Genomic DNA, 113,644 nt, shown 5'->3' on the forward strand with positions numbered 1-113,644 from the left:
GCAGACTCCGAGTGAGAGTCCGGAGTAGTTCCCCCATCCGGACGAGAGGCTGACTATCTCCACGGAGGCCGCGAACACCAAGGCGAGAATGCCGCCGGCGACGGTCGGCAACAGTGTCACCGCTGTCACCGCGAGGTACGGTGCTGCTGCCAAACCTGTCGGCCCGACGCTCACGATCATCACGGCGGCCAACGCGGTCAAGGCGGCCAAAGCCAGTGCAGCTTCGCGAATCGTCGGCCGAGTCATTGTCATTCGACGCCGCTGCTGCGTTGTGGCGAACGTGTAGAGATAGAGCGCACTGAAGGCGACCGTCGCGAGAATCCCTGTCCAGCCGCGCAGTTCGTCGCGCAGATTCCATCCCTCGATCAGCGGCCCGCCGAGAAATACCATCCAGACCGCCGCGAAGAGAACGCCGAAACGATTCCGCCGCGGGAGCGCGACGGAATCTTCTCGGTCAGTCGTTTGCGACAACTACACACGCTCCGTATCTCGTTGGAACCGCCAGATCGCTCCGCCGGCGAAGATGGCGAACCACACCAGGATATTGACGATCCAGGTCCAGTGAATGCTATTGCCCGTCAACGGTGCGTGGGCGAGGGCGTTGATGCCGAACATCGGGGTGAACTGTGCGATGGTCGCCCATACGGAACCGTCGGTGAGTGGTACGAAGAGTCCGCCGCCGAATGCGAGCAGAGCCAGTCCCGGTCCGAGCAACTGCATGACGTTCTCACTGGGGAGTAGGTACCCCATGAACAGGCCGAAGGCCGCGAAGATCGACGATCCCAGCCAGGCGATCAATGCCGTTGTGAACCAGAGTGATCCGTCCATCTGCGCCGAGGTGAACGCGCCGACGACGTAGACCACGAGAATCGAGACGAGACCGAGCAGCATCGCCATGATCAGTTTGACGGCGATGTAGGCGACCGGGGTCAGGGGAGTCAGCCGAAGTTGTCGGCTCCACCCGGACGCTCGTTCGATCGAGACCATCGCGCCGCCGCTGGTGGTGGCCAGCATCGCGCCGTACAGGGCCATGCTGATCATGATGTACGCGGCGACATTGCCGTGCCCGATCCCGTGGTCGTCGTCGCCTTGACCGAGACCGAAGACGAGGAAGAAGACAACCGGCATGACGAGCGTGAAGATCATCGTGCGCCGGTTGCGAGTCAGGCGATGAAATTCCAGTCGCAGTAGCGTCGTGTTGAATCCGCCGAGAGGTACGACGGTTCGCTCGGCTCCGTAGGTATTCGCTTCGGTTGCAGTGGTCATCACTTCTGTCCTTCGGAGTTGTTCGACGTGAGTGCGATGAATGCGTCTTCGAGGCCACGCGAGACGATTTCGAGATCGCGAGCCTGGGTATTGGTCAACAGGAACCGTGCAACGGCATCGGTGTCACCCGAGTGCACGAGCAGTGACTCACCGCGCACCTCGACGGCGTCGGAGTTCGGTATGGCTCGCAGGAGTTCGTCGGTGATGCCTGGAACAGTCGCGCGCAGGGTGCGTCCGGACGCCATCGCCTTGACCTCGGCGGTGGTCCCGTCTGCGACCACGGTGCCTTGCCTGACCAGGATGATGCGGTCGGCGTAGACATCGGCCTCTTCGAGGTAGTGCGTCGCAAAAAGCACAGTGCGACCGTGATCTGCGTCGGCGCGGATGGCGGACCAAAAGTCCCGACGCCCTTCGACGTCCATGCCGGTGGTGGGCTCGTCGAGAATGAGCAATTGCGGGTTCGACAGCAACGCCATCGCAAATCGCAACCGCTGTTGTTGTCCGCCTGAGCATTTGCTGACCAGGCGATCGGAGATGTCGAGGATTCCGGCTCTCCCCAGCACTTCGTCGACCGGACGGGATTGGGAGTACAGGCTGGCGGTCAGCTGCACAGTCTCGGCAACCGTCAGCTCTTTCAGTAGTCCGCCGGTCTGCATGACTGCCGAGACGAGTCCGCGGGCAATCGCCGATCGAGGTGACATTCCGAAGACGCTCACCTCGCCTGACGTCGGCCGGGACAGGCCGAGGATCATGTCGATGGTTGTCGTCTTGCCTGCGCCGTTCGGGCCGAGGAACGCGACGATCTCGCCGGGGCGGATGCTCAGGTCGATACCTTTGACGGCGTCGACGGTTCCGAAACTCTTGCGAAGTCCGGTCAACCGGACGGCGTCGTGTGCCGATCCTTCAGTGAGTGTGTGCAGTGCCTGTGGTGAATGCCGTGCCTGTGTTGAGGTCATACATAGAATCTGCTCGCTTCGAGGTCGTGATCCCTCGTCCGTCCGTCATTCTTCTGCCATGACATTTGTCATCGGGTCGGCCGGTATCTGTTTCGGTGCAACCTGACCGAGGCGCGCGAGGACCAACCCCGCGATGATTGCTGCGCCACCTACAGCTTGGAGTGCGGTGACGGATTCCCCGACCAGGATCCACGCGGCGACGACCGCGCACAGCACTTCGGTCAGCGCTACCAGAGACCCGATTGTCGGCCCCAGCAGCGTGATCGCGGCGATGCCGGTGAGATAGGCAATGACAGTGCTGACCAGGACCAGGACCACCACCGGCAGCCACACGTTCACCGAATGGTCTGCCACGACGGCGTTCGAGGCCGAGAACTGGAGGGGGAGGACGCCTACGAGTCCGAGCGCGCCGATGACCACTGCACTGACCGTGAGCCCCGATGCCGCGAGAACAACAGGATGGAGATCACCGTCCGCACGTTCGGAAATGACGAAATAGACTGCAAGGCATGCCGCGGCGGCCAGTCCCCAGGCGACTCCGACGGCACTGATCTCTGCCGATCCGAAGACGTCGATCACCACGGCGGCGCCGATCAAGGCCACCGCCGCACCGAGAAGCGTCTGCACGCTCGGACGTGCGCCCTTGGTTATCCACACCCACCCGATGACGATGATCGGTGCAAGGTACTCGAGAAGCAATGCGACGCCGACCGAAAGATGTTGCACGGCATTGAAGAAGCACAGTTGAACGCCCGAGATCGCGAACACCCCGTACAGCAGTACCGTTCGCGTGTGGGTGCTCACCTGTCGTAGGCGAGGCCATTGGGTGGCTACGGCGATCACCATCATCACCAGTGCGCCGCCGGCAACGCGCGCGAACACTGCGCCGCCGGGGGACCACCCTGATTCGATGAGAGATTTCGCGAACGGGCCCGATACGCCGAACGTTGCCGCGGACAGCAGAGCGAAGATCAAGCCGTTGCGAGAGTTCACGTCGTCACCCGTCAGGAGTAAAAGCGATTACGATGCTGACATTAGGTTGATACGGCTCAGGAGTCAAAGTGCATTTTGCTGGTGACACGGAATCGGCGCTCGTCTTCGCCGCGTCGTTGGTCAACACGGCCCGCGGCGGGGCCGAACTGCTTCCGGATCAAGAGGAGCTGACACGGTTTCTCGACGCGGATCGCTGGACCGGCAGGCGGGACGGCACACCGGAGGAATTGACGGCGGTTCGTGCGCTGCGTCCACGACTGCGAAAGTTCTGGGAAGCCGCGGGAGTGGACGACGCCGTCGAGGTGGTGAACACACTGCTACTCGAATCGGGCGCGAGGCCTCGGCTCACCAGGCACGACGACCTCGGCTGGCACCTGCACGTCACCGCTGACGATTCGCCACTGGTGGACCGGATGGCCGCAGAAGCGGCGATGGGTGTGCTCGATCTGATCCGAACCGACGAATTCTCGAGGTTGCGATGGTGTGAGGCCCCGGACTGCGAAGCGGTCTTCGTGGATTTGTCGCGCAATCGTTCGAAGCGATACTGCGACACCGGAAACTGTGGGAACAGGGCGCACGTCGCCGCCTATCGTGCCCGTAAATCCGGGGCGTGACCAAGCGGCGTTCGGAGGGATAGAACCAGGCTGAGTGAATACCTTGTCGGGAGCCAGGATCGGTCTAGCGTTGTGAATTCGGAACAGATTTCGCGAAGCCAGGAGGATGGTCGGTGGCCGATCGTAGGCGTCCACTCAAGACGGTGACCGGTGTCAGCGGGGCGGTGAGTATCTACGACGCAGCGATCGATCCGACGACGTCGACGGTCGCGTCCGCGATCGACGTCGCAAAGACGGCCGAGGCGAACAAGATCGACGGACTGTTTGCCGCCGACCTGCTGAGTTTCGGCGCGCAGGGCGCGATCGGTGCGCAGGAGCCGTTGATCTTCCTTGCCGCGCTGAGTGCGGTCACCACCCATGTGGGGCTCATCGCCACCGTCACGACGACGTTTCATCACCCATTCAACCTGGCACGGTTGTTCGGCACCCTGGACCACGTCAGCAATGGTCGAGCCGCATGGAATGCCGTCACTTCCTCACTCGGAGAAGAGAACTACAGCGACCTGGACCTGCCGAGTCCGGAGGAGCGGTACGCCCGAGCGGCCGAATCGCTCGAGGTGGTCAACGCGCTCTTCGACAGCTGGAAGCCCGGCGCCTTGATCCGGGGAGAGGGCTCTGCGGTGCTAGATCCGTCGAGGGTGGTCCCCATCGAGCACCGAGGCAAGTACTTCACCGTACAGGGGCCGTTGAACATTCCATCCCTGCCGCAGCGTCGTCCGGTCCAATTCCAGGCAGGCCAATCTGCCGGGGGTATCGAACTGGGTGCTCGCTTCGCGGAGGTCGTATTCACTTCTCTCGCAACCTTCGAGGACGCGGTCACCTACACGAAGACGATCCGCGCCAGGGCGGCAGAGTTGGGGCGTGGGGACGAACTGCCACTGATTTTCAGCTCGTTCCACGCAACGTACGGCGCTACCGAAGCCGAAGTCGAACGATTGGTCAGAGAAGCCGAGGAATCGACGGACTTCGACGCCGGACGCACCAGGCTTGCCGATATGTTCGGCGGCGGCGTGGATTTCTCGGAATTGCCGCTGGATCGGCCGATCCCGGAGTCGTTGTTGCCGGACCCGTCGTCGGTGAATCGACGGCGGGGCCGGGTCGAGATCTTCGGCAAGCTCGCATCACAAGGAAAGACTCTGCGTGAGTTGATCATCGCGTCCAAGGACACCGGCCACTGGGCAGCGGCGGGCACCCCGGAACAGCTCGCGGACGCGATCGAGGAACGATACGACGCGGGCGTACTCGACGTCATCACGCTCGGTGACCTTGCGGATCCGCGTACACGCGATTTCGTCACGAACGGGCTGCTGCCGGAGCTGCGCAAGCGCGGAATCGTGGGATCCGACTACGTCGGCGATACCTTTCGCGAGAACCTCGAGTTGCCACCGCTGCCACCGGTTTCCGGTGTCTAGTTGTTGGAAGCGAGTGAGCGCATGAAGAACATGAGGTTGGCCGGTCTTTCCGCGAGGCGACGCATGAAGTAGCCGTACCACTGGCTGCCGTAGGGAACGTAGACCCGCAGGTGATTGCCTTCGGCTACCAATCTGCGTTGTTCGCCGTCGCGGATGCCGAAGAGCATCTGGAACTCGAAATCCGCGGCTGTCCGCTCGGTCAGTGTGGCGAGTCCGAGGGCGGCGTCGATCATGGTGGGATCGTGGGAGGCCACCATCGGGTATCCGTCACCTTCCATCAAGACCTTCAGGCAACGCACGTACGACGCGTCGACTTCGGCGGCCTTTTGGAACGCGACGCCGGCCGGTTCCTTGTATGCACCCTTGCACAGCCGAATTCGTGAACCTGATCCGGAGAAGTGCCGGCAGTCGGCCTCGGTGCGGTGTAGGTACGCCTGCAGGACCGTGCCGAGCGTCGGGAAGTCGCGGCGCAACTCTTCGACGATGGACAGTGTCGAGTCGGTGGTGGTGTGATCCTCCGCATCGACGGTGACCCACGCGCCCACTTCGTCTGCCGCTGTGACGATTCGGTGAGCGTTCGCCAGGGCGATCTTCTCGCCGTCACCGGGAAGTGACTGCCCCAACGCGGAGAGCTTGAGCGAAACCTCCAGGGAGTGTTGCGTCCCGGCAATCTCGGAAAGCGTTGCGTACGAGCGGAGAAGGGAGAGATAGGCGTCGACGGTAGCTGTTGCCTGAGCCGGATCGGTGGTGTCCTCGCCGAGGTAGTCGACCGTCACGAACCGGCCACTGGTGAGGATGTTGCGCACCGCTGACATCGCTGCGGGTTCCGCGTCCCCGGCGACGAACCTGTCTACAAGCTTGCGGGTCAAGGTCATCCCGGAGACTGTCTTCTCCAGTCGCGACGAGCGTGCCGCCGCGAGGAGTACCGGGCGCAGTGGGTTGCTCAGCGAGACGGCACTCATCAACGGTTCTCGCTCTCGGCTGGATCGACGTCCTGGTGGGGGTAACGATGATCGGTGGGAGGAACGAAGGTTTCCTTGACGGTGCGTGTCGACGCCCAACGGAGCAGATTCTGCGGCGAACCGGCCTTGTCGTTGGTACCGGAAGCCCGCGCACCTCCGAAGGGTTGTTGTCCGACTACCGCTCCCGTCGGCTTGTCGTTGACGTAGAAGTTTCCGGCGGCGAACCGCAGACCATGATGAGCTTGATCGACGGCCGCACGGTCGGTGGCGATCACGGCGCCGGTCAGGGCGTAAGCGGATCCGCTGTCGACGCGCGCGAGGATGTCGGCGTAGGCATTCGGTGCGGAGTCGTCGTAGACGTGAAGCGAAAGGATGGGACCGAAGTACTCGGTGCTGAAGGCTTCGTCGCTCGGGTCGTCACCGAGTAGGACCGTCGGTGAGATGAAGAATCCTTCACGGTCGTCGTAGTCGCCGCCTGCTGCGATGGTGAGGCTGCTGGTCGACTTGGCGCGGACGATCGCGGCGGCGTTTCGGTCGAACGAACGTTGGTCGATGACGGCGCCGCCGAAGTTCGTCAGGTCGGTGACGTCTCCGTACTTCAGCGTCGACACAGTGTCGATGAACGTGTCGCCCATCTTGGCCCACACCGACTTCGGGATGAACGCCCGTGATGCGGCCGAACATTTCTGGCCCTGGTAGTCGAAGGCCCCGCGAATCAATGCCGTCGTGAGTACGTCCGGGTCAGCGGAACTGTGTGCGAGTACAAAATCCTTGCCGCCGGTTTCGCCGACGAGACGCGGATACGTCCGGTAGTTCGAGATGTTGGCTCCGACCTCACGCCACAAACGCTGGAACGTTGCGGTGGATCCGGTGAAGTGGATACCCGCCAGTCGGGGGTCGGCAAGCGCGACCTCGGACACCAAGGGGCCGTCGCCGAGAACAAGATTGATCACCCCGGGCGGGAGGCCGGCAGCTTCGAGTAGTTGCATTGTCAGGTACGCCGCGACGGCCTGCGTGGGTGACGGCTTCCAGATCACGGTGTTGCCCATCAGGGCCGGTGCTGTGGGGAGATTTCCGGCGATGGCGGTGAAATTGAAGGGAGTGATCGCGTAGACGAAACCTTCGAGTGGACGATATTCGACGCGATTCCACACTCCCGGAGCGGAAACGGGTTGGTCGGCGAGTATCTGACGTGCGAACGCGACGTTGAAACGCCAGAAGTCGATCAGTTCGCAGGGCGCGTCGATCTCGGCCTGGTATGCGGTCTTCGACTGGCCGAGCATTGTTGCGGCGGCGATGGTTTTCGCGCCACGGGCCGGAAAGTAGATCGGCGGCGCGGAGGAAGACCGCAGCGCGGTCGTCGAACGAGAGGTCGCGCCAGGTCGGGGCGGCGAGTGTAGCGGCGTCGATGGCATCACGAACATCCGAGTGCGTTGCGCCCGCAAACGATCCGATGACCGAGCTGTGACGGTGTGGTTGAACTACGTTCTGTCGCTTACCTCCCGCAGTTCGGTGGATGCCGCCGATGACCTGCCTGATGTCGGTCGGCGATTCGGCCAGTTCGGTCAGTTTCGTACGGAGGCGCGATCGTTCCGGGCTTCCCGGCGCGTAATTGTTCACCGGTTCGTTGGCTGGGTGGGGGACATTGGTAACGGCGTCCATGACGATCCTTCGGCAGACTCAGGAGTGGGCAGTTGTCGTGTCGTGAACCAGTCAAGTCGAAAGACGTCGGCGAGTAATCCGCTGAGCGGCCAAACATCGGTGTCCGTGTTTGTCCGATCGGCTGAACCGTTTTCGCAGGAAAATGCACTATTCTCGAAGTTGAGGCGTTGCGACGGTCCGGAGAGTGGGTGGTACGTGTCTATCCGTGGGGTCAGGCTCGACGCGGTCCTTCGGGCGCTGGGCGGAGCTTTTGTCGAGCTCGTCCTCGCGCCGTCAGGTGATGACGTCTTTGTCGACTCCGTGGTGTTCGCAGAGGTCGGGGACCTCACGCGCCCCAGAACCGCGGCCGTCGAATCCTCTGAGCTCTGGCTCGCTGTCGGTATCGGCGCAGCCGAATTGGCGGCCTGGCTGAACCGCCTCGATCAGAAGGGATCAGCGCCTCGGGCCGTCATGTCGAAGGAGGCCTCGGACACGTCGGTGCGTGCGGCGGCACAGCGCGCCGGGATCGCCTTGATAGCGGTCCATCCGGATGCTCGTTGGGATCGATTGTTCACGACCATCCGGGGCGTGCTCGATCATTCGGTGTCCCGACAGGATTCGGACGACATCGTATTCGGTAGTGACACAGACTTGTTCGAGCTGGCGCAGAACGTCGCCGCAATCACGCGGGGGATGGTCAGCATCGAGGACGAGCATTCCCACGTCTTGGCCTATTCGGCATCGGGAGATGCTGCGGACGAGCTACGTCGGCAATCAATCCTCGGCCGCGAAGGACCTCGCGAATACCTCAGAAAGCTACAGGAGTGGGGCGTCTTCGAGAGCCTGCGGCGAAGCGACGACGTAGTGGAGGTGCCCGCTCACGACGACCTTGCGATCAGGCGACGGTTGGTGGTTCCGATTCGGAGAATATCCGACAATGTCAAGGGGGAGAGCGGTTTCAGCTCTGATCTTCTCGGCACGATCTGGGTGCAGGAAGGCCCGGTTCCCATTGCCGGCGATGCCGACAGCGTGCTCCGCGGTGCCGCGGCCGTTGCTGCTCGGCTGATTTCGCGCATCCGAGACGCGCCGAGTAACGAGGCGATACAGATTCAGCGGTTGCTCGGGGTTCGCGGCGGCGGTGTCGACGTTCCTTCGCTCGCGGCCTCGTTGACCATCCCGATGTCCGGACCGGCGATGGTGGTCGGAGTGGCGAGTATCGGAAACGGTGGGCTGCCGTCTTCGGGCGAACTCGTGTCGTCTTTGCGACTGCACGCCAGCGCCTTTCAGCGTGAATCGCTGGTGAGTGCCGTCGGCACCCGGATCTATGTGCTGTTTCCGCGAACCCAATCCGTGAAATCCACAGTCTCGTGGACCCGCGAAGTTGTCGCGCGTTTGGACAAGGTGTCGCCTTCGGGGCTACGGGCCGCGGTCTCGTCGCCGGTTTCGACGCTTGCGGAGGTGGCCCAGGCTCGGGCCGAAGTGGATCGGGTCTTGGACGGAACGTCGGGGGATGTTCGTGTGACCACCCTCGCGGACTCGCGCACACCGGTGCTGCTGGGCGAAATCATGGACACCATTGCGGCCGACGAGCAACTGCACGATCCGAGAGTCGACGCCCTGGACGTCTACGACAGACGCAACGGGTCGAACATGCGCGAAAGCATCTCCGTTTACCTCGCACATTCGGGCGATGTCCGACGTGCATCCGAGCAGCTTCGGATTCACCCGAACACCCTCAGGTATCGGATCAAGAGGGTCGAGGAGATCACGGATACCGACCTCTCCGAGCCGTCGGCCAGGCTGTTGATGGAGATTCAGTTGGCGGCGTCTGCTCGGGCAGTGAGTTCGCCGAACCTGTCGGACCCCAGCAGTACTCTTCGCGAATGATCGACTCAGCGAAGGTGCCAGGCGCAGCGCGCGCGTATTTCGACGGCGGCGACGTCCGCGGCGTTTTCACCGAAGACGCAGTGGTTCGTGACGACGGCCGTACGTATGTCGGGATCGAAGAAATCGTGGCGTGGAAGTCCGCCGTGTCGACGGCGTTCACCTTCACCCAGAAGATCGAGTCGGTCAACACCCCAGGCTCGGCCGTTGTCGTGTCGGTGAAGGTCGAGGGTGATTTTCCCGGAAGCCCCGTCCAGTTACATCACCATTTCACTCTCGACGGTGATCGGATTTCCGCTCTCACGGTGTGCCCCTGATGCCCACCGCTGACGAACTGCTCGGGAAATCCGTCGTCGCCGATCTGGCAGGCTGTCTAGAGCGAGCCTCCGGTCACACACGCCTCGCCCTCGTTCGGGTAGTACATCCGAATTCGACGGTATGAGTCTCGGCGAACGTACGCGCGTTGTGCGGGACGCGATGACTGCCGAACTGCCTCAGGATCTTCCGGCCTTCGCCGAGATCATCCGCCGTGCGCTTTCAGAAGAGACCTTCACCGGTTGGATGATCTGGCCGGTGACCGAAGCCGTCGCCGTCACGGCGACACGAAGTGGCTCCGAGTCGGATTTCGACGAGGGAATGGCTCTGCTTGCCGAGTTGACGTCGCGTCTGACGGCCGAATTCGCAATTCGCACATTTCTCGAAACGAACCTTGACCGTTCGCTGGCGATCGCACTCACCTGGACCGGCCATGAAGACGAACACGTCCGGCGCTTGGCGACCGAAGGCACTCGTACTCGTTTGCCCTGGGGAAGACGAGTGAAAGAATTGACGGCGCGTCCCGAGTCGACAATCGTCATTCTCGACGAGCTGTATCGGGATGATTCGGAATATGTACGACGTTCGGTCGCAAACCATCTCAACGATCTCAGTCGTGCTGACGCTGCGCTCGCAGTATCGACTGCGAAGCGTTGGATGCAGACACCGGATGCCAACACACTGAAAATCGTCAAACATGCATTGCGGACGTTGATCAAGGCCGGCGATCCAGATGCTCTGTCCCTCTTGGGGTTCTCGCCGCCCACCGACGTCGTGGTTGAGGGGTTCGTCATCGACCGCGAAACAGTTCATGCGGGTGGAGAACTCACCTTCGACTTCGCCGTCACGAACAACGGCAGCGAGTCCGTCACCGTCGTGATCGATTACATCGTCCACCACGTGAAGGCCAACGGGACCACGACGCCCAAGGTCTTCAAACTGACAACACGAACGCTGGAACCCGGGGTGCCGGCCCGTATCGCGAAGAGGCATTCCTTCAAACCGATCAGCACCCGGAAGTACTACGCCGGCGAACATGCCGTCGAGGTGCAGATCAACGGCGTACGCCAGGTGCGAGGTGTATTCCGTTTGGACGTGTGAGGAGATCCGGCCTAGACGCGGAGACCGGCAAATATCGGGATCGGGGCTATGCGGACCGTCGTCCAGATCAACACGAGTGTCAAGATCACAGCCGGTGACCAGCGCAACTGATGCCAGAGCACGACGGGTCTTCCACGGGTGCGGGCGGTCGTCCACGAGACGTACGTGAACGCCAGTGCAAGCAGCATCACGAGGCCAAAGGCATTGAAACGCATCGCTGCACCGAAATCGCCGTGGATGAGGCTGTACACCATCCGAGTGCTACCGCAACCGGGACAATTGACGTTGAACAGCGCTTTGGTCGGACAAACGGGAATGACCCCACCAGGTGTGGTGGGGTCACTCCAGGAGATGAAGGCGCACAGCGCAATTGCCGTGAACGCAACTGCCGCTGGCGCCTTCAGTGCGGCGAGTCGTGATATGTCATCGTTCTCGGTGTCACCACAATTCGGTGTCATTGCAGTTCGGTGTTTGGCCGTCGATCAGTGTCGCCGGTCGGCGTCGGCGGTCACAGGGAACTCGATCCGGCAAGGACGACGACAAAAAGGAAGTACAGAACAGCGACGGCAACACCTGCGCCGACTGACCACAAGGCGAACTTCTTGGCATCGTCAGCTGATTTTTGCGCAGCGTCGAACTGACCTTGCGCCCACAAAGTGTTGACCTGGCTTGATTTGACGATCGAGACGATGCCGAGCGGGAGGCAGCAGAACACTGTCACGAGAATCGCCCAGACCAGATTGTTGTCCGGCGGAGGGCCGACCGGTTGTTGCTGGCCGTAGTACGGGTTCTGCGTCATTGGTCACCTAGCGTTCGGAGAAACAGGGCGTTCGGAGAAACACCCTCTGACGTGCGAAGAGCACGGGCAGGTGACAACATAATCCGTTTCCGAGTGAGTCAGTATCGACTGTTCGTATGACAGAGAATCCGGTTGATTTCTGATTCGGAAGGCGATCCCGAAGACGTCAGCGCATGACCTGTACCTGCTCGGCGATATCAGCGGCCAGGGCCATCGCAGTCAGAGCGAGGCCGTTGTTGAGGTCATATCGCAGATGCCCGACATGGCCGTCCTGGACAGCGCGGACTCGTTTCCACGTGGGCGACTCGGCTTCCACAGCGTCGGGGTTCTGTAGCAAGACGAAGTCGGCCTGGTCGAAGATCGCAAGCTCCTCGAGGCTGTAGAAAGTCGAATCCTTCCGATCAGGTGCGGCATGGGCAGCGTCGGTCAAGACGTTCAAGCCGAGGTCCTGCGCAACCGAGACGGCGAACGTGTTGTTCTGCAGCCAGATCTGACCGCTGTCTGCGCCGGCGATCGCAATCGACTTGCCTTCGAGGAGACCACCGATCTTGGCCCGCGCTTGCGCAAGTTCGGCGTTGTATCGGGCGATGACGCGTTCGGCGACTTCGCGGCGATCGAGAGCCGTGAGCTGCGCGGTCATGGCCTGCTTCCACGACGAGCTCGTCGTGCCCTCGTCGACGACGAGCACCGGTGCGATGTCAGTGCCGAGCAGGCCCTTGTCCTGGTAGTAATCCCACCAGCCTTTCCCGACGACCAAAAGATCGGGGTCGTGGCTCAGTATCGATTCGGCATTCGGTTCGTTGTTCGTCCCACCGAGGCGAGCCGCGCCGGCGGGTACCTGGCGCATGAGTTGAGACTTCGGATCCCAATTGGTCGCGACGATCGGGTACTCGGCAAGTAGTGCAAAATCGAGGGCGCCTCGAGCTTCGAGTACCACGACGCGCTTGGGGTCCCGCGGGAGGCGGTAGGCCTGGTCCGCGACGACGATGTCGACCCACTCGTCGGAGGCTTCGGTGCCGCTGGATTCGCTCGAACATGCAGAGAGTGCGCCTAGTGCACCGAGCGCCGCCGCACCGGCCAGGAATCCGCGTCGTGTCAAGGAATCGATCAGACGGGTGAACTCGCCGTCCACATCTCTTGTCGACTGCAAGGGGGTATCGGTCGCAAAAGGGGACACCGTCGGGTGGAAGGTTTCGGTCGATTCGATCACAGGCATGAGAAGGCGCAGCTCCATCTGATGTTCCGGGCATTGGCAGGTGCCTGACCAACGTATTCGAATTCCGTAGCCGCAGCCTTGCTCGAAAGCGCCAATCGCTCAGCGGATTTGGCCATTCGTCACGGGCTCGTGCCACGGGACTCTCCCCTCGGATTCGGCTCGTTGTGGAGGGGCGCGCCCATCTGATCCGAACTCGAGGTATCGTGGCCGACATGCAGCGCGTCTATTTCTGGTTTAGCAGGCCGGCCCCGGGTGGGCCTGCCGGCGTAACCACGCGCTGACAACCTCCACCCAAGAGCCGGACTACAGACCGGCTCGCTGGAGTTTCTCTTCATCTCTGGGGTCGGCCTGAGAACAGGAAACCGAAAACCCCATGACTGTCACCATCGACACCACCGCAGCTTCGGACAGCCTCGACGATCAGCGCACTGTGAGTATCAGTCCGCTCGTGTCACCGGCGACTGTTCGTGCTCAGCACGCTCCGGACGAGGTCGCGGCCGCCACTGTGCGCACCGGTCGGGCCGACACCATCAACATCCTCAACGGTGACGACGATCGTTTGATCGTCGTAGTCGGTCCGTGCTCTGTGCACGATCCGGAAGCGGCGATGGACTACGCCCGCCGGTTGGCCGCCAAGGCCGAAGAACTGCGGGACGATCTGCACATCGTCATGCGCGTCTACTTCGAAAAGCCGCGCACCACACTCGGGTGGAAGGGCCTGCTCAACGACCCCCACCTCGACGGCACGTTCGACATCAACACCGGGCTCGGTATCGGCCGCAAGTTGCTTCTCGACGTGTCGAGCCTGGGCCTGCCTGTCGGCTGCGAGTTCCTTGATCCGATCATGCCTCAGTACATTGCCGACCTGGTCAGCTACGGTGCGATCGGCGCCCGGACCGCCGCCAGTCAGGTTCACCGTCAGCTGTGCAGCGCGCTGTCCATGCCCGTCGGTATCAAGAACTCCACCGAAGGTGATGTGCAGGTAGCCGTCGACGGCACCCGCGCCGCGGCAGCGAGCCACGTGTTCCCCGGAACGGACCTCGACGGCCAGGCTGCCTTGATCCGTACCGCGGGCAACCCCGACTGCCATGTCATTCTTCGTGGCGGTAGCGACGGACCGAACTACGATGCCGAGACAGTCGCGGACACCCTTGCCCGCCTGCGTAAGTCGAACCTGCCCGAGCGCGTGGTCATCGACGCGAGCCACGGTAACAGCAGCAAGGACCATGAGCGTCAGGTCATCGTGCTCGACGACATTGCCCGACGTCTGACCGAGGGCGAGCAGGGAATCGCCGGCGTCATGTTGGAGAGTTTCATCGAGGCCGGCCGTCAGGACCTGACCTTGGGCAAGGCGGACGAGCTCACCTACGGCCAGTCGATCACCGACGCGTGCATCGACTGGTCCACCACCGCAGCGCAGTTGGATCGTCTGGCGCAGGCCGTTGCGGCTCGGAGGGGCTGACGCCCCCGTGCGCCTATTTGGTAGCGCCAACTACCAAAAAGGCGCACAGGGCCGCTAGGCCAACACTTCTCGCGTGGCCTCGACCAGGTGCTCCAGCCAGGCGTCGGTGCCGACGGCGCGGCGCAGTGGCTCGTTGGGCAGTTCGATGCTGACCGGCAGTCCGGCAGGCAAAGTCGACCAGATGTCGGCCAGGGCTATGCCGCCGGTGCCGGGCACCAGACGCTCCTCGCGGGCCTGACGGATCAGCTCTGCGTCCCCAGTGGGAGCGGGGGTCGAACCGTCGCACATCTGGGCGTAGTGCAACCACTCGCGCGGGATGGACGCAAGATCCTCGAGCGTTGTCGCCGAGCGGTCGGTGTGCAATGCGTCGACCAGGACGCTACGAGCCGGACCGTCTGCCGCCGAGACGATCTCGATGGCCGCACGTGCATCGGGCACCGCAGTCCACGGCATGAACTCGAGGGAAGCGACGATGCCGTAGTTCGCGCACAGTTCAGCGAGGCGGGCATAGGAGTCCGTGAGCCGAGCGCGGTCGCGGTCGTCGCCGCCCACCAGAACGGCTTTGGCTCCGAGCTGTGCTCCGGCTTCGAGCAGCGGAGCGTAGTCGGTGGGGTCGAAGTCGGCTGCAAGACGGATGATTTCGAGGTCGAATACCTCGACCGGTGAATCGCCCAGTCGACGCACCAGTTCGTCCAACGACTGCTTGTCCTCGTGCAGAGGGTAGGCCGTCGTACCTGGTGCCGCGGGCATCAGACGGATACCGATGGTGTCGAAGCCGTGCTTTTCAGCTAAGTCGACGTGCTGCATCGGTGCGGTGTCGAGCACTGTGAGGGCTGCCAGTCCGAGTGAGAGTGTCATGCGTGCGCTCCAACTGTCTCGGCTCCGGCCAGTTCCCGGCCGGCCAGGTAACCGAATGTCATGGCCGGTCCGAGGTTGATGCCCCCGGACGGGTAGTGCCCGCCCATCACGCTCGCCTGATCGACGCCGACGGCGAGCAACCCCTCGATGGGGCGGTCGTTGTCGTCGAGCACATGCGACGACGAGTCCGTGACCAGTCCGGCGAAGGTGCCGAAACTCCCTGGCACGACTTTCACCGCGTAGTACGGACCCTTCTGCAAGGGCGCGAGCGACGGGTTCGGCCACGGATTGGAAGCATCTCCGGAACCTCGGTTGAACGGTGTTGTACCGCGACCGAACTCGGGGTCTTCACCGGCCACGGCCCCGATATTGAAAGCTGCGACGGTTTTCTCCAACTGCACGGGGTCGACGCCGATCTTCTCGGCCAAGTCCCGAAGAGTGCGCCCACGCGTGAGGTACCCCGAGCGCAGGTACGGCTGGATCGGGATCGGCAAGGGCTTCGCCATGCCCAGCGGGAGGTATCGCACATACTGTTGATCGGCAATCAACCACGAGCACACCTCTTCGCCCTCGGGAACCTGCTCGACCATCGCGAGTGTGTAGTCGTGATAGCCGAGTGCTTCGTTGACAAACCGCTTGCCGTTCGCGAGAACTCCGATGACACCGGGCTTTCCGCGATCGAGGATGTGCGGGAACACACCTTCCTTGCCGTTGCGGTAGCGAACGATGGAGACGGGGCAGTACGCGACGGGGGAGGCGAGGGTGCGGTCGAGTCGGCCGCCCACGGATTCGCCGAGGGTGATGCCGTCGCCGGTGGTTGTCTTCGGAGTGAGTGACCAGTGCTCGTTTCCGGTGGGGGTACGGGGGAACAGTTCACGTCGGCGGTCGATGTCCTGGGCGAAGCCGCCGGTGGCTAGTACGACGCCGCGCGTGGCAGTTACCGAGTACGCGCCATCCGGACCTTCGAGGCGGACGCCGACAACGCGGCCGTCGTCATCGGTCTGCAACGCGGTCGCGGACGTCTTCACCCGAAACTCGACGCCCAGATCGAGTGCCGAGCGCAGCATCATGCCGACAAGCGCGGTGCCGTTGACGAGTTGCTGGCCACGACGCTTGGTGGCGAGATCGAACATGTGCTTAGTCACCCGAACACCACAGTGCACAAAGGCTTTTGGTGAGCGGGTCGAGTGCAGGAAAGCCTGCAGGTCGGGCCCGGCCATGATGCCCATACCGAGGAACGACGTTTCGTACAGCTGCCGACGCAGTAGCGCCGCGACATCTGGTCCGAGCTTTCGCAGACTCACCGGTTTCGGTCCGACGGAACGGTGACCCGTGCCGGCGCCCGGTGTGTCACCGTGAATATCGGCGATCTTGGCTCCGGGCACGAACTTCAGAGCAGTCGTGCGTTCGAAGAACTCGACCATCTCCGGGGCGCCGTCGAGGAGTGCATCGACCTTGGCGGCGTCGAAGTTGTCGCCGAGTCGGTTTTCCAGATACGTCCGCGGCGCCGAACGATCCTCGACAACCCCGTCGGCGATGGCAAACATGTTGCGTGGGGTCCACATCCACCCGCCCGACCAGGCCGTTGCGCCGCCGCAGGTGTCGGCCTTCTCGACAACGAGTACCGACGCGCCGCCATGTGCTGCGGCAATTGCTGTGGAAAGCCCGCCTGCGCCGGAGCCCACGACAACCACGTCGTAGGTGAGGGGGGTACTGCTACTCATTTCTGCTCCTTGGCAGTTGTTGCGAGGGTCGGTGTCGATGTCAGCTCGACAACCTTGCCCGTTCGTGACGATTCGTAGATTGCGGCGATGATGGCAAGTGACGCGCGCGCGTCTCGACCGGTGACGGCGGGTTCGCGCCCGGTCAGGACCGCGTCGGCGAAGTCCTGAACCTGCAGGGTGTGGAAGTCGGTCAGTGCCGCATTGACCGCTCCCACATCGAGATTGGCGTCGATGTCGGCGGAGTACGGCGACCGGAACTCGACTTCGCCCGGCACGGTCCAGATTTCGTTGACACCCTCGTGCCCTTCAGGAAATTCGAGGACGCTGGCAATGGCGCCGGTGCGCCCGATCACCGTCACGCGGTTACCCAGATTGTGATTGGCACCGGTAGTCGCGGTGACGGTGGCGGTGCCGCCCGAGGCAAAGGAGATCACAGCTGACGCGCTGTCTTCGGTCTCGATGTGCTCACCGTGGGTGTGGGTGCGGATGAAGCCGCTGACCGAGACGGCCTCGCCCATGAACCAGGCCAGCATGTCGATCTGGTGCACGGCCTGTGTCATGAGCACGCCACCGCCGTCGGTGTCCCAGCGTCCGCGCCACGCATCGGCCGAGTAGTAACTAGACGGGCGGTGCAGGATCACCGACGCCTCACCGAGCATGGGTAGTCCGATCCGCCCGTCGTCGATGGCGTCGCGGATCCGACGTGCTGCCGGCCAGAATCGGCGTTGGAAGAGCACCCCGAACGTGATACCGGCGCGGTCGGCGGCCTCGATCATGCGGTCGGCGGCAGCAACATCGACTGCGATGGGCTTCTCGCACAAAACATGTACACCCGCTTCGGCAGCGGCCACGACTACCTCTTCATGTACCGGGTGCGGCGTGCAAACGGTGCAGGCGTCGAGTCCGAGGGCGAGAAGTTGCTCCACTGAACTCACGGCTGCGGGAATGCCGTGCGCTGCCGCGAACTCCTGGGCGCGTCCGAGATCGGGATCGCAGCAGCCGATCACCTCGACACCGGGGACTTGTTGCAGCGCGCGGGCATGGTTGCCGGCGATCTTGCCGCAGCCGACGATTCCGACTTTCAACGTCATCAGAAATGTTCCTCTGCTTCGACGTCCCGCGCTGCAGACTCGCCGCGGTCGAGACTGTTCAGTGCTTCGATGTCCTCGCCGGATAGGGTGACGTCGAGTGCTGCCAGGTTCTCGGCCTGACGCGTCGGGTTCGCTGATCGCGCGACCGGAACCACACCCTGCGCGACGTGCCAAGCGAGGACCACTTGAGCTGGTGTGCAACCGATTCGACCGGCGATCTCGCTCACAACGGCGTTGTCGAGCACGTCACCCCGGCCGAGCGGACTCCACGACTGCGTGAAGATGCCAAGTTCGTCGTTGGCGCGGCGAACCGGGATCCGAGCGAGCGACGGGTCCATCTGAATCTGGTTGACTGCCGGTGCCTCGCCGGTTTCGGCGACGACGCGGCGCAGGTGGAGCTCCAGGAAGTTCGACACACCCACGTACCGAACCAGTCCGGCGTCGCGGCAGGCCAGCATCGACTCGAACGACGCGACATAGCGATCGATTCGCGGGAGTGGCCAGTGGATCAGGAACAGATCCAGCTGGTCGAGTCCCAGTAGTTCCAGACTCTGCTCGAGGGCGCCCCGAATGTCGCCGGAAACCTGGTCGTTGCCACGAAGTTTGGTGGTGACGAACAGTTCTTCTCGCGGCACACCTGATTCCGCCAGCGCCACACCGACGGCGCCCTCGTTGCCGTAGATCGCGGCGGTGTCGACGAGCCGGTATCCGGCCTCGATGCCGGAGAGAACCGAGTTCGTGGCGTCGGCACCGACCAGGGGCCAGGTTCCGAGTCCAATGGGTGGCAATGCAGTTGCCACGGGTGTGGCTGCCTGTGTGGTCATGCGTGAACCTCCTGACGTGCCGCAGCGGCGGCGGTGATCGCGACGGCAACGTCGGCTGCGGTCACGAGTGCGGCATGGATGGACCCGCCGTCACCGCTCGCGTCGCCGACGGTATGTACTCCGAGTCGTGGTGCCAGTGAACGGAGTTCGGCAAGAAGTTCCGAACGCGGCTCGACGCCTTGCGAGATCAGCAGTTCGCCGGGAGCATCGACCTCGCTCAGCACACCGGCCGTCGAAATCGTGACGCGGTCAGCGGCGACTGTGGTGACGATCGAGCTGAGGTAGGTCGTGAGGTTCTCACTTGCGGCCAGGCGCGGCAGCAGCACGATCTTTCCGCGGCGTCCGACGTCGTGCGCGATGGTTTCCTGCGGGCCGATCATCACGACCTGGGTGCCCTTCTGAAGGAGATCGTCGGCGACGGCCGCAGCTTCACGGTCGGCGCCGAAGATGGTGACAGCGGCAGGAGTCGGATCGCTGGAGACGAGGAATTCGCGGACGTCGCGAACGGTACGGGTAGCTGCTCCGGGGAGATCGACCACGGGGCCGACGCCGCCGGCGGCAAGAACTATGGCGTCGAAATCGACACCGGAGAGCAAAGCAGCATCTACCCGGGTCGAGGTGTGGCAGTGGACCCCGAGTTCAGCCAGTTCCGCGGCGTACCAGTCCACGATCCGTCCATATTCGGGATACTCGTGAAGCTTCGATGCCAGAGCGAAGTCGCCACCGAGGCTGGGTCGCTCGTCGTACAGGTCGACGCGGTGACCGGCAAGTGCGAGGTCGCGGGCAGCGGCCATTCCCGACGGCCCGGCACCGATGACGGCGACCCGCACGGTGGCATCAGCCGGCTTTGTAGGCTGATCCAATTCGCGGCCGACCCACGGGTTGACGGAGCAGGGAATGGGGCCGGCGGCCAGGCTGTCGATGCAGTAGTTGCAGGCAATGCAAGGGCGGTACCGGCCACCGTCGATGGCACGATTCGGGAAGTCCGGATCTGCGTGCAGCGTACGAGCCATGCTGACGAAGTTCGCCTGCCCGGATTCGATGATCCGCGCAGCGATCTCCGGCGACGTGATGCGTCCGGCCACTCCCACCGGGATGTCGAAGTCGCGCTGGTACTGCTCGGAGTACGGCGCGAGGAGACCGCGCGACCATTCACCGGGCTGGATGATCCACTGTCCCGCTTCGTAGTTGCCGGCCGAGACGTCGAGGAAATCGAGTCGGTCGGTGTCGATGGCGCCGACGCGAGCGCGAGTCATCTCGGCGTCGAGTCCGCCGTCGATGCCTTCGAAGGCTGAGAATCGGAGTCCCAGAGTGATTCCCGGTGCGTGCTCGTGGACGGAGGCGATGACCTTGTTGACGAACAAGGTGGGGTCGGCCCACTCGTCGTCGCGGTGATTGTAAGCAGGGGAGAGGAACTGGTGGATCAGATACCCGTGGCCACCGTGCAGGGAGATGACGTCGACGCCGGCCTGCTGGCAGCGTGCCGCGGCTTCACCGAAACATTCGATGATGTGCTCGATGTCGTCGCCGTCGAGTTGTTCTGGCATCTCGCCGCCGACAACCAAACACGGAATCGGTGTCGGGGCAACGGGAACAAACCCGCTGACAGAACCTTGCGCCGTACGTCCACCGTGGTTGAGTTCGACTCCGACGAGGGCGCCGTGAGCGTGGATCGCGTCGGCCATCTTCTTGATGCCGGGAATCCGTTCGTCGACGTCGACGCCCATCTGCCGGATGCGTCCCTTGCCGTCGGCACGCACGTAGCTCGCTTCGGTGAAGATCAGTGCAGCACCACCTTCGGCGCGGCGGGCGAGGTACGCGATGTACTCGTCCGTCATGGTGCCGTCGACTTCGCAGTAGTTGCGTTCCATCGGGGCGGACACGAACCGGTTCCGGAGGCGGACGCTGCCCATGTCGAGAGGTTCGGCGAACGGCGCAGTCACGTTCATCAGTGCTCCTGGTACTTCGCGAGAAAGTAGGTGTTCGGTTGTGCTCATGCGCGTGCCGTCTCGGAGAGCAGCTCGCTCAGATGGCTGCGCATGCGATCCGTATCGGCTTCGACACCCGTCAGGAGTGTGAAGGTGTCAGAGGCTTGAGCCACCAGCATCTGGCCACCGTCGAGGACTCGACATCCGAGAGTAATTGCAGCGTCGAGCAATTCGGTGCGCATCGGCCGATAGACGATGTCCGCGACCCACAAGCCCGCGTGGAGCGCCGCGGGGTCGAACGGAGTTCCGGGATGGCCGACCATCCCGATCAGAGATGCGTTGACGACGCCGTCGCACGTAGTCAGGTTGACGGCGATCTCATCGATCGCCAAAGCCGTTGTGCGCGTGCCAGGGAAGGCCGAGGCGACGCGAGAACACACATCGGCAGCGCGAGCGGGATCAATATCTGCGATGCGAAGATCCGTGGTGCCGGCGGCGGCGAGTGCGTATGCCACAGCGGAACCCGCCCCTCCTGCCCCGGCAAGCACCACTCGGTCCAAGGCGGCGTCGGGCAAACCGCGCTGCAGTGCTGTGAGGAATCCGCTGTGGTCTGTGTTGTGGCCGATCAAACGGCCGTTGTGGACGACCACCGTGTTGACAGCACCGAGCAGTCGGGCATTGTCGGACAGTTCGTCGAGTGCGTCCACGACAACCTGCTTGCACGGATGGGTGATGTTCAGTCCGGTGAAGCCGGCTGCGACGGCGCTCCGCACCACCTCGCCGGTCTTTTCGACCGAGACCGTCAGGTTCTCGAGGTCTACCAGTTCGTAGCTGTAATCGTCGAGTCCGAGTGCTGATGCTTCGTGCGAATGCAGCGCCGGCGAGAGGGAAGTCGAGATCCCGGCTCCGACAAGGCCGATTCGGTGACGTGTGAATTCGGTAGTCATGACATTCTCCTGCATAAGTGGGGACGGCCCCTCGCGGCAATTCAGCGCGAGGGGCCGGTCCGGTCAAGCGTTGTTGCTGGTGAGCTCCGAGTCCTGCTTGATTAGCAGGCTCGGCTTCGGTTGGCCCAGTTCAGCTGTGGGCGTGCGGTACGTTTCCGGTCCGGTCATTGCCGCGATGGCGGAGACGACGGCGAAGCCCAGGCACATCCAGGCAACCGGTGTCCAGTTGCTCTTGTCTCCGGCTGAAATCGCCTGAGCGATAGCCGGTGTGAAGCCGGCAACAAGGAGTCCGAGCATGAGGCTGACGGCCATTCCGGTGTATCGGACCTTCGCGGGAAACTGCTCCGGGAAGTACGCCGGGTACGTGCCGTTGGGCATCGCGTAGAAGATTCCGATCATGACGATTCCCGAAGCGAAGACCATGGGAACGCTTTGGGTTCCGATCGAATGGAAGAAGACGAAGATCATCAGGCCGGCTCCGATCGCGCCGACGACGAAAATGGGCTTGCGTCCGTAGCGATCCGAGAGGATGCCGAACAGCGGCTGAGTCAGTACGGCAACAAAATTGGCGGTCGCGATAGCCCACAGCATCGTGGAGCGTTCGAAGCCGGATTCGACGGCGTACGCCAGAGCGAAGACGTTGACGATGGTGTTGATCATCGCGAAGGTCGAGCTCATGCTGATGCGGATCACGGTGCGCCAGTGCGAGCGGAACATCTCGACGACGGGAATTCCGGCCGTCTCGTCCTGTTCCTTGAGTTCCTCGAATACCTCCGGCTCATCCAGGGCGCGACGTAGCCACAGCGCGACGACGGTCACGATGATGCTGAGCCAGAAGGGAACTCGCCAACCCCACGAGTAGAGGTCTTCGTCGGGCAGGCTCGCCACTGGGATGAATACCAGGCTGGAGACGACGATGCCGAACATGATCCCGCTCATGGTGAACGAGGTGAAGAACGAACGACGGTGATCAGGTGCGTGTTCGAGCGTCAGTGCCGAAGAGCCGGGTGATTCACCGCCCGCAGAGAGCCCTTGAAGAAGGCGAAGCAAGACGAGAATGATCGGCGCGGCGATGCCGATCTGGTCGTAGGTCGGCAGGCAACCGACGATGACCGTCGCAACACCCATGAGGAGCAGGCAGGCGAGAAGCGCGTTCTTGCGTCCGTACCGATCGCCGAGGTGTCCCCAAAGCACCGCGCCGAGCGGGCGGGCGACGTAGGCGACACCTAAGGTGCTGATCGAGAGCAGGGTTGCCGTTGATCCGCCGCCGGGGAAGAAGATCTTGGGGAACACCAGCGCGGCCGCGGAGCCGTAGATGAAGAAGTCGTAGTACTCGAGGGTGCTGCCGAGGAAGCCCGAAACGGCGGCGCGGCGCGCGTTCGCATTCGGATGTTCCTCGGTCGAGTTCGTGGATCCGGTGGAGGTGATCGGAGGTGCCATGTGAAGTCCTTTCGTCCCGATGGGCCGGCCGTGGCGGCACGTTTGGAGATGCACCACGCATCGGTGACGTCCCTCACCTTTCGGCGGCTGAGACGACAGTGCCACGAAGGACTATGGCGCGTCCAACACTAAATGAGTCTCAGATAATGACGTTTTTGGTCTCAATCTCCGGCGTCGGCAGAATTTCCTCGGATGTCTCCAATGCGACGGCGAGCGCATCGGTCATGTGCCGCGGTGACCAGGCAATTCCGTGATTCATGAACGTCGGCTCGCCGGTGAGTGGGACGAACACACTGCCAGGTGGGGTGATAGCAGCCATACCGGACGTCATCAGCGCTACACCGACGCCGGCGGCAACGAGCATCAGGATCATGTACGGATCGGTGATCTCCTGAACCACGCGAGGCCTGAAGTCTGCGTTCATGCAGGCGCGCATCGCGGTTTCCTGGAGGGCCGAGCCGGCCGAGAGCGGGGTGGTCACGAATCCGTCGTCGGCCAATTCGCGGAGGTCGATCGCGTCTCTCTCTGCGAGGGGATGGTCGATCGGAAGCACAGCGCCGAATGCCTCTCGTCGGATGAGCCGGGTAGACAGTGATGCGGATTCCACGGGTAGTCCGACGAAGGCGAGATCGAGGGCGCCGCTCTCGAGTTGGATGACCGCGTCGCGCGTCATGATCCGGCCGAGGAGTGTCAGTTCGACTTCCGGATAACGCTGACGCAACGCGCGTGTCAGTGGCGGAAGTGCTTGATAGTTGAGCACTCCGGTGAACCCGATTGTGACTCGTCCGTAGACGCCTCCCGACGACGCACGCGTAGCGTGTCGTGCCGTCTCCATGTTCTCGATGACGCGATAGGCGTGGGGGAGAAAGGCATGTCCGCCGGATGTGAGTGCGACGCTGCGAGTGCTTCGTTCGAACAACTTGACGCCGATGTCCTTTTCGAGCTTTCGGATCATCTGGCTGAGCGGCGACTGGGCCATCTGGAGCCGTGATGCGGCCCGCCCGAAGTGAAGTTCTTCCGCAACCGCGACAAACGCGTGCAACCAGCGGGTTTCCATCGCCAAGGCCTCCAGGTATTTGACGTTGACAACAAACGCCATATATTCAGAATTTCTACACAGTGTGACGGCAATTATGCCTGTTTGCAACATAAATTGAGTGCATAGCGCACAGAAACTCAGGAGTGAATGCGATGCGGGGTTACCCAGAGGGTGTCACAGCGCTCGTTACCGGCGGTGCGAGCGGAATCGGCGCCGCCAGTGCAAAGCTGTTGACGGAGAGGGGAGTTCGGGTGGTAACGGCAGATCTTGCCGACGGCGCGGACGAACAACTCGACGTGAGTGATCCGACAGCAGTCGATGCGCTTCGAACCAGGCTCGGCAGAGTCGACATCTTGATCAACAGTGCGGGAATCGTCGGACCATCAGCGCCACTCGTCGACGTCGACCTCGCGGCTTGGCAGCGTACGTTCCGCATCAACGTCGAAGGGACATTCCTGATGTGCCGGGCGTTCGTGCCGGGGATGGTTGCGTCGGGGTGGGGGAGGGTCGTCAACCTCGCAAGTATTGCGGCCAAGGACGGAAACCCGAATCAGAGTGCATATTCCGCGTCCAAAGCGGCCGTCGTCGCGCTGACGAAATCACTCGGCAAAGAAGTCGCCACCACCGGTGTGCTGGTCAACGCGATAGCTCCGGCGGCCGTGGAAAGTCCTATGAATGCCGGCACCGATCCGGCCATCCTCGCCCGTTCGCAGTCTTTGACGCCGATGGCGCGAATGGGGAGGGCCGACGAGATTGCCGAACTGATCTCCTGGCTGTCGTCGTCGGCGGTAAGTTACTCGACCGGCGCCGTGTACGACGCCAGCGGCGGCCGTGCAACATACTGAATTACCTTCTGGGAGAAATCGATCAGAACCGGAGCAGTGACTGCCACAGTTCGCGAGATGCGTCCTGGTACTCGAGCATGTGCGAGATCAGTTCGCGCAGTGGCTGTGTCGGTTCGAGTTCTTCCGGAAGGAGCGGATTGCGCACGATGACCGCGATCACCGCGCTGCCCAGAGCAAGTGATTCGCGGGCCGCCTCCTCGCGACTGATTGTCGCCAGGCGTGTTTGCGCCTGTGTGAGTGCTTCACGGGCCTCGGCGATGTCGGCCAACAGTGCTTCCGAGTTCCAGAGTGTGCGGATTGTCGAATCATCCTCGGGGGCAAGGTGAGCGATTTCCATGACGGCCGATTCGGGGGCGGCGCCGAGTCGGCGGAGAGTGCGGCGGGCGCTGTCCGTGCCGCCGAGGAGATTGTTCGGACGGACTGCGAGTGTGGGCTTCCACTCCTCGTAACCCGCCAGTCGCAGCGCTTGATCGTGCCGGCGGGCGGCAGTGCGGTCGCTTCGTTTGAGCCCCGAGTGCTCGACGGCGATCCAGGTGCCGTCCCAGGGGCGTATGCGATCGGTACGAGTTCGCCACCCCTCGACCTCGCTGTAGGTGGGGATGCCGTCCGGGTTGAGGACGTACGTTCCACGAGCGGTACGACGCAGTTTGTTCTCTCGGCACAGGCGGCCCGTTGCCACGCGAATGCTCGATGCGCTGACGCCGACGATCTCGCCGGCCCGGGTCAGCACAGCGGTGCTGAACTCGGTGTCCGGGCTCGCTGTTGCGAGGTCCAGCACAACTCGGGTTGCGGACATTCCTCGATCAGTTTGTAACAACTTTTGAACAACTCCTGACAAATTCTGTTACAAGTGGCATGGTTGGTACCGGGAAACCTTATCCGCGAGCAGTGAGGAAATATCGTGACCGACTCCGATCGACCAGGTGGCGATGTCTATGTGGAGCGTGACGGTGGCGTCACTGTCATCGTGATGAATCGCCCTGATCGCAAGAATGCGGTGGACGGGCCGATGGCGGCGCAGTTGCGTGATGCCTTCCTGGAATTCGAGTCGGACGAGAGTCAGAAGGTGGCAATTCTGTGGGGTGCGGGCGGCACATTTTGTGCCGGTGCGGATTTGACCGCAGTCTCCGACCCCGCGCGCGTGCACGAGTTGCATCCGGAAGGCGGCGGCACCGGCCCGATGGGGCCGAGTCGGTTGGTGTTGTCCAAACCGTTGATCGCCGCCGTCAGTGGATACGCAGTGGCCGGAGGGCTCGAGCTTTCATTGCTCGCGGACCTGAGGATCTGCGAGGAGGATTCCGTGTTCGGAGTCTTCTGCCGGCGCTGGGGAGTTCCTCTCATCGACGGCGGGACCGTGCGACTGCCGCGAATCGTCGGGCAGGGGCGAGCGCTCGACATGATCTTGACCGGTCGCCCGGTCGACGCTTCGGAGGCGTTGGCCTTCGGACTGGCCAATCGTGTTGTTCCAGTGGGGCAGTCACTCCAGGTAGCCAAGGAGCTTGCGCACCAGTTGTCCGCTTTCCCACAACTCTGCATGCTCGCGGATCGCGCATCGGCCTACCGATCTTTTGATCTACCACTTGCCGAAGCACTGCGCGCCGAGGGTGTCGCAGGAAATCCCATTGTCATCGCCGAAGGTGTGCGCGGCGCTGCTGCGTTCGCCGCGGGCGCCGGCCGACACGGCCGATTCGAGAACAACCCGAATTCGAACGAGGAAACTGAACCATGATGCCCGTAACCCGAGATCTGATCGCCCGTGGTGCGCGACAGCACGGACCGCGAACAGCCGTCGTCTTCGGCGATCGATCGATGACGTTCACGGAAGTGGACGAACTCAGCAGCCGATTGGCGCATACATTCATCGCGCTCGGTATCGGGCGTGGCGCACGGGTTGCGTTGCTGGTCAACAACTCTCTTGCCAGCGTGCCTGTCGATTTTGCGTGTGTCAAAGCCGGCATCAACAGGGTTCCGCTCAACTCGCGACTCTCGCTCGACGAGCACGCACGAATGCTCGAGGACACCGACACCTCGCACGTCGTTTTCGGTACTGACCTTGCCGGCCGAGCTGCTGAACTGTCCGCCAGGTTCCCGGATCGGACGTTCGTCGGGCTGGAAACAGGTGCGGAGGGGCAGCTTTCGCTGTTGGATCGAGCACAGGGCATGTCTTCGGCCACTCCGGACGTCGAGGTAGATCCCGACGACGTGATCCTGACGCTGTTCACTTCCGGGACCACGGGAACGCTGAAGGCCGCGCAGCACACTCAGCGCAGCTACGCCGGAATCTGCCGCAATGTTCTGCTCAATCTGCTTCCGGCGACTCAGGACGACACGATGTTGCACGCAGCATCACTGATTCACGCCAGCGGTGTCTTCGTGCTTCCGTTCTGGCTCCGTGGCGGTAAGACCGTCATCCTCCCCGGTTTCGACCCGTCGACCTTCTTGGACTCGATAACCGAGCATCGGGCTACGGCAATCAATCTGGTGCCGACGATGATTCAGATGCTCCTCGAACGCCCTGATTTTGCGAGCGCAGACATCTCGAGTCTGAAATCCGTGATCTACGGTGCGTCGCCGATGCCGCTGGCCACCATCGAACGGGCGATGCAGGCGTGGGGGCAACACCGTTTTCTCCAGTACTACGGGCAGACCGAGGCACCGCTGTGTATTGCAGTCTTACGGCCCGAAGATCACACGGAAGATCGCCTGCTGTCCTGTGGTCAGCCGGCCATCGACGTCGAGATCAGGCTGCTCGACGGTGAGGGAAACGAAGTGCCCCAGGGAGAACCGGGTGAAATCGTGATCCGATCGCCATCGGCGATCGCCGGATACTTCAATGCACCGGAACTGAATGCGGAGACCTTCACCGAAGACTGCTGGGTTCACACCCGTGACATCGGTCAGTTCGACGCCGAAGGATTCTTGTTCTTGAAGGACCGAGCTTCGGACATGATCATCAGCGGCGGATACAACGTCTACCCCCGTGAAGTCGAGGATGCACTCCTGACGCATCCGTCTGTCCGTGAGGTCGCCGTGGTGGGTACCGCCGACGCCAAGTGGGTGGAGGCGGTCACGGCTGTGGTGGTACTCGAGGACGGGACCGTCGAAAACGACGTACTGCAAGCATCATTGGTCGCGCACGTCGGCGAGCGACTGGCGTCGTACAAGAAGCCGCGTCGGGTTGTTTTCGCAGAATCCATACCGAAGACGGCCGTCGGCAAGCTCAATCGGAAGGCGCTGCGAGACGAACTCCGCGACGCTATCTAACTCCGCGAGTGCGGAATTGAACGCTGATTCTCGGCCCGAGGGCCCGCGCACTCTTCGGGACACAGTGTTCCCACGTGCGTTGGCAGGATCCGCCCATGACGAGTAGATCTCCGTGTCCGAGATTGAAGCGGATGGATTCGCCGCCCCCACGAGGGCGCAATAGGAGCGGGCGAGCCGCACCGAGAGACAGGATGGCCACCATCGTGTCCTCGGTGCGACTTCGTCCCGTATCGTCCCCGTGCCAGGCAACGCTGTCGGAACCGTCGCGATAGAAACAGAGACCCGACGTGGCGAATGGTTCGCCGAGTTCGTCGAAGTAGTGACTGCTCAGCGCGTCTTTGGCTTCGGTGAGAAGTGCGTCCGGCAGTGGTTGATTCTCTGCGTAGAAACACACCAGACGAGGGACGTCGACAACGCGGTCGTACATCTGACGCCGTTCGGAACGCCACGGCACCGTAGCTTCCAGATTGTCGAACACGGCCTCCGATCCGGTCAGCCAGGCCGGGCGATGGTCGACCCATGCGCCGGCGGTGAGGATACGTCTCTGCACCGTGCCCTCGAGATCGCCCAACGAGACGCCCAGGTCACCGTTGTCGAACAGAGACGGTTGCATCGTGGCGGTCATAGACTCCACCGTACACCGAAATCGAACATATGTTCCCATGAAATTTGATTGCAGTGCTGGACGGCTGTTCATCCTTGCTGGGTGATGTCCGGCGGCGTGAACCTTTGAATACTGTTCTCACGCTATTTCGCCGAAGAAGGGGATGTCATGACTGCTCCGCACCAATCTCATGCGAACCACCCTGTCCGACAAGGCTTTGCCATCGGGACCACGGTGGCGGCAGCATGTCTGCTCTTCGTCGCGGGAATCGTCGCGTTGCTGCAGGGCATCGCGGCTCTCGCGGACAACGATCTGCTGATCGTCGGAGTCAATTACACCTTCGAATTCGATGTCACGACATGGGGTTGGATCCACATCGTGCTCGGAATCATCGGCATCGCGGTGTCGCTGGGATTGTTCGTCGGCATGGCGTGGGCCCGCGGGATGGCATTCGTCATCGCGGCACTTTCGATCGTGGCGAATTTCCTGTGGATGCCGTACTACCCGCTGTGGTCGATCGTGATCATCGCCCTCGACGTCGCTGTGATCTGGGCCGTCGCGACCTGGCGACCTGACGAGGTGTGATCCTCTGACCGAAGTGAGTGGTTCACCTGCGGTAGGTGAACCACTCACTTCGCTGTGTCCGGGCCTCCACGGTTGGCCTCATCCCTACGCGGCGTCAGCGCCGTTTCGGTGACTCGCGATCCTGGTTCTCGCGCGGACGCATGTCCTTCGTCGATCGGTGTGGGAAGCCATGGATCATCGAGCAAGAGATCCAGCAGATCACTACCGTTGCGATTCCGAGTCCGATCGACGCGAATGGTTCCTGCGTAGCCAGCCAGACGCTCAGTCCGATTGCCGTCCCGACGATCAGAATCAGGATGGTGTCGAGTCGTGTCGTTTGCATCGAAATCATCGCCTGGCACAGATAGTTTCTGGCGGCCCGCTGGTTTTGGCGGCCCGCCGCCCGGCGAGTGACAGCCGGGGGCAGACCTTGCGCGGCTGACCCCTCGCTCTGGAAATCGCCGCCGCAAGTGATCAATACCCGCGAAATTCGTCTGCGAAACTCCACACAGGAAGAACAGGACCTTATGCCTCAAGGCCCGACATGCCGGGCCTTGACTATGACGTAGCGTCATAGTTAATGCTGTTCGTATGCGAATCAGCGACGTGGCCAGTGCGGCAGGCACCACTCCGCGGACCGTTCGGCACTATCACCGACTGGGGTTGCTGGCCGAGCCGAGACGACTGTCCAACGGTTACAGAACTTACGAACTTCCCGATCTGGTCAGGCTGATGCGCATTCGTTGGCTCTCCGCCGCCGGCATTCCACTCGGATCCATTGCCGCGATGATCGAACCGACGCCGATCGATGCACGAGAACCGGACGACTTCGCCGAAGATCTTTCCTCCCTGATCGCGGAGATAGACCGGAAGCAGCGCGTCCTCGCAGACCAGCGAGTGCGCCTCGAGGAAATGCTCACGGCGCGAGGTGCTGGGAGGGTGGTCTCGCCGCTCCCGATGGAGCTGCTGTCGGTGTTCGACGAGTTGATCGCGTCGTCCCCCACGGGTTCGGTGCGACGCTTGTTCGAGCGCGAACGCGACATGTGGGAATTGGTGGCGATCTCGGGCGCAGCGCCGCACGAACTGTTCTCCACAGCTGCGCGATTGCTGTCCGACGAGAGCGACCGGAATCGAATTGTCGATCTGTACCGTCGTTTCGCTGCATTGGCTGGGCGTGAGGTAGTCGACGTTGCAGACGAGATCGCGTGTCTGTCCTGCGAGCTGGAGGAATCGCTGGCCGGGGTGCTCGGCGACGTGTGCTCAGACGGAGACTCTGCAGGTGTCGGCTTTTCGGTCGCGATCGCGGATCTGGTGCCTGATCCAGCGCAACGTGAAGTGGTTGCGCGCGTCGCAACACGTCTCATGTCAGGCGGTACGGCGTGATCCGATCACTGTGGTTGTTCTCGACGGGCAGGAGAGACGGAGGTTCCAGTGATACAGCGACTTTCGGCTACGCGGGGGGGACCATGTCGATACCGGTGGCATTTGTTGCGGCGAGTGTGATCGAGGCCGTGGCGATTCACTTCCTGGTGCCGTGGCAGTGGCTTCGCGTCGTGCTGCTCGTTGCAACGGTGTTGTCGCTGATTGCGATTGGCGGTTGGCTTGCCGGACGCGTCGTGCACCCGCATCTCGTGTCCGCTCGAACGGTGGTGTTTCGTTCCGGCACGGGCATTCGAGTCGAGGTGGACCGATCACGGATTTCGCGGGCGAGCATGGTCCGAAGATTCGGTGAGACAGCAAATGCGATTGTCGACGATCGCTTGGTTCTGCCGGGGCCCGACGGCACTGTCGTGGATGTCGACTTCGATCAACCGCTCTCGGTCACGCTCCCGAAACGGCTCTCGAAGGCCACTCCCACCACGATCGGTGGGCTGCGGTTGCATGTCGACCAACCCGGCGAATTCTGTGCAGCGTTGTCGCGGGACTGAACTCGCAAAGATCGTCTGGAGTCGGTCAGAGCGGAGACCTAGATGGAAGACCTTCAGGGAATCGGCTCGACAACCAGCCACTGCACCGTGCCACCGACATTCCATAGTGCGTCGGGGTTGTCGAGCGAGGCCGCGTACGTTGTCGCGGCTTGGTCGCCGGCGATCTCACCGCTCTCGCCCGACGGCGGGTTGGGCTCGAGGAATTCGGAGGGGTGCGGGCCTGGCCATGCAGGCACGTCGAACGGGGAAATGCTGGTGTCGATGAGGCCAGGTCGATGCACGGTCACCCGGTCGGGAACTTGCTTGGTTTCCGCCGCCACGGCGATGCCTGGTCCTTCGGCAGCTTCGCCGTCGCCGCCACCGCAGCCTGCCACTGCAAGAACAAGTCCCGTGATTGCCACACCCACTACCGCATGACGTATCCGCACCGTTTTCTCCTAGCCGGGGCTCACCCCGTTCGAACTCCACTATTGCATCTCGCCAACTCCGCGGGATGCGTCTTTCGATAAATGTGGGAAACGCACTGAATGTGCTCGACAGGAGAATTGGATTGTACTGTGAGCCATGCCGACCCTGCTTCGACGTGCAATCAAGATCGGCGCGGTAGCGCTGGCAACGATTGTGGTGGCGGCCTACCTGTATCTGGCCTTCACTTATCGCAGCGCTGATGTCTTTGCGCCGCCAGGGCGCATCGAGTCTCTCGGCCGGACCTACCTGATCAGCAATTTCCCGCCGCGCACTCGTGAAGATCTCGAACAGCGATTCGCGCAGGGCCATCGTGAGCAGTACACCTTGGAACAAGTGAGTTCCGTATTTCCGTGGCGCGCTGTCTACCAGTGGCAGAACGACCAGATCCGCGGCCAGGCGACGTCGAGCGCGTACCTGAAATGGGGCGAGACGTACATCAGCTATTCGCTTTCGGGTGGCCCATGATTCTGCGTAGACCGAGTCGAACTCACATCGCTTCGTCTGCTGTCGCTCGTCGGGCTACTGCTGCACCGGACTGAGCCTGCCACCGTTCTTCGATGCGGCCGTACCGCCACACGAGGAGGGCGATCAGCCAGGTGACAACAAAGAGTCCGACGATGATGAAGCCCATCGCGCCGAGATCCAAGTTCCCGATTGCGCCGAGAATCCCGTCGTGGATGTCGAGTTTGTCGGTGAAGATCGAGATGATTTCCTGGGACCCGATCAGCAGTGCCACTGCCACCGAGAGTCCGGTGATCACCATGTTGTAGTAGATCTTTCGGACCGGCTGAGCAAATGCCCAACCGTAGGCGAAGTTCATGAACGATCCGTCGATCGAGTCGAAAAGCGACATCCCGGCGCAGAAGAGGATCGGCAGAACGAGGATCGAATACCACGGGAGCCCTGTCGCCGCCGCGCCGCCGGCGATCACCAACAGCCCGACTTCGGTGACGGTGTCGAATCCCAATCCGAACAGTAGGCCGACCGGGTACATGTGCCAGGGCTTGCGAACCATCTTCATCACCGGGCCCAGAATCTTGTTCAAGGCGCCGCGGCTGTCGAGTTCCTTCTCGAGTTGTTCCTCGTCGAAGGTTCCGGCCTTGTACTTCGTGTACACCCGATGAATCCCGATGAGAGAGAAAAGATTCAGGAGGCCGATCAAGATCAGGAACGTGCCGGAAATGGTGGTGCCGAACAAGCCGGTCCACTTCTCCAGATCGGAGTTGTCGTCGGAAAGGCTGGTGGCCAGTTGCCGCACACCCAAAGCCAAGAGGGCGACGAGTACGAAGACGATGGTCGAGTGTCCGAGCGAAAACCAGAACCCGACGGACATCGGTTTCTTGCCGTCCGCCACCAACTTCCGAGTGGTGTTGTCGATAGCGGCGATGTGATCGGCGTCGAAAGCATGGCGCATGCCGAGCGTGTACGCCGTTACGCCGAGTCCGACGCCGAAGACACTGCCTTCGATCGTGTAGTGGCCGGGGACAACCAGGCCGAGAAGAACTGCCCACCCGACGACGTTGAGCGCTACGACGGTGACGGTCATCCCGATGATGCTTCGACGCTGGCCTCGATCCAGACTGTGCCAAGCACCGGCGATTCGAGTGCCCGTCGTGGTCATTGTCGTGGACATCGAACCTCACCGATCCTTCAGTCGCGGCCGGCGGCCACGCTACTGAAATCGTATAAGTGTTCAACTGTTCAGATAAGCGCCTGGAGGTTACAAATCACCCATCCGGGGGTAAAACTGCTTTGCTCCCGGATGGGAAATGCTCAGGCGAACACGGTATTGACCAGCGCGACGTAGATCGTCGTTCCGACGACGATGCTCAGGACGGCATTCTTTCGCCAGAGGTGCGCGGCGATCGTGGCGCACACTGCAATCAGTTCGGGTAGGCCATGAGAAGGGGCGGTGATCGACACCCCTTTGAGTGAATACATGACGAGAATCAACATGACGCCTGCCGGCATGTAGATGCCGAGGTAGCCGACCAGGGCGGAGGAGCGCAGCGGCATGAGCGCGGCGAAGGGGATTGCGCGCAGCGCGAAGGTGACCACGGCCATGACTGCGACCGCCGCAAAGATGTACGAGGTGTCAGGCATCGATCTTCGCCTTTCGTGAGTCGTAGACAAAGCGCCCGATCAGGAAGAGCACGAAGGCGCCCATCGCAATTGGCAGCATGTGGTCCGGCGCTGCGAGCCGGGCGACCAGAGCGCAGGTGACCGCGGCGACCGGCACCGCGAATCCGTTTTGTGCGCGAATCGCTTCGATCGAGAGGACGACGAACAACGCCGTCAGGGCGAAGTCGAGGCCGACGATCGAGTCCGGAATCCACTGTCCTGCTGTCGCGCCCAGAATCGCGCCACCGATCCAGTAGCCGTGCAGGTACAGCTGGGAGTAGACGATGACGCGTCCGGTGAGTGCCTTGGGATCGGCAGTTACCGACATCGCATAGGCCTCGTCGGTCAGCGCGAACATGCTGTAGAAGCGGGCGAAGGGGTTGCGAATCTTTTCCAGCGGAAAACTCAAGGCGTAGAACACATGTCGAAAGTTGACCAGCAGTGCGGTCAGAGCGACGTACGGCAGCGGTGTCATGGCCGCGACCATTCCGACCGCGAGAAACTCCAGCGATCCTGCGTAGATCAGCGAGGTGAAAGCGACTGCCCACCAAGGGCTGAGCCCTTGTTGGACCACAAGAACGCCAAGTGCGATCCCGAGTGGGAGCAGGCCGAATCCAACCGGTAGCGACAGCTGGAAGGCGTGCCGCCACGCCGGGGTTCGCGGTGGGAGTTCGACGGCCGGTGCGGCCGTCGACGATGCTGGTTCGATCACGACGCAAATCTATAACAAAGATCGAGGTGATCGATTGCTCAGAATGCCCACATATTGAACGGTGCGCAATAATAGTGCGATGGATGCCATGGATGACGCAATTTTGTTTCACCTACGCCAGGACTCGAGTTTGACCAATACCGAGTTGGCGGATCTGGTGGGTCTGACACCGTCCCCTTGCCTGCGCCGCGTGAAAAAGCTCGAAGCCGACGGAATCATCACCGGGTACCGCGCGATCGTCAGTCAGGAAGCGCTTGGCCGAGGATTTCAAGTGATCGTCACCGCCGAGATCGGAGTCAACGACCAGGCCACCATCGAGGACTTCGAATCCCAGGTCGCCGCCTTCGACGAAGTGATCGAATGTCGGAGATTGTTCGGAATTCCCGACTACTTCATTCGCGTCGCGGTGAAAGATCTCGCGACGTACGAGAACTTCATGGTCACCAAGCTCAGCGGGCTTCCGGCTGTCTCGCGGGTGACATCGTTGATCACCATGAAGACCATCAAGAGTGTCGACTGATGCCCGGGCTCGGCTGAACCTTCACTAGGTGTCGGTGGTCGGCGTTAACGTCGGAACATGGGATACGAATTTCAAGTCACAGTAGATTCGGCACATCCGCACGAACAGGCGAAGTGGTGGGCCGCAGCACTCGGGTGGGCAGCGGAGCCCAGCGACGAAGACTTCATCAGGGGCCTCGTCGCCGCTGGTCACGCCAAGGAATCCGACACCACGACATTCGAGGGAGTCCTCGTCTGGCGCGAAGGTGCGGCCATCAGCGATCCGGAGCATCCCGAACGTCCCCGCGTTCTGTTCCAACTGGTTCCGGAATCGAAGACGGTGAAGAACCGGCTCCATTTCGACATACGAGTGGGCGACAAGCGCGAGGATGTCGCAGCGCACCTCGAGACGGTGGGGGCGACGATCCTGCACCGAGGAGCGCAGGGGCCGAGCGTGTGGATCACGATGACCGATCCCGAAGGAAACGAGTTCTGCGTCAGCTAGCGGTACGAACTCGGAGTGTCGCCGGTCCATCGTTTGAAGGCCCGACGGAAGGCGCTGGGCTCGGAGAACCCCAATCGCGCCGAGAGTACTTCGACGGATTCTCCGCGCCGCAAACCAGCGATGGCTACGTCGCGGAGCACTTCCTCGCGTAGTTGATTGAGTGATGTTCCGTCACGCCGCAGCAGTCGACGCAGATGGGGAACGCTGATCGAGAGCATCTCCGCGATCTCCTCGGCCGTGGAGGTTCGCCCCTTCACCCCGAGTTCCAGGACCCGTCGTACCTGCGCCGACGCAGTGCTGTCGTAATCACGTTCGGACATGAGCTGAATCGGAGATTCTCGGAGGTACTCCTCCAACGTCTCCTCGGTTTGGATGATCGGTGCACGCATGGCCGAGTTGTCGAACTCCAGTGCCGCGCGCTTCGCGCCGAAGGTGACCGGCGCTCCGAAGATGTAGTCGTAGTCCTGCGCCAACCGTGCATCCGGTGCCGAGTACGGAAACTCGACCGCCCGAAGTCGGACGCGCTTTCCGATCAACCATGCGGAAAATCGGTGCAGCAAGATCAGGACGAAATCGGTTGTGACACGTTCTGCGACATCAGGTTCGGCGACGCCTTCGCGAGCTCGGACAGCGAAACTCACCCGAGTGCTTTCCTCGCCCTTCTCGATCGACAGTGGGGCCAGAGCCGGTAGCGCACGGATCACGTCGGACATTCGAGCGAAGGCCGATCCGAGATCAGGGCAATGGATCAACGTCAGGCAGATCAATCGGAAAGTGCCACGGGGGACCGGGGCGGATCCGAGGCCGAACAATTCGTCGTCGGTGATCTGCCAGGTGGATTGGATGAACGTGGTGACCTGAGTCGGGGTCAGCCGGGCGCGCGGGTCGGACAGTGTCTCGAGGTCGATCCCGGCAGCGCGCAGTGCACCCGACAAATCGACGTCGTTGTCCGGCGAGAACGCGAGATAGCGGTGGACGAATGCGGTCGGGATGGTCCGCGCTGTCATGGGTGCGCTGCTCCTTGGAGCAGGTGGAGACGGCGTGCAGCTTCGGACAGAATGTGGTCCTGCTTGCAGAAGGCGAAGCGCACCAGGTGCTTCCAATCGTCGCGGTTGTCCGCGAACACGTCGACCGGAACGGCCGCGACGCCGATCCGCTCGGGCAGTGCGCGGCAGAAATCTCCCGCATCGGTTTCGCCCAACGGTCTGATGTCGGCAAGGAGGAAGTACGTGCCGCCACCGGAATGCACCGTGAAACCGGCCTCGGTCAGAGCTTTACCGAGCACGTCGCGTTTGCCTTGCAAGCTCTGTCGAAGTTCGACGACCCACGGCTGTTCGTTGGTGAGCGCGTAGGCAACGGCCGGTTGGAACGGTGCACCGGCAACAAATGACATGAACTGCTTGGCGGCACGGACTCCGTCGATGAGTTCGCGCGGGCCGATCGCCCAGCCGGTTTTCCAGCCGGTGACATTGAAAGTCTTTGCGGCACTGGACACCGTGACGGTGCGCTCACGCATGCCCGGGAGCGACGCCATCGGTGTGTGGGTGAGGCCGTCGAAGACCAAGTGCTCGTAGACCTCGTCGCTCAACACGATCAGGTCGCGTTCGCATGCGAGTTCGGCGATCGCTCGAAGTTCGTGATCGGTGAATACGGTGCCGGTGGGGTTGTGAGGACTGTTGACGATCAGCATCTTCGTCTTGGCGGTGATCGCGCCGCGCAATGCATCGAGATCGACCGCAAATCCGTCTCCCGCGGTTACCAACGGAACTGTGCGACGTACAGCGCCTGCCAACGCGACGGATGCAGCGTAGGAGTCGTAGTACGGCTCGATCAGCACTACTTCTTCGCCGGGTTCGACCAGTCCGAGAATCGCAGCACTGATCGCCTCGGTGGCGCCGACGGTGACCAGAACTTCGGAGTCGGGATCACTGTCGAGTCCGTAGCGGATGCGCCGATCCTCCGCGATGGCCTGACGCAAGACGGGCATGCCCGGACCGGGCGGGTATTGATTGACGCCCTCGGCGATGGCTCGGCGCGCTACCTCGAGCATGGCCGCAGGACCGTCGGTATCCGGAAAGCCCTGACCGAGGTTGACCGCGTCGTGAAGTGTGGCCAACGCTGTCATCTCGGCGAAGATCGTGGATGCGAACGGCTGCAGACGCGAGACGGTGCGGTTGCGGGGCGTCGAAGGCATCTTTGCAGCTTAGTCGGCTGACACCGCATCCTCACATCCGCTCGGACGCGGTGCTTGTCACGTTTGAATCGCCGCCATCGTCCAACTCTGTAGAGAGCATCGAATCCGGTGCCCCAGAACATACGGAGGCTTGCCATGACTCGCATTCCCGCAGTGACACCGTCAGAAGCCAGTCCGTTGATCAAAGTGGCATACAAATTCGCCGCCAGGCAGTACGACGAAGTCCCCGAGCCCTTTGCCGTCCTGGCCAACCATCGGAAATTGTTCGTAGCGGCTGCCCGCCACGAAATGGCTGTGCAGAAGGCGTCGAAGGTGCTGCCGTCGAACATTCGTGAACTGGCCGTCTATCGCGTCGCCTGGACTGTCGGCTGCTCGTGGTGTGTCGACTTCGGGACGATGCTCTCGCGCTTGGACGGTTTGGACATCGACAAGTTGAAAGAGATCGCGAACTACCGGGATTCATCGAAGTACAGCGAAGACGAGCGGGCCGCGATCGCCTACGCCGACGCCATGACCGGTGACCCCCATGGGGAGAACGGGGTGACGGACGAACAGGTCGCGGATCTCGAGCGCAGGTTCGGGCGAGCGGGCGTCGTGGAACTGACCTATCAGATCGGGCTCGAAAACATGCGCGCCCGGATGTATTCGGCGTTGGGGATTACCGAGCAGGGGTTCAGCACCGACTCCTGCCGTGTGCCCTGGGCAGAAGAATGATGCGCTGATTCGTCTACGGCAACTATCGACAATGCTCCGCAGATACGTGATCATGATTGACTAGTTCACGCATCTGCGGAGCATTTCGGCTTGTTAGGTCCGCACTTGCGACCTACGATCACCTGGTGCCCAACATTCGAATCCGCGAAGCTGCCGGCCTGCTCGGTGTTAGTGACGACACCGTCCGGCGGTGGGTCGACGGTGGGCTTCTCACCGCGACGACGGACGACTCCGGCCGCAAGGTCATCGACGGTGCCGAGTTGGCGGGCTTCGCCCGGTCCAACGCCGGACCCGCACCGGCCGATCCGCTCACGGGTGCGAGTTCGGCCCGCAACCGGTTCGCCGGCCTCGTCACCAAGGTCGTCACCGACAAGGTGATGGCTCAGGTCGAAATGCAGTGTGGGCCCTTCACTGTCGTCTCGTTGATGAGTACCGACGCGGTTCGGGAGCTCGGACTCGAGGTCGGGAGTATCGGAGTCGCAATCGTGAAGGCCACCACGGTCATCGTGGAAACGCCGTAGTTTTTGAACATACTGGAGGAAATTCGTGAAGCGTGTAGTCGGACTTGTTGCAGCAGGTGCCTTTTCGCTTGCCCTGGTGACCGGTTGTAGTTCCTCCGATAATTCTTCGTCGGAGACGTCGTCGGCCGCTCCGACCACAACCACTTCCAGTGATAGTGCCACGGGAAGCATCACCGTCTTCGCAGCGGCGTCACTCAAGAACAGCTTCACCGAACTCGGCAAGGAATTCGAGTCCGAGAACCCCGGTTCATCGGTCACATTCAGCTTTGCCGGGTCCTCGGACCTCGTCGCTCAGATCACCCAGGGCGCACCGGCTGACGTGTTCGCCTCGGCTGACGCCGCCAACATGACCAAGGCCACCGACGCCGGCGTCGTCGCGGGGTCGCCCTCGGACTTCGCGAGCAACACCTTGACGATTGTTGTGCCGCCGGGCAATCCGAAGGGCATCGCGTCGTTCGCCGATCTGGCAAAGGAGGGGACGCAACTGGTGATCTGCGCTCCGCAGGTCCCTTGTGGCGCGGCTACGAAGAAGGTCGAGACGGCCACAGGCGAGACCCTCTCGCCCGTCAGCGAAGAATCGTCGGTGACCGACGTTCTCAACAAGGTGACGTCCGGGCAGGCCGATGCCGGCATCGTTTACGTCACCGACGCGAAGTCCGCTGGTGACAAGGTTCAGACCGTCGCGTTCCCGGAAGCCACCACGGTGGTCAACCTGTACCAGATTGCGGTGCTGAAGGATTCGAAGAATTCGGAAACGGCAACGAAGTTCGTCGATCTCGTGAAGGGCCCCAAGGGCTTGGCAGTTCTGGGTGACGCGGGATTCGCTGCTCCGTGACACGCCTACGACCGTCAGCCCGAGCCCCGCTCGGGTTGCCGGTATGGATTTACCTTCCCGCGCTGATCGGCGGGGCGTTTGTCATCGCGCCCTTGGCGGCGATGCTGGCCACCGTGCAGTGGTCGCAGTTCTGGGAACTCGTGACTTCCGAATCGTCGGTTGCCGCGTTGAAACTGAGTTTGAAGACAGCAGCGATGAGCACGCTGCTGTGCATCCTGTTCGGGGTACCGATGGCCGCGGTGTTGGCGCGCAGTCATTTTCGGGGACTGTCCGTTCTTCGATCCTTGATTCTGCTCCCGCTGGTTCTGCCGCCAGTGGTGGGCGGTATCGCGTTGCTGTACACGTTCGGGCGCAAAGGGTTGATCGGTGAGCAGTTGGAAGTGCTCGGCATCCAGATAGCATTCTCGACAACCGCGGTGGTCCTGGCGCAGACGTTTGTCGCGCTACCCTTCCTCGTCGTCAGCCTCGAAGGTGCGCTACGCACTGCGGGCACACGATACGAGGCTGTAGCCTCGACGCTCGGAGCCCGCCCGACCACCGTGCTTCGCCGGGTGACTTTGCCGCTGGTGCTTCCCGGTCTGGTGTCAGGGGCAGTGCTGGCTTTCGCTCGCGCACTGGGGGAGTTCGGTGCAACGCTGACGTTCGCGGGAAGTCTGCAAGGGGTCACGCGTACCCTGCCGTTGGAAATCTATCTCCAGCGTGAGACCGATCCGGATGCAGCGGTAGCGCTTTCGCTGGTGTTGGTCGTAGTCGCGGTGGTCATCGTGGTTGCGGTGCGTGGACGCGGATCGGCGGGTTCGTTGTGAGTGGCCTCCACGTCGACATCGAGATTCCGGAGCGCGATGTCGTTGCGATGTTCGACGTCGCGGCCGGTGAGGTGACCGCTGTCCTCGGACCGAACGGCGCAGGCAAGTCGACGGTACTGGCGGCGGTTGCCGGACTACATCACCCGCGGCGTGGGTTGATCGAACTGAATTCTCGCGTTCTCACCGATACCGGTAGGGGAGTCGCGTTGGCGCCGCATCGGCGCGGCACTGCTCTACTCGCGCAAGAGGCACTTCTCTTTCCCCACCTCAGTGCGGCCGCGAACGTGGCGTTCGCGCCGCGCAGTGCAGGGAGGTCGCGTCGCGATTCCGCCGATTCCGCGCGCCACTGGCTCGACGCAGTCGACGCCGCCGAATTGGCTGACCGCAAGCCGTCACAGCTCTCCGGCGGTCAAGCGCAACGAGTCGCAGTGGCGAGGGCATTGGCTGCTGAACCCGAACTACTCCTGCTCGACGAACCGATGTCTGCGCTCGACGTCGCCTCCGCCCCGGCATTGCGGTCGTTGCTGCGTAGAGTGCTCCGAACAGGAGATCGCACGGCCGTGCTCGTCACGCACGACGCTCTGGATGCGCTGGCCCTTGCCGACACCGTTGTCGTGCTGGACGGCGGCCGGGTCGTCGAACGTGGTGACGTACGAACAGTTCTGACTCGCCCGCGTAGTGCATTTGCAGCACGCATCGCAGGGATCAACTTGCGCAGCGGCACGATCGCCGGAGACGGAATGCTCAGAAGTCCGGTCGGGGTGGATATCGCGGGCCAGACGGAGACCGACTTACCGGCCGGCAGTGCCGCCGTGGCAGTCTTCGAGCCGCGAGCAGTGTCGGTCTACCTGGATCCGCCTCACGGGAGCCCACGAAACGCGTTTGCGGTCACGATCGCGGAGATCGAAAATCGAGGCGATGTCGTCCGAGTCCGAGCCGAGGACGAAGCCGGCCAGCCGGGCTTGTCTGCCGACATCACGGCGAGCGCAGCGGCCGAGCTCGATCTGGTTCCGGGATCGGCCGCTACGTTTGTGGTCAAGGCCACCGAGACGCTGATTTATGCGCAGGGCGCAGGCTCGTAGACGTCCTCTATGACCGAATCCGCATAGAGGGCTGCAATTTCGGACGCGTACTTCTCGGCTATCGGCTTGCGCCTGAGCTTCATCGTCGGTGTCAGCTCGTCGCCGCCTGGCTCCCAGAACGTGGTGAGTACGTGAAACCGCTTGATCTGCTCGGCCCTCGACAGACGCGAGTTTCCCTCGGCGACAGCAGTTGCAACGATGTCGACGATCCGAGCGTCCTTGGCGAGTACCGCGGCCTCGGCCGCAAGTCCCAGTGAGCGTGCCGCTCCGACCGCGGCGTCGGCGCTGAGAGTGATCAACGCTGTGTTGAACTTTCGGCCGTCTCCGATTGCCACGACCTCACCGATCAACGACGACGACGTCTTCACTGCGGTCTCGATGGTAGCGGGGGACATGTTCTTTCCCGACGCATTGATGATCAGCTCCTTCTTGCGATCGATCACCGTGAGGTATCCGTCTGCGTCGGCCGTGACGATGTCTCCGGTCGAAAGCCAACCGTCTGCACTGATCGCTTCGGCCGTTTTTGCCGGTTCGCCGCGGTACCCCTTCATGACCAACGGTCCTCGAACCAGTAGCTCACCGTCCGCCTCGATGCGCATTTCCATGCCTGGAAGCAACTTTCCGACCGTTCCCAGCTTGGTCGGCTCGGCCGGTGCGGTGCTCGCAATGCATGTCAGCTCGGACATTCCCCAGATCTCCGAGATCGGAACTCCCAGGGCTGCAAAGAATGCCAAGGTGTCCGGCGGAATCGGTGCAGCGCCAGAGATGGCCCACTTCAGTTCGGCAAAACCGAGTTTCGCACGCAGAGCGGAGAGGACCATTGCATCGGCTCGGGCGTAGTCCGCTTCCAGTTCGGCGGGGACTGTTTCACCGGCTCGCAAGTGTGCGAGCCGAGTGCGACCGACGTCGAGTGCCCACTGCAATGCCGCTCGCCGCGCGTCGTCCGGTTCGTTGGCGACGGCCGATTCGACTGCAACCTTCAGCTTTTCCCACACACGGGGGACACTGCCCCAGATCGTGGGGCGACAGTCCGGAAGCGCAGCCGCTACCTGGCTCGGATCCGGCACGACAGTGATCTGGGTGCCGAACACCATTTGCATGTACAGGCAGGTGAGCCGATCGGCGATGTGCGCCGACGGCATGTACGAGGTGATGCGGTCACCGAACTCGACGGGGAGTACAGCACTGACGGCGGTGGTTTCGAACAACAGACAGGCATGAGTCGTCTCGACGCCCTTGGGGTTGCCGGTCGTGCCGGAGGTGTAGATCAACGTGGCGACGTCGTTCGGTTTCACCGCACGCCAGGTGCTCTCGAAATCGAAATCGGCGGCAGCAGAGGACTTCATCTGCTCCAGCGTCAGGGTGCCGGACTGCTGGGCAGACGGTTGCGCGTCGACGACCACGATCGTGTCGAGTGTGGCACCGGAGCGGCGAACGGTATCCACGTACTGGGCCTCGCAGACGAGCACTCGCGCACCGGAATTGGCGAGGATGTACTGGATGGCTTCGGGTGCCGACGTGTTGTAGATGGAGAAGGATGTCGCGCCGAGGTGTTGGGCGCCGACGTCGATCGGGTAGAACTCGATGCGGTTACTCATCATCAATGCAACCGTATCGCCATGTCCCACGCCGATTCCGGCCAATCCCGCGGCAACATCGCGAACCTGTTCGCCGTACGCGCGCCACGTCAGTGTTCGCGCATCGCCGATGTCTCGCAAAGCCACCGCGTCGGGCGCTACCGCCGACACTCGCTGGAAGGCTGCACACAACGTAGTCATGATGTTCTCCTGGATGCCTTTGGCAGGGCTGATGCATTCGTCGGGGCCGCAGCGGTGGTTCTGTCTTCGAGTTCGCGGATCAGGTCGTGTGCCTGTTTGTCTTTTGCCAGGTAACCGTCGGCAAGGACATTGATGAATCCGCGTCCCCACGCCCAGGGTTCCCAGGCAGCGGGGGCAAGGGTCCGGGCGGCGCGGCGCGCGATCGCGTCGGCGATCACGGTGGCGGCACGGTCCGGGGAGATTCGATGACGGAGGGGACCGGGTAGTCGAGCGTCGAGTTTGCGGCCGATCTCGTCGTCGTCGAGTGTGGCGCGTGCAAGTTGTGTATCCACCATCCCGAAGTACGCGATGCCGGCAGTAGCGCCGTAGCCGGCAACCTCGAGACGCAGCGCCCGGCCGAGCGCTTCGACCCCAGCCTTGCTGATCATGTACGAAGCGCCGCCCAAACCGGGGGCGAACGACGCCGCCGATGACACGACGACGATGTGCCCACTGTTGCGGATCACCTCGTCGATGGTCGGATGCACGGTGTTGAAGACGCCGGTGAGATTGACGTCGAGCACACGATCGAAGGCGTCGGGATCGATCTGGCGCAATGTTGCCGGGGGAGGGGTGATTCCGGCGTTGGCCACTACGACGTCGATTCTGCCCAGCTGCTCGATGATCGTTTGCACGGCTGCGGTCATGCCGTCCCGATCTCGGACATCGGCCGTCACCGTCACGACTCGCTGTGACTCGAATGAGCGCTCGGCCGTTGCCAATGAACTCTCGTTGACGTCGACCAGTGCCACGGTGGCCCCACGCCGGTGGAGAGTGCGCGCCAGCGCTGCACCGATACCGTCGCCTCCACCGGTGATCAGTACGACCTTCCCGGCGACGTCGTAGTCGATTCGGCGTCCGGGCAGTGGAATGCCCAGATCGCGGACTGTTCCCGCAATTGCGGACAAGCGTCCCGTCATTGCTTCAGTGCCTTCCGTGTAGCGCGCGGATGAGAACCTTGACCAGCCAGTCGATTCGGGCGGTCCTTCGAAACGTCGTCAGTGGTAGGGGCGAACGGAATCGTTGCCGAGTCGTCGAACGAGCGTAGGTGAACTCCTTCAGACCATCTGGGCCGTGAACGCGTCCGAAACCAGATGCTCCGACCCCACCCAGTGGCAGGTTGGGAACCGCGGCATACATCACGTAAGAGTTCACCGACGCTCCTCCGGATCGGAGCCGATCGGCAACAGCCGCTCCGTCCTTGCCGAACACGCTTGTTCCCAATGCGTATGGCGACGCATTGACCAACTCCACCGCCTCGTCCATCGAGGCGACCTTGGTGATCGTCATCGTCGGGCCGAAAGTTTCCTCCGTGACGGCGAGGCTGTCTTCGGGGACGTCGACCATGATGGTCGGTTGCACGTACTGGCCGGAGATCGAGCCGAGCCCTCCGAGAACGACACGTCCACCCCGCGACATCGCGTCGTCGATGTGGCGCCGGATTACAGCCACTTGCGAGGGCATGGTGATCGGACCGATCTTGTCTTCGGCACCCGGACCCGCATGAACTCGGGCAGCCAAAGTGATTGTCTTGTCGATAAACTCGCCGTAGACATGTTCGTGCACGTATACACGCTCGACGCCCAGACAGGTTTGACCGGAGTTGGACAATGCTCCCCACACCGCAGCATCCGCGGCGGCACCGACATTTCCGTCGGCATCAAGGATGAGCGCGTCCTTACCACCACATTCCATCAATACCGGTGTGAGGGTCTCGGCGCACGCTGCCATGACTTTCTTGCCCGTCGCGGTCGATCCGGTGAACCCGATCTTGTCGACACCGGCCAGGCACAGTGCCGCGCCGACCGAACCATCGCCCGTGACGACCTGCAGCACAGGATGTTCAGGGACGACCTCGGCGAAGGCGCGGCCCAACCATTGCCCGACTGCCGGTGCGAACTCACTCGGCTTGTAGACCACGGCGTTGCCTGCAGCCAGCGAGAACGAGAGCGAACCGAGTGGGGTGAAGACCGGATAGTTCCACGGACCGATCACACCGATCACCCCGAGAGGTCGATACTCCACCGAGGCGGCCTGATTGACCGTCAACAAACTGGAGCGGACGCTGCGCCTGCCCAATACCTTTCGGGCATTCTTCGACGCCCACGCGAGATGTTCTAGTGCCATGGCGATTTCGAGCATCGCGTCAGGGTGCGGCTTGCCCATGTCCCGGTGCACGACGTCGGCGAGTTCGGATGCGCGACGAGCGATGATTCCTCGCCACCGATCCAGTCGACGAGCGCGTTGCTCGAATGTCAGTTCTGCCCACCATTCGGAAGCAGTACGGGCGTCGCGCACTGCCTGTGTCACCGTGTCGTCGGACGCCTGTGTGGTCGTGTCGATCTCGGTCGCCGTCATCGTGGAGTTCCTTGAAGTGTGTGGTGGACGGCGCCGTCGGCCCAGCCGCGGGTGACGCGTTGGAGGATCGGTCGGGACAGAGTCAGAATGGGGGCGAACCACGGCTGCGCTTGCACAGCGAACGTCCAGGTGAGGCGGCTGCCAGTCGAAGTCGGTTCCAACACCAGATCTTCAGCGAAGCGTTTGAACCCCGGAAGTGACGCCGACTCCACGTAGAACGACATCCGGCGCCCCTCGTCCCAGCGGAAGAATCGCTCGTTCAGTGCAGCAAAAGCGCCGGCTCGCACGGTTCGCGTAGTCCCGACGCCGAATGGTCTGTCCGAGGTCCAGTCGGCTCCGGTGATCCCGTGCGCCCACGACGTGAGCGCTCCGTCCGAGGTCAACGTCTGCCACAAGCTTTCACATGTCGCTTCGGATTCGATCCGGTGAGTGATCACCAGCGGAGCGGAGCGGATGAAGGCTGCGTCGGCCGCAGAAAGAGAGAATTTTCCCTTCACAGGTCCACCACCAAAGGCCCACCGGTGGAACGTGATCGACAGGTCAACATCGAACCAGTACGTTCGGATTCGGTGAGGAGGGTGTCTCGATGCTCGACGGTCCCGGAGAGCACCCGGACCTTGCATGTACCGCAGAAGCCCTGTTGGCATGAATACGCTACTCCGGGAAGTACGCGTCGTATTGCAGCCAAGGCGCTTTCGGACTCGCCCACATCGACGGTGAGACCGGTGCGCGCCAGATGCACCGTGAACTCCTTGCCGTCGACTACCGGGAGTGGGGAGAACCTCTCGCTGTGCACCGATCCGGTCGGGTTGGCGGCGAAAGTTGCCGCACGCACCGTGTTCATCAGCGGAACCGGTCCGCACGTGTACACCGCGGCACCGGGATCCGCAGCAGCGACGAGTGTTCCGATATCCGTCGGACCCAGCTCGTCGTCGGGTCGGATGGTTACCCGGCCGCTGGAATACTCCTCGATCTCGTTCAGGAATGGCATAGCTGCCCGAGTTCGTCCGAGATAGTCCAATCGCCACGGGACTCCGCGGCGGTGACAGCGTTGCACCATGGGAAGTATCGGAGTGATCCCGATTCCGCCCGCAACAAAGAGGTACGACGGAGCAGTGACAAAAGGAAATGCATTCCGCGGCCCTCGTACGTCGACAACCATTCCGGGTTTCAGCGACTCGTGTATCTCGCGGGAGCCGCCCCCGCCTTCGTCGATCCGCCGGACGGCGATCCGATACGAGGTCAAGTCGTCAGGGTCTCCGCACAACGAATACTGTCGTTGCCTTCCCGAGGGGAGAATGACGTCTAGGTGAGCGCCGGGAATCCACGACGGCAGGGTGATTCCTTCCCTCGGGGTCAAGGTGACACTCAGGACGTCTGCGCACTCGAACCGGACGGACTTCACGTCCAGCGTCATGTCGAATCCGCTGTAGCGGACCGGGTTGGGACGCGAAAGTATCTGCGCTGCAGGACTTGACGCAAAGATTCGACGGTATGCGCTCGTCGCCTGTGCGGCAATCCTCAACGACCGGGTCGGTGTGAAGTCTTGTGCGTCGTGAGGACGGTCGGCAGTCGTCTTGTTCATCCTTCACTCTTTTCGGAAGAACGATTGGCGGCAGGTGAGCGAGCGAGGTAGCGCATGGCTACGTCCATGTCCCCGATCTGGGACGGATGGAAGCTCGGCCGCAGATACGGAGGAATCTCGGTGATCAGGAATTTCATGTTCGGGACCAGGCCGCGGCGAGTGGCGCTGATCAGTTGCAGAGGCCACAGGCGGCCCTTCGCCTTCGACGGGTCCTGCCGGAAGAGGTAGTTCATCGAGGCGATGAACAACACGAACAACGTGAAGCTGGCGAGCAGCGCCGTGCGAACGCGTCTGGCGTAGCTACCGTCCACGTACATGTAGGCGTCGAAGGCCACGTTGCGGTGCTCGACTTCCTCGGCGCCGTGCCACTTGACCATGTCGAGCATCGTCGGGTGCATGCCGGCATCTTCGAGGGCGGGATCGGTGAGCAGCCATTCCCCGACCACCGCCGTGTAATGCTCCATCGCGGCAAACAAGCCGAGACGTTCACAGAGCCAGGCGTGCTTGGCTTTTCCGGTCAATCCTTTGTCGCCCAATATCTTGTCCACGAGCCAGTCCATCCGGCGTGACATCGGTTTCATGTCCATGCCGAGGTCCGCAAGATGCTCGCGTGCACCTTTGTGCGACGACGCGTGTGTTGCTTCCTGTCCGACGAATCCCACCACCTCTTCGTGCAGGCGGGGGTCCTCGATGAGCGGGAGCGCTTCGGCGAGCGTTGCGGACATGGCCCGCTCTCCCTCGGGCAACACGAGATGCATGAAGTTGATGACGTGGGTGACCATCGGTTCGTTCGGCACGTAATGCAGTGGTACGCCGTCCCAGTCGAATTCGACGTCACGGGCGGCGATCGCATGTGCTTCGTCGGTGTAGCGGCGCGCGCCGGACGGTGCGACGACGGGTGTGCCTCGGAAGGCGTTGATGCCGAGCATTATCGGCTCCTCACGGTTTCTCGGGCAGTGGTGAGTGATTCGGACGAGACGGGTTGTACTTGCGCGTAGTGAGCGAGGTCGGCTCGTTTGGTCCTGGTGCGGAAGGATCGGTTGAATCCGGGATAGAAGGTGTAATTGCGGCCGCCGTCGACGAGGTAGTAACTACTGCACCCGCCGGCGTTCCATACGCTGGTGGCGAGTCGGCGGTCGGTCGCGCGCACGAACTCTCTCTGCACGTCTGCCCGGACGTCGATACTGCCGATGCCGCCCTCGTCCATTTGAAGAATGCAGCTCACGATGTACTCGACCTGCGCTTCGATCGTGACGACCTGCGAGGTGTAGACCACGGAATTGGGGCCGAGGATCATGAAGAAGTTCGGAAACCCGCTGATGGTGGTGCCGAGGAAGGCCTCGGCACTGCCGTTCCACGTCTGCGCGAGGCTGCGGCCGTCCTTGCCCCGGATGATGTCGAACGACGGGTTGTCTCCCATACGAAAGCCGGTTCCCATGACTATGGTGTCGACTTCCCGGAAGGCGCCGTCCGCGGTGAGGACTCCGCGCTCCTGCACCTCGACGATTCCGTCCGTCACCACCTCCACATTGGGTGACGCCAGCGCGGGATAGTAGGTGTTCGAGAACGTCGGACGCTTGCATCCGAATGCGTAGTGGGGGAGCAGCTTTGCGCGAAGCTCCGGGTCCCGCACCTGCCGGCGAAGGTGTGCTCGGCCGAGTGCGGCCAGCCCTTTGAGCAGTGACGGCTTGTACACGAATCCGGGTACCAGGGCTTCTTGGAGCAGGTCAAGTCCCTTGCGTGCCAGTCGTTGGGTGAGCGGCACCCGCTCGAAGAGAGCGCTCGGCCAGCCGGTCATCGGCTGATCCGGGTGCGGCAGGATCCACGTCGGTGTCCGCTGGAACACGGTCAACGTGTCCGCGAGCGGTTGCAGTCTGGGGATGATCTGCACCGCAGAGGCACCGGTGCCGACCACGGCTATCCGCTCACCGCGAAGGTCGTGGTCGTGGTTCCAGTCCGCGGTGTGGAACATCTGACCACGAAACGATTCGAGCCCGGGAAGGTCGGGTGTGGCGGGGGCACTGAACGGGCCGGTGGCCGCGACCAGGAACTGTGTCTCCCACACGGTTTCCGCAGTGTGTACCCGCCAGATCTGGGCTTGCTCGTCCCACGAAGCTTCTGTCACGCCCTGATTGCAGTGGAAATGACCGGCCAGTCCGAAGCGATGGACGCAATCCCGGAGATAGTCGTAGATCTCGGGCTGTAGCGGATACAGCCGCGTCCAGTTCGGATTTGGCGCAAACGAGAACGAGTACAGAATCGACGGGATGTCGCACTGTGCACCGGGGTAGGTATTGACCTGCCAGGTTCCCCCGGGCTCCGCGGCACGTTCCAGAACGACGAAGTCGTCGATCCCGGACTGCTTCAAGCGGACAGCCGTTCCGATGCCGCCGAAACCGGCTCCGATGACGACGACTCGTGTTCGGCGAGTTCGAGTTTCCTCGTCACCGGCCGATGGCCCCGAGGTTGGGTCGATGTCGACCATGTGTGACGCCTCCTGATTGGTGCGTGAACAACTGAACGAAGAGTAAGTCTGACATCAAGTGATGTCAACAGCGGTTGATGTCAGAATTCAACTGATTGACATCGGGCGATGTCAGTTCGCTTGCGGAGGTCGCCGCGATAACCTGAGGTCGAGAGCGCTGCCGGTCAGTGAGAACATGGGGACATGACGGATACCGAGGCTCGGCGCACCGGCCCGCGCAGGTGGCGTGGGCAGGAACCGGAAGATCGCCGCGCCGCGCGCCGGACACAGCTGATCGAAGCCGGGTTGCAGATCATGGGCACCGAGGGAGCGGCCGCCGCGACCATGCGTGCGACCTGCCGCGAGGCCGCGCTGACCGAACGGTACTTCTACGAGAGCTTCGCCAACCGTGACGAACTGCTGGTCGCCGTGCTCGACGAGGTCGTTCTCGGTGCGCGTGACACTATTCTGGACGCTCTCGAGGCGGCGCCTTCCGAACCGTCGGCCCTGATCCGCCACGTGGTGAAGGCCTTCACCAACTACGTATTCAAAGATCCTCGACGTGGACGCATCATGTTCGTCGAATCCCAGGCGGAACCTGCGCTGTGGGATCGAGGGCGAGAATTGATGGCGGAGTTCACGAATCCGATTTCCGCGTCGCTCGAGCTGATGTACGGCGGCGAGGCAACCGACTCCGCGAACTCCGAACTCAATTCAGTGGGGCTGTTCGGTGCCCTCGCGTTCATCTATCAGGCGCACACCCCGTCCTCCAAGATCTCTCGAAAGCGTTTGGTGGAGCACATTTCGCTCATGGTCGAGGCGCAGGCGACGGTCAACAGCACGCCTGCGAGAAAAGAATGACGTCCGCGTCGGCCACAGGCGGAAGGCGTCTCGGTCCCGAAGACCGGCGTGAGCAGATCATTGTCAGCGCGGCAAAGGTTTTCGAGGAGAAGTCTTTTGCCGACGTCTCGATGACCGAGTTGGCCAAGGCGGCTGGGGTCGGACGTCCGCTGCTCAATCATTACTTCGGCTCCAAGCGGGAGTTGTATCTCGACGTCGTGCGGCGGTTCGTCTTCATTCCCGAAGTGGCGGTGGACCGCATTCCGCGATCGGCGAGCCAGGAGAAGCGGATCGGCGCCGTGATCGATCGGTGGCTCGACGTCGCCTGGCGTCATCGCGACATGTGGATCTCGACAGTCATGTCCGACGACCTCCGCCGTGATCCCGAGATGGATCGGATCCTGCAGGATGCTGACGACGTTGCTGCGCGACGCATGATGGATGCGCTCGAGATTCGACCGAGTGAAGGCAGTGAGGCTGCTGTTCATTCGATGATCGTGGCGTACGGAGGCTTGGCGAAGGCCGCCAGTAAGCAGTGGTTGGTGACGGGAGCGCTCGACCGCGAACAGGTGCACCTTCTGCTGGTACGCAGTTTGCTCGCCATCGTGCGTGACGTTCTGCCGGCGTGCGAGGCGGATTCCTGATTGCTCAGAGTGATCTCGCCACGAGGTCCTTCATGACTTCGTTCGATCCGGCGTAGATTCGCTGAATACGAGCGTCGGCATACATCTGAGCGATGGGATATTCGAGTATGTAGCCGTACCCGCCGTGTAGTTGCACGCAGCGGTCGATCACGGCGCACTGCTGATCGGTGAGCCAGTACTTGGCCATCGCGGCGATAGTCGCATCGAGCTGCCCGGCAAGGTATTTGACGATGCAGTCGTCGATGAACGTTCGTGAGATACGAGCGATGGACGCGCACTCGGCAAGTTCGAAGCGCGTGTTCTGCAGATCGAAGAGCGTTTGCCCGAACATGTTTCGGGATTTGGTGTACTCGACGGTGAGGGCGACTGCACGCTCCATTGCCGCAGTGGCTGCAACTCCGCAGATCAATCGTTCGGGCAGTAGCTGCTGCATCAGCTGGGCAAACCCTGTGCCTTCGCGGTCCCCGAGCAGGTTTGTTGCAGGCACCCGCAAGCGGTCGAAGAACAGCTCGGTGGTGTCCTGGCCCTTCTGTCCGACCTTCTCGAGTATTCGCCCGCGCTCGAAACCCGGTGTGTTGTCATCGACCTCGGCCACGATGAGCGACACTCCACGCGCTCCGAGGCTGGGATCGGTCTTGGCGGCAATGATCACCAGATCACAATTGCGACCGTTGGAGATGAAGGTCTTTGCGCCGCTGATCAGATAGTCGTCACCGTCGCGGACGGCTCGGGTGGTGATGTTCTGCACGTCGGATCCGGTGCCGGGCTCGGTCATGGCGATTGCGCCCACCCACTCGCCACTCACCAGTTTCGGTAGCCAGCGCAGTTTGTGCTCGTGATCGGCGTAGGCATTGAGGTAGTGCGGCACGATTCCCGAGTGCACGCCGAGTTGGAGTGAATGATCACCCGCCATGACCTGCTCGTGGAACAGCACGGCGTCGTGCGCGAAAGTTCCTCCTCCGCCGCCGTACTCGGTGGGGATCGACATGCCGGCGAGCCCGAGCGCCCCGAGTTCTCGATATGCGGATTTGTCGGGAAAACCTTGGGACGCGAAGCGTTTCTGATGCGGTGTGACGTGTTTGGCGAAGAAGTTCCTTGCCAGGTCGGCCACGGCCTCCAATTCGTCGTCCATCCACGGGGACCGTCGTTCTGCGGTCCGGGTTGCGGTAGATCCTTGCGTCATCGTGATTCTCCCGATCGATGAAGTGCGACCCGCGAGCGGATCCGACTCCACCTATCATCCACACTGTTGACATAGTGTCAATAAAGGGGTGGTCGAATCGACCTCCGGACCCGCCTCGAATTCCACGTCGGCCGCCCGCAAGAATGGGACGACACAGACACGAACAGGCCGGCGCGAAGGATGGGCAGTGGACCCCGAAGAAACATCAGCGGGTCACGAGTCCAACCTCCCGGCTCCGCGGCCGGCGCGCAGCGTCCTGTTCGGATTGCCGCCGGTGGGAAACAGGTACCCCGGAGCGGTTCGCGTCGCCCTCGCCCTGGCGATTCCGGCGGCCATCGCCACACTGCTCGGATTCGGGTCTGCTTCGCTCCTGGTCGGCCTCGGTGCATTTGCATCGATCTACGGTGAGGGTCGTCCGTACCGGAGCAGGTGGAAGGCAGTCGGTATCGCTGCGACGGCGCTGACGATCCTGTCCTTCGTCGGGGCATCGGTGGGTGAGCCCGTCCACCGAGCCATCGCTGAGGGAGCGCCGACGGTGCTGCTGGTCTTTGTCGTGCTGATCATGGCCGTCGTGGTGTCGACCTGCGCCTTCACCGTCGACGCGCTTCGATTGGGTCCACCGGGCGCGTTCTTTCTGTTGCTCACCACCGAGATCAGTTCCGTGATCGCCACTCCCGGTCAGCCGCCGGTCGAGGTCGCGATGTGGACGGCAATCGGTGGGATCAGCGCGGTGGTCGTCTCGATGACGGGAATCCTGTGGGCACCGAGAGCTGTCGAACGCAGTGCTGTACAGGCAGCCGTCTCGGCCGTTGCGGAGTACACGGACGCTCAGGCGAGGTACGCCCCACCCGAACTCACGCGAGACAAACGCCACGCTGCAGCACTTCGGCTGCATGACGCGTGGCAGTGCCTTTACCGCGGCGCAATCGTCGGGAAAGACCACCCGTTGACCCGTGAACTCGAACGAGCGCAGATCTCGATGGCCAGAGCGATCTCCGACGACCACGATCCGGAGCTCATGGCGGACCCCGCGTTCGACGTCGACGAGGTCGGGGCCCACCCGCCTCTGCCCGACCCGACGATCCGATATCGGTTCCTCCGCGCCTGCAATCCGTCCAGCCGAGCGTCGGTGACGGCACTTCGGCTGTCCATTGCCTGTATGGCGGCGGGAACCCTCACCGTCCTGCTCGGCATCGATCGCCCGGACTGGGCGGTGATCGCCGCGGCGATGGTCCTTCATCAAGGACCGGATCGAATACTGGGCACCTATCGCGGAATCCACCGCATCGGCGGAACCGTCCTCGGGTTGATTCTGTTGGGTGCCATCTACGCCTGGAGTCCGACCGGTCTGTGGTTGGTGGCGGTACTTGCCGTCCTGATGGCGGGGATCGAGCTGTTCCTGGTGCGGAATTACGGGATAGCCGTCATCTTCATCACCGCCCTCGCGATTCTCCTCGGCGCGGCCGGTGGTGCGCACGGGACCGTCCGACATCTGATCCTCAGCCGCATGCTCGAGACGGCAATCGGCGTCGTCGTGGCGTTGGTGGTCCTGTGGACGGTGGGGCGCGGTGCGCATCGACGCACTCTGATCTGGGTCGACGAACGGGCGGGTAGCGTCCTGTTCAAGCTGCTGACCGAAATTCGCGCGAGGCACTATGCACCACAGGCGAATTGGTCGGAGCTTTCGGAGCTTCGTCGGGACCTGGACTTCGAACTGCGAGGTAGCGCGATGGCCGGGATCGACGCCGCCCACAACGAACCCGAGTGGGCGTCGCAGCAGTGGAGGACGCACACCGAATTGCATCATCTGGGATCGGATGTACTGCACCGACTGTGGTTCGGCACGCAGGTGTCCAGATCACACCTCGAGGAATGGGAGTCTCGCTACTTGCGTTCGGGTTCGGTGTGATCGAGCATCGGCACAGCGCTGAACTTGGCTGGATTCGCAATGTCGTAGGCTGCGCACACAACTCCGTCGCGGACAGTGAAGCCGGCAACGCGAGCGGCGAACTGCGGGTACTGGTCGTCCCCCGGTGAGCCGGCGAATACACCGCCGAGCTGTCCGTTGACGAGAACCGGTGACATCGAGAACACCGCTGCCGGTCCGTACTTGCGGGCCAATCCCAGATAGAACCGCGCGACACGATCGCTGCCGCGCACAATGTTGACAGCCGTGCGGGTAGTTCCGCCTGCGTCACCGATCAGGACGGCATCGGGATCGAGTGCACCTATCACGGCGTTCAGATCTCCACTCGCGATAGCCGTCACCAATCGCTCGACGGCAGCAGCATGCTCCTCGCTACTGACCGGGACCGGCGCCGACGCTGCGGCTTTACGGGCCCGCGAGGCCAACTGACGGGCAGTGGCTACTTCGATGTCGAGGATGCGCGCAACCTCGGCGAAGGGCACGTCGAAGCCGTCATGCAGGACGAAGGCAACGCGTTGAGCGGGAGTAAGGGTGTCCAGGACGACGAGGGCAGCAAAACGATTCTGTTCCTGCGTCACGACGTACTCCAGCGGATCGGGTGTCGCTGAGGGTGTGCCCGAGGTGGCGTCGAGGGGCGTGACGATCGGCTCCGGAAGCCACTGTCCGACATAGCTTTCTCGTCTGACCGCGGCCGATTTGAGATGATCGAGGCAGATTCGGCCGACAACTGTGGTGAGCCATCCGCGCAGTTCGCGGATCTGCAATTCGTCGCCTCGCGTGTTTTCGGCAACTTGAAGCCGTATCCACGCTTCCTGCACCGCATCCTGAGCGTCGCTGAAACTTCCGGTGAGACGGTAGGCCACCGACGTCAGGTGGCCACGGTGTTGCTCGAAGTCCTGCGCAGTCGTCGGCGAAAGCATGCCCTCATGATACGGACCTCACACATTAAATCCGGCATGAATGTAACCGTTGACCCAGGTAGTGGGTGCCGACGTATGGTTTCGGCACTGCTCACGGCTCGATCCTGTCTGCACATTCATTGGAGTCTCACGTGTTTCGGTCTTTCCCGCTCATGTCGCTCAACTGTTGTCGTTGAACTGACATTCCCCACACCTGCCTGTGCCGAGCGCCGCACACGGCGCTCCGGACAGGTGTAGCCGAGAACTGAACCAATCATCTTCTACAGGAAGCAACTTCATGATTCGCCCTCGTTTCGCGCGCTCGGTAGCCGCGGTCGTCGCTCTTGTCACTCTGTCCAGTTTTGCCGTTGCCTGCTCGGGCTCCTCCGACGAAGTGGTCAAGACCGCCGACGGCAAGACCGTCCTGCGGTACGAGGGCAGCACCGGACAGGTCATCTACCCCGAACTGGCCGCTGACCTCGGCTACTTCAACGACGTGGAGCTCAACTGGATCGGCGATACGACCAGCGGCCCTCAGAGCATTCAGAACGCAGCGACCGGTCAAACCGAGTTCGGGGGAGCGTTCAACGGTGCGGTGGTGAAGTTGGCTTCCGCGGGTTCACCGATCACCTCGGTCATCGGGTACTACGGCTCGGACAAGGAGAGCTTCAACGGTTACTACGTTCTCGACGACAGTCCGATCAAATCGGCGAAGGACCTGATCGGCAAGAAGGTCGGGATGAACACCCTCGGTGCGCACCACGAGTTCGTCGTGCGTGAATGGCTTGCGCGGGAGGGGCTTACACCGGACGAGATCAAGCAGGTGGAACTGATCGTGGTTCCGCCGGTCAACACGGAACAAGCGTTGCGGCAGGGACAGATCGACGTCGCCACCCTCGGCTCGGTCTTCCGTGACTCCGCGCTCGAACGTGGTGGCCTTCGCGAGCTGTTCACCGACGAATCGCTGTTCGGCTCGTTCACCTACGGCACGTTGGTGTTCCGTGACGACTACATCGCGCAGAACAAGGAGGCGGTCACCGATTTCGTGCAGGGAACAGCGAGGGCCATCCGCTGGACGCAGACGCACCCACGAGAAGAAGTGATCGCGAAGCTGACGTCGATCATCAACAGCCGCGGACGCAACGAGGACACCAAGCTCATCAGCTACTGGAAGAGCCCAGGAGTCGCCGGCCCCGGCGGAACGATCACCGATACCGAGATCAGCACGTGGATCGACTGGCTCACCCGTAACGGTGAACTCGAAGAAGGAAAGTTGAAGCCGTCGGACATCTACACCAACGAATTCAACCCGTACGCCAACGGAACGTATTCACCCGACAGCGGCGCTGACGGACAGGCACTGGAGGCAGCAAAATGAGCACAGAACCGAAACTACGGCTCGAGCACGTCACCAAACAGTTCGACATTCGTGGGACCGACGAAGTTTTCACCGCGGTCGAGGACATCAACATCGACGTGGCGCCGGGGGAGTTCCTGGTCCTCGTCGGGCCGAGTGGTTGCGGCAAGTCGACTCTGCTGGACCTCCTCGGAGGACTCAGTTCGCCCACTTCCGGTCGAATCCTTCTGGACGGCAAGCAGATCACGGGCCCAGGCTTGGATCGGGGAATCGTCTTCCAGCAATACGCGCTACTTCCATGGCGAACTGCACGTCACAACATCGAGTTCGGACTCGAAGCGAAGGGCGTGAAGAAGAGCGAGCGACGCGAGCTCGCCGAGCATTACCTCGAACTGGTCGGTCTGCAAGGTTTCGCGGATCGCTATCCGCACGAGTTGTCCGGTGGAATGAAGCAGCGAGTCGCGATCGCCCGCAGCCTGGCATTCGACCCCGAAGTGTTGCTGATGGACGAACCATTTGCTGCGCTGGACGCACAGACGCGAGAGTCGCTGCAGGACGAGCTTCTGCGCATCTGGAAGGCCACCGGCAAGACCATCTTGTTCATCACCCACGGAATCGACGAGGCCATCTACCTCGGGCAACGTGTTGCAGTACTGACTTCGCGGCCGGGGCGCGTCAAGACGATCGTCGACATCGACATCGACCGGTCCGGCGACGACGTGCGATCAGGTGAGGAGTTCCGAGTGTTCCGGCACCGGATCTGGACGCTGCTGCACGGTGAAGTCGAGCGCGCTCGGGCCGGCGAACTCGATCCTGCCAAGGAGGTTGCACATGTCTAGCGCATTGGCGACGCCGGAGGTGGTCGCCACCCCGAAACCGTTGGCCGACATAACACCTGACATTGCGCAGCGGAGCCAGGCCGGCGGCAAGGCGGCGCGCTACATTCGTTCCACCGCCTGGCGGATTGCCAAGCCGTCGATTGCGATCGCGATCTTCCTCGGGATCTGGGAAGCGGCACCTCGGCTCGGGCTGGTGGACAAGGTCTTCCTCCCGCCCTTCACCGAAGTTGTGTCCGCATTCTTCACTCTCGCCGAGAACGGACAATTGCAAGAGCATGTTTCGGCCAGTCTGACGCGTGCGCTGACCGGATTCTTCGTGGCCATCGCGATCGCGATTCCGTTGGGAATCGCGATCGCCTGGTACCGCCCGGTCTCCGACTTCCTCAACCCGATTCTCGAATTGTTCCGCAACACAGCAGCCTTGGCTCTGCTTCCCGTCTTCGTGCTGATTCTCGGAATCGGTGAGGAATCGAAGATCGCCCTGGTGATCTACGCCTGCACCTTCCCGATTCTGCTCAACACGATCTCCGGTGTGCGAACAGTGGACCCCCTGCTGATCAAGTCCGCTGCCTCGCTGGGGTTCTCCTCGATTCGGCTGTTCCAGAAGGTGGTTCTGCCCGCCGCTGTTCCCACGATCTTCACGGGTATCCGCATGGCAGCCGCGTCGTCGATTCTCGTGCTGATCGCCGCCGAAATGGTCGGGGCCAAAGCCGGTCTCGGGTATCTGATCACCGCTTCACAACTCAACTTCCAGATCCCGAACATGTACGCGGGCATCGTCGCGATCTCGTTGTTGGGTCTGACAATCAACGCGATTCTGGTCCTGATCGAACGTCGGCTCTCGCGCTGGCGCGTCACCACCTGACCACACATTCACGGAAAGATTCTGCGAACTCATGTCCGAACGACAATTTCATCTGAACGCCTTCCTGATGGGCGTCGGCCATCATGAGGCGGCGTGGCGCCACCCACGCACAAATGCGGCCAACCTCCTGGACGTCAAGCACTTCCAGGAATTGGGGAGAATCGCCGAGCGTGGAAAGCTGGACTCGGTGTTCTTCGCCGACGGTCTAGCAGTCGGCCCGCGGGTCAAGTACAACACCCAGGCGATCTTCGAACCCGTCACCTTGCTGTCGGCGATCGCGGCGGCCACCGACAAGGTGGGGCTGATTGCAACCGCGTCGACCAGTTACAGCGATCCATACACTCTCGCAAGGAAGTTCGCTTCCCTCGATCACATCAGTGGCGGACGAGGCGGGTGGAACATCGTGACGTCGGCCGGCGCCGACGAGGCCGCGAACTTCGGCCTCGATGCGGTACCGACGCACAGCGGTCGTTACGAGCGCGCCGAGGAGTTTCTCGACGTGACGCTCGGACTCTGGGACAGCTGGGAAGAGGGGGCAGTTGTCCTGGACGAAGAGACCGGAATCTTCGCCGATCCTGATCGTGTCCATCGCATCGACCATGACGGTCAACGATTCACGGTGGCTGGCCCGCTCAATTCGCCGAGGTCTCCACAGGGACGTCCGCTGCTTGTACAGGCCGGTTCCTCCGAGAGCGGTAAGGATTTCGCGGCGAGGTATGCCGAAGCCGTGTTCACCGCTCAACGAACACTCGAGCAGGGGCAGGATTTCTACACCGACCTCAAAGCGCGGCTGATCAAGTACGGGCGTAGTCCCGACGAGATCAAGGTGCTGCCAGGCATCGTTCCCTTCATCGCGGATACGGAAGACGAAGCCAAGGCACTGGAGCAGTCGTTCACGGATCTCATCTCACCTGAGTACTCACTGCGCCAACTCTCGAACATGGTGGGCGTCGACCTCACCGAGCATTCGCTGGATGCCCCGCTGCCACCGTTGCCGGACATCGATCGCATCCAAGGAAACAAGAGTCGATACCAGCTCGTCAAAGACCTTGCAGAGAGCGAAAACCTCACCGTCCGTGAACTGATCGGCAAACTCGGCGGTGGCCGTGGGCATCGGACATTTGCCGGGACACCGGAGCAGGTCGCGGACGAGTTGACCGAATGGTTCGACAAGGGCGCCGCGGACGGCTTCAACATCATGCCGCCCTATCTGCCTGGAGGGCTCGAGGTGTTCGTCGACCGGGTCGTGCCGATTCTGCAGGCGCGTGGGATCTTCCGGACCGAATACACGGAATCCACCCTGCGGGGTCACTACGGCCTCGATCGTCCGGCGAATCGGTTTTCGCGGGCCGCTGACGCGGCAGAAGTGAGCGCGTGACGGAAACACTGCCCAAGGAACAGCCGGCGATTGCCGGTCTCAAGCCACTCGTCACAACGGTTTTCGTACCGGCGGCCATCTTCGGGATCGGTCAGGGAGCGGCTGCCCCCATCATGGCCGTCACCGCGCGCGACCTGGGTGCATCGGTTGCCGTCGCCGGCCTGATCGTTGCACTCGGTGGTTTGGGCGCCGTACTCGGTGACCTCCCCGCCGGCAGGATCGTGTCGCGTTTCGGTGAGCGCAGGTCGATCATCGGCGGAAGTTCCTTGGGTGCAACAGGAGTGGTGATTTGTCTCCTTGCGCAGACTCCGTGGATGCTCGGTATCGGCGCACTGTTGACCGGATTGGCGAATGCGGTGTGGGGCCTTGCGCGGCAGAGCTACCTCGCCGAGACCGTGCCACTCGGTCTTCGGGCCCGAGCAATGTCGTCGTTCGCCGCGATGTGGCGGTTGGGTTTCTTCCTGGGACCGCTCATCGGGGCCGGCGTGATTCTCCTGGTGGGAGCGCGCGGAGGATTCCTCGTCCAGTTGGTGGGCGTCGTGCTCGCCGGGGCGCTGATGGCCCGCGTTCCCGACCCGCCACGAAAGGTGCAGGCAGGCAACAGCGATCACGGACACGTCACGCTCCCGGAGATCCTTCGCCGTCATCGTGCCGCTCTGTCGACGCTCGGGACAGGCTCCCTTCTGATGGGCGCCGCCCGCGCTTCGCGTGAGGCCGTTCTTCCATTGTGGGCATTGCACCTCGGATTGGATGCAGCCCAGGTGAGTGTGATCTTCGGTATCGGTGCGGCCGTGGACCTGCTGTGCTCGTACCCGGCCGGACACATCATGGACCGATACGGCCGCAGGCTGGTCGCGGTGCCTTCGCTGACGGTGATCGGTGTGTCGTACCTACTGTTGCCGTTCTCGACGGGTGCAGTGGGATTGACCGTGGTCGCTGTCGTGATGGGGATCGGCAACGGACTGGGCAACGGCGTGATCATGACCCTCGGTGCCGATATCGCCCCGCCCGAAGAACGCGCCGAGTTCCTCGCTGCATGGCGATTGACTCACGACACCGGCATGTTCGGTGGGCCGCTCGCGATCGGTCTACTCGCCGCGGTGCTCCCACTCGGGTGGGCATTCGCCGCCCTGGGCGCGACGTCGTTCGCCGGCGCGGCGATGATGTTCCGCTTCATTCCGGTCTACTCTCCGCGGGTGTCACCCCGGTCGCGCGTCGGGAAACTGTAGGTAGGCTCGCTACATGCGATTCGGACTGTTCGTACCTCAAGGCTGGCGTCTGGACCTGGTCGGCATCGACCCCGCGAAGCAGTGGGAGGTGATGCGAGACTTCACGCTGCGCGCGGAGGCAGGGCCGTGGGAGTCGGTGTGGGTCTACGACCACTTCCACACCGTTCCCCAGCCGACGGAAGAAGCGACTCACGAGGCGTGGACGTTGATGGCCGCACTCGGTGCATCGACGTCGCGTATCCGACTCGGCCAGATGTGTACCGCCATGAGCTACCGAAACCCGGCGTACCTCGCCAAGGTCGCCGCGACCACCGATCTCATCACGGGTGGACGCGTCGAGATGGGCATCGGCGGCGGTTGGTACGAGCAGGAGTGGCGTGCGTACGGCTACGGTTTCCCCTCTGCCGGTGAGCGTCTGGGCCGCCTCGACGAAGGAATCCAGATCATGCAGCAGGCGTGGTCGACCGGCAGCTCGACGCTCGACGGCAAGTACTACCAGGTCGACGGAGCGCTGTGCCGTCCACTTCCGTTGCAAGAGGGCGGAATTCCCATCTGGGTTGCCGGTGGCGGCGAGAAGGTCACACTCAAGATCGCGGCCAAGTACGCGCAGTACACGAACTTCGACGGCACCCCGGCCGGCTTCGCGCACAAGTCCGAAATCCTGAAGAAGCACTGCGACACCGTCGGTAGCGATTTCGACGCCATCGTCCGTTCGGCCAACTACAACGTGGCCATCGGCGCGACGGAATCCGAGGTGGCTCAGCGGTTGGAGACACTGAAGGCCCGACTGACGCCGTTGGTCGGCGAAGCTGCCGCCGATGCGTCGCTCGATGCGTTCCGCGGAATGCCTGCCGTGGGTACGCCCGAGCAGATCATCGAGAACCTGTCGGCGCTCGCGGCGCAGGGACTCGAGTACGGAATCTTCTACTTCCCCGAGGCCGCGTACGACACGTCGGGAATCGAGATGTTCGAGAAGGAAGTGCTGCCCGCGCTCGCGTAACCGTTGGGGCTAGCGCAGCGAGTCAGGAAGATCGGCCGGGTTGATCAGGACCCGGCGATCGGGGTGGGTGCGAACTTCTTCGGAATCGGGAATCCGGCTCTGCAGGAAGTTCCACTCGCTCGCACTGACAGCAGCGATCGCGCGTGCCAGCACTGCCGAGTCCTTGGTCCCCCACTCGATCGGCATGGGACTGACCATCTGCCACGTGTCAGCCTTGCTGCGGGTGGAACGATCCGAACGCAGTGCGACCGACGGAATGCGGTCGCCGACTCGCCACTTCGGATTGAGTCGAACGTTGCGGCTGACGAGCGCGTACTGCGGTGCTCCGGCCGCCGGCTTCGCGATGTCGATCAATGCCGTCAAGGTCGCCGCTCGAGGATGAACCTCGGTGACGATCGCGGGAACCAGTGGGTTGTCCGCATACAGAGATTCGACGCTTCCCACCTTGCGAGGTGCCCACACGGCGACCCACAGGGAACTGGCCGCACCGATGGCGAGGACTGCGCCGATGATGATGGACCACACCTCGCCCATGCTGATCAACCAGGCCCCGACCGCGGCGAGGACGATCGCGAAGATCACCGCAGAAATCTGCAGGCGGCGTACATCGGCCAGTGTGTCGTTGACCGACTTGGCGTGAGCCTTGTCGACGGTGAACTGGAAGTCAGCCACGAAAAATTCCTTCGGGTGGTGCCGGACGATCTAGGACCGGCCCCCGATCGCCCGGGGACCGTCCACCAGCGTAGCTAGTTTCGCGCGCGCTCCCACATCTGCAGGTAAGCCTCGGCGCCGCGGCTCATGTCCTCGATGATGGTGTCGCCGTCGGCTCCCGCGGCGATGCGCATGTCCGCGATCCAGTCGGGAATCATCCCGTACTGCGCCACGCCGTCGGTGTTCACGTCGAAAACCCGGGTGCCGGCGCGCTGCTGGTCCATGACCGTGCCGTCGAAGGCGGTGTACGGATATTGCAGCGGATTTTCTGCGGCGTCGCCGCGCGGTGCGGCCTGCGGCCCGAAGCCGTTGGTGTCGGCGCCGTAGCCGAAACCGAAGTAGTAGTTCTCGCTTCGCATCGCCCGTGCGTCCCGCCACTGGTCGATGAACCCACGCTCTTCGGGCTTTTCGTCCGATGCGTCGAGTTGTCCGGCGTACAGGGCGACAAATCCGCCGAGTGCGTAGATCCGCTTGTACAGGCTCGGGTCGCTCCAGCTGTGACTGGAAACGACGCCGGAGTAGTTCGCAGCTTCGAGAATATCGAGAGCCGCTTCGGCGGTCTTGACGCTCATGTGATCGATGTCCACGATCATCCCTCGGTCCATCAAACCTCGGATCGTGTACGCGCCGAGGTCGGTCAGGCCGTGCGAATTGCATTGCGGACCAGAGGGGTACACCGGAAGCGTCACTCCGGGTGGGAGTACCGCGAGAAGATTCTGTGCGCCGTCGACCTTGGTGGGCAGCACATTGTCCTCGGCAACGCCGGTGCATGGTTCCGACTGCCAGAACTCCCCGGTGCCCAGGTAGTTGCCGATATTGACGGCCACTCCGGTGACGCCGCCGTCGAAACGGGCACCGCCGAGGGCGTTGTCGAACTTGTGCGTGACGATCATCTGCCGGACACCGAGGTCGTACAACTCGTCCAGGCCGCGGTCGATGTCGTCCTCGGTGCACTGCGGAATACCGTTGCGCACAGAGCAACCGAAGGGTTCGGACACCTCCACCCCGAGGGTGACGGCCAGCTTTCCGTCGGCGGCCACCTGCCTGGCCTGTTCCGGCGAGCTCACGATGCGGAACCAACCCCGGCCGGGACCGCCGTACTGGGCGTCGATGTAGTCCTGGAGTTCGCGTGTCTGCTGCGCCTGGATCCGGACGGTCTCCATCTCGTCACAGGGATTTCGCTTGCTCGGATACAGCTCGCACAGGACACGATTGGCGACAAAGAGATTGGTGAAGATTCGCAGCCCGCCACGCCAGGCCCGCTCGACCCACTTGTAGTACGTCTGCTCGTGCGTCAGTGAATCGTGCGCCGGCCAGTCGGCGAAACTCGGCCAGCCGGTGGTGTCGTGAGTTTCGAAGGGATTGCCGTACGACAGAACGTTTTCGAGGAGCGCCGGTATCCCGTCAGGTTGATGGTCCGGGCAGTCGACGAGCGCTGCGGTGACGCCCTGAGGATCGAAAGGTCGGCCGCAGTGCAGGTTTCCGCCCATGAACTCGGAAGCATTCATGTGCACGTGTGTGTCGATGAATCCGGTGACTTCACCGTTCGGTCCGATTTCTCCCGGAACGCCGTTTGCGCCCACCTCCGCTTCGGGGAAATCGGCGCAGCCATCGCGCGGGATCAGCGTGAACGCAGATTCGGGAACGTCACCGGGATCGGACATCGTGAGCATCAAATCTCGCGAGATCAGTTGACGGCCGTTCGAGGTCGCGGTCAGAACGAACGATTCACCGGTGGACATCACGGTCCAGTCGGTGGAGGGAGTTGCTTCGGAAGTGGCGAGTACCGAGTCCGCGCCGTCGTGCGAGAGCATCGACCCGTCCGGGCCGTACAGCATGAAACGACCCAACTGGGCCGCATGTAGCCGGAACGGTTCGGCGTCTGCGGCTTTCGTTACGTCGGTGAGGTACGCCGACCCGTCACGACGGACGAAATCACCAGACTCGGTGCGCAGCGCGAAGCAACCGTTCGCAAGTGCGTACACCGAGTTCTGCGCAGTAGGAGCAGGACTCGGTGCCGCGGCGCTGACGCCGGTCGCGGCGACGACGACGGCGGCAGTCAGCAGCGAGATGGTTCCGGCGAGCCGACCCCGTAGACGTGGAACTGAGCGCATGGTGCTGGTGACCCCCGGCCGATGGACACGACTGTGACAGGGGACACTCTACAGATAACTGGACGTATGTCCATTTGATTCTGCAACGTGTTGCAGAAATGCTCAGCCGATGGCAGGTCCGAGCAGGTCATCGGCGTCGGTGATCCGATAGGCGTAGCCCTGTTCGGCGAGGAATCGCTGACGATGTGCCGCGTACTCCGCATCGAGAGTGTCGCGGGAAACCACCGAATAGAAGTGAGCCTGACCGCCGTCGTGCTTGGGTCGCAGTAGGCGTCCGAGTCGCTGCGCTTCTTCCTGTCTCGACCCGAAGGTTCCCGAAACCTGCACGGCGACAGATGCCTCCGGAAGGTCGATCGAGAAGTTCGCGACCTTGCTCACCACCAGCGTCTGGATCTCACCGTTACGGAACTGATCGAACAGGATCTCGCGTTCCTTGTTCTTGGTGGATCCCTTGATCACCGGGGCGTTCAGGGCTTCGCCGAGTTCGTCGAGCTGATCGAGATACGCACCGATCACCAAAGTCGGAGAATCGGGGTGCTTGGCCAGGATCGACTTCACGACCGCAATTTTCGTGTGAGCCGTCGAGCACAGTTTGTAGCGCTCCTCCGGTTCGGCGACGGCATAGGACATGCGCTCGGCGTCCGTCATCGTCACTCGCACCTCGACGCAGTCGGCCGGCGCGATCCAGCCCTGCGCTTCGATGTCCTTCCACGGAGCGTCGTAGCGCTTGGGGCCGATGAGCGAGAAGACGTCGCCTTCGCGGCCGTCCTCGCGAACCAGCGTTGCGGTCAGGCCGAGACGGCGGCGCGACTGCAGATCTGCCGTCATCCGGAAGACGGGCGCGGGCAACAGGTGGACCTCGTCGTAGATCACCAGTCCCCAGTCGCGGGAGTCGAAAAGTTCGAGGTGCTTGTACTCGCCCTTCGTGCGACGTGTGATCACCTGGTAGGTCGCGATCGTGACCGGCCGAATCTCCTTGCGCTCGCCGGAGTATTCGCCGATTTCTTCCTCGGTCAACGATGTACGCGCGATCAACTCACGCTTCCACTGACGACCGGCAACGGTATTGGTGACGAGGATGAGGGTGGTGGCCTTGGCCTTTGCCATCGCCGCGGCGCCCACCATCGTCTTGCCGGCGCCACACGGCAGCACGACGACGCCCGAGCCGCCGGCCCAGAACGAATCCGCTGCCATCTGCTGGTAGTCGCGCAGTTCCCAGTGGCCCTCTTCGAAAGCGAGATCGATCGGGTGCGCTTCGCCGTCCACATAGCCGGCGAGGTCCTCGGCCGGCCAGCCCACCTTGAGCAGCATCTGCTTGAGGCGGCCGCGTTCGCTCGGGTGGACGATCACGGTGTCGTCGTCGACCTTCTCACCGAGCATCGGCGAGATCTTCTTGTGTCGCATCACCTCGGTGAGGACTGCGCGGTCGAGGCTGACCAGGATGAGGCCGTGCACCGGGCTCTTGACCAGCTGTAAGCGTCCGTACCTGGCCATCGTGTCGACGATGTCGACCAGCAGCGGTTGTGGAACCGCGAATCGTGAGTACGACACGAGCGCGTCGACAACCTGCTCGGCGTCGTGTCCGGCGGCGCGGGCATTCCACAAGGCCAGGGGAGTGATGCGATACGTGTGGACGTGTTCGGGGGCCCGTTCGAGTTCCGCGAAGGGGGCGATTGCCTGCCTGGCATCGCCGGCGCGCTCGTGGTCGACCTCCAACAGCAGCGTCTTGTCGGATTGGACGATCAACGGTCCGTCGGTCACGGAATCCTCCTAGTGAAGCAAACGCGGCAGCCACAGAGCGTTGCGCCGCGTTGTCGGCTGACGCCAACCCTGCCATTGTCCTGGTATCGGGGCGCAGACGCCAACAGGCGACGCTCGCACAGCCCGAAGTAGAGGTGCCCGAGTGCGAGCACCCCTACGTCAACAGGGCAGGATCGACCGCTATTCCGGGAGGCCCGCGGGTAGTACGAGGATCTTCACGTGTTCGTCGGGTGCGCGCAGAGCTGCGAAAGCGTCCGAGACTCCATCCAGACCGACCCTGCCGGTGATGATCGCTTCGGCGTCGATCTCGCCGTCGGCGAGCCTCTGCAGGGTGATGTCGTAGGCATTCTCGTAAGGACCGTGACCGAAGTTGATCGAGATCCTCCGGAACTGCCCGACGACGGGAATGATCGTCTCGTCGCCGAACGGCGCAGCCAGAACCTGAATCCGCGAGTTGAACGGCAGAGTGTGCATCAGTTCTCCGATGACTCCCGCCCGACCGCTGCATTCGTAGGCGATCAGAACTCCGTTCGCGGCCTGGCCGACAAGCTGGTTGCCTTCGGCGATCATTCGATTCCACAGTTCGATCGGATCCTGCTCGGCCGGATCGACAACGATGTCCGCGCCCATCTTCGCGGCGAGCTCGCGTCGTTTGGGGGAGGGCTCCGACGCGATGACGATCTGCGCTCCGCGCGCTTTCGCGGCGACGATGGCGCCCAGTCCGATCGTTCCGCAACCGATGACGAGCGCCGAATCGGCCGAGGTGAGGCCGGACTGTTGGAGATGCATCTCGCCGACGTGGAGAGGTTCGGCAAGTGTGGCGTGCTCGAGTGACAGGTGGTCGGGAACTTTGCGGACCCAGAACGCGTCGACGACTATGTGATCGCCGAACGCGCCGTGGTACTCGTTCGAGTAGCCGATGATCGTCGGGATCCCGGTAGCGGTGTCGGTGGCCAAGCCGATGCCGGCCACCCGATCGCCGATCGCGAAATCGTCTACTGCAGAACCGGTCTCGGAGACAATACCCGCGTATTCGTGCCCCAGCACCACTGGCGCGTCCGGATCGAAGGTGGCGAGCGGGTAGCCCCCGTCGTGCGCGACCTCGACGAATCGGCACGGGTCCTTCGACATGCTCAGGTCGCTGCCGCAGATCCCGCAGGCGACGACGTCGATGCGGATCTGATGGGGTGCCAACGGCGGCGGGTCGGCGATCTCGGTGACCGCGAATTCTCCCTGCTGGAAACGGACGGCCCTCATGCGCGCACGGCTCCCGTCTCGGCCGGCTGGCCGTAGTAGTCGGTATGGGCTTTGGTGATCGCTCCGACCAGCCCGCCGATCAGGTATTCGCGATTGTCCTCGGCGAACTGCATGCTCGCCTGACGCCCGACATTTCGCTTCCGGAAGTGCGGGACCACCTCGGAGGCGAACAATTCGTAGCTGCGTTTGGTGTCCTCCCAGCTCGCCATGTCGACGTGAAGGATCAAGAACGTGCCGAACCCTCCCGTCTTCTCGATCAGACGCTCGATCTGTGCGATCGCATCTTCGGGGGTACCGATGATCGCCTGACCGAACTCGCCGAGCGTGTCGTTGCGCCACTGATCGATGATTCCGGCAGGTGTATCTGCCCAGGCCGGGCTCTGGCCGGTCTGTCGATTCACGTAAGAAGCCATCGATCCGATCCGTCGGCTCACGGCGCGCTCGGCCTCGGCTCGGGTCTCGGCGAGGAACATCGGATTGACCACACGCCACGTCGCTCGGTCGGCGCGGTGGCCGTGTTCGGCCGAGACCTTCTCGTACACATCCCAGTTGCGATCCAGTGCGTCGAAGCCGCTGGGTGAACTCGCCGCCAATGAGAGCAGGGAGAGGCCGTTCTTGCCTGCGAGCACCGAACCGTTGGGAGAAATCGTGGACGCTGTCACTGTCTCGATGCCGTCCGCGCGATAGGTGGGCAGCTGTGCGCGTGCGTCACGCAACGTGAACCAGTCGGTTTCCATGTTGACGACCTCGCCGCGAAGCAACGCGAGAATGGCCTCGAGCGCTTCGCCCTGGCGACGACGCTGGTCCGACGGGTTGATGCCCATCATGTGTGCATCGAGGGGGATCTTGCCCGGGCCGGTGCCGAAGATGAGCCGTCCGCGGGTCTGCAGATCGAGCTGAGTGATGCGGTCGGCCGTGATCAACGGGTGGTGATAGGGCAGAGACGTCACGCCTGTGCCGAACTGGATGCGCTCGGTTCGCTCTGCGGCGGCCGCGATGAACATGTCCGGGGCAGGCACGATCTCGGCGCCGGTCGAATGATGCTCACCCATCCACGCTTCTTCGAATCCGAGGTGGTCCAGGTGTGTCATGAGGTCGATATCGCGTCTGAGTTGCAGGGCGGGATCGGCGTCGAGCGGGTGGTACGGGGCGAGGAAGGCTCCGAAGCGGATGGACGATGCGGACCACACGATGACAACTCCTGTCGACAGGGGAGTGATTTGGATCACTCGCTCTGATCGAGATGTCTAACATGGATCAACTGATCCAATAAGTTGAGCCTCCCGCACAGTGGGAGATTTGTAATCACCTGTAGTTCAACGTTATCTGGTGCAATGACGTCGGATATCGTTGTTGCAAGTCGATCGACTGAACCAAGTACTTTCCGAAGGAGTATTGAAGAGGTATGCAACTGGACGTCACAATCACCCCCGACTCCTCGACCGTCGAACTGAACAGTGTCGACGACTTCACCAGTCTCTCGGTCGTCGTTGGCGGCGACGATCGATCCGAGACTCTGAGTCGGGTACTGGAACCGTGGGGGGAACTCGAGGGGGATCACGTCTGGCTCGACATCGGCCACTTGGAGCAAGCCGTCGCTGCCCGGATCGGAAACACCGAGTGGAGACAGAAGTTCTCCGCGATGGTGGACTACGCACGCGCCCACGGCTGGGTGGATCGCGACAACAGGGTGCGAGCACACCGTGAATCACTCTGACTCCGCGTTCGCCACGGTTGAGACGTTTGTCGAGCCCGTGCGAAGCTCGTTCGTATGACCGACTCCCGGCAGAACCGTCAAGGCGACGCGACGCGTCTGCGTTTGCTCAAAACTGCTGAAAGGCTTTTCGCGACAGAGGGATTGGATGCAGTTTCGCTGCGCTCGGTCAACGCCGCGGCCGGTCTCGGGCCGTCATCGGTCCACTACCATTTCGGAACCAAGGACGATCTGGTCGCAGCGGTGCTGTTGGACATGGGAACGTCGGTGCGAGATCAGATCAGCGCGAACGTCGACGCCCTCTCCGCCGACAAGACGCCGCCGACGGTCGAGGCGCTGGTACGGGCCGTCACTGCGCCCTACAAGGCATTGCTCCTTCGCCATCGCACGCGGGGAATGCGATGGATCAGAATCGTCACGCAGATCTCGCAGCCGCAGATGTCACGACCGGGCCATCCAGCCCTCGAGGCGACCGAGCTGCACCTGCGTGAACATCTTCTCGACCAGGTCCGTCGTACTTTTCCTGCTACCGATCCCGAACGGCTCGAGACTCGCTGGGCGATTGCCTTGATGGGCTTCCTCCAGGCGTTGAGCCGGGCGGACGATTGGAGCGGAAGTGGCAAGCCGCTCGCGCCGGAGCGGCTTGCCGACTTCTACGAGGACCAGGTCGTCTTTCTGGTGGGTGGTGTGCGGCAGTTATTGGGGTGAGCGCCTAATCGATGCGTCTCCTATTTCTGCGCGACCACTGACTTCCGCATTTCCATTACATGAGTAATAGCTTCGGAAATTCCGGACCGGTAACCGATATTCTTTTCGGAATCACCCGGAGTGGAATCAAGCTCCGATTCGAGTCTCGTTTGAATGCGGTCCAGGGTATGGATTGTTCTTTTCACGATGGTTGATTCTCTTTCTGCGGTAAATCCGATAGAAGTATTCCGGATTGCCGAGCGTGTTCGTCGAGGACGCAGAGTGAAGCGAGGGTCATGCCCGCTGCGTACCCGCGCGAGCGTGCGTCAGTTCCTCGATTACGTGACTTGAACAGGTTGAACGTTTCGTGCAGGTGCACGAGGGTGTCGGTGGAGGCAGGCATTGGTCAGCTTCGCAATCAGCTCGTCTTCTCTGGACTTTGCTGTCAGCTCCGCTTCCGCTTACGGATGAACTCGGAAGACTCCGCAGTTTTCGCCCGCTTCTCCGCGCGGCGTTCCTTGATCGACTGGGCGGGTTTCTTCATGTTCTTACCCGGCGCCTTGTCAGCCATTGTCGCTCCTCATTTTTCGAAGTGGCAATCACAAACTGACCTCGACCATACTTCATTTACAGAAAAAAGCCAGTTGCTTCTTTTTTGCTACTTTTTTCCGGAGTCGACGGGGCTGACGGAAGTAATTCGGTGCAACGTGAAACGGCGAACCGCGCCGCTCGCGGGGTCGAAGGCGTCCAGCTGTCCGCCGCCCACGCTGACGGGGTCGACGATGCGATGCGTCGCGACCCCCTGGGCGTCGACGTAGCCGATGTTGACGCTCGAATTGTCTCGGGCCGCCGTGGCCAGCAAGGCGATGGTGGCGGCGTTGTTCTCCCGTGAACCGTCCGTTCGCACTCCGCCGCGGCCCGGGGCGGAAGCACGGTCTCCGGCCCGCATCGTGCGGACCAACGACGCCAGCTGATCCGCCGACGGGCTCGCCGGCATCCTCGACGCCGGTCGGCTGCGACGGTTGGGTACACGTGCCCCGCGTGGGCGGAGATCGACCAACGTGCCCGAGGAGTCCTCACCTGCCGGCGCGAATCCGGCGGCTCGCAGCTCGGTCAGGACTTCGCGGAGAGGGGCCTGCGAAATCGCGACGGTGGGAGCCAAGGCGCGCAGTGCCAACGGCTCGGCCACTGCGGATGCGAGGACCTCCGCCAGCAGTGACGCGTCCTCACATCGAATGAACGACGCCGCCACTCCGGCACGCAGTCGTCCGTGTCGACGGGCGACATCGTCGATCAGATACGAAAGTGATTGGGGGACAAGAGTCTTCGATTTCGAAGCGAACATCGCATGCAGTTCGGTGGCCGTCAGACCGGCGTCGAGCGCACGACGCACGCTGTCCTCGCTGATGCGGTACATGGACGCCGATCCGGCCGACTCGATGTCTGCGACCAGGCTCACCTGCTCGAGCAGGTCCGGTACCAGCGGGCCGGGCGCAACCAGAGTCAGATCCGCCTGGACCAGGATGTAGTCGATGGGCTCGGGTAGCGCGGACTGCATTTCGGCTTCGGCGTCCCCGCCGTGCAGCAAGGCTCGTCCAGGTGACGACAACGCGCCGCGGGCCACCAGCCCGAGAGCAGCGGCCTCGTCCAGAGTCCGCTCGATCGCGAACGTCCGCAGGCGCCCGCTCCATCGCGGGCGTCGCCACGCCAGCAGCCGACTTACCTCGACGGCCGACGCGGTCTGGCCGCTGTCGAGTTCGGAGAGCAGCCCCAGAATGGCCTGACGATCTCGCGGAGCCGCCGGAGCGCGGCCCTCCTCGGACAACGCCGCGATCGGCTTGTCGGTGGAATCGCGCAGCCCGATCATCCACGGGACTCGAGGTACGTCGACCCAGGCGGACGCCAGGACCTCCCACCGTCGCGCTGTGGATGCGTTCAGCCAGCCGTCGACCGCAAGCGTGGGCGTCCAGTATTCGTCCGCGTTGTCCGAGACCGGCGCCGGGTCTGGTGTTCCACTGGCGATGAGTCCGGCTGCCGAGAGCAACTCGACAAGTAGGCTCACGCGCGCTTCGTCGAGATCGGCCGTCTTGGCCACGCGTCGTAGTTCTCGAACACCGAGCCCACCGGCTCGCAGTGCGGGGGCCGGCGCTGCGCCCAGAACAGCGATCACGTTCTCGCATTGGCGTACCAACTCGAGCGCCTCGCCGGCTGCTGCGGCGTTCACGTCCGCCGGCTTGAGTTTGTCGCCCCCGATGACAGGTGCGGTCAGCGTCGTCGGATCGAAAACCGGCTCGCCGCGGATGACCTGACGAACCGTCGCCGGAAGCTCGACGGTCTGCTCGTCGAGCCACCGCAGCAGGCCGGCCGCCAGCAGTCGTTGAACCGGGCGCTCAGGCGGCGTTCCGGGGGCAGCGTCGCGGGTGCGACCGATCGGGCTGGAGTTGGCGAGTGTCTCGAGGAGATCCCGCTCGCGGGTGTCCAGAGCGTTGAGCGCAGCCGAGATCTCGGTCTCGGTCATCGCCTCGGCAGGTTCGAGGGCGCGCCCCACACGCCACGGAATCATCCCGATGACTGCCGGGACGACGCTGATGGGATCGACACCCCAGATGAGGGCGGACGCGCGCATCTTCGACAGAGACTTGTCGACGGCCTTCTTGGTGACCTTGCCCTTGCCGGTCAGGGCGCGTTCGGCGATCGCACTGTTGAGCTCCGCCCGCGTCATCGGAGTTTCCTCGGCGCCGGCCAGTGCCAACAATTCGAGAAGACCGAAATCGAGGGTGTCGAGTTCGTCCGCGGCTCGGCTGACCGACGCGCGTTGCTGTGCCCGACCGCTGAGAACCACCATCGTGCTCGGCGGCGGTACGGCCAGATCGGGGCGCAGACGCAGCAACTCCGTCAACTCGGCGTCACTGCGCGCCGAGAGCCAATCGGTCAGACTTTCGGCTGCGGAACTGCCCGCCGGGGTGCCACGTGTTTCGGTCATCAGGTATCAGATTAGAGACCTGGTCTGTACGGCGTAACGGCGTCCTGTCAAAATGACTTCGTGGCCAACAATTCGAAGCAACACTATGTAGATCCAGGATGGCCGGAAACTGCAGACGGAGATCACGCAGTGACCGAATTGTCATCGACCCGCGCAGGTGGACTTTCACCCTTCGGCGAGGACACCACCTTTCCGGTTCCGGTGGAGTCACTTCCTTACGTACACCCGCACACCGTCATCAACCGATAACAACTCGACACGAAGAAGGCCCGCACCGAATCGGTGCGGGCCTTCTTGATGTTCGAGCGTCCGAGCGGACAGTCTTGCCGGTGTTACTTGAGGAACGACTTCGCGGTGTCGGCGACTGCGAGGATCTGCGGGTCGACCGGGATGCCGTTGGCCTCGGCGAATGCGATTGCCTGATCGATGGCGTCGGCGACCGGGTGTGCAACGGTCTGTGCGACCTGCTGCGCCGGAGCCGGAGCTGCCTGAGGAGCCGTCGTGGCCGGAGCGGAACGCTCGGTGGCGCCGCTGCTCAGCCCGAGGCTGGAGGAGCAGGACGGCCATGCGCCCCAACCCTGGTTTGCGAGAACACGCTCGGCAACAACGATCTGCTGCTCGCGAGTGGCCTGGTTTGCGGTGGCTGCGTACTGTCCGCCGCCGTGTGCGTTCCACGTGCTGGGGGAGAACTGCAGTCCGCCCTGGTAACCGTTGCCTGTGTTGATGGCCCAGTTTCCGCCGGCCTCACACTGGGCGAGACGATCCCAGTCGGAGTCGGGGGCAGCGTTTGCGGTTCCGGTGGCTGCAATTCCTGCTACGCCCATGATGGCGCCGGTGACGGCGACCTTGGCGACAGTGCGGCCGGTGGTGGTGGGCTTGCGATGGCGTCCGCTCATGATGGTCGAAATCCTCTCCACACGCGCCTGCGAGGTCAGCTGTCGGGTTCGGGCTGAGAGGTCGCCCGGCCTCGCCTTTCCTGGCTGGAAAGGGTCTGGCTTCACCCCAAGATTCGGTCTTGCGATCGAACCGGTGTCCACTGGAGAACTTTTCTGTTCTCACAGAGGACTTTGGGTCCCCCGTCCTCGTCCCTGGAATGCTCTGTCGGAAGTCCGGTACCCGCGGGACAAGGCTTGGCGCGGCGGGCCGGAGGTGGCCGAGTTTCCCGGCCGAAAACGACGGTAACGGCTCGAGTCGCTCGTGTCACCATTTGATAACGCGGCGTGGCGAAAGACGTACAACGCGTCACACAAAGCGCAGGAGACTCTTCCCAGGTAGGTGGGGGTGCCCGAGTGAATGTCCGGTTGTGTCCGTTCCGTTATCCATCTGTAATGTGAGCAAGGTCACACGTTATGCGGAAATAGAATTTCGGGCGATTGAGAGGTGCGTCGATCCGGACCCAAGGTTGTGGCCCGTGTCTCAACATCGACTTTGGAACTTAGGTTAGGTTTGCCTGACTTGCCTCGCTTGGGCAGGTTTCGCAGAGTCTTCCAAAGAAGTAGGGCACCCCTCATGAAACTGCAATACCGTCGGCGTGCGGTCACCGCGTCACTCGCCGTTGCCGCTGCTGCTGTCGGCCTGGCCGTCACTGCTCCCGCTGCACACGCCTCACCCGAGGATCCGACACACGGTGTTGTCGGAAGCTATTCCGCAACCCAGCCCGGCGACATCGTCGTCGACGCGGCAACCCACCGCGGATACATCACGCAGTACGGCGGACCGACCAGCTCGTTGTCCGTCGTCGACACGAACACCGGCAAGTCCGTCGGCGCCATCGACGGCGTCGTCGGTTACCCGTCGGCACTTGCCGTCGACTCAGGCCTCGGACGCGCATACGTGTCCTCCTCCTACGGCGGCGCGATCTCGATTGTCGACACGAAGACCGGGAAGGTCGAAAAGACGGTCACGCTGAGCGAGAAGAACCCCGACGGCTCGCGTCCGCAGATCAACGATGTCGTCGTCGATCCCACAACACACCGCGCGTACTTCTCGGACTACAAGTCCGGCAACATCCGAGTCGTCGACCCCAACGCCGCCGACGCCGTGTCGAGCATTCTGGTCCACAAGTCGGCAACGCCGACCAAGCTCGCCTTCGACAGTGTCCGCGGCTTCCTCTACATCGCGGACACCAACTTCTTCGACGAGAATTACGGCCGCACGCTGTGGCAGGCGGACGTACGCAAGGGCGGAGCACTCAAGTCGATCGTGCGTGCCGACAACCTCTACCCGGTCGACGTCGATGTCGACACGAACACCGGCAACATCTACATGACCGACACCCGGGCAACCAACCTGTGGGCGATCACCCCGGCCGGCGCGATTCTGTCGAAGACCACGCTGTCTCCGACCGCGATTCCCAACGGCGTGGTCGTCGACGCTGCGGCAGGCATTGCATATGTCGCGGACGTCATGAACGGACACCTGTGGTCGGTCGATCTGACGACCCGCGCCACCACCGCTCTGACCGATACCAAGGTTCCGGCACTGGAGAAGGTCAAAAACCTCGCGCTCGACACCTCGACCGGCGCCATCGCGTCGACGACCAACGGGGGCAAGGTGACAGTCGTTGCTGCGTACCCGCTACCCGCCACCGTCGAATTGCCTGCCGCTCAGGTAGGTAAGGCGTATTCGCAGAAGCTCACTGCCGCCGATGCGCGCGCAACGTTTGCACTCACCAGTGGCACTCTGCCCGGCGGACTGTCCCTCGCACAGGACGGCACCATCTCGGGTACCCCCACCGCTGTCGGCAGCGTCACCGTCGAGATCACTGCGAAGAGCGTGCTTTCGCGTGCTTCGAGCGTGACCATCGTGGTCTCCGAGGGGCCGGTCGGCCCCGTCGATCCGGGCAACCCGGGAACGGGAACCGGTTCGCTCGGTAACCTCCCGGACTCGGTAGCCTCGGCCGCTGATACGACCTGATACCAGAGAACCCGACCACAGCAACTGCTGTGGTCGGGTTCTTCGGTCCGCGGGCCCGCTATGCGTAATCGACGCGGTCCACGACTATGCGTAATTCACCCGGTCCACGTCGACGATCTCCTTGCCGAGCGGCATCAGCGAGATCGGAATCATCTTCAGGTTCGCGACCGCGAGCGGAATTCCGATGATCGTGATCGCCATCGCGACGGCGGTGACGATGTGTCCGATCGCCAACCAGATACCGGCGATGATCACCCAGATGACATTGCCGATCATCGAACCGACACCAGCGGTCGGCTTGTCGACGACGGTCTTACCGAACGGCCACAGTGCGTAGATGCCGATGCGGAATGCCGCGATTCCGAAGGGAATCGTGATGATGAGGATGCAGCAGATGATGCCTGCGGCGAAGTAACCCAACGCCAGCCAGAAGCCGCCGAAGACCAGCCAGATCACGTTCAGGAGGATTCTCATGGTCAGTGACCTTTCGGTTGGAGGCGGGAGTGATCAGCGCACGCGTCGACCGGATCTGAGCGTGTAGACGATGGCCAGAAGGAAGCCGATCGGGCACGCGAGTGCTACCAGGTACAACGCCAGGCCGGGTGGGGTGTCGCTGAAGATATGGACTGCGAAGATGGCCACGATCGCCAGGAATCCGACGATGAACAGTGCCATCGCCGTACGGAACAGACCGTTTCCGGTGCCGGAAGTGCGCGGGTTCGGTTGAGGGTCCACACCTACGAGGATAGTGCCTGTAAACCTGGGTGCCGACCCGGGTTCGTCACAGGTAGACTGTTAACAGACTGCGCGCCCCGCTGAAGCAAGTGTGGGGCGCGTTCTTTTGCATTCTTCCACCGGAAGCGATGCGAGCAAGGCCATGAGGCTCTTCCGAGAGCCTCCCGAGCACATTGGGGCAGACGCCCCAGTCGAGTGATGAGCAGGTGAACGCGGTGCCGACCGGCAAGGTGAAGTGGTACGACGTCGAAAAGGGTTTCGGCTTTCTGTCGCAGGAAGAGGGCGAGGACGTCTACGTCCGTGCTTCCGCTCTCCCCGAGGGCGTCGAAGGCTTGAAGGCCGGCCAGCGCGTCGAGTTCGGAATGGCTGCGGGCCGCCGCGGTCCGCAGGCACTGAGCCTGAAGGTACTCGAGCCGGCGCCGTCGTTGCGCGGCGCGACGGCGACGCGTCGTGAGCCCGTCGAGCGTAAGCACACCCCTGATCAGTTGCACGGCATGGTCGAGGACATGATCACGTTGCTCGAGGCGAAGGTCCAGCCGGATCTGCGCAACGGCAAGTACCCGGACCGCAAGACCGCTCAGCGGATCTCCGAGGTCGTCCGGGCCGTCGCTCGCGAGCTCGACACCTGATCGCTCGATACGAGCTGCCGTACACGGCTTCGAAACAAAATGCCCTGCACACCAATCGGTGTGCAGGGCATTTTCGACGTTCCGGGGATCAAGCGGTCTTGATCGACCAGATCAGCAGTCCCTGTTCGCTTCCCTCACCGACGGCGAGGTGGATTTCGACGCCGACCAGTTGCTTGACGGGATCGCTCGAAGACTCGACCGTCACTGCCAGGGCCTCGCCGGGCTCGAAGACTCGGGGCTCACCGGTCTGGTTGCCGTCGGCATCCTCGTAGACGGCGAGCAGTGCCCACTGCGCATCCGAGACGTCCGTCGACAACGACAGCTGCAGCGGGTAGCCCGCTGGAACGTCGAGTGCGTAGATGTCGCCCACCTGGGCGCACTGGGACAGGTCGATGGTGCAGAAACCGGCAGGGTTCGTTTCGATCGTCTTGCCGTGTGCGTATGCAGTGATGACCGGTAGCTTTTCGGGGTCGTCGTTGATGTTCTTGATGATCACGAAAAGAACGGAGACGTAAGCAACCAGTGCCACCACCATCAGGACACTGATCGCTGCCACGATCTTCTTTGTTCTTGAGCGCATCATCACTGCGGAGTACTTCCTTGTCCTCGGTTGGATTTACCGGTGTAAATCACTTCGGTCACTTCTTGTTCGGCCAGATCGGGTCGCTTCCCGCCGAGGCCGGGCAGGAGGCTGCTTCCTCGGTAGCTCAGGAAGGTCTGCAGAAGCCCGATCGTCAGGAACACCGATACAACAGTGAACCCGATCCAGTATTCGGTCGGAAGCAGAACCCCCAATGCGCCGCCGAGTACCCAGCTCAGCTGCAGAACCGTCTCGGATCTACCGAATCCGGACGCGATCGATTCCTCGGGCAGGTCGTGCTGGAGTGACGCGTCGAGTGAGACCTTGGCGAGCGCGCTGGCGGCCGATGCGATGAGCGTGGCAAGCGCGGCCGTCATGAGGTTGTCCGTCAGCGCTGCGATCACCGCGATGATCCACACCGACGCAGTACACCGGAGCACGATCAAGGCAGGCCGGCCGAGCTTGAGGCGCGCACCCGTGGCATTTCCGGCGAAGTTACCCAGACCGGCTGCTGCGCCGACCAGGCCGAGCATCATGGCCTGCTGGAGCGGCTCGTGATCGGTGCGTGATTTGGCGACGAACGCGATGTAGAGCGTCAGGAAGCCGGTGAGCACGCGAATGGTGCCGTTGCCCCAGAGTCCGATGATCACGGCGCGTCCGAGAGGCTGACGGACCTTGGCAGGTTTGGCGTCCGGCTGCGGTGGGGCGCTGCCGGCGTGATGCGCTTCGTCCGGGTGGTAGGTGATGGTCGCGGGAACCTCACCCTCGGTGACCTCGACCCACGACGGGATTCGCATGCTCAGATATGCGCCGAACACGGTGACGGCGACCGCGAACCACAAGGCGCCGGTGGAACCGAAAGCGAGCGCGAGCGCACCTGCGACCGCGCCGGCCCCGATCGTTCCACCGATCAGCCCGAAGACCGTCAGACGCGAATTCACGCGCACCAGGTCTATTTCCGGTGGTAGGACGCGTGGTGTCACTGCGCTCTTGAGCACCGAGAACGATTTACTGAGCACCATCATGCCGAGCGCGGCCGGATAGAGGATCCAACTGTCGAAGTTGAAGACCAGGATCACCGCGAGGAGCGTCCGGATTCCGAACGACGACGCGAGTGCGATGCGGCGTCCGCGCTGCAACCGGTCGAGCATGGGGCCGATGAGCGGTGCGATGACCGCGAACGGTGCGATCGTGATCAGGAGATAGAGCGCGACCTTGGTCTTGTCCTCGCCCGTCGCCGCCGAGAAGAACAGGGTGTTGGCCAGAGCGACGGAGATCGCCGCGTCGGTCGCGTTGTTCGTCATCACCGCGTAGGTGAGAGCGGTCAGACCGGACTTGTCCGCGCCGTCGGCCTTCGCCGCGCGCTGGAAGGTCGCGATGCCCTTGTTCGTCAGTTCGCGGCTGCGCATCGCTGCGACGCGAGTGACGGTGAGCTTGCGAGGCATCGGTGGAGCCTTGGGAGCGTCCGCCCCCGGCGTCTTCGAACCGGCCGCGGATTCGGAGTCTCCCCGCGATTCGGGAATCGGATGCAGCGGTGGCAAAGGCGTGCGACGGGCAGCGGGACGGGCCGAAGGTGGGTAATTGTCCGGGCGGGCCGCGGGTGGGTAATTGTCGTAACCGGGGTGCACCTGTTGCCCCTCCGGCTCGTCGTGGATTCGCCGAGTTTCGGGGTCGTAGGGTTCGCGCGGTCCGGTCACCACTCAATTCTGTCCTAGTGTCGGCGCGGCTACCACGCACACCCCTGCGAGTCCTGTGTCATGTCGGACTCAGTTAACAAAACGGACTTCGAACATCTGCGGCCAATACTTGCCGGTGAGCAGGAATCGATCGGTACCGGGAATCTGCGCGATGCCGTTGAGAACGTCGACGGTGCTGGTCGATCCATCCGTGACGAGTTCTTCGCGTAGCGCCGATGCGTCGTACACGTTCGTGACGCTGCCGTCCGACGGGTCGATTCGGACGACGGTGTCCGTGGTCCAGACATTGGCGTAGACGGAGCCGTCTTCGGCGCATTCCAATTCGTTCAGCTTGCCGACGGACTCCGAAGATCTGGTGACGTCGACGGTCGAGATCGGCGCAAAGGTTTCGGGATCGCGAAAGGTCAACGTGGCCGAACCGTCGCTCGAGACAATCCGATCCCCGAGCGAACAGATTCCCCATCCCTCGGTGTCGAGTGGGAACCGCCCCCGTTCGGTCAAGGTGTCCTTGTCACGGGCGATGGCAACGCCGTCTTTCCAGGTGAGTTGCCACAGTGTGTCTCCGGCGACCGTGATGCCCTCACCGAACAACGGCGGGTCGAGATCGGCACGCGCAACTTCCGGTCCCGAAGCGGGGGACTGCTCGTCGGAGATCTCGCTCGAGCGCACCCAGGACTGCCCGACGCGTCCGGTGCTTTCGTACAACCGGTTTCCGTCGATCTCGAGGCCCTGCGTGAACGCGTCGGGATCGTGCGCGGACACTCGAACGATCTCGACGGAGCCGGTTTCGGACGTGAGGTTGTCGGGAGCGCCGGGGGAATCGGAGCACCCCGCCAAGGCCGAGGCGATCACCGCGACCACTGCAAAAGTGCGCACGGAATTGGCGTGTGACCTACTCATCTGCCCAGCATGGCAGCCCAGTGCGTTGCGGACTTGCGGTGGTGCGGCAAACTGGAGGAGTGAGTGTTGCTACTTCTCCAGAGCGTGCAGTGCCGCGCCCAGTACTGGCCGATGCGGTCGAGCTTGCCCGAAAGGCAGTCGTCGACCTGCATGAAGGCGGTGTGGGGGCATACCTCGGCGTGACGTCGGAGGACGAATTCGCCGCCACCCATCGATTTGCAGCAGACATTCCGGGATACCGCGGTTGGCAGTGGGCGGTTGTCGTCGCTGCCGGACCGGAGGACACCCACGCCACGATCAGTGAGTTGGCGCTGTTGCCGGGTCCCGACGCGTTGGTTGCGCCGGAATGGCTCCCATGGGATCAGCGGATTCGTCCCGGCGATCTGTCCGTCGGTGACCTACTCGCCCCGCCGGCCGAGGATCCTCGCCTCGTTCCCGGCTACGTCGCCACCGGTGACCCGGAAGTCGACGAGGTAGCTCTCGAAATCGGGCTCGGCCGCAAACAGGTCATGAGCCTCGAGGGCCGACTCGATGCCGCGCAGCGTTGGTTCGACGGTGACTTCGGCCCGGAGTCGGAGATGGCGAAGGCCGCGCCGTCGACGTGTGGACTGTGTGGATTCTTCCTTCCACTCGCCGGTTCGCTGCACGCAGCGTTCGGTGTGTGCGGAAACGAACTCTCCGCAGACGGCCGTGTGGTCAGCGTGTCCTACGGTTGTGGCGCGCACTCGGACACCAGCCTGCCGCTCGGTGCGGGCTCGCCGCAGTTCGACGCATTCGACGACGGGGCCGTCGAGCTGATTGCGGTGCCCGCTCGCCCGTCGAGCGCTGTTGCAGTTGAGGATTCGGTATCCACCGAGTAGAAGATCCGTTCGGTACGGACGCACTCCGCGAGGCGACGCTGCGCGCGTGGTCGGAATCTCCGACGCGATTGCGTGAAGACGCGGCTGCGGAATCCGACCTCGCAAAGGCCGGGTACCGCGACCGTCTGCTCACCGAACTGGCGCAGAACGCTGCCGATGCAGCTGCACGCGAGGGCGTCGAGGGCTCTTTGTGGGTGGATGTGGACGGTCGGACGCTGACGGTGGCGAACACGGGCCGTCCACTGGACGAATCCGGTGTACATGCGCTGACCGCGCTGCGCGCGTCGAACAAGGTCGACGCCGACGAAGGTGTGACGGGACGGTTCGGCGTCGGATTCTCGGCAGTTCTCTCGGTCAGTGACGAGGTGGAACTGCGCTCGTCGACGGGATCGATTCGATTCTCTGCCTCGCACACTCTGCGCGAGATCGAGTCTCGCGAACTCCCGGTACCGGAAACCAGTGTCCCCGTACTTCGTTTGGTGTGGCCGTCTGGCGAATTGCCGAGCGATGGTGCTGATTCGGAAGTGGTGCTGACGCTTCGGCCGGACGTCGATGCCGCGGCGCTGCTTTCGCAGATGACACGTGAGGCAGTCGACCTGCTGCTCGAACTCCCGGCTCTCGGGTCAATTCGTCTGGGTGAGAAAACTTTTCGGCGATCGGAACGGGTGCTGGATTCCGGCCTCGTCGAGATCGCGATCGGTGATCGCACGTGGTGGCAGTACACCGCGCCGAACGCGCGATGGTTGGTGCCGGTCCGCGACGGGGTCGTCGAGCCGGTCGCAGACGACGTCCTGCGGGCGCCGACGCGATCCGACGAGGAGCTGTCGATCCCCGCGATCATCATTGCCGACATTGCAATGCAACCCGATCGGCGACGCATCATGCCCGCTGCACCGATCGCTCCGCTTGCCGAGGGGTACGCGAAGTTCCTTGCTGCACTACCTCCTCGGCAGCGAACGGCACTCGTCCCGATCCCTGCCTTTGCCCGCAGCGAAACCGATTCGCTTCTGCGCGAAGCGCTTCTGAAGGAGCTGCAGGAAAACGAGTGGCTTCCGGTGGTCGGTGAACCCGACCGCGCGCCGCAGCGAGCATCCGTGGTGCCCGGGCTCGGTGATGACCTTGCCGAGTTGCTCACCGACATCATCGGCGGCCTGGTTGTCCCCGAGCTCTCCGGCCCCAAGCACGAGCGAGCACTCGCGGCAGTGTCGACGCACCGCATCGGGCTCGCGCGCATCGCGGAACTGCTCAGCGGTTCGGAACGTGAACCGAAGTGGTGGAATCGACTCTATTCGGCTCTCGAGCCCTTGGTGATCGACACTCTTGCGGTGGAAGAGCTTGGAACACTGCCGGTTCCGCTCTCCGACGGACGGACGGTGACCGGGCCGCGGACCGTCGTCGTCGGCGTCGAACTGGGCGAAGACGCGCCGTCGGTGCAGTGGACGAGGTTGGTTCATCCCGTCGCGGTTCACCCGTTGCTGTCTCGATTGGGAGCGCAGACCGCGAGTGCCACCGACCTGCTGTCCGATCCGGCGCTGCGCGCATTGATCGAAGATGCTGCGGACCAAGATGATTCGGTAGCGACGGAGTTGGCGCAGGTTGTACTCGGATTGGCGGCCCACGTGGCGCCAGGAGCGCTGCCGTCGTGGATCGGTGAAGTGCTGCTTCCTGATTCGGAGGGCGAATTGCGGTCCGCCGACCAACTTCTGCTTCCGGGAGCTCCCCTTGCAAGCGTCCTGGTCGAGGATTCTCCCTTCGGCATCGTCGACGCTGATTTTGTTCAGCAGGTGGGGGAGCAGGCGCTACGGGTAGTCGGTGTCGGGTGGGGTTTCACGGTGGTCCGTGAGGAATTGCCTTCCGGCCCCGATCACGATCTCGACGCCGAAGACGCATGGTGGGACACCCTCGACGAGGACCCCGAATACATCGAAGCCGTGCGCGATCTCGACCTCGTGGACGAAGACCGCTGGCCGCAGGCGTTGTCGCTGCTGGTCGAGTCGCCGGCGACGCGGGCGCTGCTCACCGACCGTCGTGGATACACGGCGTGGTGGTTGCGTTCGAATGCCGAACTCGGCGGTGAGGTGCTGGGCTTGCTGCGCGCTCCGGGCGATCGCACCTTCGAGGGATTGCTCGATGCTGCCGAACACCCCGACGCCGGATTCTTCTCCGGATTGCTGGCATCGGATACCGTCGACGATCCGGAACTGGCTCAGCTGCTGCTCGATCGGCTTGCCGACCCACTACGGATGCCGGCCTCCGCCGTCGTCGCGCGGACGCACCGGCTACTGGGGGAGGCAGCGCAGCGACGGGTTCTCGACCTGGAGGAACTGCACTTGCCGCCGTTCGTGCGAGGCCTTTCCGGCGATCTGGTCGATCCCGGCGACGCCCTTGTTCTCGACCGACCGTGGCTGGGAGCGGCACTGCCTGCACAACGAGTCGTGCTCGGCAGCTTCGAGACGGCCGACGCACTGGCAGATCTGCTCGACGTCGCGACGGCGTCTGCATCCGTTCACGGACGAGTGAGCAGCACCGGCGTCGTGACGACGTGGGCGAACGAACCGCAGGCAGTTCTCGGCTTCGCAGCCCTCGGCCGTGAGGTTCCCGGCGGCGAGGTAGTGATCCATCACGAACTGTCGGTGGAACTGACGGGGGCGGTCGAGACGACGGTGATCGTGCCGTGGTGGGTGGACTCGGACGGCGTTCATCACGTGATGCGTACGTGGACTCTGCCGCAAGGAATGTGAGGGCAGATGTCTTTTGATCAGTGGGTACTCGACAGCGCAGTGAGTCAGCGGACGGCGTGGCTCGTGGACGTCGTCGACGTCATCACCGACAGCGGCGGAACCCTCGCGTCGTGGCTGATCGCGACGCTGCTCACTATCGTGCTTCTGGTTCGGGGACTGCGTACCGAAGCTCTGCTGATCGCCGGATCGATGTTGACCGGTCTGCTCGTGATGAGCGGATTGAAGCGCATCTTCACGCGAACCCGTCCACCCCTGCCGGAGCGGTTGATCGAAATCGATTCGTATTCGTTCCCGTCGGGCCACGCGATGATGAGCGCGATCCTGGCGACTTCGGTTGCCGCCGTGATCCTTCGTCTTGCCTTGCCGAGGCTCGCGAAGACGGCAATGCTCGCGAGCCTCGGCCTGTACACGATCGCCGTCGGATTCTCCCGCGTCTACCTGGCTGCCCATTGGATGACCGATGTACTAGCAGGTTGGGCGTTCGGGATGATGTGGGCCGGGGTGTGGATCTGGGGAACCGCGCAGATCAGAAAGCGCCGGGCGCTGGTTACTTCGTGAGCTCGGCGAGTAGTTGGCTCGTGGCCCACGGCAAGCTCAGTGCCGAGCTTGCGGTCAAGGCCGCACCGACCTGCGGAGCCTGATCGTCGTTGACGTAGACGACGCGATTGTCCTTGACCACGTCGAGTTGCTGGAAGCCAGGGTTGTTTCGGACCGCCTGTGCGGCATCGGGATTGCCGATGACAACGAGACGGTCCACGTCGAGAAGATCCAGTCGTTCGGTGGAGATCGGCGCGTAGAACTCACCGTTCATCAAGGCCTCGACCGCGGGAGCAGGTTTGAATCCGAGACTGCCGAGAACCCGTCCGCGGGCGTCCTCGGAGGAGAAGGCGTAGAACTCCGGGGTCGCGTCGACGCTGATGATCACCGCGGTCTGGTCTGCAAATTCCGGGTGAGCGCTTCTGGCGTCGGCGAACTGCTTGTCGATATCGGCGACCAACTTCTCGCCGTCGGCTTCGCGACCCACTGCCTTCGCTGCGGTCTTCGTCGTGATCTGCCACGGAGTTGCGTAGTCGCCGTAGGCCGGATCCTTCGCGACGGTCGGGGCGATCGCGGAAAGTGTGCTGTACAGGTCTTTGTCGATGCTCGAGTAGAGCGCGAGGATCAGGTCGGGCTCGAGCGCAGCGATCTTTTCGACGCTGATCGTGGTTTCGGGATTGCTGCCGACGACGGTCGGTTCGGTTCCGCCCCAAGGGCCGGTGACCCATGGCCACGTGCGGTTGACGTCCGGTTCGCCCGGGTACTGGTTGACCATTCCGACGGGCTTGATGCCCAGAGCCAACAGAGCCTGCTCGTCGTTGTAACCGACGGTGACGATCCGTTGTGGTTCGGAATCGATCGTGGTGCTGCCGAAAGCGTGATCGATCGTGACGGGGAAGGCGCCACCACCGGAACTCGACGGACTACTTGCTGCGTCGTCGTTCGAACTGCAGGAGACGAGTGCTGTGCCGACCAGGGCGACCACAGCAACGGATGTCAGTCTCGTCCAACGTCCTCGGCTTTTCCAACGATTTCGGTGGGAGATCTTCACGGCTACGTGGTTCCTTTCAGCATTGACAAGCTAAGACCGACACTGGAGTGCAGGGTAGGCTTACCATACTGAAAGGGTGAATCGACCTGCTCAGTCGACCAGACCGGCGCCCTGCTGTGCGCCCTTGTCACCGCGCACAGCTGCGCGTCGTTGAATGGAGAACAGAGCGAAGCCGAGGAAGCCGACTCCGATACCCGCGTAACAGATCGGGAGTGCATCCGACCAACGATCGCCGCTCACCGCGACCACGATCGTGGCGATCACCCACAACGCGGTGCCGATGATCAGTGCCGGCGCGGGTGCGGACAATTTGCCGATCAGGCCTGTTGTGTTGCGAGTCTCCGTCACAAAATTAACGCTACCCGTACCCCGGTGGCCTACTCTCCCTAGTGCGACCGGCTTCATGTGCGCCGGCACACGGCGACCTACAGCGATGGGGAAAGAACAAACATGGCGGCACCCGGCAAGATCCTCGACACCTATTTCAAGATCAGCGAACGAGGGTCGACGATCTCGACCGAGATTCGCGGCGGTGTCGTCACCTTCGTGGCGATGGCCTACATCGTGGTCCTCAACCCCCTGATCCTCGGCAGTTTCTCGGCTGACGACGCTGCAGCGAAGACCGACGTTCTCGGCAACATCCTTCCGGTCAACCAGGTGGCTGCGGTCACCGCTCTGGTTGCCGGCCTGATGAGCATCGTCTTCGGTGTCGTTGCCAACTATCCGTTTGCCATCGCCGCGGGTCTCGGCATCAACAGCCTGCTCGCCGTCACAATCGCACCTCAGGTCACCTGGCCCGAGGCGATGGGCCTGGTGGTCATCGACGGTGTGATCATCGTTCTGTTGGCACTCACCGGCTTCCGAACTGCGGTGTTCAATGCGATTCCCTCGGCATTGAAGTCCGCGATCGCGGCCGGTATCGGCATGTTCATCGCCTTCATCGGACTGGTCGACGCCGGATTCGTCCGCCGTATCCCCGATGCCGCCGGTACGACGGTTCCCGTCGGACTCGGAATCAACGGCTCCATCGCTTCGTGGCCGACCGTGGTGTTCATCTTCGGTGTGCTGCTCATGGGTGTTCTGGTAGTGCGCAAGGTTCGTGGTGGACTGCTGATCGGCATAGTCGTCACGACGATCCTCGCCGCGATCATCGAGGCAGTTGCCGACGTCGGACCCTCGCTCGGAACCAACCCCAAGGGCTGGAACCTCAGCATCCCCGCGATCCCGGAGATGCTCGGTGGTATGCCTGATCTGAGCCTGGTCGGCGACGTCAGCATCTTCGGCGCATTCACCCGCATCGGTGTTCTGGCCGCCAGCCTGCTTGTCTTCACCCTCGTGCTCGCGAATTTCTTCGACGCCATGGGCACGATGACGGGTCTCGGTAAGGAAGCCGGCCTGACCGACAAGGACGGAAACCTCCCCAACGTCGGTCGCGCGCTTGTCGTCGAAGGCGCGGGCGCGATCGTCGGCGGTGGCGCTTCGGCGTCGTCGAACACCGTGTTCGTGGAATCCGCGTCGGGTATTGCCGAAGGCGCCCGCACGGGCCTGGCAAACGTCGTGACCGGACTGCTCTTCCTCGTCGCGATGTTCCTGACGCCGCTCTACTCCGTCGTGCCGATCGAGGCAGCTGCGCCTGCCCTCGTCGTCGTCGGTGCGCTGATGATCGGGCAGGTCCGAGACATCGATTTCACCAAGTTCTCGGTTGCTCTCCCGGCGTTCCTGACCATGATCGTCATGCCGTTCACCTACTCGATCGCCAACGGCATCGGCGTCGGCTTCATTTCATGGGTGGTCCTGCACGCTGCCAGCGGTGGTATCAAGAAGATCCACCCGTTGCTCTGGATCGTGGCGGCACTTTTTGTGGCCTACTTCACTGTCGGACCCATTACCGACGCCCTTACGTGAAATCAGGGTTGACCGGTATTCGATTACGTGAGCTACCGGCCAGCTCTTGACGTATTGTCTGACGCGTGACCACCGAAACTCGTGCGCTGGCCAGCGATCTTTCCCTGGCTGTAGTGCGTCTCACCAGGCATCTGCGCGGCCGCAGAGTCGACGCTCAGGTATCGCTGACGCAACTGTCCGCCTTGGCGAGCCTGGATCAGTACGGCCCGATGACTCCTGGCGTACTCGCAGCACGTGAGAAAGTGCAGCCGCCGTCGATGACGCGCGTTGTTGCTTCTCTCGCCGAGCTCGGTCTGGTCGAGCGCTCGCCGCATCCCACGGACGGTCGTCAGATCATCGTGAATCTGTCCGACGCCGGGCAGGCGTTGCTCGCGGACGAAACCCATGCGCGTGAGGCGTGGATGAACGAGCAGCTGGCCGGGCTGGGTGGCGAAGAACTCGCGACGCTGCGCGGTGCCGTCGAGATCATCACCGAGATGGTCAACAAGACGGAGTAGCTCCGTGAGTTAGAGGTCGCGTAGCTCCGCTACCTAGAGGTCGTTGCCCAAACGAATTACTCGAGGGGCAAGATAGTGGGGTGCCCCGAGACCCCGATTCCGGCATGTTTGCCGCGCTCCACAACCGCAACTACCGCCTTTGGGCTTCCGGACAGATCGTTTCTCTGGTCGGCACGTGGATGCAACGCATCGCCCAGGACTGGCTGGTACTGACGCTCTCGGACGGCAATGCGCTGGCGGTGGGCATCGTCATGGCCTTGCAGTTCGGCCCGACGCTGTTCTTGTCGGTGTGGGGTGGGGTGCTTGCCGATCGGTACGACAAGCGTCGGATCCTGATCTTCACGCAGTGGGCGAGTGCGGTATGCGCGCTGGTGTTGGGTCTGCTGGACGTCGGTGGGCTCGTCGCGTTGTGGCATGTCTTCCTGATTGCCTTTGCCCTCGGCTGTGTCTCGGCGCTCGACGCACCCGTGCGTCAATCGTTCACCATCGAAATGGTGGGCAAGGAACACCTGTCCAACGCCATCGCGCTCAACTCCATGACGTTCAACACGGCCCGCATCGTCGGTCCGGCCATCTCGGGTGTGCTGATCAACCTGATCGGAACAGGGTGGGTGTTCCTGCTCAACGTCGCGACATTCGGTGGGGTGCTCATCGCGCTCTACCTGATGAACAAGAAGGAGTTGATCCCGTCGGAACCGGCCCCGCGCACCAAGGGGCAGGTGCGCGACGGGTTCCGATATGTATGGGGCCGCAAGGACCTTCGCGTGATAATGGTGTCGGTCTTCATGGTCTCGACCTTCGGCCTGAACTTCGCGATCAGCCTGGCGGTGATGGCGCGCAACACGTTCGGCCTCGAGGCCGACGGTTACGGATTGCTGTCCACGACGCTCGCCGTGGGCACCCTTGCCGGCGCTGCGTACGCCGCAAGACGGAAGGAAGCGCCGCGGTTGCGGACGTTCCTCGGTGCCGCCGTGGCTTTCGGTGTGTTCGAGGTCGCGGTGGGATTGATGCCCACCTACGCGTTGGTGGCGCTGATGTTGATCCCCACGGGCGCACTGACGTTGACGTTCACGACGTCCGCGATGAACATCCTGCAGATGTCGGTGCCTTCCGAGATGCGCGGGCGGGTGATGGGTATCTACATGCTCAGTTTCCTCGGTGGCACACCGCTGGGAAGCCCGTTGCTGGGTTGGCTCGCCGACTCCGTGGACCCACGTGCGCCCTTGATCGTGGGCGGAGTGATCTCGCTCGTCTCGGGAACTGTGGCCGGGGTGTACCTGCTACGCAGCGAAGGGCTGAAACTTCGTCTTGCGCGACCGGAAGACGGTGGCAGGCTGCCGGTTTTCGTCCTGCGTCCGGTGATCGTATGCGACGCGACCGAACAGGCAGTCGAGGCTAGCCGCGCGCCGTGACCTTCTCACGCTTGGGAAACACCGTGTAGCTCAGGGCGATTGCTCCCCAGATTGCGAGTACCACTGTCAGCTTGCTGATCCATCCGTCGAGGGCTCCAGTGCGGGTGGGGTCGTCGACGAGGAAGATGGCCGCGCCGAGAAGTCCGCACGCGACGGCCCAGGCGATCGCGGCTTTGCCGAACTCGCGCCATTCGCGCAGTGCTCGCGCACTCCCGTACTTGGGTGGTGCGACGGGAGCCGGGCCGCCGGCGAATCGGTAGGCGAACCTGGCGTCGGCCCAGGAGATGAGGCTGTGTCCGAACGCGACGGAGAATCCGATGTAGGCCGCGGCAAGCCCATGGGTGAAGTTCGCCTCGCCACCGCCACGAAGATCGAGGGCTGTGGCGACGAGCAGTACGACATCCACCAGGGGCGCGCAGATGAGCAGTGCGGCGCCCAGCGTTTTGCGGCGCAGTAGATAGCGGGCCGCGAGACCTGCGGCGATGAACACCCAGAACATGATTTCGCACGCGATGATCAAGTGGACGATCATGACATCAGCTCATTTCTAGTACGACTGTGTTAGTGATTGAAAACTAGCACAGCTGTGTTAGTTTTGTGAAGTGGTGAAACGTAGCAGTCCGGATGAGCGGCGTGAAGAGATCGCCGAGGCCGTGTGGCGTGTGATCCGTCGAGACGGTGTGGCGAGCGCCAGCGTCCGGGCGGTCGCGGACGAGGCGAAGATGTCGACGGGGTCGCTACGGCACTTCTTCGCGACGCAGTCCGAACTCTTGCTGTTCGCGATGACGCTCGTGACCGTCCGGGTGGAGGAAAGGATTGCCGGCATCGACTTCGATCCCGACATCCGCCGCGCGATCCGTCAGTTCACCGATCAGTTCGTTCCCCTCGACCAAGATCGGCGTGAAGAAATGCAGGTTTGGGAGGCCTTTGCTGCTGCCGCCCAGACCGATTCGGCGTTGACGGCGGTGCGTGACGAGACAGACCGGACCTTGTTCGAGCACTTTCGTTCGTTCGTGGAAGCGGCGCATCGAGCGGGTTTTCTACGGCCGGGTGCCTCGGTCGACATCGAGGCGATGAGATTGCATGCGCTCGCCGACGGGCTCGCGTCGCACGGCGTCGACAATCCCGAGCGAACCAATCCAGAGGTGATCAGCCAGGTGCTCGACGCGCATTTTGTCACGCTGTTGCGTTAGGTCGGGAGTAGTGGTGGGGGCTCGCGGTGCGTACGGCACGATAGACCCGTGGTTCACGTCATCGACATCTCAGATCCCGCCGACCCCCGGCTGGATGACTTTCGCGATCTCAACTCTTCGGATCGGCGCCCCGACCTCCCGGAGGGCAAGGGACTGGTCATCGCCGAGGGAGTGTTCGTCACTCAGCGACTGCTGACTTCGCGGTTCGAGCCGATCAGTCTCCTCGGCGTCGAACGACGGCTCCTGGAGCTCGCTGACGATCTCGACGGTGTGGACGTGCCGTTCTACCGTACGAGCGCCGAAGTGATGGCCGAGGTCGTCGGATTTCACCTCAACCGCGGCGTCCTCGCTGCAGCAGCACGCCCGGCACCGCTCGCGGTCTCGGACGTGTTGAAGGACGCGAAGACCGTCGTGGTCCTCGAAGGCGTCAACGATCACGAGAATCTCGGCTCGATGTTCCGCAACGCGGCGGGGCTCGGTGTCGATGCAGTTCTGTTCGGGAAGGGTTGTGCCGACCCGCTGTACCGGCGGTCGGTCCGTGTGTCGATGGGGCACGTGCTGCGAGTGCCCTTCGCGCATGTGGCAAAGTGGCCACACGACTTGGATGAGCTGCGTGGCAACGGTTTTCAGCTCATTTCCTTGACTCCGAATCCGGAAGCGGTCACTTTGGCCGAAGCGATGACCGGGGAGAAGGTAGCGCTACTGCTGGGCGCCGAGGGGCCAGGTTTGACCGAACATGCGATGCGGGCCACCGATATTCGTGCCAAGATACCCATGGCGCCCGGCACCGACTCGCTCAACGTCGCGACCGCAGCGGCGATGGCCTTCTACGAACGTGTCAGGACCGGCCGGTGACTCAGGACCGCACGCCCTGGTTCACCGGAATCGCGGTGTCGGTGTTCGCAGCCATGCTCTCGACCAGTGCCGTCGCGGCGTTCTGTGTCGCGCTGGGCAACGTGAACGTGCTCCTGGCGGTTGTCGTCAATGTCATTGCGGTAGGCGGACTTGCGCCGACCGTCTGGCGCTGGCGAGCCGTCCCCGTCTGGCGATGGGTGGTCTACGGCGCGGTAGCCGGCGTACCGCTCGGGTGGATCGCAGCGATAGCCGCGTGAACCTGTGAGGCTGCTCGGCGCTACTTGAAGCCGAAGTACCGAGCGAGGCGGCCGCGCGGCTTGGCCACCGGTGCGTCGTGGATCGGCGGCATGTTTTCGGGCATGGGTACCTCTGTCGGCGCCTGCTCGGGCATCGGCGCGGGGGCTGGGGGTGCAGGTTTGGGTGCCTCGCCGGGTCGGTGAATCTTGAAGCCCCACAGGAGAATCTGCGTTGTGTCGAGTTCGTGTTCTCGCGGCGCGCCGGTGTATCGAAATCCCAGCCACTCGAGGTTGGCGGACTCCGCGAACTGTTGCGGGTGGAACGGAAGTGACTGCGGATCAGGCAGGATCCCGGGCGGGTAACGCAGGGGATGGTTGCCGGCCCAGAATTCCAGTTCCCAGGTCTGTGGGATCCCCAGATTTTCGACGATGTCGATCGGGATGGCACTGAACGAGCGTCGTAGCTCGCCGTCCTCCCACAGTGCAAACGAACCCTGCGCGGTTTCGGGGACGGAGCTGATCAACAGCGTCGAGCCACCCTCTGCCGAAAGGTTCCAGGAATCAGGCAGTTTCGAGGGGACGAAGGTGCTGAGTTCGGAGCTGCAGACGACACTCACTCGACCGTACGCGCCGACGAAGACGTAGCCGGGGCTCACCGTCGCGGCCATCGACAGCGGCTGAGGCCCGAGCGACTCGAACTCCTTGTCCGGGTACAGCGACATGGCGATTTTCAGGGCCTCGGTCTGATCCGGCTGTGGGTACCTGCTCAATTCGGTGCGAGCGTCTGCGCCGCCCAGAAACCAGATCGTCGATACCCGTGCAGCCACCGGCAGCCCTCTCTCCTCAGCCTCGCTCGAAAGAAGAATACTTTCCTTCGGGTCAGCGACCGCTGCTGCGGACCCCGAGGAGTACGTCGTCCCACGAGGGAAGAGCAGGCCGTCCGCGCTTGTCCTTGGTCTGCGTCTGCTGCGGAGCGGTTTTCGGGGTCACATCCGGTGCGGGTTCGGGAACCTCTTCGGTGACGTCGGTTTCCGGCTCGACAGCAATCGGTTCGGGCGCCACGATCCGTTCCGCCACCACCGTCCGCTCGGGGACTACTGTGCGCTCGGAAACTGCTGTCCGCTCGGAAACTGCTGTCCGCTCGGAAACTGCTGCGGGCTCGGGCTCGATCTCCGCCACCGGTTCGACGTCGAATCGGGACAGTTCGAGCTGCTGCGGCTCGTTCGAGACCACCGGTACCAGGCCGCGGAGCGGGCGACCGAAGTCGGGATCGATCAAGTCGAATGCCGCGTCGTCGAGTGCGACGATCGTTCCGCCGTGCGCGTCTGGCTGGTAGCGCCAGTGCGCGGCGTTGGTGGTGCGGCCGGCCTGCCACTGCAACTGCGCGACCCACTGATTGTCCTCGTCGCGCCAGGCATCCCAGGTGGCCTCGTCGATACTGTGGCCGCGGGCGCGGAATGCGTGGGTCACGATTTCGGAGAGGGTGGGAACTGTCGGACCGTTGTCGCGCACCGGGTGTCCGCCCTGCGCCATTTCCGCGGCGCGGGAGCGCTCGAGCAGAACGGGGTACGCAAAGCGCTCGACCTTGCTGATGGGGATCTTCGCTTCTTCGGCGACCTGCTCTACGGAAGCACCGGAACGAATGCGCGCCTGAATTTCGCGGGGACGGAGTTGGCTTTCCATTTCGATCTCAATCTGGCCGAGTCGAGCCACGTCTCCGCGGGAAGCTGCACGAAGTTTGTCATCGGCGGGAAGCCGGAATTTCTGGCCGGTTTCAGCATCTGCGCACACCACATGCGATCCATCGGGTTCAAGTCCGATCACTCGAAGCTCTCGCACATTGACCTCCTTATCGCGCCGGCTCGCGACTTTGCGCCGCGCTCAACTGTAATTCATTCGTGACCATGGACTCGGCAGGACACGCAGGGCGAGATGACCTCGGATCCGCCCACCGGTGTGGTAGCTCACAAGGCCTGGCGCAAACGACGCTCGGCCCCCGACGTCATGCCGGGGGCCGAGCGGTGAAGCAAATGTGAAAATCAGCCGAGCTGAGAAACGACCCAGTCGATGCTCTTGGTGAGAGCGGTGACGTCATCGGGGTCGATGGCCGGGAACATGCCGACGCGCAGCTGGTTGCGGCCGAGCTTGCGGTACGGCTCGGTATCGACGATTCCGTTGGCGCGCAGGATCTTTGCCACCTCGGCAGCGTCGACGTCGTCGTTGAAGTCGATGGTGCCGACAACCTGCGAGCGGTGTGCCGGATCAGCGACGAACGGCGTTGCGAACTCACTGGCCTCGGCCCAGTTGTACAGGCGCGAGGACGAATCCGCGGTGCGAGCGGTAGTCCAGTCGAGGCCGCCGTTGCTGTTCATCCACTCGATCTGGTTGGCGAAGAGCAAGAGGGTGGCCAGGGCCGGGGTGTTGTAGGTCTGATCCTTGGAGCTGTTGTCCACGGCGATGGGCAGCGAGAGGAAGTCAGGCGTCCAGCGTCCCGAATCCTTGATCTCCGCGACGCGCTCGAGGGCGGCCGGGCTCATCAGCGCGATCCACAGTCCGCCGTCTGCAGCGAAGCACTTCTGCGGAGCGAAGTAGTAGACGTCGGAATCGGCGACATTGACCGGAAGTCCGCCGGCGCCCGAGGTGGCGTCGATGGCGATCAGTGCGTTCTCCGAACCCGCGGGACGCGAGACGGGGATCGACACACCGGTGGAGGTCTCGTTGTGCGCCCAGCCGATGAGATCGACGGACGGGTCGGAGACCGGCACCGGTGCGCTGCCCGGATCGGCGGAAACGACGATCGGGTCACCGATGAACGGGTTGGCCTTGGCGACCGAAGCGAACTTGGAGCTGAATTCGCCGTTGGTCAGGTGCAGCGACTTCTCGCGGATGAGGCCGAATGCGGCCGCATCCCAGAACGCAGTGGTTCCGCCGTTGCCGAGGACGACCTCGTAGCCCTCGGGCAGTGAGAACAGATCGGCGAGGCCGGAACGAATGCTGGCCACAACGTTCTTGACCGGCTTCTGGCGATGGCTGGTGCCGAACACCGAAGCGCCCACCTCGACCAGGGACTGCAGCTGCTCGGGGCGAACCTTGGAAGGACCGCAGCCGAAGCGTCCGTCGGCGGGCTTGAGGTCGGCGGGGATGATCGGTGTGGAGGTCATCGCTTCTTTCTGTTCCTTCACTTGTGTTCTGTACTACCGTGATTGGCGAATTCGAGCGGGGTACTACGCGTGGCTGATCTGGTCCCAGCCCTCGACCGACTCCGGAGTACGGGGCGCCGGGCCGGTGTAGATGGCGGCCGGGCGTACCAGCTTACCGAGACGCTTCTGCTCGAGGATGTGTGCACACCAGCCGGCGGTGCGGCCACAGGTGAACATGGCGGGCATCATGTGCGCGGGAACCTCGGCGAAGTCGAGGATGACGGCGGCCCAGAACTCGACGTTGGTCTCGATCGCGCGATCGGGACGACGCTCACGCAGTTCTGCCAGTGCAGCCTGCTCGAGAGCTGCGGCAGCCTCGTAGCGGGGAGCGTTGAGGCGCTTGGCCGTGGCGCGGAGCACGCGTGCACGGGGATCTTCGGCGCGGTAGACGCGGTGTCCGAAGCCCATGAGCTTTTCCTTGCGGTCGAGGATTCCCTTGACCAGCGCGCGGGCGTCGCCGGTCTTCTCGGTCTCTTCGATCATCGGAAGAACGCGGGCCGGTGCGCCGCCGTGCAGCGGGCCGGACATCGCGCCGATGGCGCCGGAAAGCGAAGCCGCGACGTCGGCGCCCGTGGAGGCGATGACGCGGGCCGTGAAGGTGGAGGCGTTCATGCCGTGCTCGGCTGCCGAGACCCAGTACGCGTCGATTGCCTCGACGTGTGCCGGATCGGGCTCACCCTTCCAGCGAACCATGAAGCGTTCGGTGACGGTCTTGGCCTCGTCGATGCGGCTCTGCGGGACTGCCGGCTGGTAGATGCCGCGAGCGGACTGCGCGACGTACGACAGCGCCATGACGGATGCGCGGGCGAGCTGGTCGCGGGCGGTCTCGTCATCGATGTCGAGGAGCGGCTGGTAGCCCCAGATGGGAGCCAGCATCGCCAGTCCGGCCTGAACGTCGACACGGACGTCGCCGGTGTGAATGGGGAGGGGGAACGGCTCGGCCGGCGGGAGGCCGGGGCCGAAGCGGCCGTCGACGAGAAGGGCCCATACGTTGCCGAAGGTGACCCTCTGGCCGACCAGGTCTTCGATGTCGACTCCGCGGTAGCGCAGTGCGCCGCCGTCCTTGTCAGGTTCTGCGATATCGCTGGTGAAGGCGACGACGCCTTCGAGTCCGCTCACAAAATCGTCCGGTATTGCTGCGCTCGCTGCCATTCTCGTGGACTCTCCTCGTTCGAGTGCGCCAGGTCTACAGTCGCACTGCCTCAGCTTCAGTGACTGCGCCTCGGTGCTCGCAGGGATGAGCACGCACCGTGTTTTGTACTGCGCAATCGTCTCGTCCCGATTCGGTTGCTGTCGCTGGTGCGGCTCGCGGTCCGGGTCGGGTCTAGCCACGGCAAACTTTAGCGCGTGCCGCGTAGCCGTTGGCCAGTGAGTACCCGGGAGTAGCGTTCTCGGCTGTGTCGAATGAACGTCAGGACCCGCAGGCGGTGGACAACGAACTCGCGGCCATGCGTGTGGGCTATCCGCAAGCAGGCAGCGAATCGGAGTCCGTCGAGGACCGCATGAGTGCGGAATTGGATACTTCGGTTGTCGAAACCGGTTGGCTGCCCCTCATGCGCCAATGGCTCGTGGACGCCGTCGAAGCTGACGCGCCGGAGCCCAACGCCATGACTCTGTCGACGGTGGACGACGTTGGCCGTCCGGCGTCGCGCACCGTGCTCTGCAAAGGGCTCAGCGAGGACGGCGTCCTCTTCTTCACCAACTACGGATCCGACAAGGCTCGTCACCTCGACGCCCACCCGTACGCGTCGGCGAACTTCACGTGGCTGACCCTTGCCAGGCAGGTGATCGTCCGCGGCACCACCGAGCGGGTGAGTGCTCAACTGACGCAGGAGTATTGGCGAACCAGGCCTCGCGGTTCACAGCTCGGCGCGTGGGCGTCGTCGCAGTCTCGTCCGATCGACTCGCGTGCCGATCTCGACGAGCAACTGCGTGAGGTCGCTGCTCGATTCGGCGTGGACGGTGAGATTCCGGTGCCACCGAACTGGGGCGGGATTCTGATTCGGCCCGAGTCTGTCGAGTTCTGGCAAGGACGCGCGAACCGCATGCACAATCGAGTTCGCACGAGCCTGGTCGACGGACAGTGGTCCGCCGTCCGTCTCCAGCCGTGAGCCGGCTACTCGCGGACACGACTCCGCTCGAGAATCGCGACTATCGACGGCTGTGGACGGCCGGCATCGTCACCGTCATCGGCGCTCAGCTCAGCGTGGTCGCCGTACCGCAACAGGTGTACGAGATCACCCGAAGCTCGGCCTACGTCGGTCTGACGGGAATCTTCGGTCTGGTCCCGCTGGTCGTTTTCGGTCTGTGGGGCGGCGCACTGGCCGACGTCATGGATCGACGACGGCTGTTGATGATCACCTCGATCGGACTCGGCGTCACGTCGGTGCTGTTCTGGATCCAGGCTGCCCTGAACGTGAACAACGTGTGGTTGGTGCTCGGATTGTTCTCGGTTCAACAGGCGTTCTTCGCGGTGAACCAGCCGACGCGAGCGGCGATCATCCCTCGGTTGATTCCGGGCAGGCAGTTACCTGCCGCGAACTCGCTGAACATGACTGTCGTGCAGTTCGGTGCGATAGCCGGCCCGCTACTGGCGGGTGTCCTCATACCGTCGGCCGGTCTGCAACTGCTGTACCTGCTCGACTCGATCTTTCTTCTCGCCACACTGTGGGCGGTATGGAAGCTCCCGGCGATTCCGCCGACCGGAACGTCTCGGCGAGCCGGATTGAGCGAGGTCCTCGGCGGTTTCACGTATCTCGCGACGCAGAAGGTTCTGCTCGCGTCGTTCGTGGTGGACATCATCGCGATGGTGTTCGGGATGTCGCGAGCACTGTTCCCGGAGATCGCTCACGAATCCTTCGGTGACCCCGCCAGCGGCGGTTTTGCGCTGGGACTGCTGTTCGCGGCGATGTCGGTGGGAGCCGTTCTGGGCGGAGTCTTCTCGGGTTGGTTGCCACGGGTTCAGTACCAGGGGCGAGCCGTTCTGGTCTGCATCGCGCTGTGGGGGCTGTCCATGGTCGGCTTCGGCGTTGCCGTGTACTTCGCGAGTCCCGGTTCCAGTGTGATTCTGCTCTGGGTGGCGGTCGCATTCCTGGCATTCGGCGGAGCCGTCGACATGGTCTCGGCGGCTTTCCGCAGCACGATGCTCCAGCAAGTGGCAACCGACGACATGCGCGGACGACTGCAGGGCGTGTTCATCGTGGTCGTGGCGGGTGGTCCGCGTATCGGTGACGTGCTGCACGGGGGTGCAGCCTTCCTGTTCGGGACCGGTGTCGCTGCAGCGGGCGGCGGCTTCCTGGTGATTGTCGGTGTTGTCCTTTCTGCCCTCGCATTTCCGGCATTCGTTCGCTACAAGGTGGGACGCGCCGTCTGACGTCCTGGTTAACCGGTCGCTCGTGGTGGAAACTGGTACGTATGACTGCGCCGCACAGCACGGGTAGGGGAGGGTTCGAGATCCGTGGTGGAGGCTATCGAGCCGAGATCGCCGCGGCCGGTGCCGGGTTGCGGCTACTCGATCACGAAGGACCGAACGGTCAGCGCGCGCTGACCGAGACCTGGGCACTCGGATCGAAGCCACCGCTGTCGGCCGGATTGGTTCTCGCGCCGTGGCCCAACCGAATTCGCGACGGGCACTTCATGTTCGACGGGATCGAGCATCAACTCGAGATCACCGAACCTGCGCTGGGGAACGCGAGCCACGGGTTCGTCCGGCGTCGCAATTGGAGCCTCGTGGACCACACGTACGAGCGCGTCGAACTGTCGGTCGACGTGGGACTTCACAAGGGTTGGCCCTATCCGTTGCAGCTGACGGTCGCCTACGAGGTCGGTGCCGAAGGACTGACCGTCACGCACACGGCCACGAACAAGGGTGCGACCTCGTCGCCGTTCGGGCTCGGAATGCACACCTTCATTCGCGCCGGCGACTTTCCGCTCGACGAATGTGCTCTGCATCTGGCAGCAGGCACGCGGTTGCCGATCGATCCGGCGAGGATGCTGCCGAACGCGTATTCGCAGGCAGTCGCCGGTACGGACTACGACTTCCGGACACCGAGACTGCTTGCCGGGGTGCAGTTGGACACTCCGTACAGCGCATTGGACGTCGTCGACGGCAGTGGTCGCACGCAACACGAGCTGCTGGCTCCGGATGGAACGGGCACTGCCCTGTGGACCAACCGCGAGTTCCCGTGGATTCAGGCCTTCATCGCAGATCCCGCCAACGACAAGGGGTATCCCGACCGTGGGCGCGCATTGGCTTTGGAGCCGATGACCTGCCCGCCTGACGCCTTCAACTCGGGCATCGATCTCCTGGTGCTTCATCCGGGTCAGACGTGGACGGGTAGCTGGGGCATCAAGGCGCTGTGATCCGGCTCTCATACCGTGGGATCGTGTAACACCAAGTAGGCATCAGCCGATAACGATCGGTTTTCGGTACCCCGTGTCAGTGGTCCGGAAGGTCCGACGTTGCTCCCATTTGCGAATTGCAGCCGAGATTTGCAGATCAGTGTGGGTAAATGCGCGATTCCGTAGACTGGAGTACCGGTCACGCGAGTGGGAAAGCCCAGACTGGAACATGTTTCAGTTTCGGTGGGTATGTCGGGTTCGTGAGTACCCGAAAAATAGCCGTGGAGCGACCCTCCTTCGGCACGATCTCTCCCGTGCGACTAGTTTCTAGTTGATCGCATGTAGTTACTCGTTGGTTCGAGCTTGAGAGGGATCCTTCGTGCCCGCTGACAATGACACAAAGCCCACGCTTACTTACCCCGGTGGTGAGTACACGATGTCCATTGCCAGGGCAACAGAGGGCAATGACGGCATCGAGCTGGGAAAGCTGCTGGCCACAACGGGGTACACCACCCTTGACCCCGGTTTTGTGAACACTGCATCCACCAGTTCTGCAATCACCTACATCGACGGTGAGAAGGGAATCCTGCGTTACCGCGGATATCCCATCGAGCAGTTGGCAGGTAAGTCGACGTTCATCGAGGTCAGCTACCTGCTGATCTACGGCGAACTGCCGACCGACGCCCAGCTCGAGTCCTTCACGGACCGCATCCGTCGACACACCCTGCTTCACGAGGACCTCAAGCGGTTCTTCGACGGATTCCCGCGCAACGCTCACCCGATGCCGGTTCTCTCGTCCGCAGTGAACGCATTGTCGGCGTACTACCAGGATTCGCTCGATCCCGAGGATCCGGAGCAGGTGGAACTGTCCACCATCCGTCTTCTCGCGAAGCTGCCGACCATCGCTGCGTACGCGTACAAGAAGTCCGTCGGACAGCCGTTCCTGTACCCGGACAACTCGTTGAACCTGGTCGAGAACTTCATGCGTATGACGTTCGGCTTCCCCGCCGAGCCGTACCAGGGTGATCCCGAGGTCGCCAAGGCACTCGACATGCTGCTGATCCTGCACGCAGACCACGAGCAGAACTGCTCCACGTCGACCGTGCGTATGGTCGGCTCGTCGGACGCCAACCTGTTCACCTCCGTCTCGGCCGGCATCAACGCACTGTGGGGCCCGCTGCACGGCGGCGCCAACCAGGCAGTGCTCGAGATGCTCGACGAGATCAAGGCCAGCGGCAGCACCGCAGCCGAGTTCGTCCGCAAGGTCAAGAACAAGGAAGACGGCGTGAAGCTCATGGGCTTCGGGCACCGCGTCTACCGCAACTACGATCCGCGCGCTGCGCTGGTCCGCGAAACCGCGCACACCATCCTCGCCAAGCTCGGCGGCGACGACGAACTGCTCAACATCGCAATGCAACTCGAAGAGGCCGCCCTCACGGACGACTACTTCATCGAGCGCAAGCTCTACCCGAACGTCGACTTCTACACCGGCCTCATCTACCGCGCGATGGGCTTCCCGCCGCGCATGTTCACGGTGCTGTTCGCCATGGGCCGTCTGCCCGGCTGGATTGCGCACTGGCGTGAAATGCACGAGGATCCGGCTACGAAGATCGGCCGCCCGCGCCAGATCTACACCGGCTACACCGAGCGTGACTACAGAGACATCACGTCCCGCTGACGCGTGACCTAGCGATATCACCACCCGCTAGTCTTCTGTACCCAACATTTCGCCTCAACGAGGAGGACCCATGAGTAGCAAGCCCGTAATCGAGTTCCAGGAAGGCCCCGCGCCGACCGATCTGGTCATCAAGGATCTGGTTGTCGGAGAAGGCGCCGAAGCCGTTCCCGGTGGCACCGTCGACGTTCACTACGTCGGTGTCGAGTTCGAGTCCGGCGAAGAGTTCGACTCTTCCTGGAGCCGTGGCGAGTCCATTCAGTTCCCGCTTCGTGGCCTGATCAAGGGCTGGCAGGACGGCATCCCGGGCATGAAGGTCGGCGGACGCCGTCAGCTCACCATTCCGCCGGAGCTGGCATACGGCCCCGCCGGTGCAGGGCACCAGCTTTCCGGCAAGACCTTGGTCTTCGTGATCGATCTGCTGGACGCCAAGTAATCCACTGTGCGCCTTTATTAACCCCCCGCGGTTAATAAAGGCGCACAGCACAAGCAGCCCCGCACCGTCAGGTGTGGGGCTTTCTTGTGTGGTCAGCTCGCGGTCTTTCGTCGGTAGAGCCAGTTGGACCACACGAATCCCACGGCGGCGATGCCCAGGCACCACGCGAGGGCGATGGCCGCGCTGTTCCCGATCGGCGTGCCCATCAGGAGTCCGCGCACAGTCTCGATGATCGGAGTCACCGGTTGGTGCCGGGCAAACCCCTGCAGCCAGGACGGCATGGTCTCAGCCGGTACGAAAGCAGTGCTGACGTAGGGCAGGAACATGATGGCGAAGGTGAATCCGCTTGCAGCCTCCGGGTTCTTGGCCAAGAGTCCCAAAGCTGTCGAGAGGTACGACATGGCAAAGACGAAGGCGACGATCACAGCGGCGACGCCGAGCCAGCGCAACGGATCGCTGGTCGGGCGAAATCCCATGATCAGCGCAACCACGACCACGATCGCCGTAGTCAGGACGTTGCGGACGACGCTGGCCAGTACATGACCGGTCAGGACCGACGGCGGAGATATCGCCAAGGTCCGGAAACGGTCGATGATCCCGTCCTTCATGTCGCTCGAGACGCTGACCGCGGTGGTCGAGGCGCCGAAACCGGCGCACAGAAGGATGATTCCGGGCACTACGTAGTCGATGTACTCGCTACCGGTGTTGATGGCGCCGCCGAAGACGTAGACGAACAGCAGCATGAGCATGACCGGAAGGGCTATCGCGGTGATCATCGAATCCGGACTGCGCAGAACGTGTTTGAGATTCCGGCGGAGCATCACCGCGGAATCGATTGCAATGGTGGAGGTCATCGAACGCTCGCAATCTCGGGTTGGCCTGATCCGGTGAGCGCGAAGAACACGTCGTCCAGATCCGGAGTGTGAACGGAGAACTTCTCGACGGTGATCGACGGATCGTCGATCGAGTCGAGGATCGCTTTGATCGACGGAACTGCCCCGTCGGAAGGGATGTGCAGGGTCAAGGTCTCGGCATTCGAATGCGCCTGCGGCAGTGACGCCGCGGCGAGTTCGAGTTGGGCCAGGTTCTCGAATTGCAGTGCGACGTGGCCGCCGGGAACAAGGCGTTTGAGTTCGTCCGGTGTTCCCTCGGCGACGATGCGGCCGCCGCTCAGCACGCCGACCGTATCGGCCAATTCGTCTGCCTCGTCGAGGTATTGGGTGGTGAGGAAGATGGTGACGCCTGACGCTGTGAGTCCTCGAACGATCGACCACATGTCGTGGCGGCTTCGCGGGTCCAGGCCGGTGGTGGGTTCGTCGAGAAAGACGACGTCCGGTCGGGCGACGAGGCTCATTGCGATGTCGAGTCGTCTGAGCATGCCGCCCGAGTAGTTGCCGGCGCGTTTGTCGCCGAAGTCCGTCAAAACGAACTGGTCGAGCAATTCCTCGGCACGGCGACGGGAGTTCTTCCGGCCCAGGTGATTCAGTTCGCCCAGTAGGGTGAGGTTCTCGAATCCGGTCAGCAAGGTGTCGACGGCTGCGTACTGCCCGGTCACGCTGATGCGCCGCCGAACGTTCTGTGGATCTCCGGGCAGTGAATGCCCCGCGACCATGACCTCGCCTCCGTCGAAGGGGATGAGGGTGGTGAGAATTCTTACGGCCGTGGTCTTTCCGGCGCCGTTTGCGCCGAGGAGGGCGTACACCGATCCGGCCGAGACCGCCAGGTCGAGTCCAGCCAGTACCTGTTGATCGCCGTAGCGCTTACGGAGTCCGCGGACCGAGATTGCGGGGATCGTTCCTGACATCGAGACCTCCAAGTAAGAACTGTGTATGTCATAAACTCGTGTTTATAGCGTACACAGTTCTAGGATGATGGCAAGAGTGAAGAGTGGGAGCTTATGGATCGCGGAGCGCTACCGAGAGCAGTTGAACTGGCCTGGGGACTGGACCAGCCGGGAACGCGGGGTCCGAAGAAGGGGCTCAGTCTCGAGCAAATTCTCGACACCGCGATCGAATTGGCCGACGCAGAAGGCGTCACCGCTCTGTCGATGGGCCGCGTGGCCAAAGCGCTCGGGTTCACGACCATGTCGCTCTACCGCTACGTGGCAAGCAAAGACGAACTGATCGAACTGATTTCGGATCGGGTGATCGGGCCGCCGCCGGTAATTCCCGACGGCGTGACCTGGCGCGTCAAGCTCGAGGCGTGGGCGAATCAGGAGTACGCCACGATGCTGAGTCGACCGTGGTGGCTCAAGCTGCCCATCACGGCTCCACCGACCGGGCCCAACAACATGGCGTGGCTCGACGCGGGTCTGAGCGCCCTCGACGGGGTCGCCCTGAGCGCCGCGTCGAAGTTCCAGGTGGTGACCAACGTGTCGTTGTTCGTCATCGGCCGCGCTCGATTCTCGGCTGACCTGGCGTCTCGTTCAGCGCAGTCGGCAGACGACGACGTCGCATACGGCGCTCTCATTGCTCGTGTCATCAATCGGGAGGGATTCCCCTACCTGAGTGCCGCAATCGAGGAAGGCGGCTTCGAGGACGGCAGCCCGGAGGGTGAGGCCGCCGGCGACGATGCCTTCGATTTCAGTTTCTCGCTTGGCTTACTTCTCGACGGAATCGAGAAGCTGGTGCAGCGGTCAGGACACCAGCGCGGTGGCGCTGACGTCGTCGATGATCAGATCGGTGATCAGCCCGCCCCGTAGTGCTCCCTCCAGGGCCGGCAGTTTTGCTGTTCCGGCGACGATGCACACGCGCCTGGCGACCTTCTCGAAAAGGTCCAGTCGCGGGCCGCTCGCGCGCTCGTTGAGTTCGATTCCGCGGTAGCTCCCGTCCGACCGGAAGAAGACGGTTGCGATGTCGCCGACCACTCCGTCGCGTCGAAGTGCTTCTGCTTCATCGGGTTCGAGGTATCCGGCGGTGTAGACGTGACTCGGTACGTTGCCGCCTGGTACGCCGATGCTGAAGACTGCCAGGTCCATTCGCTTCTGCATGTCCAAGACGCGTTTGATGCTTCGTTCGCGCCACAGTTGCTCCCGAGTTTCCGGGTAGTCGAAGAAGGCAGGCACCGGAAATCCTTGTGGCAGAGCACCGTAGGCGTCGGCGATGGTTCTGATGATGTCGCTGGCGTAAGAGATTCCGGTGGTGCGAGTATTCGCGGCGCCGTTGAGTTGCACGACGTACGAGTTGTACGTGCGTTTGGGGGCAAGGTGCTTGCTGACTTCACTGAGTGTGGTTCCCCAGGCGATCCCCATCACCATGTCGCTGTCGAAGAACGACGCCAGCAGGCGTCCGGCAAAGGTTGCGACCTTTTCGAGTCGCTCGAGATCTCCCACCAGTTCCGGCACGGTCACCACGTGGGCGCGCACTCCGTACCGTTCCGAGAACTCGCGTTCGATGCGAGGAGCCTGGCCGTGCGGGGTGCTGATCTTGATCTCGACGAGACCCGAGGTGCGCGCGTAGGTGATCAATCGGGAGACGGTGGATCGGGACACCCCCATGTCGCGGCCGATGGCAGCCATGGTCTGGTCCTGGAAGTAGTAGAGGCGTGCGGCCTGAACTGCGTCGGCGATGCGCGGGTCCGCCGGATCGGAGGTAGCGGAGTCCGAAGTGGGAGTTTCCATGGGTTCGTCCTGTCTGCACGTACGTGCAAGAGCATTGAACCGAATCTTATCCGAGTAGGCCCAGGCTGAGGCGCTCGATCACGCAAAGTCCCAGAAGTGTGTCTGTTACCCGCGTTACGGTGCGCAAATGGGGCATTTGCACATATGTGCACGAGCTATGCGTGAATGTGCAAACGGCCTTACGCTACGGGTGCAGCAATCCAAACTATGACATGCATCACAACGAAGTGAGGGTGGGGATGGAGAAAGCCAAGCGATTAGGGCTTCCAGGCGAGTTGGCAGCCGAGTTCGCCGGAACGATGATCTTGATCTTGTTCGGCGTCGGAGTTGTGGCGCAGGTTGTGTCCGGCGGGAGCGGTGGGGGTCTCGGCGGACACGACAGTATCGCGTGGGCCTGGGGACTCGGCGTCATGTTCGGCATCTATGTCGCAGGCCGGGTGACGGGTGCTCATCTGAACCCCGCAGTGACCTTCGCCTTTGCGATCTTCCGGGGATTCTCCTGGCGCAAGGTCCTGCCCTACACGCTGGCGCAGACCGCTGGAGCCTTTGTCGCGGCCCTGATCGTCCGGTGGAATTACAACGACATGCTCAATGCCATCGATCCCGGACACACAACGGCGACTCAGACGATCTTCTCGACGATGCCCGGAAACGGAACGCTCCCGGTCAGTCTGGGATCAGCGCTGATAGATCAGATCATCGGCACGGCGATCCTGTTGTTCCTCATCGTTGCGGTGACCGATACTCGGGGGAACTCCGCCGCTCGCGAATCTTGCGCCCTTCGTCGTCGGTTTGATCGTGGTGGCAATCGGATTCGCATGGGCGACCAACGCGGGTTACGCCATCAATCCGGCCCGTGACTTCGGTCCGCGGCTGGCGTCGTATCTCACCGGTTACGGCAGCGCCTGGCGAGATCAGTACGGGAGCCTGTATTTCTGGGTGCCCATCGTGGGGCCGCTGATCGGCGCTCCGATCGGGGTGTTCCTCTACGACAAGCTGATTGGTCGATTCCTGCCTGACGAGTCGGTGGAGAAGGCAGCCGAGGAGCCGGCCACGATACCGGCCTGATGGCGAATCATCATCTCTGACAGTAAATCTTTCGCACTTTCTTCGACACCAAAGGGGTAGCACGATGGCGCAGTTCGTAGCCGCGATAGACCAGGGAACCACCTCCACGCGATGCATGATCTTCGATCACAGTGGGCACGTAGTCGCTGTCGAACAGCACGAGCACACACAGATCTTTCCGCAGGCAGGCTGGGTCGAACACGATCCGATCGAAATTTGGGACAACGTCCGCAACGTCACCGCGGGCGCCTTGGCCAACGCAGATCTGACCGCGGCCGACATCGCATCCGTCGGCATCACCAATCAGCGTGAGACGGCAGTGGTCTGGGAACGAGCAACCGGAAAGCCCGTTTACAACGCCATCGTCTGGCAGGACACACGCACCGATCGAATCTGTACTGCACTCGCCGGCGAAGACGGCCCCAGGAAGTACACCGAAGTCACCGGATTGCCGTTGGCCACGTACTTTTCGGGCCCCAAGGTCAAGTGGATTCTCGACAACGTCGAGGGCTCGCGTGAGAAGGCCGAAGCAGGCGAGTTGTGCTTCGGCACGATGGACACCTGGGTGCTGTGGAACATGACCGGCGGCGTCGACGGCGGAGTGCACGCTACCGACCCCACCAACGCGTCGCGCACCCTGTTGATGGATCTCGACACTCTCGCTTGGGATTCGGCGATCTGCGCCGACATGGGCATCCCCGAATCGATGCTCCCCGAGATTCGCAGCTCGTCCGAAACTTTCGGATTCGTGCGCGAACGCGGAACGTTGTCCGGCGTGCCGATCGCCGGAATCCTCGGCGATCAGCAAGCAGCGACTTTCGGTCAGGCCTGCCTCTCGCCCGGAGAAGCGAAGAACACCTACGGAACCGGCAACTTCGTGCTCCTCAACACCGGCACCGAAAAGGTGATGAGCAAGAACGGCTTGTTGACGACGGTCTGTTACAAGATCGGTGAGCAGCCAACGGTTTACGCACTGGAAGGATCGATCGCCGTGACCGGTTCGCTGGTCCAGTGGCTTCGAGACAACCTCGGCATGATCGACAACGCGGCCGACATCGAGGTGAACGCGCGCTCTGTGGACGACAACGGTGGCGCGTACTTCGTGCCCGCGTTCTCGGGCCTGTTTGCACCGCATTGGCGCGCGGATGCACGCGGTGCGATCGTCGGTCTGACAAGGTTCGTGAACAAGGGGCACCTTGCCCGGGCGGTGCTCGAAGCGACTGCGTACCAGAGTCGTGAGGTGATCGAGGCGATGAACCTCGACTCGGGTGTCGACTTGAAGGTTCTCAAGGTCGACGGCGGAATGGTCGCGAACGAACTCCTCATGCAATTCCAGGCCGATCTGCTCGACGTCGAGGTGATCCGCCCTGTCGTTGCGGAGACCACGGCATTGGGCGCTGCGTACGCCGCTGGTCTCGCGGTCGGGTACTGGGAGAGCGAGGACGACATTCGCAGCAACTGGGCGAAGGACAAGAGCTGGACGCCGTCGATGGATTCGGCCGAGCGTGAGCGCCTGTATGCAGGCTGGCAGAAAGCCGTCACTCGGACACTCGACTGGGTCGACGCAGACTGATCGCGGCGCCCCCATTTCTACCTATTTTCAAGTGAAGGAACAGTTTTCATGAGCACAGCACAAGCATTGAGTCCGTCCTCGCGGGCGGAGTCGCTGAAGAAGTTGGAAGAAACCGAACTCGACGTCCTCGTTATCGGCGGTGGCGTGGTCGGAGCGGGTAGCGCGCTCGACGCCGCAACTCGCGGTCTGAAGGTGGGCTTGGTGGAGGCTCGTGACTTCGCGTCCGGAACCTCGAGCAGGTCGAGCAAGCTGTTCCACGGCGGACTGCGTTACCTCGAGCAGTTCAATTTTGCGCTCGTGTTCGAGGCACTGCGTGAGCGGTCGCTGGTTCTGAATTCGCTGTGCCCGCATCTCGCGAAGCCGGTGCCGTTCATCTACCCACTCGAGAAGTTGATCGACCGGCCGTACGTCGGTCTGGGCATCGGCGTCTACGACGTGATGGGCGCAGGCCGCGGGGTTCCCTCACACCACAAGCATGTGGGCAAGAAGAAGACTCTCGAATCGTTCCCTTCCGGAAAGCGCTCTGCTATCCGGGGTTCGGTCAAGTTCTACGAGGGTCAGGTAGATGACGCCCGCCACACGATGATGCTGGCGCGCACGGCGGCCGAGTACGGCGCGCTGTGCGTCAACAGCACCCGCGTAATCGGCTTTCTCCGTGAGGAGGACCGCGTAGTCGGGGTGAAGGCCGTGGATCTGGAAACAGGTCGCGCGTTCGAGATCCGTGCTCGTCAGGTCATCAACGCCGCCGGTGTGTGGACTGACGAGATTCAGGAAATGGTAGGTGGTCGAGGACAATTCCAGGTTCGCGCTTCGAAAGGTGTGCATTTGGTCGTCCCGCGAAACCGCATCAACTCTGCGACCGGAATCATCACGCGGACCGAGAAGAGTCTGCTGTTCGTGATTCCGTGGGGAAGCCACTGGATCATCGGTACGACGGACACCGACTGGAACCTCGACCTCGCCCATCCGGCAGCGAGCCGAAGCGATATCGACTACATCCTCGGACATGTCAACAAGCTCCTTCAGGACGAGTTGACGCACGAGGACGTCGTCGGTGTGTACGCGGGGTTGCGTCCGTTGCTGTTCGGCGAATCGGATTCGACCAGCACTCTCTCGCGTGAGCATGCGGTGTCGAGTCCGGTCCGAGGTTTGACGGTGGTCGCCGGTGGCAAGTACACCACTTACCGCGTGATGGCCAAGGACGCTGTCGATTCCGCGGTGCACGGATTGGAACAGAAGGTGCCGAAGTCCTGCACCGAGCGTATCCAACTTGTGGGTGCCGACGGCTACTTTGCCGCGCACAACAATCGGCATCTCACCGCTGAGCGCACGGGACTGCACGTTTCGACCATCGAGCACCTACTGGGTCGGTACGGCACTCTGGCTGACGAGTTGTTCGAACTCGTCGAGGCGCGACCGGAACTGGGGCAGCCGTTGGACTCCGCCCCCGAGTACCTCAAGGCGGAGGTCCACTACGCTGCGAGCCATGAGGGTGCACAGCATCTCGACGACATCCTTACCCGTCGTACCCGCATCTCCATCGAGGTTACCGATCGCGGCGACGCGGCAGCAGCGGAAGTAGCCGAACTGGTTGCGCCGGTGCTGGGTTGGACTCCCGAGCACATTGCCGAGGAGATCGAACACTACCGGTTGCGTGTCGCAGCCGAGCGGGAATCTCAGGAGCAGCCCGATGACCTGACCGCTGATGCGGCGCGCCTCGGTGCACCGGACGTTCGCACCGGAGTCGCTGTCGGACAGGTTTGAGTCCGAGACACCACCAATGATCGGCCGGGACCCTGTGTCCCGGCCGATCGACCGAACTGCCTCGGTGTCAATCGAACTCGTCTGCCGAACATTCGGGGAGGTCGATCGTCACCACCGCGCCCCCGTTCGGATGGTTCGCGAAGTCGATACGAGCGCCGATGACCGCCGCTTGTCCCACTACGATCGTCAAGCCGAGGCCCAGGCCCGAGTTCGGGCCGCGTTCGACGGAGTTGGTCTGAAATCTCCTCGGCCCCTGGCGAAGCCACTCTTCAGTGAACCCGATGCCCCGATCCCGCACCGTGATGCGGGAGTGGTCGACGTCGACATTGATCGGCGGCTTTCCGTGATTTCGAGCATTCAAGATCAGGTTGGCGATGATCCGCTCGAGCCGACGTGCGTCGGTGTGCGACACAGGGGTCCCGTGAACTCTCACTTCGCACTCCACCCCGGTGGTGGAAATCGCGTGACGCACCACCGGTGCCAGTTCCACCGATTGGATGTCAGCCTGCTCGGACGTGGTGTCGAGGCGGGCCACTTCGATGACGTCCTCGGCGAGCCTCCTGAGTTTATGGACGCCGTCGCGCACCAATTCGGTTGGCCTACCGGGTGGCAGGAGCTCTGCGGCGCCGACCAGTCCGGAGATGGGTGTTCTGAGATCATGCGCGATGTTGGCTGTCACGCGCTTCTCGGCGTCCAATTGTCCCCGTAGAGCATCGGACATCGCGTCGACCGCATCCGCCAGCTCGGTGATCTCGTCGTCGAAAAGCGACCAGGTGACCGAGCGGACGCGGATGTCCGCTCCGGTAGACACTTTGCGAGCCGCACGGGCGGCCGAGCGCAATCGATACGACATCGCGAGTCCAAGCAGCACACCCAGGACGGCACCCGCTGCGATCACTGCGATGGTGGCGTTGCGAAGTGTCCGATCGACGCTGGCGATCGATTCCCGCTGCGCGGTGTACGGGACGCGAATCGCCACCACCTGAGTGTTGACGTCGGCAGCAGCCCAGACAAATGGCTGGTCCCCGCTGTCGACAAGGTAGGTGGCACGTTTGCCGCCCACCACGGCCTGACGCAACTCTTCCGGAACGTCGAGACCATCTGTGGTGGCGCGGAACAGCGCACGCATGCTGCCCGTTTCGTCCTGCAGCACCAGTTGGAGATTGCGATCAGCTGCCGCCCGCGCTGCATCCTCTTGGTTGTGTGAAAAGGTTTGATGCATCACGGTACTGAGCGTGATCGAGGCGACGGCGATCACGAACGTGATGGCCGCCGCGATCTTCCACTGAAACGACAACCGCCTCCCGGTGGACGGGAGCTTGGCGGCGAGATCCCGCGATCTCACCGATGGTTGTCCATCGTGTAGCCGAACCCCCGGACGGTCCGGATCTGTTCGGAGCCGATCTTCGTGCGCAATCGCTGAACGTGAACGTCGACGATGCGCGTATCGCCGCCCCAGTCGTAATCCCAGACGTCCGAGAGCAGTTCGGAGCGAGACCAGACTTTGCGCGGCACACTCACCATGACCAGGAGCAGCTTCATTTCGGTGGGCGTGAGAGCCACTTCGGCGCCCGAACGCGTGACGGTCACCAACTCGCGATCGATCTCCAGATCGCCGAGAGTCACGATGTCTTTCTCCGTACCGGAATGGGATTCGACCCGCCGGAGCACACTTCGGATACGGGCCACCAGGACACCGCTGTCGAAGGGCTTGGTGACGTAGTCGTCGGCACCGGCTTCCAATCCGAGAACGATGTCGACCGGGTCGTCGCGCGCGGACAGCATGATGACCGGCACCGACAGTTCTTCACGAATGCGCCGACACAGGCTGATTCCGTTCAGGTCGGGAAGCATCACGTCGAGGACGGCGATATCCGGCTTGGCGTCGACCGCCATATCCATTCCGGTCAACCCACCCGATGCGGTGATCACCCGAAACCCGTTGCGTTCGAGATTCAATTGCGTTGCTTCGCGGATGACAGCGTCGTCTTCGACCAGCAAAATCAACGGATCGGTCATCGGCCTTCGCTTTCATGGGAACGGAACACTCTCAAACCCTTCACCGGTCCACTTGTATGCAGTCGACGATTGACAGAACTCCGGAATGCCGGGGTCTTTGCACAGGTCGACCATGACCGACAATCCTCCGGTTGAGCCGACGACGTAGCGTCCTGGGTCTTGCACTCCGAAGACTTTGTGAGCGCCCGATTCGTCGATCTGGTAGACGAATCCGGCGACCATGAAGCTGACCGGTGGGGCCGGTCGTCCCCAGATGCCGACAGACTCGCAGGTGAAGACATTGACGACGGCATCTTGCCAAACGGCGCCTGTCACGGGGGAATACCGGATTTCGAAGGGGAAGTTCGCATCACCGCACAGTCGGAGACTGTCCTTGACCGCATCGGACACTTCCGGGTCTGCTCTGAGGAGGGCAACAGGATCGATGCTCAAGCCCTGTGAGAGATCCGAGGGGGCGAGTGATGCTGCGATATTCGGAGTGGGTTCTGATTCAGGCTCGGTGGAACAGGAGGCGAGAGCAAACGCGACCGGCAGGCAAACACCGGCGAGCATTGCGCGGCGACGGCGATCAATCACGGATGAACTCCATTCCATCCCAGTGGAACTCGGTCCGAAGCGGTGGACGGGGGCAACATTCGAACTCCGGTGGCCGCGGATCCGTTTCCAGGACAGACAAACTCGCGGCGCGTTGACCGCTGACGATGAACTTTCCGCGCTCTTCGACGGAGAACAGGCGCTCACCCAGTTCGGGATCGTCTTCACTCGAACCGGCCTTGCCGCTGCGGTAGACGTAGCCGGCAAGGTTGACCGAAATCGACACTCCGGTCCCGGGTTGGTGGGCCGGTTGGCACGGATACACATTCATGACGACGAGTTCCGTCTCCGGCACGATACGCGGTGCGCCTGGATCGAGAAGGATGGACCCGACCGAGATCGGATACCAGTCAGGGCACGACCGAAGTTCTGTCTTCACTCCCTCGGACACCCCAGGATCGTCGAGGAGCGCCCGGCCCAACCTCGAGTTTTCGGCAACCCGTCTGGCCAGGTCTGCAGGTTGTGTGACGGGCAACCCGGTGGAAGCGACATCGCCTTCGATCACAACGCCCTGGGTGGACGCGCAGCCGGTGATCACGGACGCTCCGAGGGTTGCTGCCGCGAGCGCTGTACCGAACAGGCTGCGAGTACGGTCTGATCGACCGCCGCAGATGTCACTCCGATACAACACGTTCCCCTCCCCGGTCGCTGCGAACCCTCTCATCGGCATGTGCGTTTTCATACGATCACAGGTGATCTCGATATCGGAGTTTTGCCACCCACCGTTACGTAATCGTATGAATGTCAGGACCGTCGAGAGTTGGTACGCGACCGACGGAATTCTGTTACGAAACCGATGGAATCAGGCTCCTAGAGTGAGTCACGTCGGTGTTCACCGCTTGGGCGGAACGAGCTGATCCGCGTAT

Annotated in this window: 111 protein-coding genes, 3 pseudogenes and 1 riboswitch (1 of these 115 running past the window's edge); of the genes and pseudogenes, 52 read left to right on the forward strand and 62 right to left on the reverse strand. The window is 62.7% G+C overall.

Annotation, left to right across the window (positions count from 1 at the left end):
* The 4 genes in view from ABIE52_RS28665 to ABIE52_RS28680 are tightly spaced (at most 45 nt apart) and all read right to left on the reverse strand, a layout consistent with a single transcriptional unit that may run on beyond the window.
* Window positions 1-471, reverse strand: the start of a protein-coding gene (locus tag ABIE52_RS28665; RefSeq protein WP_042451298.1) for a sensor histidine kinase. It extends 654 nt beyond the left edge of the window; 471 of the gene's 1,125 nt are visible here — the first part of the coding sequence; it begins with the start codon at window positions 469-471; its stop codon lies off the left edge, out of view.
* Entirely contained in the window at window positions 472-1,266 is a 795-nt protein-coding gene (locus ABIE52_RS28670) for an ABC transporter permease (protein WP_007733595.1), read from the reverse strand. It lies immediately after the preceding gene.
* Window positions 1,266-2,222, reverse strand: coding sequence for an ABC transporter ATP-binding protein (locus tag ABIE52_RS28675; protein ID WP_003940598.1), 957 nt, complete (start codon window positions 2,220-2,222; stop codon window positions 1,266-1,268). Before ABIE52_RS28675 ends, ABIE52_RS28670 begins: the two co-directional genes overlap by 1 nt.
* Before the next feature lie 45 nt (window positions 2,223-2,267).
* Window positions 2,268-3,215 carry an EamA family transporter gene (locus ABIE52_RS28680; RefSeq protein ID WP_003940332.1) on the reverse strand — a complete coding sequence of 316 codons (948 nt, stop codon included), beginning with the start codon at window positions 3,213-3,215 and terminating at the stop codon, window positions 2,268-2,270.
* Between the two features lie 68 nt (window positions 3,216-3,283).
* Here ABIE52_RS28680 and ABIE52_RS28685 point away from each other — a divergent pair, with 68 nt between their 5' ends.
* Both ABIE52_RS28685 and ABIE52_RS28690 read left to right on the forward strand, forming a co-directional pair.
* The gene (locus tag ABIE52_RS28685; RefSeq protein WP_003939872.1) at window positions 3,284-3,829 is read left to right on the forward strand and encodes a CGNR zinc finger domain-containing protein; all 546 of its coding nucleotides are present in this window, start codon (window positions 3,284-3,286) and stop codon (window positions 3,827-3,829) included.
* Window positions 3,830-3,942: 113 nt separating this feature from the next.
* Window positions 3,943-5,241 carry an NtaA/DmoA family FMN-dependent monooxygenase gene (locus ABIE52_RS28690; protein WP_050654749.1) on the forward strand — a complete coding sequence of 433 codons (1,299 nt, stop codon included), beginning with the start codon at window positions 3,943-3,945 and terminating at the stop codon, window positions 5,239-5,241.
* Here the strand turns inward: ABIE52_RS28690 and ABIE52_RS28695 are convergent.
* Complete coding sequence (locus tag ABIE52_RS28695; RefSeq protein ID WP_030535313.1) at window positions 5,238-6,203, reverse strand: proline dehydrogenase family protein; 966 nt, start codon at window positions 6,201-6,203, stop codon at window positions 5,238-5,240. The genes ABIE52_RS28690 and ABIE52_RS28695 overlap by 4 nt on opposite strands.
* Window positions 6,203-7,865, reverse strand: a pseudogene (gene pruA / locus ABIE52_RS28700) (L-glutamate gamma-semialdehyde dehydrogenase). The gene ABIE52_RS28695 and the pseudogene pruA overlap by 1 nt, the downstream one beginning before the upstream one ends.
* A gap of 195 nt (window positions 7,866-8,060) precedes the next feature.
* On the opposite strand from pruA, the gene ABIE52_RS28705 reads away from it, so the two are divergent.
* From ABIE52_RS28705 to ABIE52_RS28715, 3 genes and pseudogenes are all read left to right on the forward strand, one after another.
* The gene (locus tag ABIE52_RS28705) at window positions 8,061-9,731 is read left to right on the forward strand and encodes a PucR family transcriptional regulator (RefSeq protein WP_047270998.1); all 1,671 of its coding nucleotides are present in this window, start codon (window positions 8,061-8,063) and stop codon (window positions 9,729-9,731) included.
* Window positions 9,728-10,045 (forward strand): nuclear transport factor 2 family protein, encoded by a 318-nt coding sequence (locus tag ABIE52_RS28710; RefSeq protein WP_007733586.1) that lies wholly within the window; start codon window positions 9,728-9,730, stop codon window positions 10,043-10,045. Before ABIE52_RS28705 ends, ABIE52_RS28710 begins: the two co-directional genes overlap by 4 nt.
* A pseudogene (locus tag ABIE52_RS28715) lies at window positions 10,045-11,144 on the forward strand (DNA alkylation repair protein). The gene ABIE52_RS28710 and the pseudogene ABIE52_RS28715 overlap by 1 nt, the downstream one beginning before the upstream one ends.
* Window positions 11,145-11,155: 11 nt before the next feature.
* Here ABIE52_RS28715 and ABIE52_RS28720 read toward each other — a convergent pair.
* The 3 genes from ABIE52_RS28720 to ABIE52_RS28730 all read right to left on the reverse strand — a co-directional run bounded on the left by ABIE52_RS28720 (window position 11,156) and on the right by ABIE52_RS28730 (window position 13,159).
* Window positions 11,156-11,602 carry a DUF2752 domain-containing protein gene (locus ABIE52_RS28720; RefSeq protein WP_003940294.1) on the reverse strand — a complete coding sequence of 149 codons (447 nt, stop codon included), beginning with the start codon at window positions 11,600-11,602 and terminating at the stop codon, window positions 11,156-11,158.
* Window positions 11,603-11,652: 50 nt separating this feature from the next.
* Window positions 11,653-11,943 carry a CD225/dispanin family protein gene (locus ABIE52_RS28725; RefSeq protein ID WP_007733582.1) on the reverse strand — a complete coding sequence of 97 codons (291 nt, stop codon included), beginning with the start codon at window positions 11,941-11,943 and terminating at the stop codon, window positions 11,653-11,655.
* A gap of 166 nt (window positions 11,944-12,109) precedes the next feature.
* On the reverse strand, window positions 12,110-13,159 hold the full coding sequence (locus ABIE52_RS28730) for an ABC transporter substrate-binding protein (protein ID WP_039973352.1): 1,050 nt from the start codon (window positions 13,157-13,159) through the stop codon (window positions 12,110-12,112).
* 373 nt (window positions 13,160-13,532) lie between these two features.
* Between ABIE52_RS28730 and ABIE52_RS28735 the strand changes: the two genes are divergently transcribed.
* Entirely contained in the window at window positions 13,533-14,621 is a 1,089-nt protein-coding gene (locus tag ABIE52_RS28735; protein WP_003940571.1) for a 3-deoxy-7-phosphoheptulonate synthase, read from the forward strand.
* 54 nt (window positions 14,622-14,675) lie between these two features.
* Here ABIE52_RS28735 and ABIE52_RS28740 read toward each other — a convergent pair whose 3' ends face one another.
* From ABIE52_RS28740 to ABIE52_RS28775, 8 genes are all read right to left on the reverse strand, one after another.
* A complete protein-coding gene (locus tag ABIE52_RS28740; protein WP_007733578.1) occupies window positions 14,676-15,479 on the reverse strand; it encodes a sugar phosphate isomerase/epimerase family protein in 804 nt (267 codons plus the stop codon).
* Complete coding sequence (locus ABIE52_RS28745) at window positions 15,476-17,203, reverse strand: FAD-dependent oxidoreductase (protein ID WP_007733576.1); 1,728 nt, start codon at window positions 17,201-17,203, stop codon at window positions 15,476-15,478. The genes ABIE52_RS28740 and ABIE52_RS28745 overlap by 4 nt, the downstream gene beginning before the upstream one ends.
* Window positions 17,200-18,294: a Gfo/Idh/MocA family protein gene (locus ABIE52_RS28750; protein ID WP_007733574.1), complete on the reverse strand. Its 1,095-nt coding sequence runs from the start codon at window positions 18,292-18,294 to the stop codon at window positions 17,200-17,202. Before ABIE52_RS28750 ends, ABIE52_RS28745 begins: the two co-directional genes overlap by 4 nt.
* Window positions 18,294-19,118 carry an aldo/keto reductase gene (locus ABIE52_RS28755; protein ID WP_064443835.1) on the reverse strand — a complete coding sequence of 275 codons (825 nt, stop codon included), beginning with the start codon at window positions 19,116-19,118 and terminating at the stop codon, window positions 18,294-18,296. The genes ABIE52_RS28750 and ABIE52_RS28755 overlap by 1 nt, the downstream gene beginning before the upstream one ends.
* Entirely contained in the window at window positions 19,115-21,067 is a 1,953-nt protein-coding gene (locus tag ABIE52_RS28760) for an oxidoreductase (RefSeq protein WP_192712359.1), read from the reverse strand. Before ABIE52_RS28760 ends, ABIE52_RS28755 begins: the two co-directional genes overlap by 4 nt.
* A 44-nt stretch (window positions 21,068-21,111) precedes the next feature.
* Window positions 21,112-21,993, reverse strand: coding sequence for a shikimate dehydrogenase (locus ABIE52_RS28765; protein WP_192712258.1), 882 nt, complete (start codon window positions 21,991-21,993; stop codon window positions 21,112-21,114).
* A 63-nt stretch (window positions 21,994-22,056) separates the two neighbouring features.
* Window positions 22,057-23,433, reverse strand: a complete 1,377-nt coding sequence (locus tag ABIE52_RS28770) for an MFS transporter (protein ID WP_162113742.1) — start codon at window positions 23,431-23,433, stop codon at window positions 22,057-22,059.
* A 139-nt stretch (window positions 23,434-23,572) separates the two neighbouring features.
* The gene (locus ABIE52_RS28775; RefSeq protein ID WP_020970528.1) at window positions 23,573-24,490 is read right to left on the reverse strand and encodes a LysR family transcriptional regulator; all 918 of its coding nucleotides are present in this window, start codon (window positions 24,488-24,490) and stop codon (window positions 23,573-23,575) included.
* Window positions 24,491-24,624: 134 nt separating this feature from the next.
* Here ABIE52_RS28775 and ABIE52_RS28780 point away from each other — a divergent pair, with 134 nt between their 5' ends.
* Window positions 24,625-25,317 carry an SDR family NAD(P)-dependent oxidoreductase gene (locus tag ABIE52_RS28780; RefSeq protein ID WP_047270983.1) on the forward strand — a complete coding sequence of 231 codons (693 nt, stop codon included), beginning with the start codon at window positions 24,625-24,627 and terminating at the stop codon, window positions 25,315-25,317.
* Between the two features lie 22 nt (window positions 25,318-25,339).
* On the opposite strand, the gene ABIE52_RS28785 is transcribed toward ABIE52_RS28780, so the two are convergent.
* The gene (locus ABIE52_RS28785; RefSeq protein ID WP_054188890.1) at window positions 25,340-26,113 is read right to left on the reverse strand and encodes a hypothetical protein; all 774 of its coding nucleotides are present in this window, start codon (window positions 26,111-26,113) and stop codon (window positions 25,340-25,342) included.
* 105 nt (window positions 26,114-26,218) lie between these two features.
* On the opposite strand from ABIE52_RS28785, the gene ABIE52_RS28790 reads away from it, so the two are divergent.
* Window positions 26,219-27,046 carry a crotonase/enoyl-CoA hydratase family protein gene (locus ABIE52_RS28790; RefSeq protein WP_003939849.1) on the forward strand — a complete coding sequence of 276 codons (828 nt, stop codon included), beginning with the start codon at window positions 26,219-26,221 and terminating at the stop codon, window positions 27,044-27,046.
* Window positions 27,043-28,581, forward strand: coding sequence for a class I adenylate-forming enzyme family protein (locus ABIE52_RS28795; protein ID WP_192712259.1), 1,539 nt, complete (start codon window positions 27,043-27,045; stop codon window positions 28,579-28,581). Before ABIE52_RS28790 ends, ABIE52_RS28795 begins: the two co-directional genes overlap by 4 nt.
* Here the strand turns inward: ABIE52_RS28795 and ABIE52_RS28800 are convergent.
* Window positions 28,574-29,206: an alpha-ketoglutarate-dependent dioxygenase AlkB gene (locus ABIE52_RS28800; RefSeq protein WP_007733562.1), complete on the reverse strand. Its 633-nt coding sequence runs from the start codon at window positions 29,204-29,206 to the stop codon at window positions 28,574-28,576. The genes ABIE52_RS28795 and ABIE52_RS28800 overlap by 8 nt on opposite strands.
* Window positions 29,207-29,353: 147 nt before the next feature.
* Between ABIE52_RS28800 and ABIE52_RS28805 the strand changes: the two genes are divergently transcribed.
* A complete protein-coding gene (locus ABIE52_RS28805) occupies window positions 29,354-29,770 on the forward strand; it encodes a DUF7144 family membrane protein (RefSeq protein WP_007733561.1) in 417 nt (138 codons plus the stop codon).
* Window positions 29,771-29,864: 94 nt separating this feature from the next.
* Here ABIE52_RS28805 and ABIE52_RS28810 read toward each other — a convergent pair whose 3' ends face one another.
* Window positions 29,865-30,092 carry a hypothetical protein gene (locus ABIE52_RS28810; protein WP_020970523.1) on the reverse strand — a complete coding sequence of 76 codons (228 nt, stop codon included), beginning with the start codon at window positions 30,090-30,092 and terminating at the stop codon, window positions 29,865-29,867.
* Between the two features lie 248 nt (window positions 30,093-30,340).
* On the opposite strand from ABIE52_RS28810, the gene ABIE52_RS28815 reads away from it, so the two are divergent.
* Both ABIE52_RS28815 and ABIE52_RS28820 read left to right on the forward strand, forming a co-directional pair.
* Window positions 30,341-31,132, forward strand: a complete 792-nt coding sequence (locus ABIE52_RS28815; protein ID WP_192712260.1) for a MerR family transcriptional regulator — start codon at window positions 30,341-30,343, stop codon at window positions 31,130-31,132.
* Window positions 31,133-31,215: 83 nt separating this feature from the next.
* The gene (locus tag ABIE52_RS28820) at window positions 31,216-31,677 is read left to right on the forward strand and encodes a hypothetical protein (RefSeq protein ID WP_003940014.1); all 462 of its coding nucleotides are present in this window, start codon (window positions 31,216-31,218) and stop codon (window positions 31,675-31,677) included.
* A gap of 53 nt (window positions 31,678-31,730) precedes the next feature.
* On the opposite strand, the gene ABIE52_RS28825 is transcribed toward ABIE52_RS28820, so the two are convergent.
* Window positions 31,731-32,105 carry a hypothetical protein gene (locus tag ABIE52_RS28825; RefSeq protein ID WP_003940551.1) on the reverse strand — a complete coding sequence of 125 codons (375 nt, stop codon included), beginning with the start codon at window positions 32,103-32,105 and terminating at the stop codon, window positions 31,731-31,733.
* Between the two features lie 136 nt (window positions 32,106-32,241).
* Here ABIE52_RS28825 and ABIE52_RS28830 point away from each other — a divergent pair, with 136 nt between their 5' ends.
* Window positions 32,242-32,610 carry a hypothetical protein gene (locus tag ABIE52_RS28830; RefSeq protein WP_054825539.1) on the forward strand — a complete coding sequence of 123 codons (369 nt, stop codon included), beginning with the start codon at window positions 32,242-32,244 and terminating at the stop codon, window positions 32,608-32,610.
* Window positions 32,611-32,632: 22 nt separating this feature from the next.
* Here ABIE52_RS28830 and nicT read toward each other — a convergent pair whose 3' ends face one another.
* The 3 genes from nicT to ABIE52_RS28845 all read right to left on the reverse strand — a co-directional run bounded on the left by nicT (window position 32,633) and on the right by ABIE52_RS28845 (window position 34,978).
* Window positions 32,633-33,778 carry a Nickel transporter NicT gene (nicT, locus tag ABIE52_RS28835; RefSeq protein WP_082661372.1) on the reverse strand — a complete coding sequence of 382 codons (1,146 nt, stop codon included), beginning with the start codon at window positions 33,776-33,778 and terminating at the stop codon, window positions 32,633-32,635.
* Between the two features lie 140 nt (window positions 33,779-33,918).
* Window positions 33,919-34,248: a branched-chain amino acid transporter permease gene (locus ABIE52_RS28840; protein WP_003940007.1), complete on the reverse strand. Its 330-nt coding sequence runs from the start codon at window positions 34,246-34,248 to the stop codon at window positions 33,919-33,921.
* A complete protein-coding gene (locus ABIE52_RS28845) occupies window positions 34,241-34,978 on the reverse strand; it encodes an AzlC family ABC transporter permease (protein WP_003940360.1) in 738 nt (245 codons plus the stop codon). Before ABIE52_RS28845 ends, ABIE52_RS28840 begins: the two co-directional genes overlap by 8 nt.
* A gap of 79 nt (window positions 34,979-35,057) precedes the next feature.
* Here ABIE52_RS28845 and ABIE52_RS28850 point away from each other — a divergent pair, with 79 nt between their 5' ends.
* Both ABIE52_RS28850 and ABIE52_RS28855 read left to right on the forward strand, forming a co-directional pair.
* Entirely contained in the window at window positions 35,058-35,498 is a 441-nt protein-coding gene (locus ABIE52_RS28850; RefSeq protein WP_020970517.1) for an Lrp/AsnC family transcriptional regulator, read from the forward strand.
* Window positions 35,499-35,555: 57 nt separating this feature from the next.
* Window positions 35,556-35,981, forward strand: coding sequence for a VOC family protein (locus ABIE52_RS28855; RefSeq protein WP_003940409.1), 426 nt, complete (start codon window positions 35,556-35,558; stop codon window positions 35,979-35,981).
* On the opposite strand, the gene ABIE52_RS28860 is transcribed toward ABIE52_RS28855, so the two are convergent.
* Both ABIE52_RS28860 and ABIE52_RS28865 read right to left on the reverse strand, forming a co-directional pair.
* On the reverse strand, window positions 35,978-36,988 hold the full coding sequence (locus ABIE52_RS28860) for an AraC family transcriptional regulator (RefSeq protein ID WP_003940556.1): 1,011 nt from the start codon (window positions 36,986-36,988) through the stop codon (window positions 35,978-35,980). The two genes, ABIE52_RS28855 and ABIE52_RS28860, sit on opposite strands and share 4 nt — an antisense overlap.
* Window positions 36,985-38,175: a pyridoxal phosphate-dependent aminotransferase gene (locus tag ABIE52_RS28865; protein WP_003939670.1), complete on the reverse strand. Its 1,191-nt coding sequence runs from the start codon at window positions 38,173-38,175 to the stop codon at window positions 36,985-36,987. Before ABIE52_RS28865 ends, ABIE52_RS28860 begins: the two co-directional genes overlap by 4 nt.
* Window positions 38,176-38,310: 135 nt before the next feature.
* Here ABIE52_RS28865 and ABIE52_RS28870 point away from each other — a divergent pair, with 135 nt between their 5' ends.
* The 5 genes from ABIE52_RS28870 to ABIE52_RS28890 all read left to right on the forward strand — a co-directional run bounded on the left by ABIE52_RS28870 (window position 38,311) and on the right by ABIE52_RS28890 (window position 42,133).
* Complete coding sequence (locus ABIE52_RS28870; RefSeq protein WP_007733549.1) at window positions 38,311-38,889, forward strand: carboxymuconolactone decarboxylase family protein; 579 nt, start codon at window positions 38,311-38,313, stop codon at window positions 38,887-38,889.
* Between the two features lie 125 nt (window positions 38,890-39,014).
* Complete coding sequence (locus tag ABIE52_RS28875) at window positions 39,015-39,410, forward strand: TOBE domain-containing protein (RefSeq protein ID WP_003940157.1); 396 nt, start codon at window positions 39,015-39,017, stop codon at window positions 39,408-39,410.
* Window positions 39,411-39,435: 25 nt separating this feature from the next.
* Window positions 39,436-40,245: a molybdate ABC transporter substrate-binding protein gene (gene modA, locus ABIE52_RS28880; RefSeq protein WP_042451258.1), complete on the forward strand. Its 810-nt coding sequence runs from the start codon at window positions 39,436-39,438 to the stop codon at window positions 40,243-40,245.
* Entirely contained in the window at window positions 40,242-41,051 is an 810-nt protein-coding gene (locus ABIE52_RS28885) for an ABC transporter permease (protein WP_007733547.1), read from the forward strand. The genes modA and ABIE52_RS28885 overlap by 4 nt, the downstream gene beginning before the upstream one ends.
* Complete coding sequence (locus tag ABIE52_RS28890) at window positions 41,048-42,133, forward strand: sulfate/molybdate ABC transporter ATP-binding protein (RefSeq protein WP_192712261.1); 1,086 nt, start codon at window positions 41,048-41,050, stop codon at window positions 42,131-42,133. The genes ABIE52_RS28885 and ABIE52_RS28890 overlap by 4 nt, the downstream gene beginning before the upstream one ends.
* Here the strand turns inward: ABIE52_RS28890 and fadD11 are convergent.
* The 7 genes from fadD11 to ABIE52_RS28925 are packed head-to-tail and all read right to left on the reverse strand — an operon-like array spanning window position 42,109 to window position 50,378.
* On the reverse strand, window positions 42,109-43,911 hold the full coding sequence (gene fadD11 / locus ABIE52_RS28895) for a fatty acid--CoA ligase FadD11 (RefSeq protein WP_192712262.1): 1,803 nt from the start codon (window positions 43,909-43,911) through the stop codon (window positions 42,109-42,111). The genes ABIE52_RS28890 and fadD11 overlap by 25 nt on opposite strands.
* Window positions 43,908-44,870, reverse strand: a complete 963-nt coding sequence (locus tag ABIE52_RS28900; RefSeq protein WP_042451253.1) for an SDR family oxidoreductase — start codon at window positions 44,868-44,870, stop codon at window positions 43,908-43,910. Before ABIE52_RS28900 ends, fadD11 begins: the two co-directional genes overlap by 4 nt.
* Window positions 44,871-44,874: 4 nt before the next feature.
* Window positions 44,875-46,308, reverse strand: coding sequence for an aldehyde dehydrogenase family protein (locus ABIE52_RS28905; RefSeq protein ID WP_192712263.1), 1,434 nt, complete (start codon window positions 46,306-46,308; stop codon window positions 44,875-44,877).
* On the reverse strand, window positions 46,305-46,805 hold the full coding sequence (locus ABIE52_RS28910) for an SRPBCC family protein (protein ID WP_007733538.1): 501 nt from the start codon (window positions 46,803-46,805) through the stop codon (window positions 46,305-46,307). The genes ABIE52_RS28905 and ABIE52_RS28910 overlap by 4 nt, the downstream gene beginning before the upstream one ends.
* Window positions 46,802-47,893, reverse strand: coding sequence for a PDR/VanB family oxidoreductase (locus tag ABIE52_RS28915; RefSeq protein ID WP_162113735.1), 1,092 nt, complete (start codon window positions 47,891-47,893; stop codon window positions 46,802-46,804). Before ABIE52_RS28915 ends, ABIE52_RS28910 begins: the two co-directional genes overlap by 4 nt.
* A complete protein-coding gene (locus ABIE52_RS28920; RefSeq protein WP_003940129.1) occupies window positions 47,890-48,822 on the reverse strand; it encodes a metal-dependent hydrolase in 933 nt (310 codons plus the stop codon). The genes ABIE52_RS28915 and ABIE52_RS28920 overlap by 4 nt, the downstream gene beginning before the upstream one ends.
* On the reverse strand, window positions 48,822-50,378 hold the full coding sequence (locus ABIE52_RS28925; RefSeq protein WP_192712264.1) for a flavin-containing monooxygenase: 1,557 nt from the start codon (window positions 50,376-50,378) through the stop codon (window positions 48,822-48,824). Before ABIE52_RS28925 ends, ABIE52_RS28920 begins: the two co-directional genes overlap by 1 nt.
* 183 nt (window positions 50,379-50,561) lie before the next feature.
* Here ABIE52_RS28925 and ABIE52_RS28930 point away from each other — a divergent pair, with 183 nt between their 5' ends.
* Together ABIE52_RS28930 and ABIE52_RS28935 are read left to right on the forward strand one after the other, a co-directional pair.
* A complete protein-coding gene (locus tag ABIE52_RS28930) occupies window positions 50,562-51,218 on the forward strand; it encodes a TetR/AcrR family transcriptional regulator (protein ID WP_007733534.1) in 657 nt (218 codons plus the stop codon).
* Window positions 51,215-51,841, forward strand: a complete 627-nt coding sequence (locus tag ABIE52_RS28935) for a TetR/AcrR family transcriptional regulator (RefSeq protein ID WP_030535343.1) — start codon at window positions 51,215-51,217, stop codon at window positions 51,839-51,841. Before ABIE52_RS28930 ends, ABIE52_RS28935 begins: the two co-directional genes overlap by 4 nt.
* Window positions 51,842-51,845: 4 nt before the next feature.
* Here the strand turns inward: ABIE52_RS28935 and ABIE52_RS28940 are convergent, their stop codons facing one another.
* The gene (locus ABIE52_RS28940) at window positions 51,846-53,024 is read right to left on the reverse strand and encodes an acyl-CoA dehydrogenase family protein (protein ID WP_192712265.1); all 1,179 of its coding nucleotides are present in this window, start codon (window positions 53,022-53,024) and stop codon (window positions 51,846-51,848) included.
* A gap of 187 nt (window positions 53,025-53,211) precedes the next feature.
* On the opposite strand from ABIE52_RS28940, the gene ABIE52_RS28945 reads away from it, so the two are divergent.
* Entirely contained in the window at window positions 53,212-54,933 is a 1,722-nt protein-coding gene (locus ABIE52_RS28945) for an FUSC family protein (RefSeq protein ID WP_050654833.1), read from the forward strand.
* On the opposite strand, the gene ABIE52_RS28950 is transcribed toward ABIE52_RS28945, so the two are convergent.
* Window positions 54,909-55,871, reverse strand: coding sequence for a sigma-70 family RNA polymerase sigma factor (locus tag ABIE52_RS28950; RefSeq protein ID WP_192712266.1), 963 nt, complete (start codon window positions 55,869-55,871; stop codon window positions 54,909-54,911). The two genes, ABIE52_RS28945 and ABIE52_RS28950, sit on opposite strands and share 25 nt — an antisense overlap.
* A 277-nt stretch (window positions 55,872-56,148) precedes the next feature.
* On the opposite strand from ABIE52_RS28950, the gene ABIE52_RS28955 reads away from it, so the two are divergent.
* Genes ABIE52_RS28955 through ABIE52_RS28980 form a run of 6 tightly spaced genes read left to right on the forward strand, consistent with a single transcriptional unit; the run spans window position 56,149 to window position 62,518 of the window.
* Window positions 56,149-57,228 (forward strand): ABC transporter substrate-binding protein, encoded by a 1,080-nt coding sequence (locus ABIE52_RS28955; RefSeq protein ID WP_192712267.1) that lies wholly within the window; start codon window positions 56,149-56,151, stop codon window positions 57,226-57,228.
* On the forward strand, window positions 57,225-58,046 hold the full coding sequence (locus tag ABIE52_RS28960) for an ABC transporter ATP-binding protein (protein WP_003940477.1): 822 nt from the start codon (window positions 57,225-57,227) through the stop codon (window positions 58,044-58,046). Before ABIE52_RS28955 ends, ABIE52_RS28960 begins: the two co-directional genes overlap by 4 nt.
* On the forward strand, window positions 58,039-58,911 hold the full coding sequence (locus ABIE52_RS28965; protein WP_083056879.1) for an ABC transporter permease: 873 nt from the start codon (window positions 58,039-58,041) through the stop codon (window positions 58,909-58,911). Before ABIE52_RS28960 ends, ABIE52_RS28965 begins: the two co-directional genes overlap by 8 nt.
* 31 nt (window positions 58,912-58,942) lie before the next feature.
* Window positions 58,943-60,289 carry an LLM class flavin-dependent oxidoreductase gene (locus tag ABIE52_RS28970; protein ID WP_083056881.1) on the forward strand — a complete coding sequence of 449 codons (1,347 nt, stop codon included), beginning with the start codon at window positions 58,943-58,945 and terminating at the stop codon, window positions 60,287-60,289.
* Entirely contained in the window at window positions 60,286-61,518 is a 1,233-nt protein-coding gene (locus ABIE52_RS28975; protein WP_042451237.1) for an MFS transporter, read from the forward strand. Before ABIE52_RS28970 ends, ABIE52_RS28975 begins: the two co-directional genes overlap by 4 nt.
* A 13-nt stretch (window positions 61,519-61,531) precedes the next feature.
* The gene (locus tag ABIE52_RS28980) at window positions 61,532-62,518 is read left to right on the forward strand and encodes an LLM class F420-dependent oxidoreductase (protein ID WP_063315901.1); all 987 of its coding nucleotides are present in this window, start codon (window positions 61,532-61,534) and stop codon (window positions 62,516-62,518) included.
* 9 nt (window positions 62,519-62,527) lie between these two features.
* Here the strand turns inward: ABIE52_RS28980 and ABIE52_RS28985 are convergent, their stop codons facing one another.
* The 5 genes from ABIE52_RS28985 to ABIE52_RS29005 all read right to left on the reverse strand — a co-directional run bounded on the left by ABIE52_RS28985 (window position 62,528) and on the right by ABIE52_RS29005 (window position 69,551).
* Entirely contained in the window at window positions 62,528-63,190 is a 663-nt protein-coding gene (locus tag ABIE52_RS28985; RefSeq protein ID WP_007733514.1) for a DUF3239 domain-containing protein, read from the reverse strand.
* Window positions 63,191-63,264: 74 nt separating this feature from the next.
* Entirely contained in the window at window positions 63,265-65,343 is a 2,079-nt protein-coding gene (locus ABIE52_RS28990; RefSeq protein WP_064687600.1) for an amidohydrolase family protein, read from the reverse strand.
* Window positions 65,344-65,445: 102 nt separating this feature from the next.
* Entirely contained in the window at window positions 65,446-67,104 is a 1,659-nt protein-coding gene (locus tag ABIE52_RS28995; protein ID WP_003940219.1) for a DNA repair helicase XPB, read from the reverse strand.
* 180 nt (window positions 67,105-67,284) lie between these two features.
* Window positions 67,285-68,361, reverse strand: coding sequence for an alcohol dehydrogenase catalytic domain-containing protein (locus ABIE52_RS29000; protein WP_030535354.1), 1,077 nt, complete (start codon window positions 68,359-68,361; stop codon window positions 67,285-67,287).
* Window positions 68,358-69,551, reverse strand: coding sequence for an LLM class flavin-dependent oxidoreductase (locus tag ABIE52_RS29005; protein WP_064444225.1), 1,194 nt, complete (start codon window positions 69,549-69,551; stop codon window positions 68,358-68,360). Before ABIE52_RS29005 ends, ABIE52_RS29000 begins: the two co-directional genes overlap by 4 nt.
* 215 nt (window positions 69,552-69,766) lie before the next feature.
* Between ABIE52_RS29005 and ABIE52_RS29010 the strand changes: the two genes are divergently transcribed.
* Together ABIE52_RS29010 and ABIE52_RS29015 are read left to right on the forward strand one after the other, a co-directional pair.
* Window positions 69,767-70,078, forward strand: a complete 312-nt coding sequence (locus tag ABIE52_RS29010; protein WP_003939736.1) for a hypothetical protein — start codon at window positions 69,767-69,769, stop codon at window positions 70,076-70,078.
* Between the two features lie 54 nt (window positions 70,079-70,132).
* Entirely contained in the window at window positions 70,133-70,783 is a 651-nt protein-coding gene (locus tag ABIE52_RS29015; RefSeq protein WP_003940633.1) for a TetR/AcrR family transcriptional regulator, read from the forward strand.
* 424 nt (window positions 70,784-71,207) lie between these two features.
* Here the strand turns inward: ABIE52_RS29015 and ABIE52_RS29020 are convergent, their stop codons facing one another.
* Entirely contained in the window at window positions 71,208-71,333 is a 126-nt protein-coding gene (locus ABIE52_RS29020) for a hypothetical protein (protein ID WP_007733507.1), read from the reverse strand.
* Between the two features lie 87 nt (window positions 71,334-71,420).
* On the reverse strand, window positions 71,421-73,745 hold the full coding sequence (locus ABIE52_RS29025) for a helicase-associated domain-containing protein (RefSeq protein ID WP_192712268.1): 2,325 nt from the start codon (window positions 73,743-73,745) through the stop codon (window positions 71,421-71,423).
* 60 nt (window positions 73,746-73,805) lie between these two features.
* Between ABIE52_RS29025 and ABIE52_RS29030 the strand changes: the two genes are divergently transcribed.
* Complete coding sequence (locus ABIE52_RS29030; RefSeq protein WP_019744939.1) at window positions 73,806-73,994, forward strand: hypothetical protein; 189 nt, start codon at window positions 73,806-73,808, stop codon at window positions 73,992-73,994.
* Between the two features lie 83 nt (window positions 73,995-74,077).
* Here ABIE52_RS29030 and ABIE52_RS29035 read toward each other — a convergent pair whose 3' ends face one another.
* On the reverse strand, window positions 74,078-74,641 hold the full coding sequence (locus tag ABIE52_RS29035) for a transglycosylase family protein (protein ID WP_003939675.1): 564 nt from the start codon (window positions 74,639-74,641) through the stop codon (window positions 74,078-74,080).
* 8 nt (window positions 74,642-74,649) lie between these two features.
* Window positions 74,650-74,859: riboswitch (cyclic di-AMP (ydaO/yuaA leader) on the reverse strand.
* A gap of 395 nt (window positions 74,860-75,254) precedes the next feature.
* Here ABIE52_RS29035 and ABIE52_RS29040 point away from each other — a divergent pair.
* The gene (locus tag ABIE52_RS29040; protein WP_354541564.1) at window positions 75,255-76,661 is read left to right on the forward strand and encodes a YncE family protein; all 1,407 of its coding nucleotides are present in this window, start codon (window positions 75,255-75,257) and stop codon (window positions 76,659-76,661) included.
* Window positions 76,662-76,745: 84 nt separating this feature from the next.
* Here the strand turns inward: ABIE52_RS29040 and ABIE52_RS29045 are convergent, their stop codons facing one another.
* A complete protein-coding gene (locus ABIE52_RS29045; RefSeq protein WP_003939919.1) occupies window positions 76,746-77,135 on the reverse strand; it encodes a YccF domain-containing protein in 390 nt (129 codons plus the stop codon).
* Window positions 77,136-77,168: 33 nt separating this feature from the next.
* Window positions 77,169-77,396: a hypothetical protein gene (locus ABIE52_RS29050; RefSeq protein ID WP_003940194.1), complete on the reverse strand. Its 228-nt coding sequence runs from the start codon at window positions 77,394-77,396 to the stop codon at window positions 77,169-77,171.
* A gap of 215 nt (window positions 77,397-77,611) precedes the next feature.
* On the opposite strand from ABIE52_RS29050, the gene ABIE52_RS29055 reads away from it, so the two are divergent.
* Window positions 77,612-78,025 (forward strand): cold-shock protein, encoded by a 414-nt coding sequence (locus ABIE52_RS29055; RefSeq protein WP_007733502.1) that lies wholly within the window; start codon window positions 77,612-77,614, stop codon window positions 78,023-78,025.
* An 88-nt stretch (window positions 78,026-78,113) separates the two neighbouring features.
* On the opposite strand, the gene ABIE52_RS29060 is transcribed toward ABIE52_RS29055, so the two are convergent.
* The 3 genes from ABIE52_RS29060 to ABIE52_RS29070 form a co-directional block, all read right to left on the reverse strand.
* On the reverse strand, window positions 78,114-78,581 hold the full coding sequence (locus ABIE52_RS29060; RefSeq protein WP_225989529.1) for a DUF2771 domain-containing protein: 468 nt from the start codon (window positions 78,579-78,581) through the stop codon (window positions 78,114-78,116).
* Window positions 78,582-78,607: 26 nt separating this feature from the next.
* Window positions 78,608-80,302, reverse strand: a complete 1,695-nt coding sequence (locus tag ABIE52_RS29065; protein ID WP_223304424.1) for an MFS transporter — start codon at window positions 80,300-80,302, stop codon at window positions 78,608-78,610.
* Window positions 80,303-80,371: 69 nt separating this feature from the next.
* The gene (locus tag ABIE52_RS29070) at window positions 80,372-81,202 is read right to left on the reverse strand and encodes a glutaminyl-peptide cyclotransferase (RefSeq protein ID WP_249342793.1); all 831 of its coding nucleotides are present in this window, start codon (window positions 81,200-81,202) and stop codon (window positions 80,372-80,374) included.
* A gap of 38 nt (window positions 81,203-81,240) precedes the next feature.
* Between ABIE52_RS29070 and ABIE52_RS29075 the strand changes: the two genes are divergently transcribed.
* The 3 genes from ABIE52_RS29075 (at window position 81,241) to ABIE52_RS29085 (ending at window position 85,361) form a co-directional block, all read left to right on the forward strand.
* The gene (locus ABIE52_RS29075; RefSeq protein ID WP_042451227.1) at window positions 81,241-82,062 is read left to right on the forward strand and encodes a DUF3027 domain-containing protein; all 822 of its coding nucleotides are present in this window, start codon (window positions 81,241-81,243) and stop codon (window positions 82,060-82,062) included.
* Between the two features lie 68 nt (window positions 82,063-82,130).
* Entirely contained in the window at window positions 82,131-84,803 is a 2,673-nt protein-coding gene (locus tag ABIE52_RS29080; RefSeq protein ID WP_192712269.1) for a sacsin N-terminal ATP-binding-like domain-containing protein, read from the forward strand.
* Between the two features lie 6 nt (window positions 84,804-84,809).
* Entirely contained in the window at window positions 84,810-85,361 is a 552-nt protein-coding gene (locus ABIE52_RS29085; protein ID WP_042921691.1) for a phosphatase PAP2 family protein, read from the forward strand.
* Here the strand turns inward: ABIE52_RS29085 and ABIE52_RS29090 are convergent.
* Window positions 85,351-86,391, reverse strand: coding sequence for an iron-siderophore ABC transporter substrate-binding protein (locus ABIE52_RS29090; protein ID WP_058037819.1), 1,041 nt, complete (start codon window positions 86,389-86,391; stop codon window positions 85,351-85,353). The genes ABIE52_RS29085 and ABIE52_RS29090 overlap by 11 nt on opposite strands.
* A 90-nt stretch (window positions 86,392-86,481) precedes the next feature.
* Window positions 86,482-86,739, reverse strand: a complete 258-nt coding sequence (locus ABIE52_RS29095) for a DUF2530 domain-containing protein (protein ID WP_007733492.1) — start codon at window positions 86,737-86,739, stop codon at window positions 86,482-86,484.
* A 102-nt stretch (window positions 86,740-86,841) separates the two neighbouring features.
* Here ABIE52_RS29095 and ABIE52_RS29100 point away from each other — a divergent pair, with 102 nt between their 5' ends.
* The 3 genes from ABIE52_RS29100 (at window position 86,842) to ABIE52_RS29110 (ending at window position 90,205) form a co-directional block, all read left to right on the forward strand.
* Window positions 86,842-88,296 (forward strand): NCS2 family permease, encoded by a 1,455-nt coding sequence (locus ABIE52_RS29100; protein WP_003940242.1) that lies wholly within the window; start codon window positions 86,842-86,844, stop codon window positions 88,294-88,296.
* A 65-nt stretch (window positions 88,297-88,361) separates the two neighbouring features.
* Window positions 88,362-88,793, forward strand: a complete 432-nt coding sequence (locus tag ABIE52_RS29105) for a MarR family winged helix-turn-helix transcriptional regulator (protein ID WP_003939901.1) — start codon at window positions 88,362-88,364, stop codon at window positions 88,791-88,793.
* Between the two features lie 104 nt (window positions 88,794-88,897).
* Window positions 88,898-90,205: an MFS transporter gene (locus ABIE52_RS29110; RefSeq protein ID WP_007733487.1), complete on the forward strand. Its 1,308-nt coding sequence runs from the start codon at window positions 88,898-88,900 to the stop codon at window positions 90,203-90,205.
* Here the strand turns inward: ABIE52_RS29110 and ABIE52_RS29115 are convergent.
* The gene (locus tag ABIE52_RS29115) at window positions 90,189-90,737 is read right to left on the reverse strand and encodes a hypothetical protein (RefSeq protein ID WP_003940103.1); all 549 of its coding nucleotides are present in this window, start codon (window positions 90,735-90,737) and stop codon (window positions 90,189-90,191) included. The two genes, ABIE52_RS29110 and ABIE52_RS29115, sit on opposite strands and share 17 nt — an antisense overlap.
* 70 nt (window positions 90,738-90,807) lie before the next feature.
* On the opposite strand from ABIE52_RS29115, the gene ABIE52_RS29120 reads away from it, so the two are divergent.
* From ABIE52_RS29120 to ABIE52_RS29130, 3 genes are read left to right on the forward strand one after another with little or no spacing between them, the layout of a single operon-like run.
* Entirely contained in the window at window positions 90,808-91,398 is a 591-nt protein-coding gene (locus ABIE52_RS29120; RefSeq protein WP_037128521.1) for a TetR/AcrR family transcriptional regulator, read from the forward strand.
* A gap of 48 nt (window positions 91,399-91,446) precedes the next feature.
* Window positions 91,447-92,253, forward strand: coding sequence for a TrmH family RNA methyltransferase (locus tag ABIE52_RS29125; RefSeq protein ID WP_003939731.1), 807 nt, complete (start codon window positions 91,447-91,449; stop codon window positions 92,251-92,253).
* Window positions 92,250-92,510 carry a DUF2537 domain-containing protein gene (locus ABIE52_RS29130; protein ID WP_030535366.1) on the forward strand — a complete coding sequence of 87 codons (261 nt, stop codon included), beginning with the start codon at window positions 92,250-92,252 and terminating at the stop codon, window positions 92,508-92,510. Before ABIE52_RS29125 ends, ABIE52_RS29130 begins: the two co-directional genes overlap by 4 nt.
* 20 nt (window positions 92,511-92,530) lie before the next feature.
* Here the strand turns inward: ABIE52_RS29130 and ABIE52_RS29135 are convergent, their stop codons facing one another.
* The 4 genes from ABIE52_RS29135 to ABIE52_RS29150 all read right to left on the reverse strand — a co-directional run bounded on the left by ABIE52_RS29135 (window position 92,531) and on the right by ABIE52_RS29150 (window position 96,841).
* Window positions 92,531-93,316, reverse strand: a complete 786-nt coding sequence (locus ABIE52_RS29135) for a DUF6928 family protein (RefSeq protein WP_042921685.1) — start codon at window positions 93,314-93,316, stop codon at window positions 92,531-92,533.
* A 52-nt stretch (window positions 93,317-93,368) separates the two neighbouring features.
* On the reverse strand, window positions 93,369-94,328 hold the full coding sequence (sepH, locus tag ABIE52_RS29140) for a septation protein SepH (RefSeq protein ID WP_192712270.1): 960 nt from the start codon (window positions 94,326-94,328) through the stop codon (window positions 93,369-93,371).
* Window positions 94,329-94,528: 200 nt separating this feature from the next.
* A complete protein-coding gene (gene serC, locus ABIE52_RS29145; protein ID WP_007733484.1) occupies window positions 94,529-95,650 on the reverse strand; it encodes a phosphoserine transaminase in 1,122 nt (373 codons plus the stop codon).
* Window positions 95,651-95,713: 63 nt separating this feature from the next.
* On the reverse strand, window positions 95,714-96,841 hold the full coding sequence (locus ABIE52_RS29150; RefSeq protein WP_003940025.1) for a citrate synthase 2: 1,128 nt from the start codon (window positions 96,839-96,841) through the stop codon (window positions 95,714-95,716).
* A gap of 245 nt (window positions 96,842-97,086) precedes the next feature.
* Between ABIE52_RS29150 and pdxH the strand changes: the two genes are divergently transcribed.
* From pdxH to ABIE52_RS29175, 5 genes are all read left to right on the forward strand, one after another.
* The gene (gene pdxH / locus ABIE52_RS29155; RefSeq protein WP_042921683.1) at window positions 97,087-97,800 is read left to right on the forward strand and encodes a pyridoxamine 5'-phosphate oxidase; all 714 of its coding nucleotides are present in this window, start codon (window positions 97,087-97,089) and stop codon (window positions 97,798-97,800) included.
* Window positions 97,797-99,062 (forward strand): MFS transporter, encoded by a 1,266-nt coding sequence (locus ABIE52_RS29160; protein ID WP_021332219.1) that lies wholly within the window; start codon window positions 97,797-97,799, stop codon window positions 99,060-99,062. Before pdxH ends, ABIE52_RS29160 begins: the two co-directional genes overlap by 4 nt.
* Before the next feature lie 41 nt (window positions 99,063-99,103).
* Window positions 99,104-100,051, forward strand: a complete 948-nt coding sequence (locus ABIE52_RS29165; RefSeq protein WP_162113729.1) for an aldose 1-epimerase family protein — start codon at window positions 99,104-99,106, stop codon at window positions 100,049-100,051.
* Window positions 100,052-100,409: 358 nt separating this feature from the next.
* Window positions 100,410-101,708: a citrate synthase gene (locus tag ABIE52_RS29170; protein WP_003940509.1), complete on the forward strand. Its 1,299-nt coding sequence runs from the start codon at window positions 100,410-100,412 to the stop codon at window positions 101,706-101,708.
* A gap of 70 nt (window positions 101,709-101,778) precedes the next feature.
* Window positions 101,779-102,141, forward strand: coding sequence for an FKBP-type peptidyl-prolyl cis-trans isomerase (locus ABIE52_RS29175; protein WP_003940440.1), 363 nt, complete (start codon window positions 101,779-101,781; stop codon window positions 102,139-102,141).
* A 92-nt stretch (window positions 102,142-102,233) separates the two neighbouring features.
* Here ABIE52_RS29175 and ABIE52_RS29180 read toward each other — a convergent pair whose 3' ends face one another.
* A complete protein-coding gene (locus ABIE52_RS29180) occupies window positions 102,234-102,995 on the reverse strand; it encodes an ABC transporter permease (protein ID WP_007733480.1) in 762 nt (253 codons plus the stop codon).
* The gene (locus ABIE52_RS29185; protein WP_007733477.1) at window positions 102,992-103,945 is read right to left on the reverse strand and encodes an ATP-binding cassette domain-containing protein; all 954 of its coding nucleotides are present in this window, start codon (window positions 103,943-103,945) and stop codon (window positions 102,992-102,994) included. Before ABIE52_RS29185 ends, ABIE52_RS29180 begins: the two co-directional genes overlap by 4 nt.
* A gap of 93 nt (window positions 103,946-104,038) precedes the next feature.
* Between ABIE52_RS29185 and ABIE52_RS29190 the strand changes: the two genes are divergently transcribed.
* The gene (locus ABIE52_RS29190) at window positions 104,039-104,842 is read left to right on the forward strand and encodes a TetR/AcrR family transcriptional regulator (protein WP_007733476.1); all 804 of its coding nucleotides are present in this window, start codon (window positions 104,039-104,041) and stop codon (window positions 104,840-104,842) included.
* Here the strand turns inward: ABIE52_RS29190 and ABIE52_RS29195 are convergent.
* Window positions 104,777-105,760, reverse strand: coding sequence for a sugar-binding transcriptional regulator (locus ABIE52_RS29195; protein ID WP_007733475.1), 984 nt, complete (start codon window positions 105,758-105,760; stop codon window positions 104,777-104,779). The genes ABIE52_RS29190 and ABIE52_RS29195 overlap by 66 nt on opposite strands.
* Window positions 105,761-105,999: 239 nt before the next feature.
* Between ABIE52_RS29195 and ABIE52_RS29200 the strand changes: the two are divergent.
* The 3 genes and pseudogenes from ABIE52_RS29200 (at window position 106,000) to ABIE52_RS29210 (ending at window position 110,165) form a co-directional block, all read left to right on the forward strand.
* Window positions 106,000-106,828, forward strand: a pseudogene (locus ABIE52_RS29200) (MIP/aquaporin family protein).
* Between the two features lie 64 nt (window positions 106,829-106,892).
* Window positions 106,893-108,401 (forward strand): glycerol kinase GlpK, encoded by a 1,509-nt coding sequence (glpK, locus tag ABIE52_RS29205; protein WP_007733474.1) that lies wholly within the window; start codon window positions 106,893-106,895, stop codon window positions 108,399-108,401.
* Window positions 108,402-108,449: 48 nt separating this feature from the next.
* The gene (locus ABIE52_RS29210) at window positions 108,450-110,165 is read left to right on the forward strand and encodes a glycerol-3-phosphate dehydrogenase/oxidase (protein ID WP_007733473.1); all 1,716 of its coding nucleotides are present in this window, start codon (window positions 108,450-108,452) and stop codon (window positions 110,163-110,165) included.
* Window positions 110,166-110,232: 67 nt separating this feature from the next.
* Here the strand turns inward: ABIE52_RS29210 and ABIE52_RS29215 are convergent, their stop codons facing one another.
* From ABIE52_RS29215 to ABIE52_RS29230, 4 genes are read right to left on the reverse strand one after another with little or no spacing between them, the layout of a single operon-like run.
* Window positions 110,233-111,510 (reverse strand): sensor histidine kinase, encoded by a 1,278-nt coding sequence (locus tag ABIE52_RS29215; protein ID WP_192712271.1) that lies wholly within the window; start codon window positions 111,508-111,510, stop codon window positions 110,233-110,235.
* Window positions 111,507-112,184: a response regulator gene (locus tag ABIE52_RS29220; protein WP_003939990.1), complete on the reverse strand. Its 678-nt coding sequence runs from the start codon at window positions 112,182-112,184 to the stop codon at window positions 111,507-111,509. The genes ABIE52_RS29215 and ABIE52_RS29220 overlap by 4 nt, the downstream gene beginning before the upstream one ends.
* Window positions 112,185-112,196: 12 nt before the next feature.
* Complete coding sequence (locus tag ABIE52_RS29225) at window positions 112,197-112,760, reverse strand: hypothetical protein (RefSeq protein WP_192712272.1); 564 nt, start codon at window positions 112,758-112,760, stop codon at window positions 112,197-112,199.
* Entirely contained in the window at window positions 112,753-113,409 is a 657-nt protein-coding gene (locus ABIE52_RS29230) for a hypothetical protein (protein ID WP_003939689.1), read from the reverse strand. The genes ABIE52_RS29225 and ABIE52_RS29230 overlap by 8 nt, the downstream gene beginning before the upstream one ends.
* Window positions 113,410-113,644 lie beyond the last annotated feature (235 nt).

Source organism: Rhodococcus sp. OAS809 (assembly GCF_040546695.1).
Classification (GTDB): Bacteria; Actinomycetota; Actinomycetes; order Mycobacteriales; family Mycobacteriaceae; genus Rhodococcus_F; species Rhodococcus_F qingshengii.

Coding starts and splice junctions, on each gene's coding strand:
- ABIE52_RS28670 (WP_007733595.1), bottom strand. CDS start 1,266: ATGACCACTGCAACCGAAGCGAATACCTACGGAGCCGAGCGAACCGTC.
- ABIE52_RS28675 (WP_003940598.1), bottom strand. CDS start 2,222: ATGACCTCAACACAGGCACGGCATTCACCACAGGCACTGCACACACTC.
- ABIE52_RS28695 (WP_030535313.1), bottom strand. CDS start 6,203: ATGAGTGCCGTCTCGCTGAGCAACCCACTGCGCCCGGTACTCCTCGCG.
- ABIE52_RS28710 (WP_007733586.1), top strand. CDS start 9,728: ATGATCGACTCAGCGAAGGTGCCAGGCGCAGCGCGCGCGTATTTCGAC.
- ABIE52_RS28720 (WP_003940294.1), bottom strand. CDS start 11,602: ATGACACCGAATTGTGGTGACACCGAGAACGATGACATATCACGACTC.
- ABIE52_RS28725 (WP_007733582.1), bottom strand. CDS start 11,943: ATGACGCAGAACCCGTACTACGGCCAGCAACAACCGGTCGGCCCTCCG.
- ABIE52_RS28730 (WP_039973352.1), bottom strand. CDS start 13,159: ATGCCTGTGATCGAATCGACCGAAACCTTCCACCCGACGGTGTCCCCT.
- ABIE52_RS28735 (WP_003940571.1), top strand. CDS start 13,533: ATGACTGTCACCATCGACACCACCGCAGCTTCGGACAGCCTCGACGAT.
- ABIE52_RS28740 (WP_007733578.1), bottom strand. CDS start 15,479: ATGACACTCTCACTCGGACTGGCAGCCCTCACAGTGCTCGACACCGCA.
- ABIE52_RS28745 (WP_007733576.1), bottom strand. CDS start 17,203: ATGAGTAGCAGTACCCCCCTCACCTACGACGTGGTTGTCGTGGGCTCC.
- ABIE52_RS28750 (WP_007733574.1), bottom strand. CDS start 18,294: ATGACGTTGAAAGTCGGAATCGTCGGCTGCGGCAAGATCGCCGGCAAC.
- ABIE52_RS28755 (WP_064443835.1), bottom strand. CDS start 19,118: ATGACCACACAGGCAGCCACACCCGTGGCAACTGCATTGCCACCCATT.
- ABIE52_RS28760 (WP_192712359.1), bottom strand. CDS start 21,067: ATGAACGTGACTGCGCCGTTCGCCGAACCTCTCGACATGGGCAGCGTC.
- ABIE52_RS28765 (WP_192712258.1), bottom strand. CDS start 21,993: ATGACTACCGAATTCACACGTCACCGAATCGGCCTTGTCGGAGCCGGG.
- ABIE52_RS28770 (WP_162113742.1), bottom strand. CDS start 23,433: ATGGCACCTCCGATCACCTCCACCGGATCCACGAACTCGACCGAGGAA.
- ABIE52_RS28775 (WP_020970528.1), bottom strand. CDS start 24,490: ATGGAAACCCGCTGGTTGCACGCGTTTGTCGCGGTTGCGGAAGAACTT.
- ABIE52_RS28780 (WP_047270983.1), top strand. CDS start 24,625: ATGCGGGGTTACCCAGAGGGTGTCACAGCGCTCGTTACCGGCGGTGCG.
- ABIE52_RS28785 (WP_054188890.1), bottom strand. CDS start 26,113: ATGTCCGCAACCCGAGTTGTGCTGGACCTCGCAACAGCGAGCCCGGAC.
- ABIE52_RS28795 (WP_192712259.1), top strand. CDS start 27,043: ATGATGCCCGTAACCCGAGATCTGATCGCCCGTGGTGCGCGACAGCAC.
- ABIE52_RS28800 (WP_007733562.1), bottom strand. CDS start 29,206: ATGACCGCCACGATGCAACCGTCTCTGTTCGACAACGGTGACCTGGGC.
- ABIE52_RS28805 (WP_007733561.1), top strand. CDS start 29,354: ATGACTGCTCCGCACCAATCTCATGCGAACCACCCTGTCCGACAAGGC.
- ABIE52_RS28810 (WP_020970523.1), bottom strand. CDS start 30,092: ATGCAAACGACACGACTCGACACCATCCTGATTCTGATCGTCGGGACG.
- ABIE52_RS28815 (WP_192712260.1), top strand. CDS start 30,341: ATGCGAATCAGCGACGTGGCCAGTGCGGCAGGCACCACTCCGCGGACC.
- ABIE52_RS28820 (WP_003940014.1), top strand. CDS start 31,216: ATGTCGATACCGGTGGCATTTGTTGCGGCGAGTGTGATCGAGGCCGTG.
- ABIE52_RS28830 (WP_054825539.1), top strand. CDS start 32,242: ATGCCGACCCTGCTTCGACGTGCAATCAAGATCGGCGCGGTAGCGCTG.
- nicT (WP_082661372.1), bottom strand. CDS start 33,778: ATGTCCACGACAATGACCACGACGGGCACTCGAATCGCCGGTGCTTGG.
- ABIE52_RS28840 (WP_003940007.1), bottom strand. CDS start 34,248: ATGCCTGACACCTCGTACATCTTTGCGGCGGTCGCAGTCATGGCCGTG.
- ABIE52_RS28850 (WP_020970517.1), top strand. CDS start 35,058: ATGGATGCCATGGATGACGCAATTTTGTTTCACCTACGCCAGGACTCG.
- ABIE52_RS28855 (WP_003940409.1), top strand. CDS start 35,556: ATGGGATACGAATTTCAAGTCACAGTAGATTCGGCACATCCGCACGAA.
- ABIE52_RS28860 (WP_003940556.1), bottom strand. CDS start 36,988: ATGACAGCGCGGACCATCCCGACCGCATTCGTCCACCGCTATCTCGCG.
- ABIE52_RS28865 (WP_003939670.1), bottom strand. CDS start 38,175: ATGCCTTCGACGCCCCGCAACCGCACCGTCTCGCGTCTGCAGCCGTTC.
- ABIE52_RS28870 (WP_007733549.1), top strand. CDS start 38,311: ATGACTCGCATTCCCGCAGTGACACCGTCAGAAGCCAGTCCGTTGATC.
- fadD11 (WP_192712262.1), bottom strand. CDS start 43,911: ATGACTACGTTGTGTGCAGCCTTCCAGCGAGTGTCGGCGGTAGCGCCC.
- ABIE52_RS28900 (WP_042451253.1), bottom strand. CDS start 44,870: ATGACGGGACGCTTGTCCGCAATTGCGGGAACAGTCCGCGATCTGGGC.
- ABIE52_RS28905 (WP_192712263.1), bottom strand. CDS start 46,308: ATGACGGCGACCGAGATCGACACGACCACACAGGCGTCCGACGACACG.
- ABIE52_RS28915 (WP_162113735.1), bottom strand. CDS start 47,893: ATGAACAAGACGACTGCCGACCGTCCTCACGACGCACAAGACTTCACA.
- ABIE52_RS28920 (WP_003940129.1), bottom strand. CDS start 48,822: ATGCTCGGCATCAACGCCTTCCGAGGCACACCCGTCGTCGCACCGTCC.
- ABIE52_RS28925 (WP_192712264.1), bottom strand. CDS start 50,378: ATGGTCGACATCGACCCAACCTCGGGGCCATCGGCCGGTGACGAGGAA.
- ABIE52_RS28930 (WP_007733534.1), top strand. CDS start 50,562: ATGACGGATACCGAGGCTCGGCGCACCGGCCCGCGCAGGTGGCGTGGG.
- ABIE52_RS28935 (WP_030535343.1), top strand. CDS start 51,215: ATGACGTCCGCGTCGGCCACAGGCGGAAGGCGTCTCGGTCCCGAAGAC.
- ABIE52_RS28940 (WP_192712265.1), bottom strand. CDS start 53,024: ATGACGCAAGGATCTACCGCAACCCGGACCGCAGAACGACGGTCCCCG.
- ABIE52_RS28950 (WP_192712266.1), bottom strand. CDS start 55,871: ATGCTTTCGCCGACGACTGCGCAGGACTTCGAGCAACACCGTGGCCAC.
- ABIE52_RS28955 (WP_192712267.1), top strand. CDS start 56,149: ATGATTCGCCCTCGTTTCGCGCGCTCGGTAGCCGCGGTCGTCGCTCTT.
- ABIE52_RS28960 (WP_003940477.1), top strand. CDS start 57,225: ATGAGCACAGAACCGAAACTACGGCTCGAGCACGTCACCAAACAGTTC.
- ABIE52_RS28965 (WP_083056879.1), top strand. CDS start 58,039: ATGTCTAGCGCATTGGCGACGCCGGAGGTGGTCGCCACCCCGAAACCG.
- ABIE52_RS28970 (WP_083056881.1), top strand. CDS start 58,943: ATGTCCGAACGACAATTTCATCTGAACGCCTTCCTGATGGGCGTCGGC.
- ABIE52_RS28980 (WP_063315901.1), top strand. CDS start 61,532: ATGCGATTCGGACTGTTCGTACCTCAAGGCTGGCGTCTGGACCTGGTC.
- ABIE52_RS28990 (WP_064687600.1), bottom strand. CDS start 65,343: ATGCGCTCAGTTCCACGTCTACGGGGTCGGCTCGCCGGAACCATCTCG.
- ABIE52_RS29000 (WP_030535354.1), bottom strand. CDS start 68,361: ATGAGGGCCGTCCGTTTCCAGCAGGGAGAATTCGCGGTCACCGAGATC.
- ABIE52_RS29010 (WP_003939736.1), top strand. CDS start 69,767: ATGCAACTGGACGTCACAATCACCCCCGACTCCTCGACCGTCGAACTG.
- ABIE52_RS29015 (WP_003940633.1), top strand. CDS start 70,133: ATGACCGACTCCCGGCAGAACCGTCAAGGCGACGCGACGCGTCTGCGT.
- ABIE52_RS29020 (WP_007733507.1), bottom strand. CDS start 71,333: ATGGCTGACAAGGCGCCGGGTAAGAACATGAAGAAACCCGCCCAGTCG.
- ABIE52_RS29025 (WP_192712268.1), bottom strand. CDS start 73,745: ATGACCGAAACACGTGGCACCCCGGCGGGCAGTTCCGCAGCCGAAAGT.
- ABIE52_RS29035 (WP_003939675.1), bottom strand. CDS start 74,641: ATGAGCGGACGCCATCGCAAGCCCACCACCACCGGCCGCACTGTCGCC.
- ABIE52_RS29040 (WP_354541564.1), top strand. CDS start 75,255: ATGAAACTGCAATACCGTCGGCGTGCGGTCACCGCGTCACTCGCCGTT.
- ABIE52_RS29045 (WP_003939919.1), bottom strand. CDS start 77,135: ATGAGAATCCTCCTGAACGTGATCTGGCTGGTCTTCGGCGGCTTCTGG.
- ABIE52_RS29070 (WP_249342793.1), bottom strand. CDS start 81,202: ATGAGTAGGTCACACGCCAATTCCGTGCGCACTTTTGCAGTGGTCGCG.
- ABIE52_RS29085 (WP_042921691.1), top strand. CDS start 84,810: ATGTCTTTTGATCAGTGGGTACTCGACAGCGCAGTGAGTCAGCGGACG.
- ABIE52_RS29100 (WP_003940242.1), top strand. CDS start 86,842: ATGGCGGCACCCGGCAAGATCCTCGACACCTATTTCAAGATCAGCGAA.
- ABIE52_RS29110 (WP_007733487.1), top strand. CDS start 88,898: ATGTTTGCCGCGCTCCACAACCGCAACTACCGCCTTTGGGCTTCCGGA.
- ABIE52_RS29115 (WP_003940103.1), bottom strand. CDS start 90,737: ATGATCGTCCACTTGATCATCGCGTGCGAAATCATGTTCTGGGTGTTC.
- serC (WP_007733484.1), bottom strand. CDS start 95,650: ATGACCTCCACACCGATCATCCCCGCCGACCTCAAGCCCGCCGACGGA.
- ABIE52_RS29150 (WP_003940025.1), bottom strand. CDS start 96,841: ATGGCAGCGAGCGCAGCAATACCGGACGATTTTGTGAGCGGACTCGAA.
- ABIE52_RS29165 (WP_162113729.1), top strand. CDS start 99,104: ATGACTGCGCCGCACAGCACGGGTAGGGGAGGGTTCGAGATCCGTGGT.
- ABIE52_RS29175 (WP_003940440.1), top strand. CDS start 101,779: ATGAGTAGCAAGCCCGTAATCGAGTTCCAGGAAGGCCCCGCGCCGACC.
- ABIE52_RS29180 (WP_007733480.1), bottom strand. CDS start 102,995: ATGACCTCCACCATTGCAATCGATTCCGCGGTGATGCTCCGCCGGAAT.
- ABIE52_RS29185 (WP_007733477.1), bottom strand. CDS start 103,945: ATGTCAGGAACGATCCCCGCAATCTCGGTCCGCGGACTCCGTAAGCGC.
- ABIE52_RS29190 (WP_007733476.1), top strand. CDS start 104,039: ATGGATCGCGGAGCGCTACCGAGAGCAGTTGAACTGGCCTGGGGACTG.
- ABIE52_RS29195 (WP_007733475.1), bottom strand. CDS start 105,760: ATGGAAACTCCCACTTCGGACTCCGCTACCTCCGATCCGGCGGACCCG.
- glpK (WP_007733474.1), top strand. CDS start 106,893: ATGGCGCAGTTCGTAGCCGCGATAGACCAGGGAACCACCTCCACGCGA.
- ABIE52_RS29210 (WP_007733473.1), top strand. CDS start 108,450: ATGAGCACAGCACAAGCATTGAGTCCGTCCTCGCGGGCGGAGTCGCTG.
- ABIE52_RS29220 (WP_003939990.1), bottom strand. CDS start 112,184: ATGACCGATCCGTTGATTTTGCTGGTCGAAGACGACGCTGTCATCCGC.